At 60.0% G+C, this 115,343-nt stretch carries 102 protein-coding genes, 4 pseudogenes and 2 riboswitches (2 of these 108 only partly in view); of the genes and pseudogenes, 57 read left to right on the top strand and 49 right to left on the bottom strand.

The window, feature by feature from the left end; genetic code table 11:
- The 5 genes from thrS to FNZ07_RS04625 all read left to right on the top strand — a co-directional run.
- Positions 1–801: the 3' portion of a threonine--tRNA ligase gene (thrS, locus tag FNZ07_RS04645; protein WP_091011845.1), read on the top strand. The gene continues 465 nt to the left of window position 1, outside the view; only the last 801 of its 1,266 coding nucleotides appear in the window; the start codon falls outside the window, past its left edge; the stop codon is at positions 799–801.
- Between the two features lie 93 nt (positions 802–894).
- On the top strand, positions 895–1,710 hold the full coding sequence (locus tag FNZ07_RS04640; RefSeq protein WP_091011843.1) for an AraC family transcriptional regulator: 816 nt from the start codon (positions 895–897) through the stop codon (positions 1,708–1,710).
- A 148-nt stretch (positions 1,711–1,858) separates the two neighbouring features.
- Complete coding sequence (locus FNZ07_RS04635) at positions 1,859–2,827, top strand: quinone oxidoreductase family protein (RefSeq protein WP_091011840.1); 969 nt, start codon at positions 1,859–1,861, stop codon at positions 2,825–2,827.
- A 19-nt stretch (positions 2,828–2,846) separates the two neighbouring features.
- Positions 2,847–3,023 carry a DUF1427 family protein gene (locus FNZ07_RS04630; RefSeq protein WP_091011838.1) on the top strand — a complete coding sequence of 59 codons (177 nt, stop codon included), beginning with the start codon at positions 2,847–2,849 and terminating at the stop codon, positions 3,021–3,023.
- 131 nt (positions 3,024–3,154) lie between these two features.
- On the top strand, positions 3,155–4,048 hold the full coding sequence (locus FNZ07_RS04625; RefSeq protein ID WP_091011835.1) for a metal-dependent hydrolase: 894 nt from the start codon (positions 3,155–3,157) through the stop codon (positions 4,046–4,048).
- 1 nt (position 4,049) lies between these two features.
- Here the strand turns inward: FNZ07_RS04625 and FNZ07_RS04620 are convergent, their stop codons facing one another.
- The gene (locus tag FNZ07_RS04620; RefSeq protein ID WP_091012822.1) at positions 4,050–4,967 is read right to left on the bottom strand and encodes a LysR family transcriptional regulator; all 918 of its coding nucleotides are present in this window, start codon (positions 4,965–4,967) and stop codon (positions 4,050–4,052) included.
- 174 nt (positions 4,968–5,141) lie between these two features.
- On the opposite strand from FNZ07_RS04620, the gene FNZ07_RS04615 reads away from it, so the two are divergent.
- Together FNZ07_RS04615 and FNZ07_RS04610 are read left to right on the top strand one after the other, a co-directional pair.
- On the top strand, positions 5,142–5,846 hold the full coding sequence (locus tag FNZ07_RS04615) for an SDR family NAD(P)-dependent oxidoreductase (protein WP_091011833.1): 705 nt from the start codon (positions 5,142–5,144) through the stop codon (positions 5,844–5,846).
- A gap of 69 nt (positions 5,847–5,915) precedes the next feature.
- On the top strand, positions 5,916–6,884 hold the full coding sequence (locus FNZ07_RS04610; protein ID WP_091012818.1) for a bifunctional helix-turn-helix transcriptional regulator/GNAT family N-acetyltransferase: 969 nt from the start codon (positions 5,916–5,918) through the stop codon (positions 6,882–6,884).
- A gap of 8 nt (positions 6,885–6,892) precedes the next feature.
- Here the strand turns inward: FNZ07_RS04610 and FNZ07_RS04605 are convergent, their stop codons facing one another.
- Positions 6,893–7,813: a LysR family transcriptional regulator gene (locus FNZ07_RS04605; RefSeq protein ID WP_091011831.1), complete on the bottom strand. Its 921-nt coding sequence runs from the start codon at positions 7,811–7,813 to the stop codon at positions 6,893–6,895.
- Between the two features lie 100 nt (positions 7,814–7,913).
- Here FNZ07_RS04605 and FNZ07_RS04600 point away from each other — a divergent pair, with 100 nt between their 5' ends.
- From FNZ07_RS04600 to FNZ07_RS04575, 6 genes and pseudogenes are all read left to right on the top strand, one after another.
- Positions 7,914–8,654 (top strand): SDR family oxidoreductase, encoded by a 741-nt coding sequence (locus FNZ07_RS04600; protein WP_091011829.1) that lies wholly within the window; start codon positions 7,914–7,916, stop codon positions 8,652–8,654.
- Positions 8,655–8,785: 131 nt separating this feature from the next.
- The gene (locus tag FNZ07_RS04595; RefSeq protein ID WP_091011826.1) at positions 8,786–9,334 is read left to right on the top strand and encodes a DUF6882 domain-containing protein; all 549 of its coding nucleotides are present in this window, start codon (positions 8,786–8,788) and stop codon (positions 9,332–9,334) included.
- A gap of 125 nt (positions 9,335–9,459) precedes the next feature.
- Positions 9,460–10,402: pseudogene (locus FNZ07_RS04590) on the top strand (alpha/beta fold hydrolase).
- Between the two features lie 8 nt (positions 10,403–10,410).
- Positions 10,411–11,580 (top strand): alpha/beta fold hydrolase, encoded by a 1,170-nt coding sequence (locus FNZ07_RS04585; RefSeq protein WP_091011824.1) that lies wholly within the window; start codon positions 10,411–10,413, stop codon positions 11,578–11,580.
- 21 nt (positions 11,581–11,601) lie between these two features.
- Positions 11,602–12,474, top strand: a complete 873-nt coding sequence (locus FNZ07_RS04580; protein ID WP_143098067.1) for a hypothetical protein — start codon at positions 11,602–11,604, stop codon at positions 12,472–12,474.
- Positions 12,475–12,557: 83 nt separating this feature from the next.
- The gene (locus tag FNZ07_RS04575; RefSeq protein ID WP_091011820.1) at positions 12,558–13,592 is read left to right on the top strand and encodes an SMI1/KNR4 family protein; all 1,035 of its coding nucleotides are present in this window, start codon (positions 12,558–12,560) and stop codon (positions 13,590–13,592) included.
- Positions 13,593–13,649: 57 nt separating this feature from the next.
- Here FNZ07_RS04575 and FNZ07_RS04570 read toward each other — a convergent pair whose 3' ends face one another.
- Complete coding sequence (locus tag FNZ07_RS04570; RefSeq protein WP_177228277.1) at positions 13,650–14,570, bottom strand: AraC family transcriptional regulator; 921 nt, start codon at positions 14,568–14,570, stop codon at positions 13,650–13,652.
- Between the two features lie 100 nt (positions 14,571–14,670).
- On the opposite strand from FNZ07_RS04570, the gene FNZ07_RS04565 reads away from it, so the two are divergent.
- The 4 genes from FNZ07_RS04565 (at position 14,671) to FNZ07_RS04550 (ending at position 18,787) form a co-directional block, all read left to right on the top strand.
- Positions 14,671–15,420 (top strand): SDR family oxidoreductase, encoded by a 750-nt coding sequence (locus FNZ07_RS04565; protein WP_091011816.1) that lies wholly within the window; start codon positions 14,671–14,673, stop codon positions 15,418–15,420.
- 71 nt (positions 15,421–15,491) lie between these two features.
- The gene (locus FNZ07_RS04560) at positions 15,492–16,250 is read left to right on the top strand and encodes an SDR family oxidoreductase (protein WP_091011815.1); all 759 of its coding nucleotides are present in this window, start codon (positions 15,492–15,494) and stop codon (positions 16,248–16,250) included.
- A 312-nt stretch (positions 16,251–16,562) separates the two neighbouring features.
- Positions 16,563–17,585, top strand: a complete 1,023-nt coding sequence (locus FNZ07_RS04555) for a hypothetical protein (protein ID WP_143098066.1) — start codon at positions 16,563–16,565, stop codon at positions 17,583–17,585.
- Positions 17,586–18,253: 668 nt separating this feature from the next.
- Entirely contained in the window at positions 18,254–18,787 is a 534-nt protein-coding gene (locus FNZ07_RS04550) for a cupin domain-containing protein (RefSeq protein WP_170275666.1), read from the top strand.
- A gap of 84 nt (positions 18,788–18,871) precedes the next feature.
- Here the strand turns inward: FNZ07_RS04550 and FNZ07_RS04545 are convergent, their stop codons facing one another.
- The 3 genes from FNZ07_RS04545 to FNZ07_RS04535 all read right to left on the bottom strand — a co-directional run bounded on the left by FNZ07_RS04545 (position 18,872) and on the right by FNZ07_RS04535 (position 29,511).
- Positions 18,872–27,418, bottom strand: a complete 8,547-nt coding sequence (locus FNZ07_RS04545; RefSeq protein WP_091011809.1) for an RHS repeat domain-containing protein — start codon at positions 27,416–27,418, stop codon at positions 18,872–18,874.
- A gap of 57 nt (positions 27,419–27,475) precedes the next feature.
- Positions 27,476–28,327, bottom strand: coding sequence for a hypothetical protein (locus FNZ07_RS04540; RefSeq protein WP_144269458.1), 852 nt, complete (start codon positions 28,325–28,327; stop codon positions 27,476–27,478).
- A gap of 302 nt (positions 28,328–28,629) precedes the next feature.
- Positions 28,630–29,511 carry an aldo/keto reductase family oxidoreductase gene (locus tag FNZ07_RS04535; protein ID WP_091011805.1) on the bottom strand — a complete coding sequence of 294 codons (882 nt, stop codon included), beginning with the start codon at positions 29,509–29,511 and terminating at the stop codon, positions 28,630–28,632.
- Between the two features lie 104 nt (positions 29,512–29,615).
- Here FNZ07_RS04535 and FNZ07_RS04530 point away from each other — a divergent pair, with 104 nt between their 5' ends.
- Positions 29,616–30,530, top strand: coding sequence for a LysR family transcriptional regulator (locus FNZ07_RS04530; protein ID WP_091011803.1), 915 nt, complete (start codon positions 29,616–29,618; stop codon positions 30,528–30,530).
- A 799-nt stretch (positions 30,531–31,329) separates the two neighbouring features.
- Here the strand turns inward: FNZ07_RS04530 and FNZ07_RS04525 are convergent.
- Positions 31,330–32,352 (bottom strand): LysR family transcriptional regulator, encoded by a 1,023-nt coding sequence (locus FNZ07_RS04525; protein ID WP_091011798.1) that lies wholly within the window; start codon positions 32,350–32,352, stop codon positions 31,330–31,332.
- A 245-nt stretch (positions 32,353–32,597) separates the two neighbouring features.
- On the opposite strand from FNZ07_RS04525, the gene FNZ07_RS04520 reads away from it, so the two are divergent.
- The gene (locus FNZ07_RS04520) at positions 32,598–33,662 is read left to right on the top strand and encodes a porin (protein ID WP_091011796.1); all 1,065 of its coding nucleotides are present in this window, start codon (positions 32,598–32,600) and stop codon (positions 33,660–33,662) included.
- Between the two features lie 77 nt (positions 33,663–33,739).
- Here FNZ07_RS04520 and FNZ07_RS04515 read toward each other — a convergent pair whose 3' ends face one another.
- From FNZ07_RS04515 to FNZ07_RS04500, 4 genes are all read right to left on the bottom strand, one after another.
- Positions 33,740–35,176: an MFS transporter gene (locus tag FNZ07_RS04515; RefSeq protein ID WP_091011794.1), complete on the bottom strand. Its 1,437-nt coding sequence runs from the start codon at positions 35,174–35,176 to the stop codon at positions 33,740–33,742.
- Positions 35,177–35,414: 238 nt separating this feature from the next.
- On the bottom strand, positions 35,415–36,338 hold the full coding sequence (locus FNZ07_RS04510; RefSeq protein WP_091011792.1) for a dihydrodipicolinate synthase family protein: 924 nt from the start codon (positions 36,336–36,338) through the stop codon (positions 35,415–35,417).
- Positions 36,339–36,620: 282 nt separating this feature from the next.
- Positions 36,621–37,403: an SDR family NAD(P)-dependent oxidoreductase gene (locus FNZ07_RS04505; RefSeq protein ID WP_091011790.1), complete on the bottom strand. Its 783-nt coding sequence runs from the start codon at positions 37,401–37,403 to the stop codon at positions 36,621–36,623.
- A gap of 22 nt (positions 37,404–37,425) precedes the next feature.
- Complete coding sequence (locus tag FNZ07_RS04500; protein ID WP_091011788.1) at positions 37,426–37,836, bottom strand: GNAT family N-acetyltransferase; 411 nt, start codon at positions 37,834–37,836, stop codon at positions 37,426–37,428.
- Positions 37,837–37,953: 117 nt separating this feature from the next.
- On the opposite strand from FNZ07_RS04500, the gene FNZ07_RS04495 reads away from it, so the two are divergent.
- The 6 genes from FNZ07_RS04495 (at position 37,954) to FNZ07_RS34435 (ending at position 44,182) form a co-directional block, all read left to right on the top strand.
- Positions 37,954–39,861 (top strand): M3 family metallopeptidase, encoded by a 1,908-nt coding sequence (locus FNZ07_RS04495; protein ID WP_091011786.1) that lies wholly within the window; start codon positions 37,954–37,956, stop codon positions 39,859–39,861.
- Between the two features lie 136 nt (positions 39,862–39,997).
- Positions 39,998–41,008 (top strand): Type 1 glutamine amidotransferase-like domain-containing protein, encoded by a 1,011-nt coding sequence (locus tag FNZ07_RS04490; RefSeq protein WP_091011785.1) that lies wholly within the window; start codon positions 39,998–40,000, stop codon positions 41,006–41,008.
- 386 nt (positions 41,009–41,394) lie between these two features.
- Positions 41,395–42,618, top strand: coding sequence for a retropepsin-like aspartic protease (locus FNZ07_RS04485; protein ID WP_170275664.1), 1,224 nt, complete (start codon positions 41,395–41,397; stop codon positions 42,616–42,618).
- Positions 42,619–42,747: 129 nt separating this feature from the next.
- Positions 42,748–43,662 (top strand): PhzF family phenazine biosynthesis protein, encoded by a 915-nt coding sequence (locus tag FNZ07_RS04480; RefSeq protein WP_091011783.1) that lies wholly within the window; start codon positions 42,748–42,750, stop codon positions 43,660–43,662.
- 19 nt (positions 43,663–43,681) lie between these two features.
- Positions 43,682–44,002, top strand: a complete 321-nt coding sequence (locus tag FNZ07_RS04475) for a GNAT family N-acetyltransferase (RefSeq protein ID WP_091011782.1) — start codon at positions 43,682–43,684, stop codon at positions 44,000–44,002.
- Positions 44,003–44,005: 3 nt separating this feature from the next.
- Positions 44,006–44,182 carry a GNAT family N-acetyltransferase gene (locus FNZ07_RS34435; protein ID WP_091011781.1) on the top strand — a complete coding sequence of 59 codons (177 nt, stop codon included), beginning with the start codon at positions 44,006–44,008 and terminating at the stop codon, positions 44,180–44,182.
- A 78-nt stretch (positions 44,183–44,260) separates the two neighbouring features.
- Here FNZ07_RS34435 and FNZ07_RS04465 read toward each other — a convergent pair whose 3' ends face one another.
- Positions 44,261–45,166, bottom strand: a complete 906-nt coding sequence (locus FNZ07_RS04465; protein WP_091011780.1) for a LysR family transcriptional regulator — start codon at positions 45,164–45,166, stop codon at positions 44,261–44,263.
- Between the two features lie 86 nt (positions 45,167–45,252).
- On the opposite strand from FNZ07_RS04465, the gene FNZ07_RS04460 reads away from it, so the two are divergent.
- On the top strand, positions 45,253–46,134 hold the full coding sequence (locus tag FNZ07_RS04460) for an alpha/beta fold hydrolase (protein WP_091011779.1): 882 nt from the start codon (positions 45,253–45,255) through the stop codon (positions 46,132–46,134).
- A 55-nt stretch (positions 46,135–46,189) separates the two neighbouring features.
- On the opposite strand, the gene FNZ07_RS04455 is transcribed toward FNZ07_RS04460, so the two are convergent.
- Positions 46,190–47,308, bottom strand: a complete 1,119-nt coding sequence (locus FNZ07_RS04455; protein WP_091011778.1) for a 3-deoxy-7-phosphoheptulonate synthase — start codon at positions 47,306–47,308, stop codon at positions 46,190–46,192.
- Positions 47,309–47,496: 188 nt separating this feature from the next.
- On the opposite strand from FNZ07_RS04455, the pseudogene FNZ07_RS04450 reads away from it, so the two are divergent.
- Positions 47,497–48,845 (top strand): annotated as a pseudogene (locus tag FNZ07_RS04450) (DUF2325 domain-containing protein).
- Positions 48,846–48,868: 23 nt separating this feature from the next.
- Here FNZ07_RS04450 and FNZ07_RS04445 read toward each other — a convergent pair.
- The 7 genes from FNZ07_RS04445 to FNZ07_RS04415 form a co-directional block, all read right to left on the bottom strand.
- The gene (locus tag FNZ07_RS04445; RefSeq protein ID WP_091012816.1) at positions 48,869–49,192 is read right to left on the bottom strand and encodes a winged helix-turn-helix domain-containing protein; all 324 of its coding nucleotides are present in this window, start codon (positions 49,190–49,192) and stop codon (positions 48,869–48,871) included.
- 126 nt (positions 49,193–49,318) lie between these two features.
- The gene (locus FNZ07_RS04440; protein ID WP_091011776.1) at positions 49,319–49,930 is read right to left on the bottom strand and encodes a nitrogen fixation protein NifQ; all 612 of its coding nucleotides are present in this window, start codon (positions 49,928–49,930) and stop codon (positions 49,319–49,321) included.
- Positions 49,931–49,986: 56 nt separating this feature from the next.
- Complete coding sequence (locus tag FNZ07_RS04435; protein ID WP_091011775.1) at positions 49,987–50,487, bottom strand: molybdopterin-dependent oxidoreductase; 501 nt, start codon at positions 50,485–50,487, stop codon at positions 49,987–49,989.
- A 166-nt stretch (positions 50,488–50,653) separates the two neighbouring features.
- A complete protein-coding gene (locus FNZ07_RS04430; RefSeq protein ID WP_091011774.1) occupies positions 50,654–50,836 on the bottom strand; it encodes a hypothetical protein in 183 nt (60 codons plus the stop codon).
- 13 nt (positions 50,837–50,849) lie between these two features.
- Positions 50,850–52,337 (bottom strand): PepSY-associated TM helix domain-containing protein, encoded by a 1,488-nt coding sequence (locus FNZ07_RS04425; protein WP_091011773.1) that lies wholly within the window; start codon positions 52,335–52,337, stop codon positions 50,850–50,852.
- An 83-nt stretch (positions 52,338–52,420) separates the two neighbouring features.
- A complete protein-coding gene (locus FNZ07_RS04420; RefSeq protein WP_091011772.1) occupies positions 52,421–52,837 on the bottom strand; it encodes a DUF2946 domain-containing protein in 417 nt (138 codons plus the stop codon).
- A 58-nt stretch (positions 52,838–52,895) separates the two neighbouring features.
- Positions 52,896–53,324 carry a TOBE domain-containing protein gene (locus FNZ07_RS04415; protein ID WP_091011771.1) on the bottom strand — a complete coding sequence of 143 codons (429 nt, stop codon included), beginning with the start codon at positions 53,322–53,324 and terminating at the stop codon, positions 52,896–52,898.
- Positions 53,325–53,533: 209 nt separating this feature from the next.
- Between FNZ07_RS04415 and FNZ07_RS04410 the strand changes: the two genes are divergently transcribed.
- Complete coding sequence (locus FNZ07_RS04410) at positions 53,534–54,748, top strand: DUF2252 domain-containing protein (RefSeq protein ID WP_091011770.1); 1,215 nt, start codon at positions 53,534–53,536, stop codon at positions 54,746–54,748.
- 72 nt (positions 54,749–54,820) lie between these two features.
- On the opposite strand, the gene FNZ07_RS04405 is transcribed toward FNZ07_RS04410, so the two are convergent.
- The 3 genes from FNZ07_RS04405 to FNZ07_RS04395 all read right to left on the bottom strand — a co-directional run bounded on the left by FNZ07_RS04405 (position 54,821) and on the right by FNZ07_RS04395 (position 58,002).
- Positions 54,821–55,936, bottom strand: coding sequence for a succinylglutamate desuccinylase/aspartoacylase family protein (locus FNZ07_RS04405; RefSeq protein ID WP_091011769.1), 1,116 nt, complete (start codon positions 55,934–55,936; stop codon positions 54,821–54,823).
- A 35-nt stretch (positions 55,937–55,971) separates the two neighbouring features.
- The gene (locus FNZ07_RS04400) at positions 55,972–56,754 is read right to left on the bottom strand and encodes a transporter substrate-binding domain-containing protein (protein ID WP_091011768.1); all 783 of its coding nucleotides are present in this window, start codon (positions 56,752–56,754) and stop codon (positions 55,972–55,974) included.
- 174 nt (positions 56,755–56,928) lie between these two features.
- Positions 56,929–58,002 carry an asparaginase gene (locus FNZ07_RS04395; protein WP_091011767.1) on the bottom strand — a complete coding sequence of 358 codons (1,074 nt, stop codon included), beginning with the start codon at positions 58,000–58,002 and terminating at the stop codon, positions 56,929–56,931.
- A 202-nt stretch (positions 58,003–58,204) separates the two neighbouring features.
- Between FNZ07_RS04395 and FNZ07_RS04390 the strand changes: the two genes are divergently transcribed.
- Entirely contained in the window at positions 58,205–58,810 is a 606-nt protein-coding gene (locus FNZ07_RS04390; RefSeq protein ID WP_091012815.1) for a cytochrome b, read from the top strand.
- A 57-nt stretch (positions 58,811–58,867) separates the two neighbouring features.
- Positions 58,868–60,319, top strand: coding sequence for a glycosyltransferase family 2 protein (locus FNZ07_RS04385; RefSeq protein WP_091012813.1), 1,452 nt, complete (start codon positions 58,868–58,870; stop codon positions 60,317–60,319).
- Positions 60,320–60,381: 62 nt separating this feature from the next.
- Here FNZ07_RS04385 and FNZ07_RS04380 read toward each other — a convergent pair whose 3' ends face one another.
- Positions 60,382–60,570 carry a glycine zipper 2TM domain-containing protein gene (locus FNZ07_RS04380; protein WP_091011766.1) on the bottom strand — a complete coding sequence of 63 codons (189 nt, stop codon included), beginning with the start codon at positions 60,568–60,570 and terminating at the stop codon, positions 60,382–60,384.
- Positions 60,571–60,744: 174 nt separating this feature from the next.
- Between FNZ07_RS04380 and FNZ07_RS04375 the strand changes: the two genes are divergently transcribed.
- The 5 genes from FNZ07_RS04375 (at position 60,745) to FNZ07_RS04355 (ending at position 63,971) form a co-directional block, all read left to right on the top strand.
- Positions 60,745–61,098, top strand: coding sequence for a YciI family protein (locus FNZ07_RS04375; RefSeq protein WP_091011765.1), 354 nt, complete (start codon positions 60,745–60,747; stop codon positions 61,096–61,098).
- Between the two features lie 135 nt (positions 61,099–61,233).
- On the top strand, positions 61,234–61,662 hold the full coding sequence (locus FNZ07_RS04370; protein WP_091011764.1) for a YciI family protein: 429 nt from the start codon (positions 61,234–61,236) through the stop codon (positions 61,660–61,662).
- 11 nt (positions 61,663–61,673) lie between these two features.
- Positions 61,674–62,210 (top strand): SRPBCC family protein, encoded by a 537-nt coding sequence (locus tag FNZ07_RS04365; protein ID WP_091011763.1) that lies wholly within the window; start codon positions 61,674–61,676, stop codon positions 62,208–62,210.
- Positions 62,211–62,280: 70 nt separating this feature from the next.
- A complete protein-coding gene (locus tag FNZ07_RS04360) occupies positions 62,281–62,688 on the top strand; it encodes a VOC family protein (RefSeq protein WP_091011762.1) in 408 nt (135 codons plus the stop codon).
- 8 nt (positions 62,689–62,696) lie between these two features.
- Positions 62,697–63,971, top strand: a complete 1,275-nt coding sequence (locus FNZ07_RS04355; protein WP_091012811.1) for an RNA polymerase sigma factor — start codon at positions 62,697–62,699, stop codon at positions 63,969–63,971.
- A gap of 31 nt (positions 63,972–64,002) precedes the next feature.
- On the opposite strand, the gene FNZ07_RS04350 is transcribed toward FNZ07_RS04355, so the two are convergent.
- On the bottom strand, positions 64,003–64,593 hold the full coding sequence (locus FNZ07_RS04350; protein WP_091011761.1) for a CGNR zinc finger domain-containing protein: 591 nt from the start codon (positions 64,591–64,593) through the stop codon (positions 64,003–64,005).
- Positions 64,594–64,747: 154 nt separating this feature from the next.
- Here FNZ07_RS04350 and FNZ07_RS04345 point away from each other — a divergent pair, with 154 nt between their 5' ends.
- Entirely contained in the window at positions 64,748–65,647 is a 900-nt protein-coding gene (locus FNZ07_RS04345) for an alpha/beta fold hydrolase (protein WP_091011760.1), read from the top strand.
- A 93-nt stretch (positions 65,648–65,740) separates the two neighbouring features.
- A pseudogene (locus tag FNZ07_RS33965) lies at positions 65,741–66,004 on the top strand (AAA family ATPase); the annotation flags it as partial.
- Between the two features lie 46 nt (positions 66,005–66,050).
- On the opposite strand, the gene FNZ07_RS33960 reads toward FNZ07_RS33965, so the two are convergent.
- Together FNZ07_RS33960 and FNZ07_RS04330 are read right to left on the bottom strand one after the other, a co-directional pair.
- Positions 66,051–66,479: a VOC family protein gene (locus FNZ07_RS33960; RefSeq protein WP_091011759.1), complete on the bottom strand. Its 429-nt coding sequence runs from the start codon at positions 66,477–66,479 to the stop codon at positions 66,051–66,053.
- Between the two features lie 147 nt (positions 66,480–66,626).
- Positions 66,627–67,823 (bottom strand): annotated as a pseudogene (locus FNZ07_RS04330) (thioredoxin family protein); the annotation flags it as partial.
- Positions 67,824–68,030: 207 nt separating this feature from the next.
- Between FNZ07_RS04330 and FNZ07_RS04325 the strand changes: the two are divergent.
- Entirely contained in the window at positions 68,031–69,506 is a 1,476-nt protein-coding gene (locus tag FNZ07_RS04325; RefSeq protein ID WP_091011757.1) for an MmgE/PrpD family protein, read from the top strand.
- A 23-nt stretch (positions 69,507–69,529) separates the two neighbouring features.
- Here FNZ07_RS04325 and FNZ07_RS04320 read toward each other — a convergent pair whose 3' ends face one another.
- Positions 69,530–70,408 (bottom strand): LysR family transcriptional regulator, encoded by an 879-nt coding sequence (locus FNZ07_RS04320; RefSeq protein WP_322789492.1) that lies wholly within the window; start codon positions 70,406–70,408, stop codon positions 69,530–69,532.
- 155 nt (positions 70,409–70,563) lie between these two features.
- On the opposite strand from FNZ07_RS04320, the gene FNZ07_RS04315 reads away from it, so the two are divergent.
- Both FNZ07_RS04315 and FNZ07_RS04310 read left to right on the top strand, forming a co-directional pair.
- Positions 70,564–71,418 carry an oxidoreductase gene (locus tag FNZ07_RS04315; protein WP_091012809.1) on the top strand — a complete coding sequence of 285 codons (855 nt, stop codon included), beginning with the start codon at positions 70,564–70,566 and terminating at the stop codon, positions 71,416–71,418.
- Between the two features lie 128 nt (positions 71,419–71,546).
- The gene (locus tag FNZ07_RS04310; RefSeq protein ID WP_211367883.1) at positions 71,547–72,059 is read left to right on the top strand and encodes a cupin domain-containing protein; all 513 of its coding nucleotides are present in this window, start codon (positions 71,547–71,549) and stop codon (positions 72,057–72,059) included.
- Between the two features lie 52 nt (positions 72,060–72,111).
- On the opposite strand, the gene FNZ07_RS04305 is transcribed toward FNZ07_RS04310, so the two are convergent.
- Both FNZ07_RS04305 and FNZ07_RS04300 read right to left on the bottom strand, forming a co-directional pair.
- Complete coding sequence (locus tag FNZ07_RS04305; RefSeq protein WP_091011755.1) at positions 72,112–73,470, bottom strand: epoxide hydrolase family protein; 1,359 nt, start codon at positions 73,468–73,470, stop codon at positions 72,112–72,114.
- A gap of 233 nt (positions 73,471–73,703) precedes the next feature.
- Positions 73,704–74,342, bottom strand: a complete 639-nt coding sequence (locus tag FNZ07_RS04300; protein WP_091011754.1) for a TetR/AcrR family transcriptional regulator — start codon at positions 74,340–74,342, stop codon at positions 73,704–73,706.
- Between the two features lie 52 nt (positions 74,343–74,394).
- Between FNZ07_RS04300 and FNZ07_RS04295 the strand changes: the two genes are divergently transcribed.
- Positions 74,395–75,936 (top strand): FAD-dependent monooxygenase, encoded by a 1,542-nt coding sequence (locus tag FNZ07_RS04295; protein WP_091011753.1) that lies wholly within the window; start codon positions 74,395–74,397, stop codon positions 75,934–75,936.
- On the opposite strand, the gene mntP is transcribed toward FNZ07_RS04295, so the two are convergent.
- Complete coding sequence (gene mntP / locus FNZ07_RS04290; RefSeq protein ID WP_091011752.1) at positions 75,933–76,502, bottom strand: manganese efflux pump MntP; 570 nt, start codon at positions 76,500–76,502, stop codon at positions 75,933–75,935. The two genes, FNZ07_RS04295 and mntP, sit on opposite strands and share 4 nt — an antisense overlap.
- Positions 76,503–76,508: 6 nt before the next feature.
- Positions 76,509–76,679, bottom strand: a riboswitch (yybP-ykoY riboswitch).
- An 82-nt stretch (positions 76,680–76,761) separates the two neighbouring features.
- A riboswitch (yybP-ykoY riboswitch) is annotated at positions 76,762–76,944 on the top strand.
- 13 nt (positions 76,945–76,957) lie between these two features.
- On the opposite strand from mntP, the gene FNZ07_RS04285 reads away from it, so the two are divergent.
- From FNZ07_RS04285 to FNZ07_RS04275, 3 genes are all read left to right on the top strand, one after another.
- Positions 76,958–77,548 carry a TMEM165/GDT1 family protein gene (locus tag FNZ07_RS04285; RefSeq protein WP_091012803.1) on the top strand — a complete coding sequence of 197 codons (591 nt, stop codon included), beginning with the start codon at positions 76,958–76,960 and terminating at the stop codon, positions 77,546–77,548.
- Positions 77,549–77,625: 77 nt separating this feature from the next.
- On the top strand, positions 77,626–78,165 hold the full coding sequence (locus FNZ07_RS04280) for a hypothetical protein (RefSeq protein ID WP_091011751.1): 540 nt from the start codon (positions 77,626–77,628) through the stop codon (positions 78,163–78,165).
- Positions 78,166–78,184: 19 nt separating this feature from the next.
- On the top strand, positions 78,185–78,733 hold the full coding sequence (locus FNZ07_RS04275) for a GNAT family N-acetyltransferase (RefSeq protein WP_091011750.1): 549 nt from the start codon (positions 78,185–78,187) through the stop codon (positions 78,731–78,733).
- Positions 78,734–78,748: 15 nt separating this feature from the next.
- On the opposite strand, the gene FNZ07_RS04270 is transcribed toward FNZ07_RS04275, so the two are convergent.
- Positions 78,749–79,633 carry a 4-hydroxy-tetrahydrodipicolinate synthase family protein gene (locus FNZ07_RS04270; RefSeq protein WP_091011749.1) on the bottom strand — a complete coding sequence of 295 codons (885 nt, stop codon included), beginning with the start codon at positions 79,631–79,633 and terminating at the stop codon, positions 78,749–78,751.
- A gap of 2 nt (positions 79,634–79,635) precedes the next feature.
- Positions 79,636–79,977, bottom strand: a complete 342-nt coding sequence (locus FNZ07_RS04265) for a hypothetical protein (RefSeq protein WP_091011748.1) — start codon at positions 79,975–79,977, stop codon at positions 79,636–79,638.
- 188 nt (positions 79,978–80,165) lie between these two features.
- On the opposite strand from FNZ07_RS04265, the gene FNZ07_RS04260 reads away from it, so the two are divergent.
- Positions 80,166–81,197 (top strand): phosphotransferase enzyme family protein, encoded by a 1,032-nt coding sequence (locus FNZ07_RS04260; RefSeq protein WP_170275663.1) that lies wholly within the window; start codon positions 80,166–80,168, stop codon positions 81,195–81,197.
- Between the two features lie 167 nt (positions 81,198–81,364).
- On the opposite strand, the gene FNZ07_RS04255 is transcribed toward FNZ07_RS04260, so the two are convergent.
- Positions 81,365–83,380, bottom strand: a complete 2,016-nt coding sequence (locus FNZ07_RS04255) for an arabinofuranosidase catalytic domain-containing protein (protein WP_245811497.1) — start codon at positions 83,378–83,380, stop codon at positions 81,365–81,367.
- 1,263 nt (positions 83,381–84,643) lie between these two features.
- Between FNZ07_RS04255 and FNZ07_RS04250 the strand changes: the two genes are divergently transcribed.
- Positions 84,644–86,437: a c-type cytochrome gene (locus FNZ07_RS04250; protein ID WP_091011745.1), complete on the top strand. Its 1,794-nt coding sequence runs from the start codon at positions 84,644–84,646 to the stop codon at positions 86,435–86,437.
- Positions 86,438–86,505: 68 nt separating this feature from the next.
- Here the strand turns inward: FNZ07_RS04250 and pqqE are convergent, their stop codons facing one another.
- The 6 genes from pqqE to pqqA all read right to left on the bottom strand — a co-directional run bounded on the left by pqqE (position 86,506) and on the right by pqqA (position 90,816).
- A complete protein-coding gene (gene pqqE / locus FNZ07_RS04245) occupies positions 86,506–87,687 on the bottom strand; it encodes a pyrroloquinoline quinone biosynthesis protein PqqE (RefSeq protein ID WP_091011744.1) in 1,182 nt (393 codons plus the stop codon).
- Between the two features lie 2 nt (positions 87,688–87,689).
- Positions 87,690–87,980 carry a pyrroloquinoline quinone biosynthesis peptide chaperone PqqD gene (gene pqqD, locus FNZ07_RS04240; RefSeq protein WP_091011743.1) on the bottom strand — a complete coding sequence of 97 codons (291 nt, stop codon included), beginning with the start codon at positions 87,978–87,980 and terminating at the stop codon, positions 87,690–87,692.
- Positions 87,977–88,684: a pyrroloquinoline-quinone synthase PqqC gene (gene pqqC / locus FNZ07_RS04235; RefSeq protein WP_245811478.1), complete on the bottom strand. Its 708-nt coding sequence runs from the start codon at positions 88,682–88,684 to the stop codon at positions 87,977–87,979. Before pqqC ends, pqqD begins: the two co-directional genes overlap by 4 nt.
- Before the next feature lie 11 nt (positions 88,685–88,695).
- The gene (gene pqqB, locus FNZ07_RS04230) at positions 88,696–89,616 is read right to left on the bottom strand and encodes a pyrroloquinoline quinone biosynthesis protein PqqB (RefSeq protein ID WP_091011741.1); all 921 of its coding nucleotides are present in this window, start codon (positions 89,614–89,616) and stop codon (positions 88,696–88,698) included.
- Entirely contained in the window at positions 89,613–90,617 is a 1,005-nt protein-coding gene (locus FNZ07_RS04225) for an alpha/beta fold hydrolase (protein WP_091011740.1), read from the bottom strand. Before FNZ07_RS04225 ends, pqqB begins: the two co-directional genes overlap by 4 nt.
- Positions 90,618–90,741: 124 nt before the next feature.
- Positions 90,742–90,816 (bottom strand): pyrroloquinoline quinone precursor peptide PqqA, encoded by a 75-nt coding sequence (gene pqqA / locus FNZ07_RS04220; RefSeq protein WP_091012800.1) that lies wholly within the window; start codon positions 90,814–90,816, stop codon positions 90,742–90,744.
- Positions 90,817–91,254: 438 nt separating this feature from the next.
- Between pqqA and FNZ07_RS04215 the strand changes: the two genes are divergently transcribed.
- The 3 genes from FNZ07_RS04215 (at position 91,255) to FNZ07_RS04205 (ending at position 93,449) form a co-directional block, all read left to right on the top strand.
- Positions 91,255–91,647, top strand: coding sequence for a nuclear transport factor 2 family protein (locus FNZ07_RS04215; protein WP_091011739.1), 393 nt, complete (start codon positions 91,255–91,257; stop codon positions 91,645–91,647).
- Between the two features lie 87 nt (positions 91,648–91,734).
- A complete protein-coding gene (locus FNZ07_RS04210) occupies positions 91,735–92,754 on the top strand; it encodes a MerR family transcriptional regulator (protein WP_091011738.1) in 1,020 nt (339 codons plus the stop codon).
- A 98-nt stretch (positions 92,755–92,852) separates the two neighbouring features.
- Entirely contained in the window at positions 92,853–93,449 is a 597-nt protein-coding gene (locus FNZ07_RS04205; RefSeq protein ID WP_091012797.1) for a polysaccharide deacetylase family protein, read from the top strand.
- A 1-nt stretch (position 93,450) separates the two neighbouring features.
- Here FNZ07_RS04205 and FNZ07_RS04200 read toward each other — a convergent pair whose 3' ends face one another.
- Positions 93,451–94,419, bottom strand: a complete 969-nt coding sequence (locus tag FNZ07_RS04200) for a phosphotransferase enzyme family protein (protein WP_091012795.1) — start codon at positions 94,417–94,419, stop codon at positions 93,451–93,453.
- 52 nt (positions 94,420–94,471) lie between these two features.
- On the opposite strand from FNZ07_RS04200, the gene FNZ07_RS04195 reads away from it, so the two are divergent.
- Positions 94,472–95,137: a cephalosporin hydroxylase family protein gene (locus FNZ07_RS04195; protein ID WP_091011737.1), complete on the top strand. Its 666-nt coding sequence runs from the start codon at positions 94,472–94,474 to the stop codon at positions 95,135–95,137.
- On the opposite strand, the gene FNZ07_RS04190 is transcribed toward FNZ07_RS04195, so the two are convergent.
- From FNZ07_RS04190 to FNZ07_RS04170, 5 genes are all read right to left on the bottom strand, one after another.
- Entirely contained in the window at positions 95,094–96,299 is a 1,206-nt protein-coding gene (locus FNZ07_RS04190; RefSeq protein ID WP_091011736.1) for a glycosyltransferase, read from the bottom strand. The genes FNZ07_RS04195 and FNZ07_RS04190 overlap by 44 nt on opposite strands.
- Before the next feature lie 7 nt (positions 96,300–96,306).
- The gene (locus FNZ07_RS04185) at positions 96,307–97,359 is read right to left on the bottom strand and encodes an asparagine synthase-related protein (RefSeq protein WP_091011735.1); all 1,053 of its coding nucleotides are present in this window, start codon (positions 97,357–97,359) and stop codon (positions 96,307–96,309) included.
- A complete protein-coding gene (locus FNZ07_RS04180) occupies positions 97,356–98,162 on the bottom strand; it encodes a GTP 3',8-cyclase MoaA family protein (protein WP_322788643.1) in 807 nt (268 codons plus the stop codon). Before FNZ07_RS04180 ends, FNZ07_RS04185 begins: the two co-directional genes overlap by 4 nt.
- 67 nt (positions 98,163–98,229) lie before the next feature.
- Positions 98,230–99,222: a phosphotransferase enzyme family protein gene (locus FNZ07_RS04175; RefSeq protein WP_091011733.1), complete on the bottom strand. Its 993-nt coding sequence runs from the start codon at positions 99,220–99,222 to the stop codon at positions 98,230–98,232.
- Positions 99,223–99,972 (bottom strand): class I SAM-dependent methyltransferase, encoded by a 750-nt coding sequence (locus tag FNZ07_RS04170; protein WP_091011732.1) that lies wholly within the window; start codon positions 99,970–99,972, stop codon positions 99,223–99,225.
- A 244-nt stretch (positions 99,973–100,216) separates the two neighbouring features.
- On the opposite strand from FNZ07_RS04170, the gene FNZ07_RS04165 reads away from it, so the two are divergent.
- The 3 genes from FNZ07_RS04165 to FNZ07_RS04155 all read left to right on the top strand — a co-directional run bounded on the left by FNZ07_RS04165 (position 100,217) and on the right by FNZ07_RS04155 (position 102,207).
- The gene (locus FNZ07_RS04165) at positions 100,217–100,909 is read left to right on the top strand and encodes a M24 family metallopeptidase (RefSeq protein ID WP_211367881.1); all 693 of its coding nucleotides are present in this window, start codon (positions 100,217–100,219) and stop codon (positions 100,907–100,909) included.
- Between the two features lie 94 nt (positions 100,910–101,003).
- Positions 101,004–101,408, top strand: coding sequence for an ASCH domain-containing protein (locus tag FNZ07_RS04160; RefSeq protein ID WP_245811476.1), 405 nt, complete (start codon positions 101,004–101,006; stop codon positions 101,406–101,408).
- Between the two features lie 184 nt (positions 101,409–101,592).
- Positions 101,593–102,207, top strand: coding sequence for an aminoglycoside phosphotransferase family protein (locus tag FNZ07_RS04155; protein ID WP_211367879.1), 615 nt, complete (start codon positions 101,593–101,595; stop codon positions 102,205–102,207).
- A gap of 22 nt (positions 102,208–102,229) precedes the next feature.
- Here FNZ07_RS04155 and FNZ07_RS04150 read toward each other — a convergent pair whose 3' ends face one another.
- Complete coding sequence (locus FNZ07_RS04150; protein WP_091011730.1) at positions 102,230–102,616, bottom strand: VOC family protein; 387 nt, start codon at positions 102,614–102,616, stop codon at positions 102,230–102,232.
- A gap of 535 nt (positions 102,617–103,151) precedes the next feature.
- Here FNZ07_RS04150 and FNZ07_RS04145 point away from each other — a divergent pair.
- A complete protein-coding gene (locus FNZ07_RS04145; protein ID WP_211367877.1) occupies positions 103,152–109,685 on the top strand; it encodes an autotransporter-associated beta strand repeat-containing protein in 6,534 nt (2,177 codons plus the stop codon).
- A 57-nt stretch (positions 109,686–109,742) separates the two neighbouring features.
- Here the strand turns inward: FNZ07_RS04145 and FNZ07_RS04140 are convergent, their stop codons facing one another.
- Positions 109,743–110,318, bottom strand: a complete 576-nt coding sequence (locus FNZ07_RS04140; RefSeq protein ID WP_091011728.1) for a helix-turn-helix domain-containing protein — start codon at positions 110,316–110,318, stop codon at positions 109,743–109,745.
- Between the two features lie 465 nt (positions 110,319–110,783).
- On the opposite strand from FNZ07_RS04140, the gene FNZ07_RS04135 reads away from it, so the two are divergent.
- Together FNZ07_RS04135 and FNZ07_RS04130 are read left to right on the top strand one after the other, a co-directional pair.
- On the top strand, positions 110,784–112,202 hold the full coding sequence (locus FNZ07_RS04135; protein ID WP_091011727.1) for an aminotransferase-like domain-containing protein: 1,419 nt from the start codon (positions 110,784–110,786) through the stop codon (positions 112,200–112,202).
- A gap of 216 nt (positions 112,203–112,418) precedes the next feature.
- Entirely contained in the window at positions 112,419–113,321 is a 903-nt protein-coding gene (locus FNZ07_RS04130; RefSeq protein ID WP_245811475.1) for a S66 peptidase family protein, read from the top strand.
- Positions 113,322–113,360: 39 nt separating this feature from the next.
- Here FNZ07_RS04130 and FNZ07_RS04125 read toward each other — a convergent pair whose 3' ends face one another.
- Positions 113,361–114,272, bottom strand: a complete 912-nt coding sequence (locus tag FNZ07_RS04125; RefSeq protein ID WP_281250542.1) for a LysR family transcriptional regulator — start codon at positions 114,270–114,272, stop codon at positions 113,361–113,363.
- A 238-nt stretch (positions 114,273–114,510) separates the two neighbouring features.
- Between FNZ07_RS04125 and FNZ07_RS04120 the strand changes: the two genes are divergently transcribed.
- Positions 114,511–115,343: the 5' portion of an MFS transporter gene (locus FNZ07_RS04120; protein ID WP_091011724.1), read on the top strand. Its footprint extends 463 nt past the window's final position; the window shows 833 of its 1,296 coding nt (coding positions 1–833); the start codon lies at positions 114,511–114,513; its stop codon lies off the right edge, out of view.

Below are 115,343 nucleotides of genomic sequence, written 5' to 3'. Positions count from 1 at the left end.
GTCAGCGAACTCGTGCGGTTTTGCGTGCTGCTGCGTCACGTGTATGCGGATTTCGGTTTTGCGGGCTTCGATGTCGCGCTATCGACGCGGCCTGCGCAGCGCGCCGGCGACGATACGATGTGGGACCGCGCCGAAGCGCTGCTCGCGCAGGCGGCTGTGGCGGCGGATCTTGCGGTGCGGATTCAGCCGGGCGAAGGGGCGTTCTATGGTCCGAAGCTTGAGTTTCTATTGACGGACCGCTACGGACGAAGCTGGCAATGCGGAACGGCGCAGCTCGATTACGTGCTGCCCGAGCGGCTCGACGCGAACTACATCGGTCGCGACGGAGCGAAGGCACGGCCTGTGATGATTCATCACGCGGTGCTGGGTAGCCTCGAGCGTTTCATCGGCGTTCTGCTCGAACATCACGACGGCTGGCTGCCGGGCTGGCTCGCGCCCGACCAGATTGTCGTGGCCAATGTCGGCGAGCGGGAATACGCATATGCGGACGAACTGGCGATGCGTTTTGCCGATGCGGGTCTGCGGGTGCTGCCCGACCTCCGGTCGGAGCGGTTGCCACGCAAGATCGTCGATGCGCGCGCGTATCGCGTACCGGTGCTGGCGATTGCCGGCGCACGCGAGGCGGACAGTGGCAGCGTCACGTTGCGCAGGCGCGATGGCGCGCAGAGCACGCTGTCCGTCGACGAAGCGCTCGCGCAGTTGCAGCGTGAATTCGCGTCGCCGTCGGGGGATAGCGCTGCGCTGCGTGAGGCATTGCGCGCACACTCTGCGCCGTCGAATGCAGCGTTCATTGCGTCGTGACAGTGCTCTTGTTGCGCGGCAATAGCGCTGCGGTATGCTACGACGCATCGACTGCCGCGCCACGCCGCGCGTCCCTTCCAACCACGGTTTCACATGCCCAGAGCGCTTCCACCCGATCTGCACACCGGCCCCGAACACGGTCGCTCGCTTGCGCGGCACTACCCGCGCGGCACGCGCATCGATGCACATCAGCACGACTGGGCGCAGGTGCTGTATGCGGTTGCCGGCGTGATGTGGGTGGAGATCGGCAGGGAGGCGCTCATCGTGCCGCCGCAACGCGCAGTCTGGTTGCCGCCCGGCACCGACCACGCCATCTCGATGATGAGCAGCGTCGACATGCGCAACGTCTATTTGCACAAGCGTTACGTGCAGCATCTGAGCCGGCGGCCCGATGTGTTCGAAGTGAACGGCCTGCTGCGCGAACTGATCACGACGCTCGCCGAGCGTGAAGCCGAACGCGACGAAAAATATCTGCAGACGGCCTATCGGCTCGCCGCGATGGAACTTGCACATGCACGCCGTCACGTGCAGCGTATTCCGCTGCCGGGCACTTCCGACCGAAGGCTCGCGATGCTGTGCGATGCAGTCGTCGCGAACCCGTCGCTCGATATCGGATTCGACGAACACGCGGCTTCGGTCGGGGCGAGTTCGCGCACGTTGTCGCGGCTGTTTCAGCGCGAACTCGGGATGGGCTTCGCCGAATGGCGCCGCCAGGTACAGCTTGCCGTAGCGATCTCGTGGCTTGCCGAAGGCCAGGCGGTTAGCAGCGTCGCGCGTGCGCTCGGCTATCTGCCAAGCAGTTTCAGCGACATGTTCCGCCGCGAACTCGGCGCACCGCCAACCGGCTTTCACCCGCATCAGACACTCGATGCATCGAGCGAAGACGTCACTTCAAGCGATGCCGCTTAGGCCAGCCACGGGCCGGAACAACCCGTAAATACGACCCTCGCCGGTTGTCCGAAATTCGAAAGTCTTTGTCCAGACAATCGCGAATCGGCAATCTAGACTTCGTCCTGAAGCTGCTCGATGCAGCACCCGGTCAACCAGGAGTCGTGTGATGAAAGCCATTCAGTTCAAAACCTTCGGTGCCCCTGACGTTCTCGAATACGTCGAACGTGCAACGCCGCAACCAGTCGCCGGCAATGCACTGGTGCGAGTAAAAAGCGCATCGGTTAATCCGAGCGATGTGAAGAATGTCGGCGGTCATTTCTCGCATACGAAACCACCGCGCGTTCCGGGCCGCGACTTCAGCGGTGTCGTCGTGGCGGGTCCGGCCGAATGGCTCGGCGCAGAAGTCTGGGGTACCGGCGGCGACATCGGTTTCACGCGCGACGGCACGCACGCGGAGCTGATCGAAATTCCCGTCGCAGCACTGAGCCGCAAACCGTCTACGCTGAGCCATGAACAGGCCGCAGCGATCGGCGTGAACTTCGTGGTTGCATGGCTCGGTACCGTCGATTACGCGCAACTCGCCGCAGGCGAAACGATTGCGGTGATCGGTGCATCCGGCGGCGTGGGCGGAGCCGTCACGCAGATCGCGAAGGCACGCGGCGCGCGCGTGATCGCCGTCGATCGTCAACCGCCCGTGGCGGATTCGCCGGCCGCGCGCCGGATCGATGCATACGTACCGTTCGACGAGCACGCAGTGGAACGCGTCAAGGCGTTGACGAACGGCGCCGGTGCCGATGTCGTCTACGACGCGGTGGGTGGCGTCGCGTTCGAGATCGCACTCGGGCTCGCGAAGCAGCGCGGTCGGGTCGTCGAAATCAGCGCAACCGGCAAACGTCGCGTCGAATTCGATCTGATCGATTTCTATCACAACGAGACACAACTCTTCGGCACGGACAGTGCGAAGCTCGGCGTGACAGAATCCGCGCGACTGATGACGGCGCTTGCCGAAGGCTTCGAAAGCGGTAGCTTCGAAGCACCGGTGATCGCGCAGCGCTTCACGCTCGCACAAGCTCGCGAAGCGTATGAAGCGGTGGCGGCCGGAACGCGCGGCCGCGTCGTGATCAACATGCAATGACTGGCGCGAGGAACCCGAGATGAAACCCTATCTGATTTCACTTGCCGTCGGCGTTGCGGTTGGCTTGCTGTACAGCGTGGTCAACGTCAAATCACCGGCGCCGCCGACGATTGCACTGGTCGGCCTGCTCGGTATGCTGGGCGGCGAAAACCTGATACCGGTGGCGCGCAGCCTGATCGCGCATTTTGCGGGCTGATTGCGCGGGCGGGCCGTACATGTGTCCACCGGGCGGGGGCCGCGTTTGGAAGTCCGCCACTAGCGCGTGCCTTGCGTCCCAAGTCTGCATCGGCCTATCGTTACATTTATCAATGTAACGATAGGTGGCTCATGCCTGCCCAACCGAACCCAACGTTCGTGATGCCCGTGCGTCGCGACGTGCACTTCAATTTGCCGGTCGAACGCGCGAAAAACTGGCACGGACAAGGCACACAGGTCTCGCACTTTTTCAACGCGCTGTCGCTGCTCTTCCCGGCGGGTGAGCGCTTCTTCATGGATTCTGTGCGCAACTATCGCGACCAGATCGACGACCCGGTGCTCAAGAAGCAGGTGCTCGCCTTCATCGGCCAGGAGGCGATGCATAGCCGCGAACACGTGGAATACAACGAAATGCTGCAGGCTAACCGCCTGCCTGCGCGCAAGATCGACCAGCAGAACTGGGCGGTGACAGGCTGGATGAAACGGGTGATGCCCCACTGGATGCAGCTTGCCCATACCGTCGCAGTCGAACACTACACGGCGATGCTCGCCGGCCTGATGCTCGACGACCCGACTCGCCTGGAAGGATCGGAGGAAGGCTACCGGCAGATGTGGCTCTGGCATGCACTTGAGGAAACCGAACACAAGGCCGTAGCGTTCGACGTCTGGAATGCCGTGATCAAGCCGGGTCCGATACGCTATCTGAAACGCGTCAGCGTTTTTCTGCTTGCGACGGTGACGTTCTGGCCCGTCGTGTTCCTGATTCATACCGCGCTGATCCGCTCCGACCGGTATGCCGATCATCGCGTGCGCGGCATGGGGCGGGTGATCAAGTTTCTCTACGGTCCGCGGCACGGGGTGTTTCCGCGCATTGCAGGGGAATGGTTGAGTTTCTTCCGACCGGGCTTTCATCCGTGGGATCACGACAATCGGCATCATCTGTCGCGCGTCGATGGGATCGTGGCTGCGAATGCCGGACGGCAAGTCTCGCCGAGCGCTGCAATCGCGAGTTTCGACGCGGGTTAAGTCAAAGCGGCACCACCTGACGACAGACTCTGAGAACCAGTTGCCGCAGCCAGCGATGAACCGGGTCATTCTCCAGACGGGGATGCCACATCTGGGAAACCGTAATGCCATCGATCGCCACGGGAAGCTCGAAGGTGTAGACGGTGTCGGATGTGGCGGCGTGTTGCGTGTCGATGAAAGAAGCAGGCAGTAGCGCAATCAGATCGGATGCTCGAGCCACCGCCAGCGCTGCCGGAAAACTCGGCACGATCGCAACGGTCGTTCGTTCCAGACCTAACCGTGCAATCTCAGCATCAAGCGCATCGCCTGTCTGGCGACTGTACGGAGCGACGACATGGCCGAATGCCGCGTATTGCTTCGTCGTCACTTTCTTCGCCAGATCGAGCGGATGCTCCTTTCTGACCACACCCAGGTAGCGGTCCCGAAACAACGCCTGAATGCGTACTTCAGGCCCCATCCCTTCCAGAACGCCAATCTCGAGATCGGCGGAGCCATTTCGCAGCGATTCCGCGTTCTTCTCCGGCTTTGACGTGAAGTGCAAACGCACGTGCGGCGCAAGCGCGGTTGCTTCGGCGATCAACGGCGCGCCAAAGGCTTCCACGAAAGCTTCATTGACACGAATCGTGAGGGTTCTATGCAACGTCGAAAGATCGAGCGTGGCCGGCGAGGGGCGCAGCAACGAACGCGCTTCCTGAACGACATTGCGTGTCTGCTCGCGAATCTGTTCGGCGTATGGAGTCAGCACCATCTCGCGCCCGGCGCGGACCAGTAGTGGGTCGCCGGTTGCAGTGCGAAGGCGGGTCAGCGTGCGGCTCATGGCCGAGGCACTCAAATGCAACGACCGGGCCGCGCGCGTCACGTTTTTCTCGGTGAGCAGCGCATCGAGCGCGAAAAGAAGATTGAGATCCGGTTCAGACATCTTTTGACCTGTAACAGGCGGAGATGAGGTATGGCGTCCGATGCATAGTTTAGTTGTATTCGGTGCGGCTTCCGCCATTCCTTTGCGGCGTCTATATTCGCTGCACGATTGATTGAAGAGGATCGCTTTCGCAACTTTGGCGTTCGAAAGCGGCTTCGTATACAAAGGATTTCGATGCAAAACACACCTTCGCAGAAAACCATTCTCCTGGTTGGCGCCTCGCGCGGCCTCGGATTTGCCATGGTTGAGGAGTATTTGAAGCGCGGTTACCGGGTTATCGCCACGGGACGCGCGACTTCTACAGAAAAGCTTCAACGTCTTGCGGAAGCCTCCGCCGGCGCGCTCGAAGTAGAAGCGGCCGATATCGCGATTCCGGAGCAGGTCGCAGCGCTGCGCGCTCGCCTTGCAGATCGGCGCATCGACGTGCTGTTCGTGAACGCAGGCGTCAAGAACGACGACCGTGAAACGATAGCGGACGTATCGACGGAAGAATTCGTCCGGGTGATGGTGACGAACTCGCTAAGTCCGATGCGCGTCATCAACGCGTTTCAGGACCTCGTCCCGCCGACCGGAACGATCGGTGTCATGTCGTCGGGGCAGGGCAGCATCGCCAATGCCACCAATGCGAACTACCAGGTCTATCGAGGCAGCAAGGCCGCGCTCAACATGTTCATGCGTACCTACGCGGTACAAAGCGCCGAGCATCCGCGCAGCCTTCTGCTGATGGCGCCCGGATGGGTCCAGACCGACATGGGCGGTCCCGAGGCGCGCCTGACTATCGAAGAAAGCATTCCGAACCTGGTTAATACGATCGAGGCCCATGAAGGGCGCGCGGGCTTGCATTACGTCGACTATCTCGGCAGAACCGTTCCCTGGTAATACCCGGCTTGCATAAGTTGTGGGTCGCAACTATATTGGTTGCGATACGCAACTTATATGAGCATGTTCATGGATCTCGTCGATTCACCCGCTAAACCTAGAGAAACGACCATTCTCGAGCTTCGGGACTTCTCCCGCAGGCTGGTGCGCGAACTCGGCTTCATGCGAACGACTCTCGCCGATAGCGATCTCGCGCCGTCGGCGGTGCACGCAATCATCGAAATCGGCGCGGCCCCGGGGATAAGCGCGAAGGATCTCGGCAACATCCTGCGTCTCGACAAATCGAACACGAGCCGGCAGGTCGCGCGGCTCGAAGCGAGCGGTCTGGTCACGCGCACGGTTGCAGACGAAGATGCCCGCACGTCCGAGCTGTATCTGACGGATACAGGCAAGAAGCTGCGGAAAAAGATCGACCGGTTTGCGACAGACCAGGTGTCCAACGCGCTGCGACGGATGGTGCCCGCCGACCAGCAAACTCTGGTCCGTTCGCTCGCGTTGTATGCCGATGCACTCGCGCAAGACAATGCCGTCAAACCGACTCCATCGGATGCCGTTGCAGCGCGAATTGTGGAGGGCTACCAACCCGGTTGCATCGGCGACATCGCAAGCTTGCACGCGCGGTTCTATTCGGAGCACTGGGGCTTCGGTGCGTTCTTCGAGCAGAAAGTGGCGACCGGACTGGCCGAGTTTGTCGACACGTTGCCCGCCGATGGCAAGGCGTTATGGCTCTACGTTGAAAATGGCCGGTCGCTGGCTTCGTTGGCAATCGATGGAAATGATGAAACAGGTGTCGCTCATTTGCGCTGGTTCATCGTGGACGATTCGTTGCGCGGTTCCGGTGTTGGGCGGCAACTGATGGCACGCGCGATGAAATTCGTCGACGGGCGGTTCAGCGAAACCTATCTCTGGACGTTCAAGGGCCTCGACGCTGCGCGGCATCTATACGAATCGTTTGGCTTTCAGCTGACCGAGGAATCAGAAGGCACGCAGTGGGGCACCACGGTTGTCGAGCAACGGTTCAGTCGTCGTTCTGCCTGAGTTCCGCGCTATGACGAACCCGGTTGTGGCGGCCACGCCGGCACTGCCGATCGCACATGATCGACGAGCGCGCGCAGTTTTGCCGGTATCTTTTGACCCGACGGAAAGTACAGATAAAAACCGGGAATAAGCGGGCAAAACGCTTCGAGTAACACCCGCAGTTCACCACGCGCGACATAAGGGTGGAACGTCTCTTCCATGCCGAAGGTGATGCCTGCGCCCGCGAGCGCCAGGTTGATCATCAGGCGCATGTCGTTCGTGGTGGTGCGCGGGTTCACGGCGACATCGAACGACCGGCCGTCGTCCGCAAACTCCCAGCGATACGGTGCGGTTCCCGGTGCCGGCCGCCAGCCGATACAGTCGTATTCGATCAACTCGCCCGGACTCGCAGGCACACCGCACCGCGCGACAAAGCCTGGCGATGCAACCACCACCTGCCTCTGCGGCGCGGAAACTGGCACGGCAATCATGTCGGCTTCGATCACTTCGCCAAGCCGCACGCCCGCATCGAAACCGGCACCGACGATATCGAACTCGTCATCGGTGACCCAGACATCCAGTTCGATTTGAGGAAATGCTTCGAGAAACGTCGCGAACAAGCGGCCTTCCAGGATGCGTTCTGCAATCGAGGACACCGCGATGCGAATCACGCCTGCCGGTGCCCCATGCGCGTCGCCGATCGTTTCCAGCGCGGCTTCGAGGGTTCTGCGGGCCGGCTGCAACACCGTGAGCAGGCGCTCGCCGGCTTCCGTGAGGCGCACGCTGCGGGTCGTGCGCTGGAACAGCGGCACACCGATGCGTAACTCCAGCCTGGCAATGGTTTGACTGACCGCCGAGCGCGTCACACCCAGCCGCTCGCTTGCCTGACGAAAGCTGCTGGTCTCCGCTACGGCGAGGAATGTGGTCATGCCGTCGAATGGATCGGTCATTGGTTAATTGGGCTTAATGGCCCATGTAATTGCAGCTACTCGATCTTTGCACGCCTTCCGCGTACTGTCCAGTCACTCCAACCAACGACCTAAACCAGTCATGAACACTTCCATTTCGACCTTGCAAAAAACCATTCTGATCACCGGCGCTTCGGCGGGTATCGGTGAAGGCGTTGCCCGCGTTGCTGCGGCGGCTGGCGCAAAGCTCGTCCTCGGCGCACGCCGCGGCGATCGGCTGCAAATACTGGCTGAAGAAATTCGCCGCACCGGCGGCACGGTGGAATACATGCCGCTGGATGTCACCAGCCGCGAGGAGATGCAGGGCTTCGCAGCATTCGCACTCGAGCGCTTCGGCAGAATCGATGTGCTCGTGAATAACGCCGGCGTTATGCCGCTATCGCCGATGCGTTCGCTGAAGGTGGACGAATGGGACCGTATGATCGATGTGAACATTCGCGGCGTGCTGTACGGCATCGCCGCGGTGCTGCCGATCATGGAGGCACAGGGAAGCGGCCACATCATCAATGTTTCGTCGGTGGGCGGCTTGAGTGTGTCGCCGACCGCAGCCGTGTATTGCGCGACGAAGTACGCGGTTCGCGCGATCTCCGACGGCTTGCGCCAGGAGAACGACAAGCTGCGTGTCACCTGCGTCTATCCAGGCGTGGTCGAGTCCGAACTGGCGAGCACGATCACCGATCCCGAAGCGATCGAACTGATGCGCACGTACAGGCAGATCGCGATTAAGCCGGAGGCGATCGGACGGGCGATCCTGCACGCGATCACGCAGCCCGAAGATGTGGATACGAATGAAATCGTGGTCAGGCCGACTGCTACGCGGTGATTTTGGGGCTTCGAGGTTCGGCGAGGAACGGTCGCTCGACAATGCGCCATACATCATCGAAAATCCGACCATCGGCGCTCCCTTTGATCAGGGTTCGCGAAAAATTCTCATTCGGAAAATGGAAGGCACCGATGGCGAATTTCCTGAAGAAGCTGTTTGGCGGCAACGATAAGGGCGCGGGTGGGGACGGCGGCGATCGCAATGGCGACGGGCCAACGCTTGCCGAACCGGACCTCACTATCGCGCGTGCGAATAACGAAATGCAGATGCGCACGCAAACCGCGATCAACATGTGGGGACTCGACACGGCCGCATGGAATGCCGATCTCGACGCAGGGACGATCACCTTCACGAACGACGAAAAGGGACTGGTGGTGACCGCACCGGTGCAGGTGGTCGGCACCTACAACACCGAAGACGGCACGTGGCTGTGGGGTTGGGATCATCCTTCCGTGTCCGAACCGCTCGGTGAGCACGCCCGGCGCGTGCGCGATTTCGGCGAGCGGTATGGGCTGAACGCGCTGACCACGCGCAAGATCGAGGCGTCGAAGGCTGATGCATGGGGGTTTACTGCGCTTGCGTGTCACCTTGGCGGTGGGCAGGGTGGTTATAGCGGTCCGGATGGTCCGGCGCTGGTGTTCATGACTTATGGTGCGGTGACGATTAGCAAGAAGGGGTAGAGGTCTGGGAAGAATTGACGCGGTTGATGCCGTGTCGTCGGGTGAGGTACTCGAGCCACCAGCCGTTTTACCAATCCTCGCAACCCATCAACGTTCCCTCCAGACGCTCATACAAGGACACGCTCATGTCGATCGAAGATCGGGGATTATCCAGTCGAACTACCGCGCTTAACGCCAGCGACAATGCGAGCGTGAGCAGCCAATCGCTCGTGCGAGGCAAGACGCCTTTCGTCCTTGTCCACGGCGCATGGCACGGTGCGTGGACCTACGAACGCATCATTCCGCTGCTCGCCGGTCGAGGCCACGCGACTGTAGCCCGCGATTTGCCCGCACATGGACTCAACGCCAGGATTCCACTGTCGTACTTGCGCAGGCCGCTCGACAATGCAGCGTTCGCCACCGAAAGATCTCCGGTAGCCGACACGACACTCGACGACTACGTCGACTCAATCGTTCGAACCATCGAAGAAGTGCGCTCGTTGGGCCACGACAAGGTTGTCCTGGTGGGTCACAGCATGGGAGGCGTGCCGATTACCGCTGTCGCCGAACGCGTTCCGCAATATATCGCCCACCTCGTGTACCTGGCGGCTTTCATGCCGCGATCGGGGGTCCCCGGCATCGCATACATCACAGAGCCCGAGAACGCGGGTCAACTCGTCGGCTCTCAGCTAAAGGCGGACCCGGCGACCATCGGCGCACTGCGTATGGATCATCGCAGCGAGGACGCGAGCTATCGGGCAAACGGCAAGCAGACCTTTTACGGTGATGTCAGCGAAGAGGAATACCTCGCGGTTGCCAATCTCTTGACGCCGGATGTTCCTGTCGCACCGTTTGCTACACCTATCGCCACGACGCGGGAGCGGTGGGGAAAGCCTGCGCCGTCATTACATCATGTGCCTCCAGGACTGGGCCATCCGTCCGGCGCTGCAAAAGCGCTTCATCGAAGAAGCAGATGCTTTCGTGCCTGGTTCTCCAACTGCTGTGTACGAGATGAACGCGAGTCACTCGCCGTTTATGTCGCAACCGGAAGTGCTTGCTGAGTTGCTGGCTGGGATTGCTGCGAGTTGAGCTCGACCATGTTCGTATTTCCTCTCGATCCTCGCGAACTGTTCGACGAACGCAGAATTCAGTTCGCTGCGTGGGGCATTCCGCGCGTGGTGATTGAACGCGTTGAGCGACGCGTGACAGATAACTGGAGTGAAGGGCCAGGCGGTTGGGCCTACGAATGGTCGCAGGAAGCCGTGGCGGCGGAGGCCGATAAACGTTGGCTGTTAGCTTCCACTCTCTATGGGGCCGCACGTTTTCCAGTGGTTTGCACGCCGCTGCGGCACGAGGCACTGCGCAAACAGGTCGACTGTTTCGTGCGTGCTTCGGTCGGTTTTCCGACGCATTTCGAGCGCACCGAAGTCCAGGTTGCTAATAATGCGGCTGTACGTTTTCCAGTGCACATATATCGACCAAAGCGACGCGGTGATTTTCCACTGGTGTGCCTCACCGGTGGAGTCGATACAGGAAAGATGGAGTTACATCGTCTCGCACTCGCGTTTGCGCTATACGGAGGCTTTACTGTGGTGGCGATGGACATGCCCGGAACAGGTGAGACAGACGTGCCGTTGCAGTCCGAAAGCGACTTGGTGTACCGCGCCGTAATGGCTCAACTTGGTGGTGCAGGTAAAAAGGCAATTGTCGGTATCAGCTTTGGCGGGCACTGGGCGGCCAAGCTGGCGCTGCGGGGTGACGTAGATGCCGCCATCAATTGGGGAGGGCCAATTGGTGCGGCTCGTATGGACGCGAATCGGGCATCACGCTTACCAAACGGCATGACTGGCATTGTTGCGAATGCCGCACGCCTGCAGGCCGTGCCAGATATTGCAGATACAGAGCGGCTGCTGCAGATGTTTTCCCTGAAGAACCAGGGTTTGCTCGACCGCGCTGATTGCGCACCGCTGCTGGCGGTGAACGGAGACTGCGACCCGTACATTCCGTCTGACGATGTGCGGGTGTTCGGTCGTTATCCATCGGCAGAAGTGTGGTTGTTTCCAGGATTGGGTCATTGTGCTGCGGAAGCTGCGCGCCGTGTGGTGCCGGGAATGATCGCGTGGCTGCGCGCGTCCATGTACGGCGACGGAGTACGCAATCGCCTTGCGTTAACGCTGGCTCAATGGATGTTGCCACCGCGCGTACGCGGAATGATTACGCCCACGGATTCACCAGTAGTCGGTGCGAACAAAAAGCCATCCAGCTAGACATCACAAGGACACTGTTGAATGAGAGAGAACACTCGATCGGCCATCTTTTGCGTGTTCGGGTTGGTGGCTGCTCCGCTGCTCGACGTTACGACAGCGCACGCCGGTGACAACGAAAACGAAGCCCACGCCATCCCATTTCTACAGGTCGCGGCATCTGCTGCGCCCGACCGCGAATGGCAACAGAAAGTGTGTCAACTGGCGTCTGCGGCGTGTAGTCCCGCGGGCGATCAGAACAACGAGAACCCAGCGCCCGCTCTTTATCGTGCCAAGGGCGACGAGCCTGGAAACTACTACGCAATTCTGCCGGGCCCGCAACTACTGAAAGTGTCGTTCACATCGACCGCGGGCTGGAGCGTGTTGCAGCAATGGAATTTCTCTGACTACACGCCCGCGAATCGCGTCGAGGGAGACGGCGAGGTGCCTCCGCTCGAAATTTATCCAGCGTTATATCCGCTAGGTAGCGGGCGCTCCGCAGTCGCGGTTCTGGCCGGATGGCACGAAATGTATTCGGGTGGCGACGGGAGTTGGGAAAATGCCGACTTTGTCGAACTTGGCCAGAACGGTCAGCATGCGAGCGTTCCCCGCGTCTCGAAGTTGCCATTCAGCTGCAGTAAATCAATCCGGGCGTGCTTCTCCGATAGCGATTACAAGCACTCTGTGCACTGCACTGAAGACTTCGACGGTTCACTGCGATTGAAGTTTGTGCAAGGAGCGAGTGCGGGTAAGCTCGACTGGATCGCCACATGGAAAGAAAGCAGGTGGCCCGGAATGAAACCGCAAACTCAGACCCAGTACACGTCGGTTTCGGTGACTTTGCCTGCAAACCAGAATCCCGTTGCTGCTGGGGAATCCTTGCAAAAGAAAGTGCCGTTTTGCGAGCCGGTGAATTGAGCTGCGATCAGGTCGGCCGTCGCTCCGCATAGCAAACCGCCGGCCTCGTTCAACCGATCCCGCAAGGTAAAAGGACAGACGTGATGAGCGATAAAAGCGCGTTTGAAGGTTTCGATTTCGCGGGGTTCTGGGACGATCACGAGTACTCGCTAAAGAGCTATGTGGAACCGGCACCCAGCGATGAATTAATCACGTCAATCGAGGAGGCGCTAGGCGGATTCCGGTTGCCCGCAGCCTATATCGAACTCGCGCGGATGCATAACGGCGGGGCACTCAAGCGACATTGCTATCCGACGCAAGAGCCAACAGGCTGGGCGGAGGATCACATCGCAATCACCGGCTTGTATGCGATCGGCCGCACGTCGAGGTATTCGCTGTGCGGCGACGCGGGATCAAGATTCTGGGAAGAAGCGTGGGAGTATCCGCCCATCGGCGTTTACTTCGCGGACACGCCGACCGCGGGGCATGAAATGATCGCACTCGATTATCGCGAATGCGGCAAACAAGGTGAGCCCCAAGTCGTGTATGTCGACCAGGAAGACAACTACAGCATCACTCACGTCGCGCCTGATTTCGCCACCTTCGTTCGAGGGTTAGTCGGCGAAGAGGAATTCGACACTTCCGAAGAAGACCGCAAAAAAGCGGTAGAGAAGGTCGAGCACGGCACGCTTTCCCCGATCGTACAGCGCGCGCTGAAGGCGGCCGGCCCGCGTTTGCCGGATGGCGAGCGCGTGCTGCGGATACTCGCACGGCAGATCGTGGATGAGAAAGGCCACTTCTCGTTGCATGCCGACGAGCGTTCTCATCTGATGTACGGCCTGATGTTCTGGCTTTATTCGCAGTTGCGCACAGCGAACTCATTCGAGGAATTCGCGCACTATCCGAAGGGTGAGGCGTCTTACGACAGGCCTTGCTACGAATTGATGATCGTCCTCGACCTTGTCACCGATCCCTACGGTTTTTGTACCGGTGGATATGCACCAGGTTTCGTCCGCGACTGGTGGAATGCACAGGTCAGTTCTGGAGAGATTGTCGCGACACCCGAGGGCTATCGTTTCACACTCGAAGCGGAGGCAGCTCTGCTACGTCGGCTTTCCCATTTCGTTCGCTTTGTCTGACGAGGGCGGTTTCAGCCATGGATTTTCCGTATGCGGTACATGCACGTGCCCGCACTCTTACACCCCATTCGCCGCCGCCTGTTCCTCCCGCGCATACTGCGTCGGCGGCCGGCCCACATGCCGCGTAAAAGCCACACTAAACGTACTCGCAGAGCTATAACCCACACGCTCAGCAATCTCCGCGATACGACCTTCGTTACGGCGCAACAAATCCTTCGCAAGCGCCATACGCCACGTGAGCAGATATTCCATCGGTGCAATGCCGACCGCGCGGTTGAAACGCTCGAAGAAGGTCGAGCGCGAAAGAGCGGCTTCTTTCGCGAGTTCGACAACGGTCCATGCGCGCGTCGGTTGTTCGTGCATCCCGCGGATCGCGGCTGCAAGGCGGCTGTCGGCGAGCCCGCTCACGAGACCCGGTGACGCGTTCGTTCCCGCTGCCGTCGAGCGTAACGCCTCGATAAGCAGCACTTCCAGCAGTCGTGAAAGCACGACCTCGCGCGCGGGTCGCTGCTCGCGCGTTTCGTCGCGCACGAGTTGCACAAGCGTAGCGAGCCGCTGTTCGCCGCGTACATGCACGATTTGCGGCAGCAGCGAAACCAGCAGCGACGCATCCGGCGAACCGAACGTGCAGTGGCCCGCCATCATGCGCGCATCGATCGGATTGTCCGGCGCGCCGATTCTGAATTCGCCGTTGCCCAACTTAACGGGCGCCTCCGTCTCGACACCCGGCGGCGGCGGTTTGAGGCTGGACATTGCGACACCGTATGCCGCGGGAATCAGGACGAAGTCGCCTGCCAGGAGCTCGATGGGTTCATGTCCGTCGATGGCCATGCGGCATCCGCCCTCGAGGACCGCGCAATAGAACGGCTGGCCTGCATCCGAGCGACTGACGCGCCATGGACTCGCGCCATGGATGAGTTTGGAGAACCGCGCACCCGGCTGCAGCAGCGTGACCACTTCGGCCAATGGATCGATCATAGCCGGACTCTCGCAAATGAAATTCGGATTGTTGATTGTAGCAAGTACGGCCTCGGCAATCTATCGTATGGGCACACACCAACCTTTCGCAGGAGTCCCCATGCAAACCATCCTGATCACAGGCTGTTCTTCCGGCTTCGGCCTTGAGACCGCCCGCTACTTCCTCGCGCGCGACTGGCGCGTCGTTGCAACGATGCGCACGCCGCGTACCGACGTGCTCCCGGCTTCAGATCGTCTGCAGGTGCTGGCGCTCGATGTCACGAACCCCGAGAGCATTCGCCAGGCAGTCGAGGCCGCGGGCCCGATCGACGTCCTCGTCAACAACGCCGGTTTCGGTGCAGCTGCGCCTGCAGAAATCGTCCCGCCCGCTACGGTGCGCGAACTGTTCGAGACCAACACCTTCGGCACGATTGCCGTGACGCAAGCGGTATTGCCTCAGTTTCGGGAGCGTAAGGCGGGTGTCGTCATCAACGTCACCTCGAGCGTGACGCTAAAGGCACTCCCGCTGATTGCGGCGTACAGCGCGAGCAAGGCTGCGGTTAACGCATTCACCGAGTCGTTGGCCGCGGAAGTCGAACAGTTCGGTGTGCGTGTGCGCCTCGTGCTGCCGGGTCGTTCGTCTGAAACACGCTTTGGCGATAACGCGCGCGCTCATATGCACGGCTTCGACCACGCGGCCTACGCCGATCTCGTCAAGGAAGTTATGGCGCGACTCGGCGATACGTCGTCTCCGCTTACCCACGCACCAGACGTCGCCGAGGCCGTATGGCGCGCGGCAACCGATCCGTCATCGCCGATGCGTATTCCTGCCGGCGCTGACGCCGAAGCATGGGCAGCCGAGGTTCGCTGACACACCGGCGCTTTTGCGCCGAATCTAAGCGTCACGCTACAGCTACAACGTAATGCCACAAGGAGCTTGTTATGAATGACAAACGCATCGCTCTCGTTACTGGAGCTAATCAAGGGATCGGTCTTCAGATCGCTAAGGATCTCGGCACGCACGGCTTCACGGTGCTGGTCGGGTCGCGCAATCTGGAGCGCGGCGAGGTTGCGGCCAAAGAGGTCGGGCCGGACGCACTCGCACTTCAGCTCGACGTCACGGATCAGGCTTCGATTGCTGCCGCGGCGGAGCGCATCGGCAGAGAGCTGGGTCGTCTCGACCTGCTTATCAACAACGCTGCGATTTCGAATACGAAGAAACGGCCCAACCAGTCCGTCGAGGAGTACTCGAACACGACCCGTCCGAGTAACGTGTCGTTCGACGAAATGCGTGCCGTGTGGGATACCAACGTGTTTGGTGTTCTCGCTGTGTATCAGGCAATGTTGCCGCTTCTACGCAAGGCGCCGGCTGCCCGCATTATCAATGTGTCGAGCGGTGTGGGATCGCTGACGACGAACCTGGATCCGGCCTTCCACTATCGCGGGATTTTCGGGCCCGTTTATCCGGCGTCCAAGACGGCGCTCAACGCTTTGACAGTGGCTATGGCACTCGAGCTGGAGCCGGAGGGGATCAAGGTCCACGCCATTTCTCCTGGCTTTACGAAAACGAACCTCAACGGATATGCAGGCACCGATACTGTCGAGCAGGGCGCACGCGAAGCAGTGCGTGTTGCGTTACTTGGTCCGGATAGCCCGACAGGGACGTTCACGCGCTGGGAGGATCAAACGATTCCGTGGTGATGTAGTCGTGAACGTGCGACAGAAGGAATCGATTCTTCATGGAGTTTTCCTTGCGTCAAAGATCAAGGAAAACTCAATTCCCAATTACTGAACGTGTCGATTCGACGCAGTGAGACCCGCCTAACTATCAACATGAATAGGTCGTGAAAGTGTCATACGTGGACTAAGCTGATTTGGCCACATAGATCGAATCCGGATCGATCGACCTCAAAGTTCATTTAGCACAGCCTCTTAGTAAATCTCGGTGAAGTGCCGCAACGCAGTTGCGGTTTCCCTATGGTCTTCTTAAAACAAGACAGGAGCGTGAGTGTGATGAAAAAATTCATGATGAATGTTATGCGGCGTAATAGCACATGGGCAGTTGCCTCGCTATTAATGTTGACGACTGTTGCCGGGTTGTCTGAAGCAAGAGCACAAAGCGTCGCTTCTGCCGATGTGAAATTGACGTCGGTTGGTATGCTCAAGGAGAACCTTCGTCCGCAAGGGGTACCCAGTAATTTCGTAGTTACCCCCAACGGATATTTTTCACCCGAGTGCGTGCAGACCGTGCACTCCGGAGAAACGCTGAACGTGGACGGCACGATCGCGCAAAGCAAAGGGGCGCTTCGCAAACCTGCGCTATGTACGCAGGCGCATTACGCCATGAATGGCGCGAAGGTCGAAGTTAATGGCAAGACCAGTGCGCAGGTGAAGAGCGCGAATCCGAGCATCAGTGGCTGGGTGGAGTCCACGAACTACGAGAGCGGGACGAATATCGGTCGCATCGTAGCGAGCTGGACTGTGCCGTCGAATCCTAGCAACGTCGGCAATCAGATTGTGTACTTCTTCCCGGGTCTCGAGCAGCTTCCTAACGTCGTATCGATTCTTCAACCGGTGCTTGGGTGGAATGGCTACAACGATCACGCGTGGACCATGGCAAGCTGGAACTGCTGCGTGAGCGGCACGACTTACCACAGCGATCCGATCAATGTTTCCGCCGGTGACGGGATTGTTGGCGATACGCACTCGACTTGCGCAGCAGGCACTCAGAATTGCGGCACCTGGGCGATCGTGTCTAAAGACCTTCATACAGGCCAAAGCACTACGCTCAATACCAATCCGCAAGGTTCGCTGACATGGGTGTTTGGTAGCGTGCTGGAAGCCTATGGCATAGATACCTGTGACCAGTACCCTCAGAACGGATTGATTAATTCCTACGACATTGGGGTCTACGACATCAATCAGACACAGATCGCTTCGCCGCCGTGGAATTCGGCAAATGCGAGTGGATCGCTTACGCCGCAGTGTAGCTATAGCATCTACTCCGCACCGTACGGCGCTACGTTGTACTTCTAGCTGGTGGAGTTGTTAGCTGTTCTGTTGGTGGCAGGCCGTCGATGGGAGACGCCCTGCCACCAACAGTCGTCGTTGAGCAAGGCGCAATAGCAGGAAAGCGTTACTGGTCTCTACCGTTCCTCTGAGTAGTAAAGTGCTGTTCCACAAGTCCCACAGGAATGCTCTCGAGTAAACGTGAATCTCATGAGCCTGCCCGTTTGCATAAATGTGCCGCCGCATTTCATACACTCAGGTCGACTTGAGGTGCGCGGTGGATGCTGCGCAACGTACCATTCGTAGGTTTGCTGTTCGTAGGTACGAAACGATCTATATCGTCTCCACAAAAGCCACGCAATGCCCCCGAAGATAAGCATGCCCACTAGGCTTGAAAAGAAGGGTCCAGAAAATAATTCTGAAAAATCCGTCAAAAAATAAATTGCTGCAATGATGGCAACGAACAGGGTTGCGTACTTGGCTATACTTCTTCTCACGTTGATGTTTCCTTGGTTCACACGATTTTCCTGGTTCCCGATCGTACGAGTACTCGTTCTACCGAGACGAACGAACAAGTCCGAGACTGACTATCGGCAGATGAAGGAAAGTCTTTAGGTATCTGGCGATCACTACACCCATGATCAGCTCGCGATATGAAAAAACCATCCACAAAGAAACCCACACCACCCGTTGTCGTGAACGTCAACGACGTCAAGGAAATCGAGCAGAAGGATGGTAAGCACTGGGGTAGCGCATGGAAGCCGCTTACGCCTGCGCTCGATGCGATACCCGGTCGACTCGGAGCTAACCTGTCACGTGTGCCACCCGGCCGAACTGCCTGTCCGTTTCACACGCACGCACGCGAGGACGAGGTGTTCTTTGTGCTCTCGGGACGCGGCGTGCTTCGCTACGGCGACACACTCCAGGAGATCGGTGCAGGCGATTGCATCTCTTGTGCGGCAGGTACGGGCATCGCTCATCAACTTGCCAATCCGTTTGACGAAGAACTGATTTACTTCGCCGTGGGCTTGAACGATCCGCATGAGGTTTGCACCTATCCGGATAGCGGCAAGGTGATGGTCCGCAGCCTGAAGACAGTTGGCCGACTGGAAAAAACGCTCTACTTGGACGGCGAGTCAGAACTGCCCCGCGTGCTCGATCTGGCACAACGGTTCACGACTACGGGCAAGGAAAAATCGGCGACTCGCCGCAAAAAGCTCAAACGCTGATCGGTGAGAACGGTTCGGGTAAGTCGGCGCTGATGACTTATCCCGACTAACGTTCGCATGATCGAGTCCGCCTGTGCGTTCGCTTCAGCTAACCGACATGGTGCCGTAGGACCGGTTCAACGACGAACCCGTCAGTAACCCGGTCACCTCGTTTGTATCATTGCGCGCAAGCTGCAACTCAGCCTGAACATTCTGCGCTTGTGCGCCAGGTACTGGCGCCGGCGCCGGTTCACCACGCCGTGAGTTGCCAAAGCGATCAGAGATCGCATCCGAAATTTCCGAACTGTCGTTAACCAGGATGTCACCCAGGCCGAACGGTGCCCCGCCCGCGGCACCGACCCACGTCGCCTGCGCAAGCCCCTTGCTCCATGGCTGGTGCTCGATTGCGTTGGTCGCGATCTGGGTCAGATCGTTCGCCGTGATGCCCTCACCCACGTTGATGATCATTTTCAGCGTCCCGCGCAGCAACAGGTTGCTGACTCCCTTCAGTGCCGGACCCGCAGTCAGACTGGCGCCAAAAGACATCACGCCGAATATTGCCCCGCTAACAGCGCCCCCGGCGAGTGCTTCATCGAAACCCTTGCGCGTGAATTCGTGCCCCGGCCTGCAATCGTACTGAAAACCTGCCGTACCGACGCCAAACATCGTGTTGGTGGTGATCTGCGTGGCGAAGTTGGCCACTGTGGTTCCCGCTTTGGCGAGCCCAAGGAACTCTTGCGGCACTCGCAGGGTGACATTGAATATCGACGATGAAGTGGACGTCGCAGCGGGCTCCGCTGCAGTTGTTGCGGCAACGGTCGTGTCGGTTGTTTCGGTGGTTAGTTCGGCGGTCAAATCCGCTGTTACCAGGGTGTCGGCTATCCCTTCTTCAGCCGTTGCCGTGACTACTGCTGCAGCGCCGAACGTGAAGAAACTCAGCACGAGGCCGGCGACGGCGAGCGCCGCCATGCCCACACCAATGCCGATCTGCGCACCGACGGTCATCTTGTTGCCGCTCGGATCGCCAAATACGAGCGGGTTGTTGCCGACAAATAAGTAGGGACTCGCGAATTGCCGCGCGGTATCGGCCGCGAGAAAGCGCCGCAGATCGGGTGAGTAGAGGCGCGCACCGAAGTTATAGAGTCCGGTCTCGTCGTCGTATTCCTTACCCATGAAACGGAACGGCACGGCGTCCTGACTCGAACCTGTCGCCGAAGCGAGCGAGCCGAATGCCCGATAGGCGAATTGCGCGACAAGCTGGTTCTGACTGTTGACCGTCGCGAACACCGTATGCGCGGAATCGTTGAGCGGGAAATAGCACTGGTCGCTGACTGCGGCGATCAGTCCGGTCGGGCCGTAGACGAGCGCCGACCAGGTGCCGTCGCGCTGCACGGTCAGTGGGTTGCGGCTCAGTCCGCTGAACGTGATGTCAGCCTGCGCAGCGCCGCTGACCATCTTGAGTACGCGCTGGCCGAAGCTGTTATAGGCAAAGCGCACGGCCATACTACCGTCGCCCGTCGCGATGCCTTGCACGAGGTTCAGCGCAGGATCGTAGTCGATGCTTTCGCTACCGGTGTTGATCAGATTGCCGCGTGCGTTATAGACAAACGAAGTGGGTGTGCCGCCGTCGACAGTAAGCGTGCTCAATTGATCGGTACCGGCGGTATTCTCGAACGCGTAAGCCGCACTACCGTCCTGCGTTAACGACCAGATATTGCCGTTCGCATCGTACTGGTCGATCTGCTCGCTGCCGATAGACGAGTCGCCGACGAGTGCTGTGACGACACGTCCCTGGGCGTCGTATGTGTAGGTGGTTTGCGTTGTTTGTGGCGTGTCGAACGCCAGCGCTAGAGTGCGGCTTTGTGGATAGCCGTTCGCGAAGTATTCATAGCCGAGCGTAAATGCAGCGTCATTCGCGCCCTGCACGGTGACGCTTTGCGAGGCCGGCCATCCCGGCGATGCGTATTCGAATGCACCTGTTAGTGCGCCGTTATTGCGGACCTCCAGTTCGACATCACCATCTGCTGTGTACGTGTACGACGCGATGTCCGTTGGCGTCGTGATCGACGAACCTATGCTCACGACCCGGGCGGCAGCATCGTAGCCATAGAACGCATTGCGCAGCGGCGACGAGGCCGGATAGGTGATCTGCAGTACCTGGTCGAGATTGTTGTACGCATACGCTATCGTGCCGCTCGCCGACGGTTGTCCGTCCACGGCGAGCGTGACAGCAATCACGCGGCCGTCGAAGTCGTATGTGAACTGTTCGTGGACCGTAACCGGCTGTGCGCCACTGACGTTCGCTGGTGCCTGATTGAACGTCAATGCAACGGTCTTGCGACCGATTTGCGTCGGGTCATTGCCGTCGCCGTCGTAGTGGTAGCTGCGAACGACAGTAAACGGTACGTCGCCATGTGGCCATGACGCGTCATTGGCTTTTTTCTGCAGGGTGGTCACGTCCCACGTTTGCGCGACGGTGCCTTCCTCGACTGTGCGGCCGAGCGCGTCGTACCGGTAGTAGATGAAGCCGACATCGTTTGGGTCGAGTGACGGTTGTACAAAGCGTAGCCGGCACGCGGCATCGCAAATGATCGACGTCAAACCGCTGTTCGGATCGGTGATCTGCGTGGTTCTACCCGCGCCGTCGCGCTGCAGTTGAGACGCAAAAGCGGAGGAGTCCGATTGCGGCGAGGTCGTGAAGCTGTTGGGTTCGCTGATCGACGTGTTGCTCGCCGATGCAGTGAAATCCACACTGGCGAGACTCTGTCCTGAGACAGCACCCGTCTCGTCACTGATGCTCGCAGCGACATTGCGTCCCTTTGTGTCGCGCAGGGACATCAACTGGTTTTTAACGGGGCTGGTCACCGTTTGCGTGGCGTAGTTTTCGGGTAACCCGAATGCATCGCTGGTGTTCGCGCCAAAACCGATCTGCGTCGTCTGACGCGTTGCCGGTGTGGTTTCCTGCAGATCGTGCACCGCATAGTCTTTACCGGGCACACCCTGTTCGAGGCGGCGCTTGCGGGGCGATGCTTCGAAGCGGTAACCGTAGTAGGGATAGCCTTCGTCGTTGGAGCGGCTAACGGGACCGTCGCTTTGCCCGGCGTAGTAATCGGCGATATCGCCCGTCATGACCCAACTGTCCTGCATCGATGCGAGGAAAGCATTCACGTCGACGAAGCCAGTATGGAAGGTCAGGAGCGGCAGCGTCGCGCCGCTGCCGAAGCTCGCCGGCGCAAGCCGCGTAATGGCCACCGTGCGCCCGATTGCGTCGGAGATTACAGCTGAGATGACCGCATCGCTGCCGAGCCATTGGTGCGTCTGGCACTTCTGTCCGGAGGCGTCGCGGAAGCCCACACTCATGCGTGGGCCGGCCAGCATCGCCAGATTCGACAGCGCAAATGCATTGGGGCCGGTCGACAGCGAAACGACACTGGGTTTGCCGCAAGCAAGCGATGCACTGAACAGCAGTTGCCCATCGCCGAAGAACAGCACGTTGCTGTTGCCCATGACGAGCAGCCATTGCGCAGGCACGTTGGGTGGCGTGCCAAGCGGGCTTTGCACGGTGCTGCCATCTGGCGCGGCGAATGAGAACCCACTGGAAGGATCGAAGGCGATCGTGTACCCGGAACCGAACGTGATACCGAGCGGCCCGGCAAGCGTGCCGTTCGTCACCAGATCGAAGTAGAGCGCGGTGCTCGTCGCGTCGCCGACATGACCGCTATTGCCGCCTTGCCAGCTCAGCGTATCGGAAGTCGTGGCGGTGTGTTGCAGCGTGCCGTTCGTACGGTTCCAGTTGCCAGGATAGTTGCTCGCCGACCAGTGCTGTTGCCATTGGTCGCCATTCAGAAACGTTTCGAGTACGCCACCGTCCGCGGGGCTCAGCGACAGATCCGCATTCGGTGCGCTGGCGTCAAAGGTATTGCTGGCATTTCCTTCACGCGACAGAAACGCTACCGACATCGTCTTTACCTGCTCGTCCGCGCCGGTCGTTGCGGTCAGACGCTGGAACCCGTTGTAAAGACGGCGCATCGTGGTGCCCGACGCGTCGACCGTCGCGGTGAGCAGGCGATACGACGGATCGTAGATGCGCGCCGACATCTTGCCGAGTAATGGCGCGACGAAGATGTCGTCGAGCAGTACGGCATCGCTACTGTTGTTGGCCGCCGCGACATCCAGCGCGACGCTTTGCTGCCCGGCCTTGATCGGAATGCCGAGCGTCTGGTAGGTCCATATGCCGCTCGTGTCGGCGAATGCCGCGCCTAGCGGCTCACCCGCGACTCCATCGACGGTGACTGTCACGCTGAAGCCGGTGCCAGTAGTCGATGTGAAGCCGGACGGCGTCTTGTACCAGAAGCCAAGCAGATAGGTCGTATCGATGTTCGGCGGCGTGATTCCAACCGATAGCGATCCTTCCCCTGCGGCGCCAAGACTCAGGCTAGCCGTACCAGTATGCGCATCGTCGCTCACCGGCGTGCAGCCGTTGATGCTCCAGCCGTTAGTCGACTCGTAACTTTCGAAGCCCAGATACGCACATTCGCCATCCGCCAGCGACGCGTTGGTGAACAGCGCAACCGCAAACGTCGAGCCGATGCTGTATTGCGTCGATTGCACGACGCCGGTCGGATCCCGCGTCTGCGCAGGTTGACCGTATGGCGTGTAGGCGAGCACGAAATTCGACGGCAGCCAGCCTTTGGGTATCTCACCGGTCTGGTAGTCCCCGAATGGAAACGGCACGTGACCGGTGCCGTCCCATACGAAATTACCGGACTTGGACGGTACCTGTACATCGCCGCCGTACGCAGAGGCAAAGCTCGCGAACGTGCTCGCCGTGGCTTGCGAGACCACGCGGCTACCGCCTTCGCGTTCCCAGTACGTGACGGCTTGCGCAACGTCGCTCAAACGATGCGTTGCGAGCATGGCCGCCGACACGTTGGTCTCATCGACCTGATAGGCGAAGAGTGTGTCGGCCGTGAACGTTTCGAGCTGACCTGTGCCGCCATATGTCGTGCTACGGCTCGATACGACCTGGCCCGAGAACGGTGCGGAAAATCCATTGTCGACATAGCGCGAGTGCTGCGTGCTTGTCACACCATCCTCGATGCTGGTCTGAGCGGTCTGGCACAGGAAGCCGCCATTCAGGTTCAAAACCGGTGCCTGTGGATCGTCCGCGGAGGACGCGCGGGTCGGATAGACTTGCCATTTGGTGGTCGACTGGGCGAGCAGATTGCCGTTCGCGTCATAGGTTTGTTGCTGATGCAACTGCCCGTCGAGCATGTTGTAGAAGTCGGCACCGTCGAGCACCTTCAAGCCGTTCAGATACCGGTTCACCGTCCAGCCAAACGCCGGTTGAGATGGATCACTGGTACCGGGGTAGACGGTCGCCTCGTAGTACTTGAAGACCTCACCGGTCGGATCGCACGCTGCAGAATGCGCATCCGGTACGAAGCTGTATGCGCTGGTTTGTCCGAGGCCGTTGTCGACGGCGAGACCTGTGACGGCGTAGTGAATCAGATTGCCTTCGACAGCGTCGCCCGCATAGGCGTGCAGGATGATTTGCGAGGCGTTGTCGAAATCTCTGTCTGCGCCTGGATAGGCGACGAACATGTTCATTCCACCGGGACTGGTTCCTGCGCCAGTGTCACCCTCTTCGCTCGTATAGATGCGCTGTCCGGAAAACGGTTGTGCTTTGACCGATACCCGACCGTTGCGCAGCATGGTGGCCGCAACCTGATCGCTGCTATCGGCTGCGGAATCGAAGACGTAATACGCGAGAAAATCAGGCGCTTCGTCGATCACCGCTTCCGAGTTCAGGACATAAACACCGTCGCCATCAAGCACCTGATTAACGAGCGCCTGAACATCGGCGCGCGGATTGCGTTGCATGACGTTGTCCCAACTGCACGCTGTGTTCCGGTAGTACAGGTACTGTCCGAGTGTCAGCCAGTCTGTACCGCCGCTCGAAGGCCAGTTGGCAGTGGCATAAAACGTCGTCGGATTCGTCAAGGTCTGCGTGGGTGTGACCGGTGCACGTGTCCACGTGGTGCAATCGGTGTCCGGATCGAATGACAGTACCTGCGCCGCTGGGTCGCCTCCACCGTTCGGGTACGCAAGAATCTGGGCAACGTAATCCGGTCCATACGTATAGCGCTGCTGCAGGCCAGATGGAGCATATGACACGTTCAGGCTGTCATTCTCGAGCCACGTGGCGCCATTGAAGCGCAGCACATGCCCGGAGACAGCGACGAGCTCATTGCCGACCACGCTGGGAATCCAGCTAATCGGGAAGTTGCTGTCCATCACGTCGGTAAAGTCGAACGACGGTACGGGCAGCAATGGGCGATACAACTCATCCCATTGGACGATGGCCAGCGTATAGGAGATCTCCGTTGCGCCCGCAAAAGTCAGACTGCTGACAAGCACTAGTGAGTCGGAGGGTGTCAGTGCAATATCGCTCGGATCGGATGCGGAAAAGTTCGGTATCTGTAGCGTCGCTGCGGCGTTCCAGTTGAGACAGGCGTCGAGCGCAAAGATCGAGACGTTGCCCTGTAGATCGAGTAGCAGGTAGTACTCGTTGCAGGCGGTTACCGTCAGTTGCTGCGGCTGCGGCGGACAACTTTCACATGTCCAGGCCGCATCGCTCCAGCGCCAGGTCACGCGATCATAGGACGTCGATCCGTTCACGGCGTTCGTGGTGGCGGCGATCAGGAACGTGCTGCCGCCTTCCAGTGCCACGCTGCCGCTGGCTCCGGAGTAGGTAAGGCTCGGTGTATTCAGACCGGTCTGCGTGCCATTGATGGTTGCCGCTACCCACTGCGAAGGACGTGCATTGTCTTTCTGAAAGACATACACGGTGGTGTTGTTCTGGCCGTCGCCCGGCACGAACGAAAGCGCGAAGAAATCTTCGCATGCGATCACATCGAGCGTGTCCAGCGTGAGCCCGGCGCCCGCGTTGCTGTAGATCACGCTGTCGCTGGTGGGTTGCCACAGTTGCCAGTTGCCGAGCCAGCTGTATACCTGCAGTGACAACGCGCCGTTCGCCGGCGAGTACCACGTGACCACGGCATAGCCATCGCCGAAAAACACGCGCGGTGTGGCGCCGGTGAATGTTCCGCCTGAAGGCGGCGAAACTGTGTACGAGCGATTGCAGATATCGAGCGATTGCTTCGTGTAACTGTACGTTGCTATCGCACCCTGGCTGTACGTGATGGATTTGAGCGCACCCGGGCTCGCACCGTCCCCGGTCGCGTCGAAGTAGTAGTCGAACGCGAGCCCGGGAAGACTGTCGCCGCTCGCATTGGTGAGTGTGATGCCGGTGAGAAAACGTTTGCAGGTGTCGCCGAACAATTCGCCTTGCGAAGACGTCACATTGGCAACGGGACTACCCGCGCCGCCCGCCGGACTGGAGGGTTGGTACGCCAGGGTAAAGGTGAACAGCGTTGCGCCGCTCGTGTCCAGGACGGTGACGCCTTGCAGGTACAGCGTTTCGTACTGGTCCTGGTAAGCGTTCGCGTTGGTGTTCGGCACGGCCTTGTGCGGGTCTGCATATTCGCGCGGGCTCTCCGGCGTGGCGTTGCTCCATTCCTTGTCGTCGTAAGTGAGCTGGACGGTTCGCCCGAATACGTCAGTCATGCCGGTCAGGTAACACGCTTTCGTATAGGGCAAGCCGTCGGGGCCGACGCGCTGTTCGACGGTCGGTAGCAAACCATCGGACAATCGCGGCCAGTCGTTGTAGCGATAGCTGACCGAGTCGCCCCATACATTGGTGACCTGGCAAAGGTGCCAGGCGCACGCGTACTGGACCTGTCCTTCGGTTCGCGCGCTGTCACCCTGCCACAGCGCAACAGGTGCACCCGATGAGTCGGTGCCCGACGACCAGCGCACACCCCACTCGACACTGTTGCCTGCCGCGGTTGCGTAGCCCTGTTGCGTATTTGCCGTCACGCCGCCAAACGACTGCCTCAAGCCGCCATTGTTGACGATGACCCAGCGCTCGTAGCAGGGATAGTAAAGAATCTTCCAGAACTGATAGTTGACGAGCTGGTACGACTCTCCACCGTCGAACACATCGAGATCGTCGCCGTTGAGCGCGAGATTGAATAGCTGCTGGTTGTCGCCGTCGGCCAGCAGCCATGCCGATGAACCCGTAAGCGTGACGAGTGTGTTTGCCGACAATGGCAGGCCGAGTGCACCGAATGCTGCGACGATCGCGGCCGGGACCGTGTCACCGTTGCCGAGCAACGCCGCTAGCGAGCCGTCCAGCGAGAGGACAAACGGATTGTCGGGCTCGCGTGCGAGATCGGTGGAGATGCTCTGGCTGACGTAGCTGTAGCTACGCGTGGCAGCGACGAGGGAACCCGTACCGTTGAGCACGATCGTCGGTATCGGCATGCTCCACCCGAGGCCGAGTGTGCTGGTCGGCGCGTCGAGGTTCCAGGTGGTTGCATCCTGAAGGACATTGCTCTGATACAGCAGCGCGATGCTCAGATCGAGGTTGTCGCCGGTGCGGCGTCCGGGCATCGACAGCAAGGTCTGCGTGAAATTGATGTCGCCACGAAACAGATTGACGCTGCTGCGCAGGTCCCCGACGCTACTTGAATCGAACTGAAACGAGCGAATAGCGGGGATCTGCGAATTGTCGGAATCCGCAGCCATGATGGGCTCCTTCGATGTGACAGCTCGAGCAGGGGTGTTTCTTCTTCGGGTTCTGCTTCAGGCCTGAATGCCTATCACGACGATGGAGGCGTAGCTATTGCTGTTGTCCTGATTGTTACCTGAATCGTCATACATCCATGCCCAGACGCCGTTCGTCTGCGCGTAACTCGAACTGCTCGGGTCGACCCAGGTTCTGTTGTTGCCCGCACCGATTGCCTTAACGTGGTGGTCGTCGGAGTCGGGATATTGCACCTGGAAACCGGTCAGGAAGCTGACCGCGGCGCTGATCGGCGTACCCATTTGAATAACCGGCTCGTTCGACGATGACTGCGCTTGATACGGAACAATGACGAAGCCGGGGGCGGACATCGATGTAGCGATCAACGATCCGGTCGCGGTCGGGTTAACAGCCTGGTTGCCTGATGCATCGTTCATGCCCGCAGTGACGGCGATGTAGCCGACATTGCTCGATTGCGACGCACTGACCGAGGCTTCAACCAGGTTGACGTGATGATCCGTGGTGCCGTAGCTCAGGAAGAACCCGTCAAGGACGGACTGCAAGATATTGTTCCCGTTAGGCAGCGTGATTCCGTTACTCTGCTGACCGTTTCCCACCGTAACCGGCGAACTCAGCACGATCTGGTTCGATGAGCCACCCGCCCATGCGATGACTGTGACCGTGACATACGACGAGCTGAGATCGATGTTGTGGCCCGACGCGTCCTGCAACACGACGTTGGCCCCGACGTTCACCTGTGCGCCGCCTGGCCAGTTCGTCGTCAGTTGGATACTCATTTGTTCGACGTGGTGGTCGTCGCTTCCGTATGACAACTGGAACGAGGCGACACCCGCGAGAAATTGAGTAAAAGAATTGTCGAAAGTGAATGCCGTGGAGCCGCCGTTCATCACGACGTTTTGACTTTGTATTTCAAGGGCCATTTCGTTTTCCCCCGTCGCCGACTGTGTCGTAGCGCTGGGTATATTGTCTTATGAAATAACGAAAATCAAGGTCGACTTGCTGCTTCCTTTTGCATTGGGGGTGAGACAAATTCAGTATGGAGGCGGTTACATAACTCGCGTAAAAACGCGCGCCATATCGGCGAATATGACGAAGAATTTCTATGGGGAGATTTACGCTTTGTACCCTGATTGCAATTGCGTACGGGCGCAATTGTTCAGGCAGCGCTGATCTCCCGTTAAGCCTTCTCCGATCAATGCGCAGTGTTGTCTCGACCGATCGCATCCAGCTCGGCGAGAACCTCGTCCGTCAGCGCGCACTGCGCTGCCTGCATGTTTTCACGCAGATGCCCAACCGATGACGTCCCCGGGATCAGCAGAATGTTCGGTGCACGATAAAGAAGCCACGCGAGCGCAACCTGCATCGGCGTCGCACCGATCGTCTGGGCAATCTTCGACAGTGCCGACGACTGTATCGGTGAGAACCCACCAAGTGGGAAGAACGGCACATAAGCGATGCCTTTGGCAGCCAGTTCATCGACCAGCGCGTCATCGTCGCGTTGAACCAGGTTGTACTGGTTCTGAACGCAAACAATCTCGACAATGCGTTGCGCTTCGGCGACCTGAGTCGACGTTGCGTTGCTCAGGCCGATGTGACGAACGAGTCCTTTGCGCTGCAGTTCGGCAAGCGCGGTGACCTGTTTTTCAATCGAGCCTTCCGCAGGCGCGTGGACGTTACCCATGATCCGCAGATTGACGACATCGAGCACGTCGAGGCCGAGATTGCGCAGATTGTCGTGAACGCCTCGCGCGATCTCTTCCGGCTCCTGCGCCGGAATCCACGCGGCGTCTTCGCCGCGGCGCGCGCCGATCTTGGTGACGATCAGCAGATCGTCCCGGTAGGGATGGAGCGCTTCGCGAATGATCTGATTGGTGACGTGCGGCCCGTAGAAGTCGCTTGTATCGATGTGATCGACACCGAGCGCGATCGCTTCGCGCAGCACGGCGACGGCTGCGACGCGGTCCTTCGGCGGGCCGAATACGCCGGGGCCGGCGAGCTGCATGGCACCGTAGCCGACGCGGGACACGGAGCGACCGGCGAACTGGAATGTGTTGTTGGGGATGAACTTCGACATGGCGCTACTCCTTGGTAAGTGTTGAGCCGGAGTATGGGCAGGCTTGCGTTGTTTGATAATCCGATCTAGATTGAACGGGTCGTTCAAAAAAGTGAACAATAGCCATGGAGTTCAACGATCTTGCCGCGTTCGTTTCGGTTGCTCGCGCGGGTGGCTTTCGCGATGCCGCCCGAACTGGCGGTGTCTCCGCGTCGAGCCTCAGTATTGCGGTGCGTCGCCTCGAATCGAAGCTCGGTTTGCGGTTGCTCAACCGGACCACACGAAGTGTGGTTCCGACGGAAGCGGGATTGCGTCTCATCGAAAGACTGACTCCGCTATTCAGCGAGATGGAAGCGGCGCTCGATGTCCTGAACACGTTCCGGGACAAACCGAGTGGGACGCTCAAACTCAACATGCCGTCGAGCGCCGCGCGCATCGTGTTGCCATCCGTCATTGCCGCGTTTCTGAAAACCTATCCCGACATTCGTGTGGAGGTCGTGGTTGAGGATGGATTCGTCGATGTGCTGTCGATTGGTTGCGATGCGGGCATTCGTTACGACGAACGACTCGAGCAGGACATGATCGCGGTTCCGATCGGGCCGCGCGTGCAGCGCTTTGCTACAGCGGCGGCGCCGTCCTATCTAGATGCGAATGGAAGACCAGATCATCCGGGCGAACTGCTTGCGCATGCATGTTTGCGCGGCCAGTTTGCGGGCGGCGCGAAGCCAACTTGGGATTTCGAACAGAACGGCGAAGTGGTACGGCTGGATCCTACGGGTCCGCTGCTCGTCAGACCGGGTGCAGCAGTCGATCTTGCGATCAGTGCGGCTGTTGCCGGCGTCGGTGTGATCCACCTGTTTGAGGACATGTTGCGTCCGCATCTGGATAGCGGCGCGCTTGAGCCGATTCTGGAGCCTTGGTGGCAGCGTTTTTCGGGGCCGTTCCTCTACTATCCCGGACGTCGCCATCTGCCTGCGCCGTTGCGTGCCTTTGTCGATTTTTTGAAGGCTCGCGCTGAGGTGGCGGGCGTGGAGCGTTAAGCCATGAGTGCTCTCATGAGTTATCGCTTGCTAAAAGATCACCGCTTTGTGCATGGCTAGACGTGGAAGAGCGCCTGACGAGTCAGGCGCTCTTCCAACTTGTCCACTCCTTAAAGCGGTTTGCTTCTTACGACTTGCTTAAAGCACACGAAAATAAACGAGCCCGCGTATTGCCCAGCCCCGTAACCAGCTAGCGATGGCTACAGGAGGGGCCGTGGGCCAGCCACTCTTCGGCGGATCGGGCTCGGAAGCCGACGATACATATGCGTCGTTCTCCGCTTCGTCAAGCGCTGTGTGCTGCCAGTATTCGTAAGGTTGAAAGATCCTCGTGAGCGGGAGGTGTACTGCGTTCCTTCCGCTGGCGTGGTGCTGTTCGGCTTCCCAACCTGTCGACCGCGCCGGACCTTTGGTCGGGTAGATCGCCTCATTCGAGTGGTTGGTGTAGTCGTGTGACGACTTGGTGTTTTCCATTTTTCATCTCCGTTGGTGATGCAGTGATGCCGGTAACGGAGACGCCATAAAAGCAAAAGGCCTCGTCCGTATTCCCGGCGAGGCCCGTTGACTCCAATGCTGCAAATCTAACGCAAGCAGGCCTCCAGTGGCACGCCCAGACGGGCGCCCATGCGGTTGTACTTGGCGAAGGAGGAGGCAATTGGTGTCAACATTCGAGCAGTTTCGATGTGATTGCGTGCGTTGTCAACTGATGTGCTGTCGTTTGTTGGAGACATTCGGTTGGGTGGGAGTGTGGTCGATCGGTTCGTTTTAGTGGAAAGCGGTTCGAACGAATGACGAGAGGTCGTTACTTTTTTCGGCTAGTCGGAATTGAGCGATCTGAACGTTTCTGCTTTGTGGTCGCATCTCGCGCCGGAGCGACACGCTCATGCCGGTCAATGCCTTGAGCTGCGAGACCATCGTACCCGCCTGACTCCGACAACTCGGAGGCGACACTCTTCAATGTCGCTATCACAATCCGAAGCGCAGGCGTCATCGTTCCCTGGCGCGAACTGGCAAGCGTCACAAAGCGCGTGATGTTCGGCTTGATGATTCTTGCCGCGCGCAAACGCCCGGCGCGAACGTCCGGAGCAATGGCCCACGGCCCGAGTACGGCGTATCCGCGGCCGCTTGCTGCCACCTCCCGCTGAACGGCGAGCGAGTCTGCTTCCAGCACGGTCCGCAGTTCGATACCAGCCAGACGTGCCTCGTCGTCCAGTAAATTTCGCAGGCGATTTGGACGTCCCGGCAGTATCAAAGGCAAATCGGCGAGCCGCCGAAATTCGACGGCTTCACGTTGCAACACGGGCGAATCCGGCGCGCCCACGAGATAGGTTTCGATGGTAGCGAGCGTCGCAAGCCGCTCGGTCGTCATGGCACGTTCTGCGTGAAAGAGAATGGCGAGGTCGACACGCCCACTGTCCAGCCACGTTTCTACCTCGCCCAACTGACTCTCACGCACGTTCAGACGAATGTCTGGATAGGACGAGTTGATGCGCTCACATAAGGTGGTTATCAGTGGATGTGCCGTCGACGGCAAAATTCCGATGCGCACTTCTCCGAACGGCGCGCCCGACGAAGTCTGTATTTCGTTGAAAAGCTGGTCGGTGTCTGCAATCCACGCGCGTATTCGCGGAATAATCCGTTCGCCGAACCCGGTCAGCTTCACGCCGCGCCCGGTACGTTCAAACAGTCGCCCTCCGCATTCACGCTCGAACTCCGCAATCTGCCTGCTGATATTCGACTGGACGGTTTGCCGAAGTGCAGCAACGCGACTGATGCTTCCCAGCTCTGCCACTTCGACAAACAATTTGAAAATTTCCCGGTCCATCGCTGTCTCCGCCTATCTCTTCTAAAGCATATCTGAATTCCCTTCGATGCTTCTATCGGCATGTATTTTCGTTGCTTACACTCACCCAAAAGACGACGAAATTGCCGGGTGCAACGCAACGCTCGAGCGCCCGGCAATGGAGACGGGCATACGCGAACACCCAGGCAAATCTCCCTACCGAGAGCTTTCTTGCGCTCCCGGCGGGTGTGACTGCGCCAAAGAAAATACTTAAGGAGACGTCGCAGATGAATCCCGACCGAAGTGTGCCCTTTGGCCACAGATTGCCCCCATGTTCCGTTACTGTGGCATCTATTTGTTTATGGGCAGGAGTCGTTCAAGCTCAGTCATCCTCTGCAGACTCATCCGCTCCGATTCAACTATACGGCCTGGTAGGCACATATATCGCGCAGTCAAAACTGGGCAGCACGCCGCAAGGTAGCGTCGCGTTAGGCGGCGGCGGTCTGACGACATCGTTCTGGGGGCTCCGCGGCAAAGAAGACCGGGGGGGCGGATACGCAACTGTTTTCGTGCTAGAAAGTTTCTTTCGTCCAAACACAGGTCAAATGGGAAGAAACACTACAGACGGCTTGTTCTCGCGAAATGCCTACGTAGGCTTCGCGACCCCGTATGGCATCTTCCGGTTCGGCGAACAGACCACACACACCTATCTCAACCAGATTTTGCTGAACCCGTTCGGCTCTTCCGTCGTATTCGCTCCCTTGGTGGTCCAGTCATACACCGCCTCGTACAACAACACTGTCGCTGGCGACACGGTCTGGGCTAACGTCGCGAGCTACGAGACGGCACCGTACAAAGGCATTACCGGCACTGTGCAATATGGTGCCAGTGGCATGGCGGGCGACCAGGGACACGACAACGTTGCGCTGAATCTCAACTACGACAACGGTCCACTGCAGATCGCACTGTCCGCACAACGCGTTCGTGTCGCGCTCAACATGCCGAACGTCCAGCAGTATCTATATCTCGCTGGTGTCACGTACAACGCTAACTTCACCAAGGTCTATGCGGCCGTGCAAACGACCAATACGACGACCACACAAGTCGGCTCACATACCTACGAGCTAGGCCTCTCCATTCCTGCTACGCTCACCTCCGCTGTGCTGGTCGAATGGGCGATGACGAGGCGCTCGGCACCGAAGGACCAGGACTCGATTCGAAACACGGCGTCGCTCGGCTACGACTACTTCCTCTCGAAGCGGACGGACGCCTATGCTGTCTACTCATTCGACAAGCTTAGCGCGAAGCCCTCTGGAAACAGTTACGGCGTGGGTATGAGACATACATTCTGAGTTCCCTCAGACATCCCCTTCGAAACGCCGTCTGGAGAAAGAATCCGCTCAAGCCTCGAAGACGACCTGCGTTCCTTTTAAGGCGAGATTTCTTCGAGCGAGCGATTGGTCGTTTCAATCATGGCGCGAGACGCCAGCAATCCAACAATGGTCGACGCTGCGAACATAAGGAATACCGCAGAAATCCCATGACCCGACAACACGACGCCGACCATGGCCGGCGCGGCGGCGGAGGCGACCCTCAGCCATGACGTCGCGAGTCCAGTCCCGATTGCTCGCATCCGGGTCGGATAGATCTCAGGCGTGTACAAATAGAGCATCACTGTTGTCGTTCCCATCACCGCGTAAGCCGATGATCCCAGTAACATCACCGACCAGGGACTGCCATGCGACATCGTGCCGACTATCAGCAGCAGTAGCCCACTAATCGCAAAAGTAGCCATGGCCCAGCGGCGACGTCCCACGCGGTCAACCAGGAAAGCACAGAGCAACACGGCGCATGCACTGAGAACGTTTGATAACGATGCCATGTGCAGCGACTCTTGCAGAGGAAGGTGGTACACCGTGTGATACAGGCTAGGGAGCCAATTGTTGATGCCATTGGCCACGAAGTAAGAACTTGCCCACAGCAGCCAGACAATCAGCGTACGACCGCGGTAGACGTCCGAGAACAGTTCTCTCCATGATGCCTTCCTGCGCGATTGGCTCGCGTCGCGAATCTTCGAGAGCCGTCGCTCAACCTCCACCCAGTTCCGCTCGACATCCAGCTTGCGACGCGTCGTACTGGCCTCAATCTTCTCGATGACTGATTCTGCTTCGTCGTAACGTCCCTTTGATATAAGCCAGCGCGGTGACTCGGGCAGACGTGCTATGCACAGCATCACAAGAAGGCCTGGGAGTGCACCGACCAGGAACATGCATTCCCAGCCGAAACGCGGGACGACGAATGCGCCGATCTGTGCCGCCCCGAGCAGCCCTAAAGGGAAAATCAGTTCGTAAAGAAGGAAGAATCGGCCGCGACCATGCGCTTGGCTCAACTCGCTGATATAGGTTGCCGCAACGGGTACTTCTCCGCCGACGCCGATGCCCTGCATAAATCGTGCGAGAAAGAGGAGCTGTAAATTCCCCGCAAACGCACATGCAATGCCCATGACTGACATGATTCCAACGGTCGTGGTGGCACTGGGCACACGTCCAAAACGCTCCGCGATCCAGCCGAAGGTCAGTGCCCCGGCAAACTGTCCCAGATAGCCGGCAGCGATGAGCACACCGATTTGCATCGGCGAGAGATGCCAGAGCCCGACCAGCACCGGCAACGCGAAGGCGAGCGAGAGCGCATCGAACGCGTCGAAGAACGTGGCACTCCCCATAATAATGCGGGCTCTGGTGTGCCACCGGCTAAACGGAACGTTCTCGATACGGAAAAGCAAGTGTGCAGCGCGTACGACAGGTTCGGATTGAGTACTCGCCCTATGGTCGGAGCCAACCACAGCGTCTGCCAGTATCTTGCTCATTGTGTCTCCACCCAGTCCAACGACAGCAGGCTCTACTTTGGCCCACTTATATGATTCATAACAGCCCCGTCTGCCCTGCATTCGGGCGACGCTCGCTATGGCGAGCCCGTCATATGGCCAGGCTTGCAACTGGTCATATGAGACTGCGGCACCGCGCCGTGGGCTAAGGCTATTCCGCTCTCAGCCCATACGCCCGGCAGATGACGCGCTATTGCATCGGCTAACACCGTACCGTCTATCAGTCGACAAGACCGGCAGAGCGCAGCGCCTGAGCGATTTCAATATCTGCGCCTTCCTGCAGAGGCAGCAGCGGCGAGCGAACCGTTGCATGTTCCAGGATGCCACGGGCTACCAGGCCGTGCTTGAGCGCCACCGTACCTTCCATATGCGAGCCGCGGTGATACACCGAGCGCGTGACGGGCAGCAGACGGTCGTGGATAGCGCGTGCTGTTTTGTAATCCTTCGCCTTGCCTGCCTTGATGAGGTCGATAAGAGGCTCGGGCGCCAGACTGCCGTAGCCAACCAGCGCGCCGTCGACGTCGAACATCGTGTGCAGCAGGTATTCATCGTGACACGTCAAGATTTGCAGCTCTGGACGCTCGCGGCGGATGACGGGGATTTCCGTGTCCCAGCGACGCATATTACGCACGCCATTCTTCATGGCGAACACGCCCGGCTGAGCAGCAATTTCCAACTGGGTCTTGAGGTTGTAGGTTGCCTTGGTGGCGTCCGGGTACTGAAAGAGAATCAACGGCAGTCCACTTTCTTCGTGGATGGCGCGATAACGGTCCTGAGGTGCGCCATCCTGGTAGCCGAAGCGCAGCCAACCGTGCGATGGATACACCAGACCCGCCGAAGCGCCGGCCTCGACTGCTCGCTTCGCTTCAAGCGATGCGACCTGTGTCCCCTCCAGCGTGATACCGGCGATGACCGGAATCTTGTTGTCGACCGACTTGACGAAGCTCTCGATGACCTTCTGCTGTTCATCCGCCGTCATAAAGGTACCTTCGCCGGCGTGACCGAGTACGGTCAGACCTTTAACGCCTTCGATGCTTCCAAGCCATGAACCAAGGCGCTGGATGGCTGTGTGGTCTACGGCGCCGTCACGGGTGAAGGGGGTAACGGGAGCGGGAACCAGTCCCTTGAGGTCGATGCTTTTCATACTGTCTCCGAGTTGTCGAACAGTTACGTGTCTGGACGCATCCCCGTTTGGGGAACAGGCCACTGTCAACTCGCCGTGGAGCCTGGCCGTTTTGCCTGCGCGTCACTTAGCGGGTATGGAGACTAGTGTAGGCACCGGAGAAATATCGAGGAAGGCATAAGGGTGCATTTCAGATATCTCAAAGAAAAGATGTCTATGAGATGCAAGGTGTAGCACTGGGTGAACCAAACTACAGATACTTCAAACCCTGGGAAGCTCTCTGGGAGCGTGGTTGATCGGTTCTCATCGAATGTGTGGAATGGAAACACCGCCATCAACCATCAAAGTCTGTCCGGTAACGAAACGCGCTTCGTCAGTCGACAGCCAGACGGCGACATCGCCTGCATCGGCTGGATCTCCGATACGGCGTAGTGGCGTGTAAGACTCGATCAAATCCACGTGTTCATCACCACCGAGTCTTTCGAACATCGGCGTTCTGATGGCGCCGGGATTGATGTTGTTGATGCGGATGTTGTGTGGACCGTACTCGATCGCTACGGCGCGAATCAAGGCATCGAGGCCGCCTTTGCTGGCGGAATAAGCGGTTGATCCAGGCGACGCTCCCTTTGCCAGAAAGGACGATGTATTGACGATCGAGCCGCCGTTGCCGAGATTCAACATTGCGGCAATCTCGTACTTGATCGACAGCCACGCGCCTTTAAGGTTGATCGCAATGACCTCGTCGAAATCTTCCTCGGTGAGTTCTGTAATGGGAGCGAAGGACCCTTCGATCCCCGCGTTATTGAACGCGACATCCAGGCGGCCATAGCGCTCGATGGTCATGTCAACCATGTCGCGTACCTGTTGAGCGACGGCTACGTCGGTGGGAACAGCGAAACCTGTTCCCCCATTCGTCGTGATAAGCCGGACCGTTTCGTCGATCTCCTCGCTGCGCCGGCCAGCGACGACGACCTGTGCACCTTCTGCGGCATACGCCAAAGCGGCGGCGCGCCCGATACCTGTTCCACCTCCAGTGACAAGTGCGACACGACCTTCAAGCCGGCGAGATGGGAATGATTGAGGCATGATTTCCTAGGATGGTTATCGTTCAAAGACGCTTGCGAAAGAAATAGCGCTCATACTCCCCCGCCATTTCAGTGAGACGCCCCCACTCGGCGTAACCGAGCTTTCGATAAAGCTCGGGCGCTTGAAAGCTGAGGGTATCGACGATCGCGTGCTTGCAGCCACGCCGCCTTGCCTCTGCCTCAGCAGCGGACATTAACGCCGTTGCATGACCGAATTTTCGATGTCGTTCGTCGACCCACAGGAACGAAACGTCCAGATACTGCCAGTAGGTTTTGGCGGTCAGTCCGCCTATGATCTGGCCATCGTCGTCCCGAGCGAATACACAAAGCGGTTGTACGTCGCGTGGAGTGAAGCGTCTGTTATACGTTCGGGTTTGCTCGATGACGAAAGCTTCGTCGTCGGCATCGGGGTGGTCTGTCAGATCAAGGTGCATGGCATGTTCTTCGTAGAAGGCGAGGTCATTGTCACAGATTTCTTTAGCACATTGAACATGTCATTCGACGTCGCGACATGAATCATCGACAATCGACAGTACGTGTGGAGCGGCAGGATGAGTGCTCCAAAAATCAACAAACAGTGTCCACCCCGAGAGCCCACCGCCGTGAATTCCGCACAGTCGTTCTTCGACAACCTCAATCAAGACTATCTGAGCATTCATCGCCGGGAAGGCGAGCTTTACTGGTTGACGCACACGGGGCAGAGCGATGACCACGCGGCGCTTGCGGCTGCGTCGCTGGAACGAAAGTTATTCACAGGTGATGCATCGCGTCTCGCTCAGTGCAAACACCATCTTGCTACGCTCGGCGCTGCCGCATCGGCCTCGTCCGATGATGCGCTGGTCAACGGATTGAAAGGTTGGGTCCGCGTTTTCGAAAGTAATGCGACGGGGAGTCCACATGCGGAAGCGTTGCTGAAGGAGCTGTCCGAACTCAATGCCGATCTGTATGCCCGGCGGCAGTCCTATGAGCTCAAACATATCGATGACTCTGGCGCGCGCGTATCCGCATCTCCCGCCGCGCTTCGTACCAACCTGGCGACGAATCACGACGAGGACGCGCGCAAAAGCTCACACGAGGCGCTGCATGGCCTCGAACGCTGGGTGCTTGAAAGCGGCTTCCTTGACATTGTGTCGAAGCGCAACGCGCTTGCCCGAGAGCTGGGTTTCGACGACTTCTTTGAATACCGTTTGCACGCGCGTAGCGGCATAACGTCAAAGCAACTATTCGCGGTCTTCGATCAGTTCGAGAAAATGACACGCGAGTCGCATCGCGAATCGCAACGGCGGCTTGTACAACAGCACGGGGCGCACGCGCTGTTGCCACACAATCTTATGTACCGACTTCGTGGAGAGATGACAGGTGGCGACGACCAGTACTTTCCGTTTGCCAAGGCGCTTGAGCGTTGGTCAGAGTCGTTCCGACGGATGGGTGTGTCGTATCGGGGTGCACGCATGGAGATCGATATGCTCGACCGGCCCGGCAAATTTCCAACCGGGTTCTGCGTTGTACTGGTACCCAGTTATGTCGACGACGCGTCAGGCTGGATGCCCGCGGACATACGCTTCACGTCGACTGCGCGACCGGCTCAACCAGGTGCAGGAGTGAAGGGCCTTAAGGTGCTCTTCCATGAAGCTGGACATGCCGCACATCTTGCGAACGTTGCCCGCAACTCGCCGTGTTTCGCCCAGGAGTTCGCTCCGACTACGCCCGCTTTTCTGGAAACGCAGGCCAAGTTCTTCGACGCGCTGCCCGCCGATCCATGCTGGTTGAAGCGCTACGCGACGGACCGCGATGGAAATTCGATGCCTGACTCAATGATTCGAGAGCGGCTGGAGGCGCACCAGATGTCGCTTGCACATATGGAACGTCGTGATCTGATTCCAACCTATCTCGAGGCAGCGTTGTATCGCATGAGCGACGAGGAGCGCACACCTGACCGCGTCATTGCTGCGGCTTGCGCGATCACCAACGATATCCTCGGCGTCGCGGATCATACGGACCATGTTCTTGCGATGCCCCACCTCGTGTTTCACGATATCGCTGTCTACTATCACGGCTATCTGCTAGCCAAGATGGCTGCGGCGCAAATGCGTGCCTATCTGACGCGCAGGTTGGGATATATCGTGGACAACCCGGCTGTCGGTGCGTTGCTAACGGAACACTGCTGGAAGGCGGGCAACAGCATCACGCTGGACGATGCGCTTGTCAGTCTGACTGGAGAACCGCTGTCAGCGGGTTATCTGGCGGAGGAATGCAATCGTGCTCCAGCCGACGCATGGCGTATTGCTGGGCAGGCGATGCGTGAATTCGATTTGCGAAGTCAGGCGCCGTCAGCTGAGGATCTTGATGCGCGTATCTTCGTTGTTCACGGGGAGCAGTGCGTTGCGACAAATGCGGTGTCGGCTCAGTCGATGTTTGACGACTTTGAAGCGTGGATTGGACGGCAGTTGCGTGACTGATTTGTACGTGCTGGTTGTATCGGCGGTTTGCGCAAACGCTTCTTGAGCGCGCCTGATTGTCCAATCATGTTCTCGCGTGTTTGTTTTTCACGCGGAGATCGTTGTTCGAAGACGGCCCGATAGATCGAGGGATGCTATGCGACGAATTCTTGCGATTGGAGGTTTCTCGACCAGCGAATCGGAGTCGCTCGCCGCGGCTCATATTCGTGACCTCACGGGTAAGGCACACCCCAAAGTGTGTCTCCTGTCCACCCCAACAGGCGACTGGCCGCCGCTGGTTAATCGTTTTGACGACATTTACGGAAAGCTCGGCTGCGAGACGTCCAACGTCGCGTTCTTCGGTGGTGGGGCCGGGGTTCTTTGCATTCATCCGGAAGAAGCGGCGGCGCACCTGCAGCAGCAGGACGCGATCTTTGTCAGTGGCGGCAACGCGCGCTGCGCGGTGGCGTTGTGGAGAGAGTGGGGTTTGGATGCGGCGCTCAAGGACGCATGGGAGCGCGGGGTCTTGCTGTCCGGTATGAGCGCTGGTGCGATTTGCTGGTTTGAACATCACGTCCCTCCAGTCGAGCATCGTAATCTCCCGCTCCGGCGCTGCCTCGGATTTTTACCAGGCAGCTGTGAAGTCCATTACCACTTTGGCGGCGGTAGCCGTCGGCAGGAAGCGTGGGAAACGATGCAGGTGCTCGCGTTGCCTTCTGCGATCGCGATTGACGATGATGCGGCTGTATTGTATGGGGGAGAATCTATCGCTGAAGTGTTCTCCTGGCGCGAGGGTGCGACTGCATACCAACTGGAAAGCCAGCCCGATGGAGTGATCGAGCGAGCGCTAGTGCCAAAGGTAATCGGTTCGTTCTCTTCCAAACCGGAGCGGGAGCCGGTCCCGCTGGCACTTGAGTTGAAGCAGGCGTGTGTCGGGCGATATCAGCTTATGAGCCCGATACAGGTGCTGATCACGATCGAGGGCGAGCAACTGTTTGCTCAGTATGGACAACAGCCGAAGCGCGAGATTTTCCCGCAGAGTGAAAACCAGTTCTTCTGGAAGGTGGTTGATGCGCAAGTCACCTTTGAAAGAGACCGCGACGGAAAAGTGACTTCGCTAGTACATCATCAGAACGGAAGCGACGCTCGTGGCGAGAAACTTGAATGAATGGAATTACGCTGTAGCAGCGCTTACGCCCTCGGAGGACTGAACATGGATCCCAAGCGATTCGCTGCCGTTCTACCGTGGATAACGCTAGTGCGTTTCGCGCCAGGTCTCGCCGTCGTTGCTTACGCCGTTAAAGGGCTAATCGATGCGCTGGTTTATGGGCACGCGGAATTCTGCACCGGAACGAAATACCACACCATATGCAACACCGTTACGACGGCGCAATACGCGGAACTGCACTGGCAAATCCAGATGGACTGGATATATCTCGCACTCGGGCTCGCGCTTGTGCTGGTGGGATGGTTTGTGCCTGGGGGAATACCCAGCGGGAAAGGCAGGTGATCGAACGTCTGCTGTGGCACGAAGATAGATCGAGGAGGGATGACGTGCAACGAATTCTTGCGATTGGCGCTTGCTCGACCGACAAATCAAAGTCGCACCGTTCATCAGCAGACGTTTTCTTCGACGCGACCGCGTTGAGAAGAGCCCTGCGGCATTTATTGCTGAGTACGGTCGTCTGGTCTGGCATCTGTGTGAACGCAGGTGCGCAGATGGTGGAGACTCACCCCGATCCCACATGCCAGCTTACTAAGAACGCTGAAATTCAGATGACCGTACGCGGCGGTCACTTTATCGTACCCGTCGACATCGGAGGCCATTCGTATCCGATGGTTTTGGGCACGGATACCGACAGAACGGCACTCACGCCTGATGCTATCCGGACACTAGCTTTGGTCGAGGATAGTCGGCAAGCGAATGTCGTCAACGGGCTTGCCGGTTCTGCATCGGAATATCCATATACCGTTCCGTCACTCAAGTTTGGCCCATCGGAGTGGGTAAATCTATCCGTGCTCGCAATCAACATGCCGAAAGGAGCATCCATCGATGCTGAGCAACCCATAGGGATACTTGGAGCCGATGTGCTGTCGCGTTACGATCTCGATGTCGATTTCCCTAACAGGACGATGACGCTCTACACCGCGCAAGAGTGCATTGCGCAATTCTTGCCGTGGAAGGGGCGATATTTTGAATACGCCGCCCAACCGCAGTCGAGCTCGAAGCATCGTTTCGTTATACCGGCCACGTTAAATGGCCAAAGCATTCACGGCCTTCTTAGTACGGGCTCGGTACGAACATTGGTGAAGCGATCAATTCTCGCAAAGATTGGGGGCATTCGTGTGGCCCAACTGACGTTCGCACCTTCCAGCACAGGGAACTCGCAGTCGGCAAATGTCGTAGATGTTTATCGATTCGATAGTTTGCAGATTGGACCGAGAAATTACAGGAATGTGCGGCTCCGGATAAGCGATTCGATTCCTGACAGCGAGGATATCGTTTTGGGTCTGGATTTCCTGCGTTCCCGGCGGGTCTGGTTCTCACATTCATCGGGGCGCGTGTTTATGCAGCCCTCGGACGATCAAGAAAAAGTTGAGATTCCGGGCGAGATCATTCAACCTGGCGTGTTCGGTTCGATAAAGCCCGACGCTGAGTCACCGGATGATCTGGTCACGATGCTCAAGAATCATCCAGAGCTTTCGACGCATAGCCATATGACTTACTACCCAAGTGTTCGTGTTGTCGAGCGGACAAGGTTACAACCGCCACCCTGAACCAGAACGAACCACGCAGTCAATTGGCCTGGCCCGGTCTATCGCTGCAGAACTGTATCTGTCCCAGCAGCAACTCATAGCGATAATGATCCACATCGTTAGAGAACCGTCGATCAGGCCAGGAACACAATGAACCGCCGCTACATCACCGCCGATGTCTTCACAGACGAAAAATTCAAAGGCAACCCGGTTGCGATCGTCCTTGATGCTGCCGGCTTGTCGACGAGTCAGATGCAGGCAATCGCGAACGAATTTGCTTACTCTGAAACGACGTTCGTATTGCCTCCCCGCGATGCCGCTCATACCGCCTGGGTCAGAATTTTTACGCCGAGCCGCGAGATACCGTTCGCGGGACACCCGAACATCGGCACGGCGTTTGTGCTTGCTGCAAAGGCGGCATCCGACCGAAATCCGTTGTCAGATCGGCTCGTCTTCGAGGAGTTAGCGGGCCCGGTTCCCGTCAATCAGTTGAAAGAGGGAGGGGTGGTGATTGGCGCGGAGCTTACTGCGCCAGAACCGTTAGCTCGCCTGTCGCACGCCTCCGAAAACCGGGTGGCCGCGTGCCTCTCACTCGCTCCCGACGACATTCGAACCGACACGCATTCTCCGCAGGTCGCCTCTGTCGGTCTTCCATTCCTCGTCGTTGAACTTGCTTCACGCGATGCGCTGCGGCGCTGCGTGCCGAATCTCGTCGAATATAAAAGCTTGCTGCCGATCGACGGTGCCGTGTCCATCTATGCCTATACACGCGACACCGACCGCGCCAGGGTCGGAACTGACTGCGATCTTGAGGCACGGATGTTCACTCCGCGTATGACAGAAGACCCGGCCACAGGCAGCGCGACCGCAGCCACTGCTGCGCTCATCGCTCAGGTTCGAGGTTTGAAGGAGCTGTCATTGTGCGTCGCCCAAGGCGTGGACATGGGGCGCCCAAGCATCCTGTTCGCGACGGTCGACACGCAGGATGGTCATGCAAGGGTTCGAGTCGGCGGTAAATGCGTGAGCGTGATGGAAGGATCGTTTCAGCTCGTGGGCGAAGACTAATCGATCGTTGACGTTAGAAATGAACATCCCTTCCAGTAGCAACACAAGGAACCCGCCGAGCGCCGCGCCCGTGAAAATAAGAGAAGCCACTTTCGAAGACGCCGAGGCCATCGCAACGGTTCACGTGGCCTCATGGCAGGCAGCGTACAAAGGAATCATGCCGGAGCACTTCCTGAAGACCCTTTCCGTCGAGGCACGCGCAGCGACATGGCGAAAATTGCTTCAGGCGGGAACGCCACACGTGCTCGTAGCCCAAGTGGATGAGACGATCATCGGTTGGACTGCTTTCGGCGCTTATCGGGACAAAGACAACAACTGGGCGGAAATAGAAGCGCTCTAAGTCCTGCCCGAATTCTGGCGTAAAGGCATAGGCGGACGGTTAAGCGATGCTGCACGTCAACTGCTGCACACCGCTGGGTATTCGTTTGCCACGCTTTGGGTGCTCTCGGAGAACCATCACGCCAGAGCGTTCTATGACCGAAACGGATTCACTCAAGACGACTCCAGCAAACTCATCTAGATCGGCGGCGCTCAACTGACAGAAGTTCGCTACCACTGCACGTTACCGCAGTAGCCAGCGGTCCAGCACATATCGCACTCACGTCTTCTTCTCCACACTCTCCTTAAGCCGCACCCCAAGAAAATCGATAAACGTCCGCAGCTTAGGCGACAATCGATGCCGCTCCAGATACACCGCATAAATGTCGGCATTCGGCAGCGCCCATTCGCCAAGCAGCAGCTCGAGCGTACCGTCGTGTAGCGCATCGCCAATCTCCCACTCTGACCGCACCACAACCCCACGACCTTCGAGCGCCCAGCGCAATACGGCACTCCCGTCATTGCTGCTTAGCGCACCACGCACTTTCACAATCTCCGATTTCTTGCCACGCAGAAAATGCCAGTTGCCGTATGCCGAGTCGTTTTCGCGCAGCACGATGCAGTCGTGGCGCGCGAGATCGCGCGGCGCTTTGGGTGTCCCGCATCGTTTCAGATACGCCGGCGATGCACACACCAGACGCCGGTTTTCTACGAGCAGCCGTGCATTGATTCGCGCGTCGGGCACATCGCCGAAGCGGATGCCGATGTCGAATGCCTGTTCCTGCAAGCTCACGGGCCGGTCGGTCAGGTGCAACTGGATTTCCATCGTCGGATAGCGTTCGACGAAAGCGGAAATAGCCGGCGCGATATGCGCGCGCCCGAAGCCGAACGAGGCGTTGACCCGCAGCAACCCCGACGGCTCCGCGCGGCTACTCGTGACAAGCTGTTCGAGTTCGGCCAGCTCGGAGAGGATGCGCGACCCGTTCGTCAGATAAAGATCGCCTTCGGTGGTCAGGCTGATGTTGCGTGTCGTGCGGTTCAGCAGACGCACGCCGAGCCGGCGTTCAATCTGCGCAAGCCGCTTGCTCACCGACGGTGTGGTGACACCGAGTTCGCGGGCCGCGGCGGTAAGGCTGCCCTGGCGCATCACGAGTTCGAAGAAAGCCAGATCCGACACGCCGTCCATTGTTTCTCCCCGGGTAACAACGGTTTGCTTTCATCGAAACCATAACCTGAAAGGAAGCAATTAGACTAGGGGCAAAGGAGTCAGCAATGTTCAACGATTTTCAACCGGTGGCCGTCGAAGTCGACGGCATCACGATTCGCGCGGTGCGCGGTGGTCAGGGGCCCGCGCTGTTGCTGTTGCACGGTCACCCGCAAACGCACGCGATCTGGCACAAGGTCGCACCGACGCTCGCGCAGCAGTTCACCGTCATCGCCGCCGATCTGCGCGGCTACGGCGACAGCGGCAAACCGCCCGGCTTGCCCGATCACAGTAACTATTCGAAGCGGCGCATGGCGCAGGATCAGGTCGATCTGATGCGCGCACTCGGTTTCGACACCTTCGCGGTGATCGGTCACGATCGCGGCGGGCGCGTTGCGGCGCGGATGGCGCTCGATCACCCGCATACCGTCGAGCGGCTCGTCACGCTCGACGTTGCACCGACGTTAGCGATGTACGAGCAGACTTCGCTGGAATTTGCGCGTGCCTACTGGCACTGGTTTTTCCTCGTGCGTCCCGCGCCGTTTCCCGAATCGCTGATCCGCGCCGACGCCGATCTCTATCTGAAGCAGACCATCGGTGCGCGCAGTGCGGGCCTCAAGCCGTTCACAAGCGAGGCCTACGCCGAGTATCTGCGGTGCCTGCAAGATCCGGCGACCGCGCACGGCATCTGCGAGGACTACCGCGCGTCGATCGGAATCGATCTCGAACACGACCGCGCCGATCTCGCCGCGGGCCGGGAGATCGAGTGTCCGTTCGTCGCGCTATGGGGCGCCGATGGCGTGGTCGGCCAATGCTTCGATCCGCTCGCCGAATGGCGGCGCTGGAGCCGCGACGTCAGCGGCGCTGCGCTGCCGTGCGGCCATTACATCCCCGAGGAAGCGCCCGAAGTGTTGCTCGAGCGCGTGCTGCCGTTTCTGCAAGGTTTGTGATTCGCGCTCGCTCCGGCGGCCCTGAACACTCCGGAGCGAACCTGGCGCGCAACCGTTAGCGCTTGCGCCGCGCCCGCACCGCCGCCGCGAGCGTATTCAGCACCGGTTCCGTTTGCGCCCAGCCAAGGCACGCATCGGTAATCGACACGCCGCGCCGTAGCGGCACATCGGGCTTCAGGTCCTGCCGCCCTTCCTCGAGATGGCTTTCGATCATCACACCGATAATGCGTCGATCGCCATCCGACAATTGCGCCGCAACGTCCTGCGCGACATCGACCTGGCGCAGATGCGACTTGCCCGAATTCGCATGCGAGCAATCGACCATCACCTGCTCGGGCAAGCCGAGCGCACGCAGCGCGGCGCAGCTTTCCTCAACCGACGCGCGATCGTAGTTCGGCCCTTTCTTGCCGCCGCGCAAAATGACGTGTGTGTCTTCGTTGCCGCGGGTTTCGAAGATGGCGGCCATGCCCATTTTCGTCATCCCCATGAACGCATGGCTCGCGCGTGCAGCGACGATTGCATCCGCGGCGATCTGGATGCTGCCGTCGGTGCCGTTCTTGAAGCCGATCGGGCAGCTCAGACCCGAAGCCAGCTGCCGATGGCTCTGGCTTTCGGTCGTGCGCGCGCCGATCGCGCCCCACGCGATCAGGTCCGCGATGAACTGCGGGCTCAGCAGGTCGAGGAATTCGGTGGCGGTCGGCAGGCCGAGCGTGCCGACGTCGAGCAGCAGTTGCCGCGCCGCACGCAGCCCTTCGTTGATACGGAAGCTGCCGTCCAGACGCGGGTCGTTGATGTAACCCTTCCAGCCGACCGTCGTGCGCGGCTTTTCGAAGTACACGCGCATGACGATCAGCAGATCGTCGCGCAACTCGTCGGCGGCGGTTTTCAGCAGTCGTGCGTAGTCGATCGCCTGGTCGTGATCGTGGATCGAACACGGGCCGACGACGGCCACCAGCCGGTCGTCGCGACCTTTCAGCACGTCCGCAATCTCCCGGCGGCTGTGCTCGACGAGCGTCTGCAAGCTTGCTGGGACGGGCAGTTCGTCCAGCAGCAAGGCGGGTGAAATCAGCGGACGGACGGCGCCAATACGGGTGTCGTCGATACGCGTGGTGTCCTGGGTAGCGTCGGCAACGCCGACCTCCTGGTCATGCAACGGATTGTCGATGCGGCTCAAGTCAGTCTCCGGAATCCGCGTGGGGAAGGCCGTAATGGTACTCGCATCGGGTTACCCGGGCTGCGGACCGATATATTCGGTGGTATATTTCGCGGAACTGGGACCGAGGCGGTGCGGCTTATGAAGAACGCGTCTGCGCCGCTGTAACCGGCCTCGTCCTTGCAACCGGAACCGGATTCGGGATCGTCATGCAGGCTCCTCCGTTTCGTCTTGCCCGCACGCCGGGCCTCGGTCAGCTCAACGACAGCGCCGGTAGCTACCCGCGCCACGGCGACGCATGCTGCGCGCCTTCTACCCGCTCCCAGACTCATTCCCCGAAACGCCGTACGCGGCTTTCGGAGCTCGATTCGCACCTGCATTGCTCGGTGATCGGCACGTGTCTGAGCACGCACGAACTACGCAAGCTGGTGCCGCGTTTCAAGGCATTGGACCGGCAGCACGCCACCGACCTCGAAATCCATCACGCGGCCGTCGAACTGGCTATCGAAGGCGGTGAAGGCGGCAAGGCGCTGCACAAGGCGCTCGACGAGCGCTATGCGACGACGATCCGCCGTTTCGACAAGGCGACCGATCCGCAGGCAGTGCTCGCGCTATGGAACGAGGCGCTCGCCAGTGGCGATATTCCGCCTGCATATTGGGCGCTGATCACGCATCCGCAGGCGACGCTCGACATCCGTCAGGCGGCATTCGGCGAACTGCACATGCTGTCGCATCTGGTCGGCGCCGCCAATCGCGCGGACATTCGGCGGCTCGTGGCGCTGGAGGAAGAGAACGCTGAGCTACGCAGCAAGGTCGAGCGCCAGCAGAGTCGTCTGCACGAGATGAGCACGCGGCACGACACACAGACGCGCGAACTGACCGCGCAGATCGCTCAGCTAGAGACACAGGCGCGTCAACCGCGCCCCGCTGATGACACCGCACGCGAAGCCGAAGTCGCCACGCTGCGCGACGCGCTCGCCGCCCGCGATGCGCGTCTCGCGCTGCATACGAGCCGCCGCGAAGCCGCCGAACAGCGCGCTGCCGACGAGCAGGAGCGCGTAACCGTATTGCGCGCGACACTCGACGAAACGCTCGCGTTGCTCAAGACCGTGCAGGCCGAAGCTCACGCCATGGAGCGCACGCTGCAGGCCAGCGCCGCCGAACCAACCGATGCCGCCGCATCCGGCCGTCCGCAGTTCACGGGGCTGGAGGGCAAGCGCATTGTCTATGTGGGCGGCCGGCCGGGATCGAATGCGGTAATCCGGCGCATCGTCGAAACGGCGGGGCGGTGCTGACCGTGCACGATGGCGGCGTCGAGGATCGCAAGGGGTTGCTGGCCGCGGCGTTACCGGGCGCGGATCACGTTGTGTTTCCGGTCGATTGCATCGATCACGATTCGATGAACATGCTCAAGCGGGTGTGCGAGCGTCACCAGGTTGTGTACTTTCCGTTGCGGACCGCGAGCGTGGCGAGCTTCGTCGAATGGCTGACGCGGACGGCTGAGCGCGACACGACGGGCCAGCCGCCTGCGTCGCGATTCTGCCTGCGGCACGGCTGAGCACAGCCCAGTCGTTCTCAATCTCAGCGTTTGATAAACCGCGTCAATGCGGCGATCTGTTCGGAGCAGACCGTATAAGCCTGGTTTTCGATGTCGCGATACAGGCGAATGATCTCTTCGCCGACCGGCGTCAACACACTGCCGCCGCCGCTCTGGCCGCCGTGCTCGGAGACGGTGGCTGGCGACTTCAACGAGCGGTTCAGCTCATCCATCAGCAGCCATGCGCGCCGGTACGACATCTTCAGGCTGCGTGCCGCCGCCGAGATCGAACCGTGTTCGCGCACGGCTTCGAGCAGCGCAACCTTGCCCGGACCGAGTGCGATCGTATCCGCCTGCTGGATACGCATGCGGAAGCGGACCTCGGGTTTTGCGGTGGCCGGAATCTTCGGATCGTTGGTGGGTTTAGCCATGCGAGCAAGCATACACGATGCGATTGGCGGCGCTGTGCGGTGCGAGCAGGTTAACTGGCAGGTTTAGCGACCATCGGGGAAGCAGTGCCGGAAATCCTCGCAGCCGGGGCAACCGGGCGCGGGTCCCGGCACTGCGCCGGTCGATAGCGCCAGTTCGCGTGCCAGAAATTTCTTCCAGCGCAGGTTCTCGACGTTGCGTGCGACCAGCGCCGGAAAGTAACGCGTCAGCATCGCGGTGACGTCGTCGCGACCGCTCAGGCCGAGGTCGCGCCAGAGATGATCGGGTCGCAGGCACGCATGCGCGACGATGGCGGCGATGCATTGGGCGTCGTTGGTATCGATTGATGGCGGGACGTGGGTGAGTAGCAGGTGCGTGAGTGAGTCGACAAACGTCGCGTGAGCGGGGTTACTTGCAAGTGCTCTACACGCCGGCGGAACGAGCGGTGCGGCATGAGGAAAGTGGCGCTGGAACAGTGCGTGCATGTCGGCCGGTGTAAGGCCGAGCAGCATCGATTCGCCGCGGACTTCGCGTGCCGCGACGAGACGCGCGAACAGATACGTGTCGTTAGCGTGGTTTGAATCCGCGTGTGCCGAGAGTTCCGCGGCACGCGCAATACACGCACGCTCGATGTCGTGCGGTAGCGCGTGGCGATCGAGAGGCGCGGAGTCGGTCATGGTGTAGGTGCCCCGGGCGTATGCATGCAACGTCGAACGGACTGAGCCCGCACGATCTACAGCTGAACCGTCCGCACGATGATGCGCGCAAGCCGCTTCACATGGCGCGGCGCCGGCAACGTATCGGCACCAGAGAACAGGATCGGTGCACCGTCCTCGACGGCGAGCGGCTGGTCGCCACACTCGTGCGCGATCAACGCCTGCTCGCCGATCGGCGTATTAAAGAGTTCGTGCCACGAGAATGTGACCGCATAACCATCGTGCGCAACCGCGATGACGATCATCCGTTTGAAATCGCCGGGCTCTTCGCAACGCAGACCGGCCTGGGCGATCAGATCTTTCAGCAGCACGCCCCGATAACGGTCGACGGGACGGATAAAGCGGTTGGTCGTAAAGCAGCGTAGATCGAACGGTTGGGCGAGCACGCTGGGCAGTTGCCGCAACTGCTCGAGCGAGAACGACTGTGCGGAAACGACGTCGCCCGTCAGCGACACGGCGCTGCCGGTCGTGTCGGTTGCTGGGGCGGCCGTGCCGGTCGCCGTGTCTGCTGGACTCATCGTCGTTCCTCACGGGCCGGAGCAGCCGGCCGGTTCGTCGCTGTATGCGTCGATATATTACGCGCGGACGCGGAAGATCGCCGTGCGGCGACATGCGATACCCGTCATAGCGGTTTGCGTATCGCGCACGGCGGGTGTGAAGCGCAGCCCGCACCCGCTTACGTCGTCAGCGCACCTGACGCATGCAGCAGATCGGACCGCTTCCCGAAGCAGGTAAATCGACATCGCCAGGGCGCGTCATCCACGCGATCCATGCAACCCACAAGGCGACCGCGAGGAAAGCGCCGATGTTCAGGTGCGTTTTGTAGCGAAGGATCAGTTCAACAATCGAACGAGGTTCCCGTTTCATATGTGCCTCCAGGTCAGGCAACTTGTCGCGTGAAGCGGCAAAAGATCATCCGGTCGGCGATCCACACGGCCAGCAGCGTTGCGCCCATCAATGGAAAGACGATGCCGAGCAAAACGAGGCCGGTTTTCCAGCCGAACATCGGCGGCGCGGCACGTTCGCGTGAAGGCGCGCCGAGCGTGCGTTGCGGCCGGCGTTTCCACCACATTACGCAGCCGGTAACGGCCATACCCGCGAGCCCTAGCGAGATCGCCGTGCAGAGGATCTGATTGGCAACGCCGAAATAGCGGCCCATATGCAACGACGTGCCGTACGACACGGCCTTCGACACCGCACCGTAGTCGCTGTAGCGGATATCTCTCAACACGGCGCCGCTGTACTGATCGACGTACAACGTGCGCTCATCTTGAGGATTGCCGGGAAAGTACGAAACGGTGTAGACCCCGGTCGCGGAGTCGGGCAGCACGATGTTGTAGCCACTCGACACACCTAGCGAAGCCGCCAGCGCGACAACGCGATCGAGCGGTAGCGGCAGTGTCTGCGCCGGGCGTGCATCGGCGGAGGCCGGCACGGGAGTGTTGCCGACCGCCCATGGCGTCTGCGGCAAGGGCAGATCGTCCATCACCATGCCCGGCATCGAAGCCATTTTCCCGTCCTGGGTGTCGTGTCCTGCGTGCGCTTCAGTCGTGCCGCCGGCGGTGGGCTCGCGCTCTGCAGGAACGCCAGGCATGACGGAGCGCAGCGCCAGGCCGCCCCACGTGCCCGGCGGCGAGCCGAGATTCGCGGCGTTCGCGAGCGCCTTGAACTGCTTGCCCCACGAGCCCGTCCAGGGCAGGCCGCTCAGCACGAACACGACCGCACCGAGCCCGAGCCAGATGCCCATCACGGCGTGAACGTTCTTCCACAGTGCGCGCCCTTTGAGCGTAAAGCGCGGCACCAGTGCCGCGCGCGCCGTCGTTTTCTCGCGTGGCCACCAGAGGGCGATACCGGTGCCGATCATCACCAGCGTCCAGCAGGCGGCCAGTTCCATCAGCAGCTCGCCCGGTTTGCCGAGCAGCAGTTTGCGGTGAAGCATCCGGTCGACCTGCATGAAACGATGCTCGACGCTCAGCGTGCCTAATACTGCGCCGCTATACGGGTTCAGATAGACGCTCTGTTTCTCTCCATCGGCGAGACGGAAGATGAACTCGGTGCTGCGATCCGGTGCACTCGCAATCACGGCGGTGACCGCGCGCGCGTCTGCCGGCATCGCTTTGCGTGCATTCGCAAGCAGCGCGTCTTCGGCTAGGCGGGGTGTGGTTTGCGGTGCGACGATCAGACGCTGCGGATAAAGCAGCGGCTCGATCTGCGGCTGGAAACAGTACAACGTGCCGGTGATCGCAAGCACCACGAGAAAGGGCATCACAAAGAGGCCCGCGTAAAAGTGCCAGCGCCAGAGCGTCCGGTAGCCGGCATTTGCCGCGCCTGTCGCTGAGGTCGCGGGTTGAGCGATGGTGGTGGACATTCAATCCTCCTGAAACATTGAACAGCCGATCGCGCGCTCCCTTTAGCGGGTGCGACGAAATACGCGATCAGAAACAATGACGGTCAGGAAACGGCAGGCGGGTCTCTGGGACGTCCGGACGGGAACGCACCGAGTGGCGTGAAGCGGGTGGAGAGGGCGGGCGGCGCAGTGCCGGCAATCGCGAAGGCGGCCGGCGGCGTGGTGGCCGCCAGCGTCGGCATGGCGACGTGATGTGCGAGCAGATGACAATAGCCACATGCACCGAAGGCATCGTCATGGCTCAAATGAACCGGCGCCGGGTCGTTGTCACCGATATTACCGGTGTGACCGATTGCCGCACTGAGGTTGCGCGGCTGCAGGGCGGAACAGAGTGCGGCGATGGGTTCGTTCGCGCGTTGCGAAACCAGCAACTGACTCACGACCGGCGCGAACACGATGAACCACATGGCGACGAGGCCAAGCCATGCGGTCATGCGGTTGCGGGAGTGTGGAGTCGTCATGATGGGCGGATGAACGCGGCGATTCTAGCACTCCAGAGCGACGTTCTCCGCCGCGTGCTTACTGATCGACGCCGATGATCACGCTCGACGCCTTGAAGATCGCCGCCGCCGGTTTGCCGCTTGCGAGCCCGAGCCGGTCGACGCTGTCGTTCGTGACGATCGCCGCGATCTGGGCGCCACCCGGTGCGGCGATGATGACTTCGGCGTTAACGGCGCCCTTCGTCACCGACGCCACCGTGCCGGCGATGTAGTTGCGTGCCGACACGCTGCTGCTGGTGGCATCGACCATCACGATTACCGACGAAGCCTTGACGAGCGCGAAGGCCGGTTTGCCGGCCGCCAGCCCAAGCGACGTCGCGCTGCCGTGCGTGATGACGGCGACGATTTCGAGGCCGTCCTGGGTGCGCAGCGCGATTTCGTCGTTGACTGCGCCGGTCTTGACCTCGGTCACCTGACCGACAAAATGGTTACGGGCACTGGTTCGCATGGTGGTCTCCACAGATAAGGCCGCTGTCGAAAGCGAGCGGGCCTCGGTTAAAGATAGGCCACGAGTGTACCGGGAACCTGAAAGCTTGCGCACAGGCAGCCGTGATATGGTCCCTCGCGTGGCGCGTATAGCGGTGTATAGGCGCGCATCGAACACGCACAACGGGCGCAACGGGCCGATCGGCCCACGAACACGCAGGCAGAGCAACCATGATCGACATCGCACAGCAAATTGCAGCATTCAACACCGGGCGCGACCCCGAACGGCTCGCCATGAAATACAAGCTCATGCGCACGTCGCCGTTCGTCTTTCTGCGTGGCACGTGCCATCTATTCTATGCACGCCTGCCAGCCGGCAGCGTGCTCGATACCTCGCCCACCGTGTGGATCTGCGGCGACATGCATCTGGAGAATTTCGGCAGCTACAAGGGCGACAACGGGCTGATCTACTTCGACATCAACGATTTCGACGAGGCATGTCTTGCACCGAGCCTGTTCGAACTGATTCGTCTGCTTACTAGCGTGCTGGTCGGCGCCAGCGATCTGAACGTGAGCCGGGCTGAAGCGCTTGCGCTTTGCCATACCGCGGTCGATGCCTATGCGGCGGCGCTTTCCGTCGGCAAGGCGCGCTGGATCGAAGAGGAAACCTCGACGGGTATGGTCCGCGATCTGTTCGATGCGCTGCACGCGCGCACACGCGTCGATTATCTGAACCGGCGTTGCGAGTTGAAGGGCAAGCGCCGCGTGTTGCGTATCGACGGCAAGAAGGCTTTGCCCGTCGACGACAGCACCCGCGAGAAAGTCACGGCCTTCATGGACGATTTCGCGAGCCATCTGGAAACGCCGGGGTTTTACCGCGTGCTCGATGTCGCGCGACGTATCGCGGGTACGGGCAGTCTCGGCGTGGATCGCTACGTGATGCTGGTGGAAGGCAAGGGCTCGCCCGACGGCAACTATCTGCTCGATCTGAAGCAGGCGCTGCCTTCATCGGTGGTGCCGCATGTGAAGACGAAGCAGCCGAAATGGGCAAGCGAAGCGCAGCGCGTGGTCGCGGTTCAGCACCGTGTGCAGGCGGTATCGCAGGCATTCCTGCACTCCGTCGAGCACGAAAAGCGGCCCTATGTGCTGCGCGGTTTGCAGCCGTCGGAAGATCGCGTTGCGCTGAGCAGTTGGGACGGCAAGCTGCCGCGTCTCGAAGCGGTGGTCAACAGCATGGCGGAACTGTGCGCATGGGCACAGCTACGCAGCGGCGGACGCGAAGGATCGGCGATTGCCGACGAACTGATCGCCTTCGGTAGCCGCAAGGACTGGCAACTGCCGCTCATCGAACTGGCCACGCAGTGCGAAACGCAGATTGCCGCCGACTGGAAGACCTATTGCGATGCGTTCGATGGCGGTGCGTTCAAGGTCGAAGTGAAGGCCTGATCAAGCGCTGCGTGCGCCGCTTGCGCTTTTTCAGCGGAGTTTCGACGCTCCACGCAAAGCGTCGCACCGTACCTACGCGCCCAGCAGCACACCGGTACGGATCGGCCGCGTTCCCGTCACGCGTCCGAGCGGCGCACCTGCCGTCGCGAAGCGGATCGCGCGACGCATGTAGAACACGCCATCGGTATGACTATGCAGCGTGGTCGTCGCATCGGTCAGCGGATCGACAATGTCGAATAACGGATCGCCCGCGCGGATCGTGGCGCCGATCGGCGCACGATGCACGACGATGCCGCTCGTCGGCGCGTAGAACTGCTCGCTGCCTGCGAGCGGTGTCGCGGGTGTCAGCAACGGCGGCAGCGGTTTAGCCGTGCCGCGGATAGCACCACGCGCGCGCAGGAATTCAACAATCGCGTCAGCGTCCTGTTGCGCGATCTCGTAGGTCACATCGCGCTGACCACGGCATTCGATCGTCGTCGCGATCGCGCCGGTGGCGAGCGGCGTGCCCTCCGGCAGATGCTGCTGCAAGGTCCACCAGCACAGGCTGTGTGCTTCGTCGAAGGCCTGGCCACCGGAGTCGGTGGCGAGCAGCGATGCTTCTGCGCCCAGATAGCGCGCGAGCGGCTCGAACTCCGGCCACGCCACTTCGCTCGTATAGAGATGCATCGCGGCTTCGAGCGAGCAATGCAGATCGATGACGACATCCGCATCCACCGACAACGCAAGCAGCGTGCGCTGCAGCGATTCGTATTCCGTTAGCGGTTGAAGCGCGGCGAGCGCATCGCGCAGCACGCTGCGGATGAGCGCCTTGTTGCGTTGCGCGTCGTCGCCGAACTGCTCACGCGCATTGCCGGCGAGTTTCGCCAGATCGACGAAGTGTCGATTGAAGTTCTTGCCGCTCGCCAGATCGAAGCGACCGATGAATTGTCCGAGCACGTACTGTGCGAGTCCGACCGGATTCGCGACCGGCACCAGCACGATTTCAGAAGCAAGCGCGCCGTCGGCTTCGAGTTGCTCAAGACGGCGGCGCAGCAGGACGCTGACGAGCATCGCCGGCGTTTCGTCCGCGTGCAGCGACGACTGGATGTAGATCTTCTCGCCGTTGCCAGGCGTGCCGAAATGGAAGCTCGTGATTTCGCGCCGCGTGCCGACGGCAGGCGACAGAAGCGGAGTGGTGTGCTGGCGCATAAGGTGTGAGGAATGGAGTGAAGATGAACGGTGACTTAATCGCCGTACGGATCGAAATCGAAGTAACGCTGCGCGATCTGCTTATAGGTACCGTCTTTGCGTATCGCCGCGATGGCGTCGTCGAGCGAGGCCTTCAACGCGGTGTCGTCCTTGCGCAGACCGATGCCGGTGCCGTGGTCGCCCATCGATAGCTGCGGTCCGACGAACGCAAAACCTTTGCCGGCCGGCGTGCGCAGAAAGCCGATATCGGCTTCGACCCAACCGAGCAGCGCGCCGTCGAGCCGGCCGTTGCGCAGATCTTCGAACACCTGGTCCTGGCTCTTGTACGCGATCACCTGAGCGCCACCCGGCGCCCAGTGCGCGAGCCCGTAGGTTTCGAACTGCGTGCCCGTCTGCACGCCGATGCGCTTGCCCGCGAGCGCGGCCGGATTGGCGGCGAGCGGCGAACCCTGCGCCGCAATCAGACGCGATTTGAACTGGAACAGCTTCGACGAAAACGCGATGGTCTGCATGCGCTTGTCGGTGATCGCCATCGACGACAGGATCGCGTCGATCTTGCGTGCCTGCAGCGCGGGGATCATCCCCGAGAACTCCATCTCGACCCAAGTGCATTTCGCGTGCATCCGGCGGCACAGCTCGTTGCCGAGATCGACGTCGAAACCTTTGAGGCTGCCGTCGGGCGCCTTGAAATCCATCGGCGGGTAAGTCGGATCGATGCCGAGACGGATTTCGCCGGGGTCGCGCGCGAACGCCGCGGGACTGACGCCGGCGCAAAGCGCGGCCACGATGGCCGCGAGCGCGAGCAGATTTTTTCTCATGGGGTCTCCGGAGCAAAACGGGGCACGGGGGGTACGCGGCGAGTGGTTGCGCTGCGCACATGGTAAAACGGCGCGGCGCCGGGTCGAAGACCTCTTCGGACTATCGTGTTCACTTTTTTCGATCGCGGGTCGGCGGCGTCGCTCATGCCTTCCCGATGCGCGGGCGCCTTACTGCTATCGATTTTGCTGTCGGTTGAGCGCGAGTGACAGCGATAACGCCAGCCGCCCGGTCTCGACATCCATCGTGTTGCGCAGCGGCGGCGCGCGAAAGGTCTCGAGCGCTGCACGTTGCCCGGGCGTACCGATGTCCAGTTGCGCAAGCAGTTCGGCGACGAGCGCGTACAGAACTGTCTTGTTGCCGTCTTCGACCTTCACCGCGATTCCGAGCGCACCGCTTGCACCGTGCCGCGCGGTTTGCGCCGACGCGCGCACGCCGACCGCGTAGCTCGCTTCAGCGCCGACCTTGCCGACCAGCGCACCGCCGAACGACTGCATCAGCAGCGTGCAGAAGCGGCCTTCGCCCGCGACCAGTTCCGGGTAAGTCGTCATCGCGCGATAGATGCGCGCGAGTGCGGCGGTGCGCGCGTCGCGCTCCGTCCGATCGGTTGCGTCCGCAAGCTTCGCGTAAAGTCGCGCGAGCCGGTCGAGCGGAAAGGCCGGCGTAGGCAGATTGCAACCATCGATGCTCCACTGCACCGCTGTGTCGGGCAGATCGCAGAGCTCGGCCATCGTGTGCCGCACGCGAACCTGCAGCGGATGCGCGGGAAGGTGATAATCGACCATCGATACGCCGAGCGCCTGCGCCGCCGCGAGCATGCCGACGTGCTTGCCCGAGCAGTTGCTGCATACGGCACCTGGTTCGAAATCGCGCTTGATCCATGCGCGGTAGACGTCGTCGGATAGTGGCGGATGGCCGCCGCAGCGCAGATCGGTTTCGCTTGCGTGTGCTTTGGTTAGCATCTGCTGCGCGCGTTCGATGTGGCGGTCCTCGCTGTTGTGCGACGCGCACATCAGCGCGAGATCGGCGGTGTCGAAGCCGTAGCGCTCCAGCGCGCCGGTCTCGACGACGGCGAGCGCCTGCGCGGGCTTGGCCGCCGAACGCGCCAGCGTGACGCGCGCCGGATCGCCGAAGCTGTAGAGCAGACGGCCGGTGGCATCGGTCACGGCAACATGAGCGACGTGGGTGTTTTCGACTGCGTCGCCGCGGTAGACGGTGGCGGCGACGGGCGCGGCAGTGCGAGCGGTCATCGGCGGTGTTCCGGAAATGTGAATGGCATACGCATTGTACGGACTCGGCGCATTGCGCTCGTGCGTGTGGATCTTGACCAGAACGCAACCGACGCGGAATAAAACCGGCCTGCATTGCGTTCTGCAAGGACTGCGGCACATCGCAGACGCTTTCACGCGACAAGAATTTCCGCCCAACCTTACATTTCGACAGCGAAGCGCCATGATTTCTCAAACCAGTCCCGAACTTTCCGCGCAGCATCTCGATGCCGACGCGCCGTCGCGTTATACGCGCACGGCGATGGCGCTGCACTGGATCATCGCGGTCCTGATTCTCTGCAACGTGGCGCTGGGTCTGAGCGCAGACTGGCTGCCCGACGACTGGGTGCGCCCAGTCATCGATACGCACAAATCGATCGGCATCACGGTGCTCGGCCTCGCGCTGCTGCGCATTCTGTGGCGCATCCGGCACCGGCCGCCCGCGCTGCCGCTGTCGTTCCCGCGCTGGGAGCGTGGCGCTGCGCACGCCGCGCACATCCTGCTGTATGTGCTGATGATCGGTTTGCCGCTATCGGGATGGCTGCACGATTCCGCGTGGAAAGACGCGGCTACCCATCCGATGCATCTCTTCAACCTGGTGCCGTGGCCGCGTATCGGCTACATCATGCATCTCGATCCCGTGCTGAAAGAAACGCTGCATGATCGCTTCGGCGCGCTGCACGTGTGGCTCGGTTATGGGCTTTATGCGCTGCTGGCGTTGCATATCGGCGGCGCGCTGAAGCATCAATGGATCGACCGGCATTCGGTTCTCAAACGCATGGTTCCCTGACGGCAAGACGCACCGCCCGATCGAACATCACCCCCATCGACGTAAAGAGTGAGCAACTTGAAGACTTCTCTGGAACAGGCGCTGGCAGCCGCCTCGCCGCGCATCGTGCCGCGCCCCGTTACGCTGACGGGGCTGCTGATACACGGCAGCGTAGGAGCGTTGTGGTTGATCCTGTTTGCCCGCGCGTTTTTTCTGCATGGCGTCGTGGCCTGGTCTACGGGGCTGGCGTATGTGATCTACGACACGCTGCTGCTGATCTTCGTCACGCTAAAGACGTTGCCGCTTGCGCGCGGCGATGTGAAGCCGCCGGTCGCTGCCTTTAGCGAAGACGAGTTGCCTTCGATGGGCGTGCTCGTCGCCGCACACAACGAAGCGTCCGTGTTGCCGATCACGCTCGCGGCGCTGCTAAGACAGACGCAAGGCCCCGCGCAGATCGTCATCGCTGACGACGGTTCGAGCGATGGCACGCACGAGCTGCTCGTGCGCGAATTCGGCTTGATCGCGCCGCGCGAGGGCGAACTGAGTGCACCGAGTACGCGCTATCCGAATCTCTACTGGTTACGCGTGGCGCACGGCGGCAAGGCACGTGCGCTGAATGCAGCGATCACGCTGGTATCGACTGAAACGGTAATGACCGTCGACGCAGACACGCTGCTAGCCGACGACGCAACCTTGGCGATGCGGCGCGCGTTTGCGCAGTATCCGCGTGTCGTCGCGGCGGCGGGCGTGATCGTGCCGGTGTGCGGCAAGACCGTATCGGGGCGTTTGTTCCAGTGGTTCCAGACCTACGAGTACATGCGCAACTTCATCGCGCGTTTTGCGTGGATGCGTGCCGATAGTCTGCTGCTGGTGTCGGGTGCGTTTGCTGCGTTTCGTCGCGATGCGCTGATGACGGTCGGCGGGTTCGATCCGCAGTGCCTCGTTGAAGACTATGAGTTGATCCATCGGTTGCGTCGCTACTCGGTGGATCACGGGCTCGACTGGGATGTGCATGTCGTCGGCGACGCGCACGCGCGCACCGACGCGCCGGCCACACTCGGCACGTTTTTACGGCAGCGTCGCCGCTGGTTTGCGGGCTTTCTGCAGACGCAATACTGGAATCGCGACATGACCGGCAATCCGCGCTACGGCACGCTTGGCATGTTGATGCTGCCGGTCAAGGCGTTCGATACGATGCAGCCGGTTTACGGGCTGACCGCGGTCGCGTTGCTGTTCGGTTTTGTGTTCGGCGGACACGGTGGGATCGTGCTGTCGATCTTCAGCGTGATCGGTCTCAAGACCGCGCTCGATCTCGCGTTCTATCTATGGTGCGTGCATCTGTATCGTCGCTGGACCGGCGATCGCGCGAACTCGAGTTTGTGGGCGGCGACTGCCGCTGCGATAACCGAGCCGTTCACGTTCCAGTTACTGCGCCACACTGGAGCGGTGCTCGGCTGGTTGCATTTTTTGCGCGGCGGACGCTCGTGGGGCAAGCAGCATCGCTCGGGGTTGGTCGCGGGCGGCGATTGATCTGATCGGCGCGAATTTTTACGCGTCGCCGCAGCGACGGATCGACGCTGCCGGCGTTGCCGCTACTTACCCAGTTCGTGCCCGATAATGCCGCCCGCCACGGCGCCGCCAACGGTGCCGACCGCGCTGTGATTCGTCGCTTCGTTGCCGATCACACCGCCCGCTGCTGCGCCGCCTAGCGTGCAGCCTGCCACGAGCGGCGCCAGAACGGCGGCGGCCGTCACACTGATCCATCTGATTCGATTCCACATAGCGAACTCCGTAGGAAAAGCGGGTACCAAAGGGAGTAGCAAGCGGTGTGCCGTGCCGATCTCCGGCGTCGAACCCCGTTTGCCTGGCTCCGTTCCGCTTGCTAGACTCCGATCGCAATCCACCCAACCGCATTTGCCCGACGCGTCGGATCCTGGACTAATCACGGAGACTTCATGACTTACATGCTGCTCATCGTCGAACCCGCCGACCAGCGCAACGATCGCACCGAAGCGGAAGGGCGCGTGCTGTACGACCGCATGCTTGCCTATGGCGCCGATCTCCAGTCACGCGGGCTTTTGCTTGAAGCGCAGTCGCTGGCGTCGACGAAGCAGGCCGCGCGGCTGCAGGTGCGTAACGGCGAACGCAGGCTCGTGGATGGCCCGTTTGCCGAAGCGAAGGAAATGGTCGGCGGATTCTTCCTGCTCGATTGCGCAACCCGCGCCGAAGCGCTCGAAATCGCCGCCACCTGCCCAGCCGCCGAATGGGCGACCATCGAGGTCCGCGAAGTCGCTCCCTGCTACAAATAAACGTCGTATCGCTTCGCGACCAGGTATTTACCCTGATCTCGTCATTCCGTGTCGATCTCGTTGTTCGCCGTTCGTCGTGTCGGTAAGGAGCCAGCAAACGGTTCCTCCCACTGACAACCCAACGGAGAGATTGCGATGCGTTTCATGATGATGATCAAAGCGAGTGCAACGAGCGAAGCCGGCGGCATGCCGTCCGAAGAGCTGATCGCCGCCATGACGACCTATCACGAAGAGCTTGCGAAGGCCGGTGTGCTGCTCGATGCCACTGGCCTTCAGCCGAGTTCCACGGGCTGGCGCATCCAGTATTCGAATGGACAGCGCCGGGTGATCGACGGGCCGTTCGCCGAAACGAAGGAACTGATTGCCGGTTACACGCTGATCCAGGTGCGCTCGCGCGAGGAAGCGATGGAATGGGCGCGGCGTTTTCCCGCGCCGTTCGGCGAACTGGCCGACGGCGAAATCGAAGTGCGTCAGATTTTCGAACTCGATGACTTCGGACCGAGCGATGCGGTAGACCGTTTTCGCAAGCTCGACACCGTTCATCATCAGGCGGCAACGAACTGAGGAGACGCGTCATGTTCAAGAACCTGCTCATCGCTGTCGTTGCTATCGTCGGTCTGGTGCTGATCTACGCGGCGACCCGGCCCGATACGTTTCACATCGCGCGTACCGTGCGCATCCAGGCGCCGCCCGAGCGCATTTATGCGCTGATCGACAGTCTGCGCAACTTCAATAGATGGAACCCGTTCGAGAAGAAAGATCCGAATCTGAAGGGCACCTACGGTGGGCCCGATGTCGGTCCCGGTGCGAGCTACGCCTGGACAGGCGAGAAGATCGGCGTTGGACAGATGACCATCGTCGATAACACAGCGCCTTCACGCGTGACGATGCAGCTCGATTTCATCAAGCCGTTCGAGGCGCACAACATGGCCGATTTCACGCTCACGCCTGCCGCCGATACCCCCGGTGCCACCGACGTCACCTGGACAATGCACGGACCCTCGCCGTATGTGTCGAAGCTGATGGAGGTGTTCGTCAGCATGGACAAGATGGTCGGCAACGACTTCGAAAGCGGACTGAACAACCTGAAGACGCTGGCCGAAGCGAGCTAAGCCCACACCACACACATCGGCCGGCTACGTCGTGTGTTGCCGGCCTCACGGTACAAAGGACTGTTTGATCATGCACAAGCAAATCTACGTCAATCTGGCCGTCGGCGATCTGGGTCGCTCGAAGGCATTCTTTTCTCACCTCGGCTTCGAATTCGATCCGAAGTTCACCAACGATCAGGCAGCCTGCATGATCGTTGGCGAGAATATCTACACGATGCTGCTGGTCAAGCCGTTCTTCCAGAGCTTCACGCACAAGACGCTGTGCGATCCGGCGCAGAGCACTGAAGCACTCGTATGCCTGTCGTGCGACAGCCGCGAAGAAGTCGATCGCCTCGTGGCGAAAGCGGTGGCGGCGGGCGGGAAGGTACCGCGTGCGCCGCAGGACTACGGCTTTATGTACGAACGCAGTTTCGAGGATGTCGATGGGCACATGTGGGAGTTGATCCACATGGACCCTAACGCCGAATGCGTTTCCTGAGGTCGAACGTGACTACGGCAGCGACGCATCGTGCGATCGAGGCGGTCTGGCGGATCGAAGCGGCGAAGGTCATTGCTTACGTCGCGCGCGTGGTGCGCGACGTCGGCGTGGCTGAGGAACTTGCGCAGGACGCGCTCGTGGCCGCACTCGAGCATTGGCCCGAAGCGGGCGTGCCCGATAACCCGGGGGCCTGGCTAATGGCGACGGCGAAAAATCGCGCGCTCGACCGGTTGCGACTCGATGCATTGCATGCGCGCAAGCATGAGGAACTCGGCCTCGATCTGGATGCGCTCGAAGCGCATGTCGTGCCCGACTTCGTCGACGCACTCGACGCTGCGCGCGCAGACGACATCGGCGACGACCTGCTGCGGCTCGTGTTCACCGCGTGCCACCCGGTGCTATCGACCGATGCGCGCGTCGCGTTGACGCTGCGCCTGCTAGGCGGTCTCACCACCGACGAAATCGCACGCGGCTTTCTCGTGCCGGAACCGACCATTGCGCAGCGCATCGTGCGTGCGAAACGCACGCTGTCGGCGGCGAAAGTGCCGTTCGATGTGCCGCAGGCCGATGCGCGCGCGGTGCGCCTCGCGTCGGTGCTCGAAGTGATCTATCTGATCTTCAACGAAGGCTATTCGGCGACCGCCGGCGACGACTGGATGCGTCCCGCGCTCTGCGAAGAAGCGATGCGGCTCGGGCGCGTGCTCGCCGGGCTCGCGCCCGGCGAGAGCGAAGTGCATGGTCTGGTCGCGCTGATGGAGATCCAGGCGTCGCGCACGCATGCGCGTGTCGATGCGCAAGGGCGTCCGGTGTTGTTGCTCGATCAGGATCGCAGCCGTTGGGACCCGCTGCTGATCCGCCGCGGACTCGTCGCGCTGGAGCGGGCCGAGACGCTCGGCGGCGCGAGTGGGCCGTACGCGCTGCAGGCTGCGCTGGCCGCCTGCCACGCGCGCGCACATCGCGCGGATGACACCGACTGGGAGCAGATCGTCGCGCTTTACGATGCGCTCGTGCAGGTTACACCGTCGCCGGTGGTCGAGCTGAATCGCGCGGTGGCGGTGGGGATGGCGTTCGGTCCTGCTGCTGGGCTCGAACTCGTCGATGCACTCGCGGCCGAACCTGCGCTCGCGAACTACCACTGGCTACCGAGCGTACGTGGCGACCTGCTTGCGAAGCTCGGTCGTATCGACGAGGCGCGCGTCGAATTCGCGCGGGCGGCATCAATGACACGCAATGCCCGCGAGCGCGAATTGCTGCTGGAGAGGGCTCGCATGGCGGGCAACTAAACGCGTTCGTGACGAGTGGTGACGATGCGGCTCAGCCCTGCTGCCGCTTGCGATAATTCGCAACCTTGTGGCGGTTGCCGCAGGTCGCCATGCTGCACCAGCGACGTCGATGCGATTTCGTCCGGTCGTAGAAACATCTTGTGCAATCGGGCTGTTCGCACTTGCGCACGAGATCGAATTCGCCGTTAGCGAGTAGTTCCGCCGCCGCTTCGGCAAGCGGCATCAACAGATGTTCGACGCAGCGCTGCTCAGTGCGCCGCTCGACACGCCAACTCCCTTCATCCGCTACCACCTGCACGGCATAGCGACCGCGCGCGAGAAACGCATTCAGCGCGGCCACGTCCACGTTTTCCCCTGCCTTGCGCTGCGCCACGAGTGTTCGCACGGTCTCGCGCAATGCGCGTGTCGCGTCGAGCAACGCGTGCGGCGTGTGCAACGCGAAGGCCGGTGCGTTTGCGGGCAGCCCCATTCGTTCGAGCCAGCGCAATACATCGGCGTCGCTTTGCAGGAAATCGCGCGGCGCGCCGTCTACTTGCGCGACGGTATTCAGCAGATCGAGCGCGACGTGGTCGGCTATCAGCATCGGTTCGATCAAGACGTCCGGGGGCCGGGGCGAGTTCATGGCAGAAGCGTCTGGCTGCAGAGCACAAGGGATACTGAATCAACTGTAACCGTCAAAATTGTTCTTGACAAGTTACATTGCGTCGTCAATGATGTAACCGTACTGAATGTACTTTAACGGTTTCATCATCCACCTTCTCCAGGAGAACATCATCATGTCGACGTCGTTGCTGTCCGAAGCCGGGTTGCCTGCTATTCCCCATGTGTCGCTCAAGCGCGTCGATGCCGACGGTGTCAACGTGTTCTATCGCGAAGCCGGTCCGGCCGATGCGCCGGTGCTGTTGCTGCTGCACGGTTTCCCCACGTCGTCGCATATGTTTCGCGAGCTGATGCCGCGGCTGGCGGCGCGTTACCGCGTGATCGCGCCTGACTTGCCGGGGTTTGGTTTCACGACGGTGCCGGATGCGCGCGGTTATACCTATTCGTTCGATGGGCTTGCGAAGACTGCGCTGGCTTTTGTCGATGCACTTGGGCTTAGTCGCTATGCGTTGTATGTGTTCGATTACGGCGCGCCGGTTGGGTTTCGGCTGGCGCTTGCGCATCCGGAGCGGGTGACCGCGCTCGTGTCGCAGAACGGCAATGCGTATGAGGAGGGGCTTGGCGATGCGTGGGCCCCGATCCGTGCGTACTGGTCGAGCCCGACGGAGGCGAACCGCAAAACGATCGCCGATGAAGTGTTGACGCTTGCGGGCACGCAGTGGCAGTACGAGCACGGCGTGGCCGATCCGCAGAGTGTTGCGCCAGAAACGTACACGCTCGACACGGCGTTATTCGAGCGGCCCGGTAATCGCGATATCCAGCTCGATCTGTTTCTCGACTATCGGTCGAACCTCGTGCTGTATCCGCAGTTTCAGGCGTATTTCCGCGAGTTCCGGCCGCCGACTCTTGCGATTTGGGGCAAGCATGATCCGTTTTTTATTCCGCCGGGTGCGCATGCTTACCGGCGCGATAACCCGGATGCAATCGTTGAGTTGCTCGATACGGGGCATTTCGCGCTGGAGACGCATGTCGATGAGATTGCGGTTGGGATTGATCGGTTGTTGCGGTCAGTGTAGAAGGTGGATGGGGGTCGACCTGAAAGTTCGCAAGCAACCCGCCCAGAAGGCGGGTTTTTGCTTTCTTGGTCCTCCCTACCAAAGGACTTGGACATGATGAGCGATAGCAAGACCAGGTTGAACAATGCAGCCGTTCTTCACATGCTTTGCGGGAAGATCGCGTCGGGGAAATCGACGCTGACGAAACACCTGGCGCGCACCGAGAATGCCGTGGTGATCAGCGAAGATGTCTGGCTTACGCATCTCTATCCGGGCGAGATCCGCACGCTTGATGATTACGTGCGGTGTTCGGTGCGGATCAGACGGGTGCTCTCGGAGCATGTGCAGGCACTTCTATCGGCCGGGGTGTCCATCGTTCTGGACTTTCCCTTCAACACCCGAAACAGGAAGAGTCGTCCCGCCACTATGCGTGTCGCTTGGGATTCCACGCTTTGTGTACGAACTCGAGCCGGTTGCCATCGAAGTCGGCGACATTGGCAGCGTAGTAGCCATGGGCGAAGTAAGCGCGGTCGGCTGGTTTCCCCTCGTCGGTGCCACCGGCTTTGATTGCAGCAGCGTAGGCCGCGTCAACCAGTTCATTGGTGTCGCAGACGATCCCGAGGTATAGCCCGGTCTCGCCAGGGTTGCGTCGACGTAACCAGATGCTTGAGCCGACCGCATCGCCCTTGCCGTACACGTCGTCACCAATGCCGTAAAGATCAGGGACGCCCTCGGGGCCCGAAGCGGCGTCGTAGTTGCCGAATACGCGCCAGCCGAGTGGCTTCAAGGCTTCGGAATAGAAAGCCAGTGACCTGTCGATGTCGATGACGGAAATGTAGACGTGGTCGATCATTTGAGTGCCTTTAGTTTGGGTGGATATTGCTTGCCTGACTACATCGAACGATATCAAACCTAAGGATGTCCTGCGCTCCGGTAGCGTGAGGAATGACGTGACGGCAGCCCCAGAGCAACGAATGCACATGCACCGCTTCGTCGATCATCAGCCGAACGTGAATACATACGCTTCGACACCCGGGTCCAGAAACTCGATCGAGAACGTGTGGTCCTGAATGTGGCCGGTTTGCCGCACCAGTTGATAGAGTCGCTGCTCAGTCACGGTTCCACTTCCATCAGCGCTGACGTCGACGCCGTGTGCCTCGCCAGGCGCAGCGTCATCGATGCTGACGCGAAACCGCACCGGCTTTCCGTCATTGCCGGGCCCAAGCACCAGATGCAGATCGCGTGCATGAAAACGAAAGATGATGCGCCCGGACGCGGCCGCAAGCACCGCATGCTCGGCGCCGACCTTCCACGTGCCCGCAAGTCCCCAGTCATTCAAGGCTAGCTGCGAGGGGGCGACATACGTACGCGGCTGGTCCTGCGTTTCGCCGCCGCGTGAAACGAAATTGTCTGCGCGCGCGTAGCCGATGTAGGTTTCGGGAGACTGGATATCGGCGATGTCAGCGGCCATCTGCACGCCTTGCGCAGGTATATCGGCCAACCCCGGTGCGATCTTTGCCGCGTCTGCATGTCCCGCGTCGATCAGCAGTTGCTGAATGACCTTTTCCGATTGTACGTAGTCGCCCTCGCCGAAATAGTGATAGCGGATCCGTCCCTGTGCATCGACCACATACAAAGCAGGCCAGTATTCATTGCCGAGCGCACGCCAGATCGCGTCGTTATTGTCGATTGCGACCGGGTAGGTGATGCCGAGGTCATGCGTCGCTTTCTTAACATTGCTGACGTTGTGCTCGAAAGTGAATTCGGGCGCTTGCACACCTATTACAACCAGCCCTTGGGCCTTGTACTTTTGCGCCCACGCTTTCAGATATGGCAGCGAACGTAAGCTGTTGATGCACGAATAGGTCCAGAAGTCGACCAGCACGACCTTGCCGCGCAGGTTCTGAGCGGTCAGCGGCGGGGAGTTCAACCACGCCACTGCGCCGCCAAGCGTCGGCAGTACGCCTTCCACGGGCAGCGCCGCAGCGCTGCGCGGAAGCGGGTCGACTGGTTTCTTCTCGTGTCCGGAGTCGACAATCGTCGGCACACGAGCCAGCGCTACAGTGTTGGCGCCAAGTGCAATAGCCGCCGTGAGGCAAAACATGACGAAGCGCCGTGGCGGCCGGATGTAAATACCGAGGATCGTGAAGATACCGGGCAGACTGGAGAAAATAATGGATAGCATGGTTACTGGACCGTACAGGTTGAGAGGCAGGATGCAGGCGGCGTCTGGCGTTGATGCATTTGAACGCGCCGAAGTATCTGGCTTGTGTCTGAGAGGCGGGTCAATTGCAATGTCGTGTATCACGGCGATTCGCAGATACACTGCGACACAAAAAGCGCCTCGGCCTTCACGGTCGCGCACATCGCACCACCGAAACATTGGCCCACTCGAGGAGTCGTGATGCCCCCAATCGATCGCCGTTCAATGCTGCTTGCCTCTGCAACCATACCGCTGACTCTTGCCGGCTTTCGCGCCACGGATGTCGCCCAGGCGGCAGAGAGTGCGTCATCGGCTAAGCCACCAGTAGCACCAGAACCGCAAGACATCACACGCACACTCGCGCACTACATCGTCGCAGCGAAATACGACGATCTCCCACCCAAGGTCCGCAAGGAAGGCGTCCGCACGCTGTTCAACTGGGTCGGTGTGGCGATAGGCGGTTCCCATCACGAGACCGTCGACATCGCCGTATCGGCGCTTGCACCATTCTCGGGGCCACCGCAGGCGAATCTGCTCGGTCGTCGCGAACGATTCGACGTGATGAACGCCGCATTCCTGAATGGTGTATCGAGTCACATCTTCGACTACGACGATACTCATCTGAAGACGATCATCCATCCGGCCGGACCAGTCGCCTCGGCCATTCTTGCGCTCGCAGAAATGCAACCGGTGAATGGCAAGGATTTCCTGAACGCGCTCGTGCTCGGTGTCGAGACGGAATGCCGGATCGGCAATGCGGTGTATCCAAACCACTATGACGTGGGCTGGCATATCACCGGCACCACCGGCGTATTCGGTGCGGCGGCGGCCGTCGGCAAGCTGATAGGGTTGAATGAGCAGCAGATGATCTGGGCTCTCGGCCTTGCAGCCTCGCAACCGGTCGGTCTGCGCGAATCGTTCGGTTCGATGAACAAGAGCTTCAATCTAGGTCGCGCGGCGAGCAACGGTTTGTTCGCGGCGATTCTCGCGTCGAAGAACTTCACGAGTTCCGACAAGATGATCGAAGCGAAGCGCGGTTGGGCAAACACGCTCAGCACCAAACAGGACTACACGCAGATCACCGACGGGCTCGGCCAGCATTACGAAGCGGCGCTCAACACCTACAAACCGTTTGCCTGCGGCATCGTCATGCATCCGGCAATCGACGCTGCAATCCAGTTGCGCAACGAGAACAGACTGATACCGGACCAGATCGCTCGCGTTGAACTCAAGGTCAATCCGCTGGTACTCGAACTCACAGGAAAGAAGACACCGCGCGATGGGCTCGAAGGTAAGTTCAGCATCTATCACGCGACTGCGGTGGCGCTTGTCGAAGGAGCCGGCGGCGAGAAACAGTTCAGCGATCGAGCGGTACGCGATCCCGTCATCGTCGACCTGCGTGGCAAGGTCGTGCCGATCGTCGATCCCATGATCAAACCCGAGCAGGTCGATATGACCATCGTGCTAAAGGACGGGCGATCGCTGCACAAATATATTGAACACGCCATCGGTAGTCTCGAAGTGCCGATGAGCGATCAGGCACTCGAGAAGAAGTTTGCGGATCTCGCGGACGGGACCATCCCGGCTCAGCAGGCCCGTCACGTTATGGACCTGTGCTGGGGAGTGGAAGACCTGACAAACGCTGGTGATATCGCGAAGAATGCAGCGGCCGCTTGATGGCGCATTCGCGAAGACGGTTCTTAAGTCGCGGGCTTCAGCGACGCATTATGCCGCTCCCTTAAGAGCGTCAACAATGCCGCAAGCGCAGAGGAAACCTGCTTGCGCGATGGGTAATAAAGGAAGAATCCGGGAAAGGGCGGCGTCCACTCTTCCAGCAACCTGACAAGGCGACCCGATTCGATCGAGGCCGCTGCCTCGTGCTCCAGTACGTAAGCGACACCGAGTCCATCCACGGCGGCTTGAAGCATGGGCTCGGGTTCGTTGAACGTCAGCGGCCCGGACAGTTTTAGCTTCAGGTGACGGCCGTCCTTTTCAAACTCCCAGGCATAAAGCGTGTGCGCGCTAACCATCCGGTAGTTGATGCAAAGATGCGCCTGAAGGTCCTCCGGCATCCGCGGCGCGGGATAGCGCGCCAGGTACACCGGCGACGCGACGACTGCCATACGAAGCTCCGGTCCTACGCGAAGCGCAACCATGTCCTGCTCCAGTTTCTCGCCGAGTCGAATGCCGGCGTCGAAGCGATCGGCCACGATGTCGCGAAACCCATAATCGATGATGACTTCGAGCGTGGCTTGCGGATGCGCCGCGCAGAAATCGGCGAGCACGGGCCGGATGACAGCGTCATAAGCCTGGCGCGTCGCCGTGATGCGAAGCGTGCCGGAAACGCGATCGTGCTCGCGCCCCAGCGTGCCCAAGGTGTCATGGATTGCGGCAAGCGCGGGCTCCAGTGCGAGCAACAGCTTTTCTCCCGCCTCCGTCGGCGCGACGCTGCGGCTGGTTCGTCGCAATAACGCGATGCCGAGACGTTGCTCCAGCCGCTTGATCGTGTAACTGAGCATTGAGTTCGACACGCCGAGATCGGCGGCTGCGCGCGTGAAGCTGCGGGTTCTCGCAACCATGGCAAACGCCGACAGATCGTCAAGGCTGCCTCTCGGTATCGTGCGATCTGATGGCATGACTCATTCGAATTATCCAGGATGATTGCAAGGATAAGCGTCTCTACCATAGCGTCAAGGTGCGATTTCGATTCGTTCACAAGATGAAAGGTAAAGACATGATCAAGAAAAATGCTGTCTGGCTGATTACAGGCTGCTCGAAAGGTTTGGGCCGGGCGCTGGCTCTGGAGGCTCTCAAAGCGGGTTATCGCGTCGTCATGAGTGCACGGGATGTGTCCACGCTCGCGGACATCGTGAAGGAATACGGCGAGGCCGCCGCTGCCGTGGAGCTCGACGTTACCCGGGTCGATCAGGTGCGCGCGGCAGTGGCTGCGGCCGAAGCGCGCTTTGGGGCCATCGACGTGCTCGTGAACAATGCGGGCTACGGGTACCTCGCAGCGATCGAGGAAGGTGAAGACGATGACGTCCGGGAAATGTTCGAGACCAACGTCTTCGGCACCTGGAACATGATCAAGGCGGCGCTGCCCGGTATGCGCGAGCGTGGCCGCGGACACGTCGTCAACATCAGTTCGGTCGGCGGGCTGACGACTTTTCCGGCGGTCGGTTTCTACCATATGGCGAAGTTCGCCGTAGAGGGGTTATCCGAAACACTGGCCAAAGAGATTGCGCCTTTTGGTCTCGGTGTGACGGCCGTCGAGCCGGGCGCTTTTCGAACCGACTTCCGCGGCGGGTCCTTGAAGCAGTCGAAGACAAGACTGCCGGCCTATGCGGAGACCGCCGGCAAGGCGCGCGACAACGTATCCGCTGCGCATGGGGCGCAGCAGGGCGATCCGGTGTTGGGCAGCAAGGCGATCATTGCCGCTGTGGAGTCGGATCGACCGCCGATGCATCTGGTGATCGGTGGAGACGCACTCGATCTGATCCGCAAAAAACTCGCGGACCTCAATCACGATCTCGACACGTGGGAAACCGTGACGAGAAGCACCAGTTTCAAAGAACCCGAGAAGACCTGACACGCGTGTAAAGCAGATCCTTCCTTCTGGTCCGTCTCCGCTTGACCTATAGTGGTCTTCGCGCGGTCGCGCATGAAACGCGTTACCGCGCGCGATGAACGTCCACGAAATAGAGAAGGAGAGTCGTGATGGCAGGAGACAGCGTCAGCCGACGCCAGATGCTAGCGATGTTAGGAGGCATAGCCCCGTTGCTGTTGACCGGAGGAGCCGAGGCGAGTCCGATCGATACCAGCGAGACCATGTATACGCTGCCCCCGGATATCAAGTTCATCCCGCAGGTCGACGCGCCGCCGAAGAGTATCGAGAGCGCGTACCTGTATAGCAATCCGGTGAAGGAAGGCATCTATTACACGCTGATACGCTGGTACCCGGGCTATATGAGCGCGCCTCACAGCTACGCCTCGGATCGCTTATGCGTCGTGCTGTCCGGCACCTGGTGGATCAATAGCGGCCAGGACTTCGATCCTGGGCACACGGTGCCGGTGCCGGCCGGCACCTTCGTGCGGCGCATCGCGCGAACCTGGCATTACGACGGTGTTCGTCGCGGCGAACCAGAGCCGGTCGTGATTGCCATCTGCGGAATCGGTCCGGTGGATATCCGGCTGGCGGAGACGGACAAGCCGCTGGTTCGGGCTGTATAAAGCGGCATCGTTTCCTGTGTGGTGTCGGAAACCCCGCGGGGCTTCCGACGCTTCATTGCTGACGCAACGATCTCAACCCCGCACGAACTTCTTCCGCAAACAACTGCGGTTGTTCCCACGCCGCAAAGTGTCCGCCTTTCTCAACCCTGTTGTAATAGATCAGATTGTGATACGCCCGCTCTGTCCAGCTTCGCGGGGCCTGGTAGTTTTCTCGCGGAAAGACGCTGACGGCAGTCGGGATGGACACGTCGGCGGCGGCCAGGAAGTTGAAGTGCGACTCCCAATAGAAGCGCGCCGCGGAAATCCCGGTGTTAGTCAGCCAGTAGAGTGTGATGTCGTCGAGGACGTCGTTACGTGTCAGGCTACCGGCCGATTCGCCATTGACGTCGCGCCCAAACACCGCCGACGTCAATGCCGCGGCCGGCTGAACATAACCATCACCGTGATCGAGAAGCCAGCTTGCCAGTGCAACGGGTGAGTCCGCTAATCCGTACAGCGTTTGCGGGCGTGTTCCCATCTCGAGTGCGTAGGCGCGTCGTTTCTTGAAGGCCGAGTTGAGCTGCTCGTAAGCGTGCTTTTCGTCATCGGAGAGACCGGAGGGTGCTGGGTCGCCAGCCTGAAGCGCCTTTGCAATTTCCGGCGGAACCGTAGCGGGGAAGCTCACGTGTATGCCCAGCAATTCCGGCGGCGCCTGCTTACCCATTACATTGCAGACTACGCCACCAAGGTCGCCGCCTTGCGCTGCAAATTTCTCATACCCAAGGCGCTTCATGAGTACGACCCAGGCACGCGCGGTCTTCTCCGGTCCCCAGCCTGTCGTAGTCGGCTTGCCTGAAAAACCGTAACCCGGTAGAGACGGAATGACCAGATGGAAGGTATCCGACGCGCTCGCGCCATAGGCGGTCGGATTGGTTAGCGGATCGACGATCTTCAACTGCTCGATGATCGAACCGGGCCACCCGTGCGTGACGATGAGCGGCATGGCATTTTCATGTTTCGAACGAACGTGGATGAAATGAATATCCAGCCCATCGATCTCGGTGATGAATTGCGGCAGCGCGTTCAGCTTCGCTTCACATGCGCGCCAGTCGTAGTCTGTCGACCAATGGCGTGCGAATTCCTGCACCATCGCGAGCGGCACGCCTTGCGAGTCGTCGGTGACCGTCTCGCGCTCGGGCCACCTCGTTGCCTTGATGCGTCGTCGCAAATCGATCAGTTGCGATTCGGGAACGTGCACACGAAGCGGACGAATCGCGGTCGTGTCGCCGTTGGCCGGTTGCGTAATTTGCGTGATCGACGAATTCGTTTCTGCGAACGCGAGCTGGCTCAATGAGCCGGCAGCAACAGTCGCCGCGGCTACATTCACGAAACGACGGCGCGACGGCGATTGGGGAGAGGTGTTGTCGGACATAGGGTCTCCGGGTGGCAATGAAGCCGGGTTCCTGAGGCAGTGAAAGGTGCACTGCATCTCGAGCCCAACGCTCGAAGACCGTATTCGAGCGCACGGAGTTATCCCGCATGTGTCGGAGAATGTGGCTTTTGTATAGGCGTGTTTCAACACGTGCTGCGGATACATTACGGTACAAATGCGGACTTCATCGAGCGTAAGCAAAGGTGCGTTGTTCGCTTGCAGGTAGTGCCTGCTCAGGCGTAAGCCGTACCTTCCATTGCAGCTTTAACGCCGACGGTTCCTTGCTCGACCATAGCGAGAAACACCGCTTTCGCTTCCCCGGTATCTTGCCGCTGTCGGAAGGTTTGGTGAGCCTGGATGAGTGCCACGGTCCACACGGCAAAGAACAAACTCGCCGCCAGATGGGCGAGAGGATCGGCAGGTTCTTCTTCTACGCATTCGGATAGTGCCGCTGCCAGTACTTGCGTGAGTTCGTCGCGTATTGCTCTCGCCCGTGCCTTAAGGGTTTCACTACCCTCGATCGTCGCGATGAAGCCCTGGCTTGCCGCAGAGAATTCAACGAACGGACTCTGTTCCTCGGCAAGCCGGTGAGCGAGCAGACGCAACGTCTCGATCGGCGCCACGCGCGCATCGCGCTGTCGCAGTGCCTCACGCAGGATCTCGCGGAATTCCTCGTCACGATCGAAGAACATGTCCTCCTTGCGCGGAAAGTGGTTGAACACCGTCATTCGCCCGACGTCGGCGGCTTCCGCGATTTCGTCCACGGTCACTTCATCGAAGCCCCGTTCGAGGAAGAGGCGCGTGGCGATATTGGAGATGCCCTGGCGCGTGGCGAGGCGTTTGCGGGATCGACGGTCGGATGGCGTTGACATGGCACAGATGATATCTCAAAATATGTACTGAGTACATATTGGAATCAAGTACATGGAATTCATGATGGATGTCGTCATTGTGGGCGCCGGCCCTGTCGGACTTCTGAGCGCAATCGAGCTGACTCTGGGCGGTGCGCGCGTCCTCGTGCTCGAACGCCTCGCGGCCCCGAGCATGGCCAGCAAGGCACTCGGTATCGGACCGCTGGGAAGCGAAGCGTTGCAGCGTCGCGGCATGGCCGCGGCAATCGCCGCCGCAGAAGAGCACACCTTTACGACGATAAAGAAGTTCACTGAGCAGAACGGCCCGAACACGCGTGGAAAAGGGTCGAAGTTCAGCGGTCATTTTGCTGGCCTGTCTCTTATCCGCAAGGATGCGCAGAAGGAGCCGCAACGGCATGCACACCCCGTGGATCAACAGGCTGTCGAAGCGATGCTGGCAGAGCGCGTACGCGCGCTTGGCATCGAGGTGCGTCGCGAGTGCGATGTGACGAACGTTGTTCAGCGGGTGGACGGCGTCGATGTGGAGTGGGTATCTCCGGCGGGCGAAGACCGTATTCGTTGCGCCTACTTCGTGGGTTGCGACGGCGGGCGTAGCCAGATCCGCAAGATGGCTGGCTTCGCGTTCCCCGGCACGGCGCCGTCGATGACGATGTATCAGGCGACTGCCGAGATCGATCATCCCGAGCGCCTGTTGCCTACCGGTTGGCGTCGCACATCGGGCGGCGTGTTTTCTTATGGACCGTTTCCCGGTCGATTCTTCATGCTGGACTTTAGCGGTCCGCCTGAAGATCGCGAGGCTCCGGTCACGCGTGAGGAGATCGAAGCGGTTCTACGCAGGGTTAGCGGAGAGGATGTGCGTGTGAAGGCGCTCGAAAGCGCGAGCCGGTGGACCGACAACACGCGGCTTGTCGATACTTACCGTCAAGGCAGAGTGCTGCTTGCCGGCGATGCCGCACATGTCCATTCGCCGTTCGGCGGTCAGGGCCTGAGTCTCGGGCTAGTGGACGCTGCGAATCTTGGGTGGAAGCTTGCCGCGGTGGTTCGCGGCGAGATGCCCGACAGCCTGCTCGATACCTACACAGCCGAGCGTCGACCTGTCGCCGAAGCAGTCATGGCAAATACGCTCGCGCAGATCGCCATCATGCGACCCGATCCACAAGCGGGTGCGATGCGGGACATCGTCGCAAACCTGATGCAGTTCGATGACGTCAATCGCTTTATTGGCGAGATCATGAGCGGGCTTTCCATTCGTTACGACCTCGGCTCGGACCTTGACGATGTCGGACGGTTGATCGGCGACAAGCCGATCGACCTTAGCGATGCACATGTCTCGCTCTACGATGTCATGCAGGATGGCATGAGTGTTTTTCTCGATGCCTCAACCGACGGGAAAGCTTCAACGCTTGTGGCGAGCTGCACGCGACGAGTACGTTGCGTCGCTGTGGCTACCGGGCCTTCGATGCTGATTCGTCCCGATGCCTGCATTGCCTGGACCGGTGAAGAGAACAGCACAGACGGCCTGGAAGAAGCGCTGCATCGCTGGTGCATTCCGGCACTCGGCTTGCCGGTTGATGAGCAAGCAGCAAACGCCTAGCCGAAAATTTTCAGGTGCTCGGCGAGTATCGTGCTACCGATTCCGATCAGCACTACGCCGCCCGCCATCTCCGCACGCCTGCCCGCGACGCGACCGATCACACGACCGAGCATGACCCCGATCGTGACCATCGCCATGGTGGCGAGTCCGATTGCCGCAGCCGTCGAGTAGATGTTGACGTCGACAAAGGCGAGACCCGCACCGACCGCCATCGCATCGATACTCGTAGCAAAGCCCGTTAAGGCAAGCAACCAGAACGAATGCGTTGCGGGCTTCGTCTCTTCGATTTCTTTAGCGCTGAAGCTGTTGAAAGCCATGCGAGCGCCAAGGACGAGCAGCAACGTAAATGCGATCCAGTGATCCCATGCGGAGACGTATTGCGCTGCTGCTTTGCCAAGAAACCACCCGGCCAAAGGGGTTAGCGCTTCGATAACGCCGAAGATCAGTCCCGTCCTGATAGCCTCGCTCCAGCGAGGGCGATGGAGCGTGGCACCTTTGCCGATTGCGGCTGCAAAGGCATCGGTGGACATGGCGAAGGCGAGGAACAGGGTTGCGACAGGATTCATGAGAGCGAGCACTCAAGGTCGGGCAGAGAACCATGACACATCGCCGCGCCCGACCGGTCGCGTGATGTGTCGATGGTCTTGCCAACCTGACGGCTGCCTGCACCACGATCTGTGCGACCGAGTATGTTGATGCAGGCGCTTCCGGGCGGAAGCCGGCTACTCCCCAAAGACAGGGGCGAGCATAGCACGTCAGAAAGGTTTATGTAATTTTTCACCCTTCAATCGACTTGCTGCTGTAACACCTGACGCGATAGAATCGCGCCAGCTCATTGGGGAGTAGCCGCCCTGGACGCGATGTTCGGGGGCGCACGTCAACATACTTGGGGAGTCGCAAGACCCTCCATGGCGTACGCAGCGATATGCCTGGCAAGACCGATGACACGCATTCCGACCTAACCGGGTCGCCGGAATGCGCGTCATCGCGTTTTATCAGCGCGGCCCGGGTACAACTCCACATGCAATCCTTTCTCGTTTCGACCAGCGTGGTGGGCCTCGCCGAAATCGGCGACAAGACACAGCTGCTGTCTCTCGTGCTGGCTGCGCGTTATCGCAAGCCAATTCCTATCGCTCTAGGCGTGTTTGCCGCGACGTTGATAAACCACGCGGCATCCGGCGCATTAGGCGCATGGCTCGCGAGCGTTCTGAGCCCCGGCATTTTGAATTGGGCAGTCGTTGCATCGTTTGCGGTAATGGCCGTGTGGATTCTCGTTCCGGATAAGCTCGACGACGCCGATGCGGCGGTGACGAAAAATACGCTCGGCGTATTCGGCACGACGGCCGTGACGTTCTTTCTCGCGGAGATGGGCGACAAGACTCAAATCGTGACGATCGCGCTTGCTGCGCGATTTCATGAGTTTTTCGGCGTGGTCGCGGGTACGACGTTGGGCATGATGCTGGCGAACGTACCGGTTATCTATCTTGGACACAAGTTCGCGGACCGTCTGCCGACTAAGGCAGTGCATATTCTCGCGGCCATTATCTTTGTTGTGCTCGGTGGACTTGCCTTGAGAACGGCGCTTTATCCGGCGGCGCATCCGATGTTCTAATGAGGGCGGTCGATAAATGAGAGGGCGCGCGCGAATTGCACGTGAAGCGTGTGGGGGTTAAAGCCGAGGAGCCAAACATGAACAACAAGGAATTGCAGGTCGAGGTAACCGAGATGCTGTCCGCCGGCAAAAAGAAGCAGGACGTTTTTGCTGTGCTATCCGGGAGGGGTGTCAAGGATCGGGTTGTTGCGTACTTTATCGCGGCGCATCTCGATCCACGACGCTACGCCGAGAACAAGATCCATCGTGGAATCATCATCGCTATTATCTGCATCCAGGGGGTGCTCGGTATTCTCGCGGGGATCTCTATTGCTGCCAGTGACTCGCCGACTGTGGGGTTGGTGGTCGGGGCGATTGTGCTGCTTATCACCGGGCTGTTTGTGTGGGGATTCGCGAAAAACAAAGCCAGCGTATACAACGCATTTATCCTTCTCTCGATAGTAGCGATGCCGGGGCAGATATCGAGTTTCGTGGAGGACCCTGTTTCGACCTCACTGGGGATGGCAATCGGCGTTGCGGTTATCGTTTACGTCTGGTATGTCCGTCAACGGCTGTTCCCGGATTTTGCGTTTTTGGGCGTCAGGAAGGTGAACGGCCAGTACGTTTTCTCGGACTGAGTCTTCAACAACTAGCGAGATGAACATCCTGAACACAACATCCTTTGATTCTTCAATTCTGTCGACACCTCGTATCAGACTTGAACCTCTTGCTGCGAGCCACGCCGCAACGATGTTCGACGGATTGAGCGATCCCGCTTGCTATCGCTACATTCCGGAAGAGCCACCGGGGAACGTCGAGGATCTGGCTGCCAGATATCGCATGCTAGAAGGGCGTCGTTCCCCTGATGGTACTGAGGCATGGCTGAACTGGGCGTTGATTGGTCTCGATGGCAGGTCGCACGGCTATGTCCAGGCCACGGTAGACCTGAATGCGAAAGAGGCCTGGGTAGCGTATTTCGTTTTCTCGTCGAGTCAACGTCAGGGCTATGCGAGAGAAGCTTTAAGCGGGTTGCTTCCCGCGCTTCGCGCAGCGTACGGGATCACCAGGTTCAATGCCGCAATCGACACGCGCAATGTCGCATCGATTCGGCTCGTTGAGTCGCTTGGTTTTGTCCTTGACCGGCATGTGAAGAACGCTGACGAGTTTAAAGGATCCGTCAGCGACGAATTTCACTATTCGCTCTAACAGCCAGGACGAAGGCTAACTTGTCGCGAGGGCAAACTCCGAGCGCAGATCCTGCAACGTATCGCGGGCCTGCGACAAACGCTCCACCAGCTGCGCAGAAGCGCGCGTGATGGGCATGCGGGTTTCATCCGTCATCGGGTGATCGAATGCCAGCATCGCCTTGATTGCGGAGGGATTCGGTGCAGCGAACAACAGCCGCAACACCGGCAGCAAGCTCGCAAATAGCGTGCGCGCCTCTACCTCGCGATCGGTCTGGACCAGTTCCTGCACTTCGACCAGCAGATCCGCACAGACATGTGCGCTTGCCAGAATGCCACCCGATCCACCGCCGCTTACGCAGTCGACAAATGCTTCGTCGGTGCCGCACAGCACGCTGATCGGCAGGCTATGCAATGCGTCGAAGTGATCCTTCACGCATTCCTTGATCGCGAGGATGTTGTCGTGTTCCAGCAGGCGTTCGACCGTAGCCGGTGCGATTGCCACGCCGGTGCGATGCGGGACGTCGTAGAGCACGATCGAGTGATCGGTTGCGCGCGCCACCTGTTCGAAGTGCCACTGCACACCGGTTTGATCGGGGCAGATGTAGGAAGGCGGGGAGACCAGGTAGCCGGCACAGTCCCAGTGTTCGTAACGCTGGATCTCGCGCAGGACTTCGCGCGTATCGGAGCCGCCCACGCCTATCAGCACGGGCAGGCGCGTACCAACGACATCCGTTAGCGCTTGCAATACCTCAACGCGCTCACCCTCTGACAGCAGCGCTGCTTCGCCGGTGGTACCCAATGCGACGAAGCCACTAATCTCCGTGCGCAGATAGTAGTCGGCGAGACGTTGCAACGCGTCGATATCTACGGCGCCGTTGCGAAACGGCGTGACAATCGGCAACCAGACTCCTGAGTACATGACTAGCGTACCTCCGCGCTGGCGCCACGGCGTCGTAGTTGCCCGATGATTGCCTCGGGCAAGGTGGCAATCAGCGTGTGCATCGTGCAGTCGAGATCATCGGGTGCAATGTCGAAATGCACGAGAACGTTTCCGCGGACGATTTCCGTGCGGACCACGTAGACGCCTAGCGGGGAGTACAGAAGCGTTCGCAGCAGCTCGCGCGAAGCCGCTTCGGTACGGCCAGGAAGCGTTACGGGGAGCAGCACACGTGGGGCGCGGAACGGGATGACGTTGTTGCGGGAGATCGGTCGTGCGCGTTGGGGCACGGCGTCGAAAATCTGCAGCGGTTGTGTGAGAGCCATGAGATGTGGCCGAGCCACGGTGGTTGTTTCAGACAACTTCGAGGGTAGACTTCCCCGTGTAAACGCGGTGCAAAAATGCGGATGGTGGGCGTCAAGAAATCGTGGTGGCTTCGACGAATCTCCGGAGAAGCTCATTGAAAGGAAACGCATGGAAAATGCGATATCGCGTCAAGTTCTGGAGCGTCTATATGGTCGACCTTGAGAATGCCACCCGCAGGCCACTTCGAGCGGTGTATTCGACGATCGATGGAAACGAACTCCGCGATTTCATCGCCTCGACGTATCCTTTTGAACCGGCGCTTACCTGTGGCTTGTTACGCAGGGGTTTCAACGATGTTTACGACCTTCGCTTTGCCGATGGCCGCCGCAGCGTAGCTCGTCTAAGCTCACGTCGGGCTAGAGGAGAGTCAAATGTTAGTTACGAAACCTCGCTGCTTTTTCATCTTAAGACCTTAGGTGGTCATGTAGCCGCACCAATCCGCACGAATACCGGTGCTCTGAGTATCGAGGTTGACACAGCGGAAGGTCATCGCTCGCTTGTCATATTTGAATTTCTTGCAGGCGATCCGCCAGGCGTCGCGTTGCGTGACGTTAGAACGATGGCTGCGAGCCTCGCAAATCTTCATCGTTTAGCGCAGACCTATAGTGGACCAGCAAGCAAGTATGTTCTGAATGTCGATCATTTGATCAATCGACCGCTACAACGGCTTCTGGATCACTCGTCGATGGATGAGGTTCTTGAGGGACGATTGAGATCCGTTGCCTCGGTTCTGATCGAGAAGATCGAAGCGGCGACGCAATTGACCACGGTGGCTTGTCACGGTGACTGCCATGGTGGAAACACGTTTATGACCGATTCTTCGGACGGGAGTCGCATCGCATCGTTCTTTGATTTCGACGATGGTGGTCCGGGCTACCTCGCTTACGATCTCGCGGTTTATCTGTGGGCTAATTTGTTGAACACCAAGGAGTCGGAGCTGGACGCAGAACAGCTTGAGCGATGGAAGTCGTTTATCGAGGGATATCGCGAATCGTCGCCATTATCTTCGAGCGATTTCACAGCTATAGCGCCGTTTGTGTCTGCGCGGCACTTCTGGTTTCTGGGGGAGTATGCAAGCCGCAGCGACGAGTGGGGTTCCGCTGTGCTCCCGCCTAAATGGCTTCACAAACAGGTCGACAAACTTGAACGGTGGAAGACGCTTGAAACGCCCGAGGTATGACGGCGATATCCGCAGCGCTAATTCGTATCCGGATGGCGCCGAAGCACCATCCGAATCACCTGCTCACAAACTTCCAACCTGCACTTCGCTTACTTCCCCGTCGAACTTCCAGAGACTCCATTCCCCGACAAACCGGAATCTCCAGAAGGTCAACCAAAGCTTCAGCCCTACATCCCCAGGTTAGACACAATCGCAAGACCAGGACAGTAATGCGTAGCACTCAGATAAGCCGCTTGCTGTGAGCGAACTCCGCTAGCGCTAGACGTAGGCGGATCGATAAACACGGACGCATTGTTCGATCCCGCGGGAGCCGTAAGCGTCATCGTTACTTTCCACCAGTTGCCCGATTTCACTGCGCTCAGCGAAGTCGCCTGCCCCGCGCCCCATGTCCCACGCACTACAGCACCCGTATTCGTATTGATCACCCAACCAAATTCGGTGCCGTTTGCATCGTCGGTCTGAATCGATCCACCAGGAAAGACCGTTGCGTTGGTGGTAGCGAGTACGTAGTCGGTGAAGCTATACGACTGCCCGCCCTGAACTCTAATGACCTCATGGATGTTGGAAACCGACGAGCCATTTGTGCTGATAACCTCGGCGGCCCCTTTGTTGACTCTCGAGATATCCGTCGCAGGTTCGGCCGTGCCGCCATTTGACTGGGACCATGCGTCCGGTGCGGCAAGACCCAACGGCGAGTTGATCAGATTGTTTGCATAGCAGGCAGCTGCCGCTTTGTCGGCCGGCGGTCCGTAAAAGCCTGCGATGCTCGCTTGAATTGCGTTATCGGTCGTATTGGATGTTGCCTTGGTGATCACCGCGCCTTCGAAGAACTGGATCGGCGCAGCGCTACCATCGCCGCCTTCGCCCAGCGACAAACCGCCCTGCCATTGCCCGTTAAATGCGTGACCCGCAAGGCCGCCGAATTGATAGGCTTCCGGCGGCGCCTGGTCAAAGACCGCTGTGAGAACACTTTGCGAGGCGGAACCGCCTTTAACTGCGAAGACATTTGACGCGGTCAACGGTGAGTATTTCGCGAGTACCGTGACGAACTTCTCTTTCGCGGGCTGTTGCGGGCCGTACAGATAAACGCCTGCTTCCGCGTCGACGCCCGGCCAGTTCGTATCGAGTGCGTTGCATGCCGGATCTTTTACACCGGGTGCCTGGCTCGACTCACCGTCACAGTAGCCGTAAGGGGCCGAGGCGCCGTTTGCGAACGCCAGTCCAAACATTTCCCCTTCGACTTCCGTGCTTGGGTGCGTCGTGTTCTCCATATTTCCGTAGGTGCCGCAGCACGTCGAGGACTGGCTATAGTGTGCGCCCGCCACCATGTATTCGGCGATGTCGCTGTCGCCAATCGACTGGTTCACCGTGCCGAACCTGTTGCGGTACGCCTGTCCCGCCAATGTCCCCAGAGCCGGAATCTGCGCGCCTTGCAGTGGCACGAAGCCTAGCGTGGCGGGGGTGCCAGCAAGCGCCGGCAAGTCGTTACCGATCGTGAGCTGAAGAGTCGGTGACTGGGCGGTTAGCGCAGCTGGTGGACTGCTCAGTTGGACCGTCAATGCTCTTCCCGGCAACGTGATCGTCGCAAAGCCGTTGAGGACCGGAACAGTCGTTGTCTTTTGCGATCCCGATCCACTGCCCGCAACGGTCAGCGACTCCGTTCCGTCCTGGTTGAGCGTGAGCGTGGCAGGCACATTGCCAAACGCTCCGCCTTTGAGGGGCGCAACGAGGTCCATCTGATCGTAGATGTACGTAACTGAACAGGTTGTGTTGCTGCAAAACGCGTTCGCGTTCTTGACGTTGGCTGAGCCGATCAACGTACGGTCTGCACCGTGTGGCAAGGTACCCGACGTATAGGGGTAGACGTTCTGCATCGCATGGTCAGATGCGCGTTGTATCTGGAACAAAGGGCCCTTGTAATTTCTCGTTAGCAGGCGCGTCACGCTGTGTGCCGCGGAGCACGGCGTATTGGCTGTTGCGGCGGTATCGCAAGGTAGAGACACCGCGTTAGCCTCGTCCGTCGATGTGCTGTCATTTGACGAGGCGGCAGCATTCGATTGCGTCGCCGCGTTTTGTGCCGACGCATTCGTATTCGCATTGGCGTTCGCGTTTGCCACGCCTGCCGCCTGAGAACCGGACGCACCGCTACTCGATCCATCACATGCAGCAAGCCCGACTGTCATCGCCAACAAAACGGAAATTAATCCAATTCCTCTGGACATCATGACTTCCTCCGATGAAACCACGCTTCTGATTGGGCCCGCACAACCTTGTTGTAGAGACTGAGTTGCCGGGGATCGTCACTGGTCAAGCAGGTATTCCATAGAACGGTCACTTACTCCTGCGGGTTAGAGCAGGCGCTACAGGGTGACGCGACATGCTGCTTCGTTCGTGCAGCGCCGGGAAAGGAGATCGGTGATGGGGTAAAGCGTGAAGATGCCGGCAAGCTGGGCTGCACTTGAGCGACACGTGGCGGTGTAGCAGGCTTGTCAGGTAATAATATTAATCAACAAGTTCACCCCTTCGCCCCAGGACAATCCCGTATTTTCGCGCGATAGAGCGGGAATCTATGCCTAGGTACGGGAGTTCGAGACACCAAAGGGCGAGGTGTTGAAAATATTATGCCTAATATTACTAATTGGAAGGCGACAAGATTGTGACCGAACACGCGTGGCGGCTGGGACATGCGAACCGAATATTCGGGGCTACGCTGGGTTGTGCGGCACGCGTCGTCACGGAGGACGGACGGCGAAGTACGAGCGGCTACGAACATTAGCGGTCGCACCGGGTTCGTCGAACAAGCGTCGTTCGTCGCTTGCGGCTACGAAAAACTCGACTACAAGGACGAGGCAATTGCTAAAGAAATTTCAAGGTCGCTTAGCGAGGGCCACTGAATTTTCCAAGCCAATTCGCATGACTTTCATCGTTTGCGAATTCAATTGCCTTTAGTAAATCGATACACCTAAGACTCAACTACCTAAGATAGTCTAAAGACGATCACACTGCATCCAGTTTCCTGGATTTTCCCCCGGATTCCCTGGATTTTTCTACGATTTTTCATTCGATTTTTCATAGTCCTCGATTGCATTGCGCACACGGTGTTCCTTCTCTGACGCGCTCTCGCTTTTCACCTATACTGGACAGACCCGATTCTTTGAGTCGGGTCTTTTTGCTTCAATTCAGCTTTTCAATCTGGAATCGGAAGTCTTTGCGCACTTGCCTGTCGTAGAGAGAGGCGAGGGCACTTCGCGAATTCTAAAGAATGAGGTCATCACAGATGACATCATGGAGACAGGCCCATGCGGACATACCGCATGGGCTGCTGATGGCTGAACCATTACCGGCGACCGGTGCCACCGAGCGTACCGTTTCGTCGCATTCCCCTACCGCCTGTTCCGTTTGTTCCGCTTGTTCAATTCGCTACCCGTCTTAGGGAGGCTACTTCAATGCGTGTTCCGTCTGCGTCAACCGTTGGTTTTCTCACTCGACTAGCCAGTGCAGCAGGCCTGGCAGCCGTCTCGCTGGCCCTTGTGCCGACTGTGCATCTGATCAAACCGGTCGAGGCAGCCGAAAGCGCCGCGACCTGCAATAACGCGGCAACCGGCATCTCGTTGCCCGCGGGTTTCTGCGCGACAGTTTTTGCCGACAATCTTGGCCATGTGCGACAAATGGCGGTAGCCGCGGACGGCACGCTCTACGTCAACATGTGGAGCGGCACCTACTACCAGGAAAACACGCCACCTGACGGCGGCTACCTCGTCGCGCTAAAGGACACTAAAGGCGTGGGGCAGGCGGATGTGATCCAGCATTTCGGCGAGACCGCTGCAGAAGGCGGTCATGGCGGCACTGGCCTCAAGCTTTATAACAACGCGGTCTACGCCGAAAGCAACGACCGCATCATGCGTTATGCGCTCAAGAGCGGCGATGTCGCGCCAAGCGGTAAAGGCGAAGTCATCGTCTCCGGCTTGCCGGTCACCGGCGATCACCCGATGCACCCGATCGCGATCACCCCCAAGGGCGATCTGCTGGTCGATCTCGGCTCGGCGACCAACGCGTGCGAGAAGCAGAACCGCACGCCGCATTCGCCAGGCAATCAGCCATGTACCGAGAAGGAAACGCGCGCCGGCATCTGGCGTTACGACGCGAACAAGACCGGTCAAACGTTCTCGGCCGCCGAGCGTTATATCAGCGGTCTGCGCAACGGAGAAGGGATTGCGCTCGACGGCGCGGGTCGGGCTTTCTCGACACAGCATGGTCGCGATCAGCTTCACGAAGACTGGCCGGAACGCTTCACCGCGAAGGAAGGCCAGGAGCTGCCGGCTGAAGTCATCGTCGAGTTGAAGCAAGGTGCCGACTACGGCTGGCCCGAATGCTATTACGACGGCATGAAGAAGAAGCTGATGCTGGCACCGGAATACGGCGGCGATGGAAAGAAGATCGGACTGTGTGCGAATCGCACATGGCCGGTCGCTGCATTTCCAGGTCACTGGGCGCCGAACGATCTGACGTTCTATGAAGCGCAAAGCGGCTTCCCGAGCGCGTACCGGGGCGGTGCATTTGTTGCCTTTCACGGCTCGTGGAATCGGGCGCCGGCGCGTCAAGGCGGCTACAACGTGGTGTTTCAGCCGTTCCGCGACGGCAAGGGTGTCGGCAACTACGTGATCTTTGCCGATGGCTTCGCTGGGGCCGTGAAGGAGCCGGGGCAAGCGGCGTTTCGTCCGACCGGTCTAGCGGTGGCACCTGATGGCGCACTCTTCATCTCCGACGATGTCCACGGTCGCATCTGGCGCGTGACCTATAGCGGCGATGCGAATGCACCGATTGCTGCCGCACCGACGCCGACAGCCGCGCAGTCGGCGTCGGGCTCGCAGTTACCGCCTGAAGGCATCCATCCGGACGCGGGCAAACCGACCGCCGGTTTGCCTGTGCCGCCGGGCTCATCGAAAGCCGAAGTCGAACTCGGCGAGCGCGTGTTCCTCGGCCAGGTGGGCGGTGCGACCTGTGCCGGTTGCCATGGCTCGAACGGCAAGGGCTCAGGAATCGGCGCCGATCTGACGAAGGGCACATGGCTGTGGAGCGATGGCAGTCTGTCGGGTCTTGGCGAGACTATTGCCAAAGGTGTCGCGCATCCGAAGGAGCACAGCGACCTGATGCCGCCGATGGGTGGCGTGCAACTGTCGCAGAAGGACCTTAAGGCCGTGACCGCTTATGTGTGGGCGATCGGGCATCAAGGGCAGTGATGCCTCCCGGTTCAGGCGCATCGTTCGACGAGGTGCCTGGACCGAAGCAGCAGAGCGTCGCTTGAGTCTTAGGGCTGGCCAGTTGCAGGCGTAGCGGCCAGCCGACGCGAATTGGCATCGTTGCGAAACAGGATCGGTTGTTCGCGCGGTTGCATGGCGGCGTTTGAATCCGCCGTCGTTGCAGCGCGACGCACAACCTGCACCACCGTGTCGTGCGACGGCGACTTGTCGCACACCGGATCGGCATTCGCTGCGTCGCCGGTCAGCATGTACGCCTGGCAGCGGCAACCTCCCAGGTCGCGCTCTTTCTCGTCGCAACTGCGGCACGGCTCTTTCATCCAGTCGAGGCCGCGAAAGCGGTTGAACGCCGCGCTTTCATACCAGATCTCGCGCAGCGGCATCTGCGTCACGTTCGGAAAATCGAGTCCCGGCAGGCTGCGCGCGCTATGGCAAGGTAACGCGGCGCCGTCAGGCGCAATGCCTAAGAACACCGCGCCCCAGCCATTCATACAGCGCTTCGGGCGACGCTCGAAATAATCCGGCACGACAAAGAAGATCTTGCAGCGGTCTCCGTGTGTGCGGCGATAACGCTCCACGACGGCCTCGGCTTCGTCGAGTTGTTCGCGCGTCGGCATCAGTTGCGCCTGGTTCGTGTGCGCCCAGCCGTAATACTGTGTGTTCGCCAGCTCCAGGTATTCGGCGCCCATCGCGAGCGCCATGTCGATAATCTTGTCGACGTGCGGAAGATTGAAGCGATGCAGCACGCAGTTCAGCACCATCGGAAAGCCGTGCTGCTTGATCGATGTGGCGACTCGTTGCTTGAGGTCGAAGGTGCGTGTGCTGCTCAGGAAATCGTTCAGTTCCTGAGTCGAATCCTGGAACGACAGCTGGATGTGATCGAGGCCCGCGGCCTTCAGGTCGCCAAGCCGTTTATCGGTCAGGCCGACGCCGGAGGTGATCAGATTGGTGTAGAAGCCGAGTTCGCGCGCTTCTTTCACGAGCACTTCGAGGTCGTCGCGCACGAGTGGTTCGCCGCCAGAAAACCCGAGCTGCGCGGCGCCGAGTGCGCGAGCCTGGCGCAGTACGTCGATCCATTGCGCGGTGTCGAGTTCGCGGTTGTGCTCCGTATAGTTGACGGGGTTGTAGCAGAACGCGCAATGCAACGGGCAGCGATAGGTAAGCTCGGCCAGCAGCCACAGCGGTGGTGCTATACCGGTGGCCGTAGCAACGGGCGCTGAAGAATCGCTCATCGCTATTCCAGCCAGCCGTGCGCCTGCGCATCGACGAGAAACGCACGCACTTCGGTGCCGAGTCCGGTTGTATTGAACGCGAGCTCCAGATCGGCGATCAGCGTGTCCACGTCGCGTGTACCGTCGCAGCGCTTGAGGATTTCCGCGGCGCTCTGATTGAGCTTCACCATACCCTCGGGATACAGCAGCACATGCGCGTTCTGCGCCGGCTCCCATTGCAGACGAAACAGCGCCTTGATCTTCGGACGATGAAGCGTCGGCTCATCACCGGCGGTGTGTGATAGATCGTTCATTGCGGAAAGGCCTTTTCGATCGAGTCCAGCATGGTCCACAGGATGTCGAGCTTGAACTGCAGGATCTCGAGTGCGCGTTCCTGCTGCTCGCGTCGCTTGAAATAATCGAGCGTGACTTCCAGCCCGTGCTGCACGTCGCGCTGTGCAAGCGAAATGCGCGAACGGAAGTACGCGAGGCCCGCGGGATCGATCCAAGGATAATGCTCCGGCCAGCTCGCAAGCCGGTCGCGATGCACCTGCGGCGCGAACATCTCGGTCAGCGACGAACAGACCGATTCCTGCCACGGAGCGCGGCGCGCGAAGTTCACGTAGGCATCGACGGCAAAACGCACACCTGGCGTCACATGTTCGAGCGACCACAGTTCGTCGCGCGACAAACCGACTGCGTCGGCAAGACGCGCCCAGGTCTCGATGCCGCCCTCTTCGTCGCCGTAGCCGTCGTGGTCGAGAATGCGCAGCACCCAGCGGCGGCGCGTCTCGCGATCCGTGCAGTTCGACAGGACCGCTGCGTCTTTCAGCGGAATGTTGATCTGATAGTAGAAGCGGTTTGCGACCCAGCCGCGGATCTGTTCGCGCGAACACCCGCCGCTATTCATCTTCACGTTGAACGGATGATGGATGTGATAAGCGGTGCCCTTTGCACGCAACTGCGCTTCGAATTCGTCGCGCGTCCAGGCGGGTGGCGTAGTGTCCTCTACGTTCATGCCGTCTCCGTTCATAGTTCGAAGGTCATCCCGTCATAGGCGACTTCGATTCCGTGTTCAGCCAGCACGCGCCGCTCGGGACCATCCTCGACGAGGATCGGGTTCGTGTTGTTGATATGAATCAGCACCTTGCGCGCGCGACCGGTGCCAAGCGAGTCGAGTACCTCGATCATGCCGCCCGGGCCCGACTGCGGCAGATGGCCCATGTCGGCGGCGTTCTTCTTCGACAAGCCGAGACGGATCATTTCGTCGCCGGTCCATAGCGTGCCGTCGACCAGCAGCAAGTCTGCTTCGCGCATTGCCGCAAGCACGTGTGACTCGATCGCGCCGAGGCCCGGCGCGTAGAACACGCGCTTGCCGGATTTCAAGTCGGTGATCATGAGGCCGATGTTGTCGCCACGTTCAGGCGCATTGCGGTGCGGTGAATACGGTGGCGCTTTACTCGACAGTGGCAGTGCGTCGATCTGCACGCCGGGTAGCGGGGCTACCGCCAGCGGCGCATCGTCGAGCGCGATGCGGCGATGCTCGACGCCGCAGTAGTGCGACAGGATCGGGCCGACCGGAAAGCCGCTGGACAGGTCTTGCCATACCGCATCGGTGGCGTATAGCGGCAGCGGTGTGTCGCGTTCGCGCAGCATCAGCAGGCCGGTGACGTGGTCGATCTGTGCATCCATGACGAGCACGGCGGCAATGCCGCTGTCGCGTGCGCGGCGAGCCGGCTGCAATTCCGGATGAGCGGCGATCTGCGCGAGCAGATCGGGCGATGCGTTGACGAGCAGCCAGTCATCGCCATTCGTGCTGATGGCGATCGACGACTGGGTGCGGCGAGTCGCCTTCAGCGTACCGCGCCGCACGCCGTCGCAATTGCGGCAATTGCAGTTCCATTGCGGAAAACCGCCGCCCGCCGATGAGCCGAGTACCTTGATCTTCATGCTGCGCGGCGCACGGCGCGCCCCTCGTGAGCGGATGGGATGAACATCGTTTCGAGCGCGCGGGCAACGCGTTCGTGCAGCACCGGGTCGCTTGCCAGATGACCCGCGCCACGCACGTATTCAATCTGTGCAGTGGGAACCGCGTGTGCAAGGCGCCGTAAGTTGCCTCGCGGACAGACCGGATCGCGCACACCGTGCACCGCCGCAAGCGGTACGCCGGCCCTGGCGGCATTGCGCGCGAGTTCAAGCAGACGGGTTTCGCCGAGCCAGCAGCGATGCGCGAGGTAGTGCGCCTGGATGCGGTATTTGCCGATCAACCGGCGCGTTTCGCGCGGTGAGCTTGCTGTCGCCGCGTTTATCTGACGCGCATCGCAATGACCAAGCACGGCTTCTTCGTAGTTGCGCCACGCAAGCACGACAGCGCGCTGTCGTGCGGGGTTCGCGCCGTCTTGCAGCGCCGTATGGCAGCGGGAGAGCAAAGCGGCGGGTCGATCACAACGTGCCGCAACGCACAGTCGGGACGACGCGCGCGGCGCGCGGCCGCGCGATCTGACGAAGAGACCGCGCACCTCGCGTGCAGAAGTCAGGAATAGTCCGCGCAGCACGACGCCTAGCACCGCTTGTGGATGCTGCCCTGCGTACGCAAGCGCAAGAGCGGCTCCCCACGATCCACCGAGCACGCCCCAGCGTTCGAAGCCGAGCCGCATGCGAATCGCTTCGAGATCGTCGATCAGATGGTCAGTGCGGTTATGACGGATGCTGCCGTGCGGGGTCGAGGCGCCGGTGCCGCGCTGATCGATCAACACGACTCTGAAGCGTGTCAGATCGAAGAGCCGCAATGCGCCAGGCTGACTGCCGCTACCCGGGCCGCCGTGCAGAACGGCGATTGGCACACCATCGGGAGCGCCTGCTATCGCGAACGATACGCGATGACCATCGCGTGTGCGCAGCGTGTCGATCTCAAGTGGGGGCGTTGCTTGCCGCGGGCTGGGCTTCGTCATGGAGACATCCTTGCGAGCGGCTTGTCGTGATCGGTTGATCGATGCACTAGTGTGTTTCCGCCATGCAAGCGCTGCGGTAACACGTTCCGCAGAAGGGCCGCATACTGCCGCGGCCCATACAGGCTTAACGCGTTGCGATATACATCGTGATTTCGAAGCCTAGACGGATATCGGTGTAGCTAGGAGTTGTCCATTGCATCGTTGCGTTCCTCCATGTGACTGATACAGATTTGTCGCCGTCGGCCCGGCGCGATACCGGACTTCATGGGCGCTCGACAGCACGCAAGCTCCATGCCCAACACTGCTTTGCACGGTACTTTCGTTTGATTACACCGCGTGGTGCGGCGAAAACCTGGCAAGGTGTTCGATCGTTGTCGTGCGGTTTGCATCGTCGCGCGACGAACGCGATTCAACGATTGCTCTAGCGTACCCGAAAATGCGCTTGCCGATACGCGGTCAATCGTTCCACCTAGCATGTCTGTTCGGAAACAATCGAATTGCGATCACACGAGAACCTTCTTCATGAATGCGACGAGGGCCAGTCATAGCCGCAGAAGATGTCCACTCGAAAAGTTGATATTGTTGCACGGGGCTGCGTTAGAGACGTCCCTCAAAATCCTCCTCTGCGACCAACACCATGACTACCGCTTCCGACACCGCCGCTCATGTGGTTCAAGAGTTCTGGCGTCTTATGGCTACCAACAATTTCCCCAGCGTCGCAGCGGTTCTGGCCGACGACTTTGTCCTCGAGTACCCACAATCGAAAGAGCGCATTCGCGGTGCGGCCAATTTTGTCCAGTTCAATGCGCAATACCCGGCGCATGGCCCGTGGGTTTTCACAATCAACCGGATCGTGGGAAATGGGCAGGAGGCGGTGTCAGACGTGCTCGTCACCGATGGCGTCCAGCATGCTCGAGCAATCTCGTTCTTTACGGTCGAGCGCGGCAAAATTGTCCGTATGGTGGAATTCTGGCCCGAGCCGTATGAGCCGCCATTCGATCGCTCACAGTTTGTCGAGCGCATCGAGTAAGAAAGCCAGAATAAGAAAACCAATCTGCTTGACCCTCACGTAACGTAAGGTTCTAGCCTTCATCGTGCGCACTGAACGGAGGCTTGCATGCTCTTGAAAGTAGGGGAACTGGCGAAGAAGAGCGGACTGACCGTCCGCACGCTGCATCACTACGACGCCATTGGCCTGCTTGTCCCGTCGGCGCGCGCCGATAACGGCTACCGGCTGTACAACCGCGACGACATTGCCCGGCTCCATCGGATCCAGGCGTTGCGTGGCTTCGGTCTTTCGCTGGCCGACATCGGCGCTTATCTAGCCCAGCCCGACACACCGCTTACCGACCTCGTCGCGCGTCAGATCGCGATGCTCGACGGGCAGATCGACGAGGCGGCGCGCCTGCGCGGCCGTCTCCAGGAACTGCATCGCACGTTGATGGACGGCAAGGAGCCCGAGCTGGCCGACTGGCTCAATACGCTGGAGTTGATGACGATGTTCGACCGCTACTTTTCTCAAGAAGAACTGGACCGCCTGCCGATGTATCACAAGACGCAGACGCAATCCCCCGAATGGACGGAGCTCGTCGCGCAGGTGCGCGCGCTGATGGATGCGGGCGTGCCGCCCGCCGATGAACGTCCACGCTCGCTCGCGGACCGCTGGATGGCGATGCTCGCGCACGACACCAACAACGATCCGCGCATGCTCGCAAAACTGAACTACATGCACGACAACGAGCCTGCAATGCAGGCAAGCATCGGCATTTCGCCCGTGTTGCGCGATTACGTGGTGCGCGCTTTCGGCGAGTCGAAGATGGCGGTCTATGAGCGCTATCTGTCGCCTGAGGAATTTTCCTTTCTGCGCGCGAATTACGGCAAGCGTGCAATGGAATGGCCGCAATTGATGGCCGATGTGCGCGACGCAATCGACGCAGGCGCTACCCCCGATTCGCCACAAGCACGCGAGCTGGCGCTGCGGTGGATGGATCTGTTTCGCAGCTACGCGGGCGACGATCCGGCGACACATGCGAAGTTTCGCGAGGCGCTGCAGAACGAGCCCGAGTTGACGAAAGGATCGTGGACCGATGAGACGTTGCTTGGGTTTATGCGCGAGGCGATGAGGCGGCTCGCATAGCTATCGAGCAGGTGCGACAGGGCGACACGATGGGGATTGAGTTATCGTGTTCGCTCGCTCGATTTTTCGAGTCTGCAACAGTCATCCCGATGATGAACATGTCAACGCAATTGAGCTTCGACGACGGACCAGGACCATCGACGCCGGCACTGCTCGATGTATTGCGCGATGCCTCGTGTCGGGCGACGTTCTTCCTGCTCGGAAAAAATCTGGCCGGATCGCTCGACGTTGCAGCGAGGATGGTGCGGGAAGGGCATGTGCTCGGGAACCATACTTACTCGCATGCCCGGCCCGGTGTGTTGCCGGACGCGGAGTTGATCGATGAGATCGAGCAGACCGATGCATTGATCCTTGAGGCTTATCGACTTGCCGGTGTCCCTAAGCCTGCTTCCATTCCGCTACGTCTTCCCTACGGGGCGGATTCGCAGGATGTTCGTCTTAACGTTCTTGCACGTCTTGCGCGTAGTCATACGGGCTGGACGGCAATACTCGACGATTGGCGTCGGCCTGCACCATCGCCAGATGCATTGCTCGACGCCATGCGTCGTCATATTGGCGAAAGCGTTGCACAAGGGCTCGATGTCCTGCTATGCCTGCACGACAGCTCACGGTATGCCGAAGCGCATCCCGCAACGGTCGATGCAGTGCGAATGCTGCTAGGCGATCCGGACTGGCAACCCGGTCGGTGCCTCTAGACTAAAGCCCCCGCGGGATGTCGCTCTGTAACTGCCACCAGCATCCAAGGAATCCCATGCCGGGGCCGGGCATCCACAGGTGGCGTTGCGCGGCCTCCAGATGGATCAACACCTGGTCCGCGCAGAACAGGTACATGAGCGCATCGCGGTTCTCGTGCATCCGGTCCGATGCAGTTGTATCCGGCTGGGTCTCGGCGTAAGTGCGCAGTCCCATGTCCCAAAGCCCGATGTCGTAGACGAAGCGATCTTCGACGGTTGTGTCGCGTGAAAGCGCGAACAGTGCAAAGGCAGCTTCCAACCCATGTGCGCCTTGCCCGACATCGTCGAAATCGAGAATGCCGCGTACGTTTCCATCGATAAACAACAGGTTGCCCGCGTGATAGTCGCCGTGCAGCCAGCGCACCGGCTCGGTTGTCCAGACACCGCGCGCAGCAGCGGCCCCGAGATGTGCACCGATGTGTTGCAACAGCAAGTCGTACTGTTCGAGCAGGAGCGCAGGCAAAGGTGGCGCCGGCCGCGCGGCAACGCGTGCATAGCGCGTGTTTAGCCAGGCGAGCGGGCTCGATTCGCTTGCGGGTATCGTTGCCATCGCGGCGTGCAGATGCGCAAGCGTACGCATGGCATCGACGACACCTCGCTGCGCGTCGTCAAGTAGACCAGGGCTACCGGGAATGTGCTCGAAGAGATGTAGCCAGCTTCCATCGGCAGTCTGGATGTAGGGCTGTGCAGTTACAGTCGGTTGCAACCGGGGTAACGCGGGAAGGTGAGGCGCCGAAGCGACGTAATCGAGTGCCGACTTCTCGCACCGAACCTGCTCGACGGATTTACCGGGCCACGAAACGCGCAACACCGCAACGCGCGAATCGCAATGGACGAGATACGATTTGTTAGTATGGCCCGACGATAGCAGTTGCAATCGCGCCTGCACGATGCCCCAGTGCCGGTGAAGAAGAGATTCGAGCGTTTCCACGACACTCATACTCGTTGCCTTGATCATGTCTGATGAGCGAATTTCGGCCCGCATGCGGGACATCAATATCGAATGGCTGACGCGTGCAGCCGAATTCGATCACCTGTTTCAGACGCGCTGGCTCGGTGAGCGGTTCTTTCACCTGCCCGGCGACATGCTCGCCATCCAGGAACTGGTCTGGCGCGTACGCCCCGAATGTATCGTACAGACGGGCATTGCGGCAGGCGGTGGCGTGGTTTTCTCCGCCTCGATGCTCGAACTGGTGGGCGGCGACGGCCGCGTCGTCGCCGTCGAGCCGCGTCTGCGCGAAGAGGTCAGGCAACGTCTGCAGGCGCATCGCCTTGCCCATCGCATGGTATTGATTGAAGGTGAATCGTGCTCGGCCGCGACGTTAGCGGCGGTTCGGGAACGGATCGAAGGTTGTTCGTCCGTGATGGTGATCCTCGATCTGACGCATACCCACGAGCATGTTTTGCGCGAACTCGATAGCTACGCCGGACTGGTCACGCCCGGCAGTTACGTCATCGTCATGGACACCATTATGGAATACCTGCCCGAGCGGATGTTCGATGGCAAGCCCTACGGACGTGGCAACAATCCCGCCACTGCCGTGCAGGCATTCCTCGCTCGCGACGAGCGCTTCGAAGTCGATGGCGAGATCGAAGACCGCGTGCTCATGACGTTGTCGCCCGGCGGTTTCCTGAAGCGAGTTCGCTGATCAGGCTGGCGGCTTGTGCCGATCCGTCGCGTTGGTAGCTGGCCGCAATCTTTGCGGCGTGCTCGCGCAGCGGACCAGGACGCAGCAGATCGCCGATTGCATCGGCGATGTCCCGCACGGTTGCGCGTTCCAGATCCAGACAGCGTCCAGCGCCTGCCTGTTCGACGAAATGAGCGGAGTGGAACTGGTCGTTGCAAAACGGCGATAGCAACATGGGGACGCCGCATGCCAGCGCTTCCATCACGGAGTTGGCGCCGCCATGGTTGATGAATGCCTGCGTTCGTTGCAGCAGCGCCAGTTGCGGTGCATAACGTACCGCGATGACGCGATCGTCTACTGTAGGCAATAGATCGCTATCGATCAGTTCGCCAACGGAGAGCACCAGTTGCGCAGATGTTCCGCGCGTCGCTTCGATGACCTTGGCGAACAGCTCCGGCTGATAGTAAAGCTGGCTGCCCAGCGACATGTAGACGAGCGGCCTGGCAGAGTCGAGGCGTTCCCACGGAAACGGCGTCTCGTCGCCGCGCGGGCCTGTCGGCAGCGCCGGACCGACCAGTTCGACACCTTGCGGTGCCGTACCGACGAGGTCCTCGGTGGTGAAGGCAAGCGTCAGATGCGGGGAGAGGATGTCGCAGCCGCGAAAGCGCGCTTCGAGCCCATAGCGCGCGAACAGACGGTCGCGCTCCGGTGCGAGCCATCGCACGGTGCGCAGCAGGTCCGAGTCGAGATCGTCGGGCAGCACGGGGTTTAGAGAATTGGACATCGCGACCCACGGCAGTCCCTCCAGCTCCGCCGCGATCGCCGACGCGTAGAGCAGCGGATCGATCACCACCACATCGGGTTGCCACTCCCGCAGCACTACGCGGATGCCGTCCACCTGTGCGGGTGTGTACTCGATCAGCAGCGTGTGGATCCAGCGTCGCAGCCACGCGGCATCGCGAATGTTCGCGGCGAAGCTCGCGCCGCGCGACAGATCGTGGCGCTCGGGCGTTTCGCGTGGCCCGAGGAATGTGAACGTGCCGGCATGGTCGAGCTGCGCGCTGATATCGGCGGGCGCGTAGAAGGCGACTTCGAAGCCCGCGGCCCGCAGATGCTGTGCGGGGCCGATGCAAGGGTTGACGTGGCCTTTCTCGGGCACCACGCAGAACAGGATCCGTTTCATAGTCGATTTATACCGGGCGACGCGTCGCGCCCAGGTGGTCCAGGATGAGTGTCAAGGTCGTCCACAGCACGCGTTCGGTGTCCGGTTGCAGCGTGGGAGCGGGAAGGTTCAGCGTTGCGGCGAGCGCAGGTATGCGGTCACGTTCGAGCAGCGGGTCGAGGTTCATCGCGGGTGCCAATCGGCCTCGCTTGGGGCCGTGTACGAGGCGATCGGGCAGGTTCAGGCGTGCGCCGAGATCGCGCAGGCATTGCTTGTTCGGGTCGGCGGCAAGGCTGATCAGATGTTCGACCACAGGTGTGTCTACGAACGGTGGATGCAGACCCACAGAGGCGGCGCCGAACAACGCGTTGCACAGCGGCAGGTAGTTAGCCGACTGATCGCGGCGCAGCACCTGGTCGGCGCCGTCTCCGGAGATCGCCAGCTCGATGCCGTCCTCGGCCATCGCTTCGGCCAGCAGCAGCTTGGCCACTGGATGCAGGTTGAACATCGGCTCTTCGACAGCGTACGTGGTTCTGGGCAGCGCGGCCACGAAGTCGGCTTCGCTGGCCTGGACGATTTTTACTTTGGCCTGCATGAGGTTCGCCAGCTCGAGCGCGGCGTCGCGCTCGCAATAGTCGGGCATGCCGGTGGCGAGGATGTACGAGGTCACGCGTTGCTGTGCCCCTAGCTCGCGCAGCAGTGCGAGCAGGAGTGCGGAATCGAGTCCGCCGCTCAATGCGAGCGCTACCCGCTTGCCGCTATCGAGCGCTCGTTGCAGGGATTCGCGCAGCACAGTTTCCAGATCGCCGCGCACTGGCTGAGAGGGTGCGTCTTGCACTTCCAGGCCATGTGCTGACTGGATCAGCGCATGGCCTGGAGGAACGGCCAGCACATCGTGCAACACGGTGCGCCCGACCAGACGCTCGCCATTCAGGTAACCGGCGATGGCTGCGACGTCCGGCTCGCCGGCGCTTTCACCGGATTCCCGGAGCAGTTGCGAAATACCACCTGCCCATTTTCCGCTGCGCGGATGGTAGTGCAGGCGCTCAAAGCCGAAGAGGTCTCGCGTGCCGACGATCATGGGTAACGTGCCTTCAAGGCATCCAGTTCGATGCGCTTCATGATCCGATGTGGCGCTTGTGGCGCACTGCCGCCATGACAATGCAGACAGGCATCGAGCGGCGTTTCGCGCTGCAAATATGCCAGCAGCGCGTCGAGCATGCCGGCGTCGTCGCGCAGCGGTAAACCATCGGAGCTGAAGTCCTGCGTGCTTTTATACAACGTCTGAAAATGCGCCGGACGCGTACAGGTGTAGAACATGCCGTCGCGGATCATGTGGCAACGTTCGCGGATCCAGCAGTCGTGATAGATGCGCTGGACTTCGGCGATATCGGTGGCCGGCTGCGCGCGGTTCATCGTCGTGAACGAGTCTTGCACTTTCCAGTTCAGACGTACGTCGAAGCGCGCAGCCTGCGCTTCGATATGTGCGACCAGGTCGGGTGCGAGGCGTGGTTTGGGATAGCGCGAGATCGTCAGGGCATCGACTGCTTGCCAGAAGCCGTCAGGCATCTCGCCGAGTTGCAGGCCATTGGTGGTGACGGAAATGAGCGGTGCAATGCCCGTGTCGCGTACACATCCGATGATCTCGACAAGTTGCGGATGCAACAACGGCTCTCCGCCGACCAGCTTGAAGACGCCGGGGTTCAGAACCTTGGCCGCTTTGCGTAGATCGTCGGCGACCGAAGCCGGGCTCGCGTACCAGGCGGGCAGTAGCGGCGACAATGAGCAACATTCGGCGCAGGTCAGGTTGCAGTGGTCGACGATATGCGCTTCCAGCGAACGTGTCTGCACGCGTCCGCCGTGCACGCGATAGTTGCGCTCCATTGGCGGCGGAAAGATATGCTTTCGGCCGCCAGACGGTGTGGAGCTCGAGGGATCGTTTGCGTTCACGTTAGCTTCCCGGTTCGAGGCAACTGGAAAAGAAATTGACGAGGCGCTCGCGTGCGCCATCCATCGTCGACACCATCGTCATCGCGCCTTGCAGATGCGAGGCAAAGCGCGGTGGATCGTCCAACCAGCCTTGTAGTACCCAGAGTTTGAGCGCGTGTTGCAGGCAGGCGGCGTCGACGGCCCAGACCATGCGTTCGGGGTCCAGTGTCCGGACGCTCAGGTAGGCGCGCACGAATACCTCGGCCGACGCTGACGCCTCCAGCGGCAGATGATTGAGACAACGGACGACCTCGAATTCGCGTGGTGCACCGATGGTTGCTTCCCAGTCGAGGATAACCGGCGGTAGTTTACCGTCGAACACATAGTTGAACTGGTTGTAGTCGTTGTGGATCGGATGCTGCGGATTGTCGACGGGAAAGGCTTCGATGCTGCCGGGGTAGTGCTGGTCGATCATGCGCAGGCAGGCATCGACGTAGCTGCGCACGCTTAAGGCGGTGCTTTCCGGCGGCACACGGTCAAGCGCTTCGATCAGGCTGCGACGCACGTCGTCTGCGTCGATGGCGGTGAGGCGTGCGCCGATCGTGTCGAGTGCCGGCAGGTTCAGGCTATCCAGACTCAGGTGCAACGCCGCCAGGCTCGCGCCGAGCGCGCCCCATTCGGCAGCGGTAAACGTTTCGTAGGTCCGGAATTGCCCTGCTTCCCAGCGCGTCAGCATCGCGTGTGCGTCGTGGCCCGTCCACACGGGTTCGCCGGCAGCCGTGCGTTGCAATGCCTGGATGCGAAAGCGGGAATCGACGTGTGCTTGCAGATGTGCAAGTACGGTGGCTTCTTTCTGTGCTCTTGCGTGCTGCTCGTTGGTGTAGAGCTTGACGGCCATGCTGCCGGCATCGGTCGGCAGATGCCATACGCGCTCGCTGACCTGGCGCGCATGTCCTTCGCGCTTTAGTGCGTAGGCGGCGCAGATTGCATCGAAGGTAGCAGACCGCTCGTTCATTCAGATTTGCTCGGCAGGACCGTAGCGATACGGATGACCGCTCAAGAATGTGTTCTGGCCGACGTAGCGCAGCTTGTACATCGCGGGTCGGAACAACACTGACGGATCGTTGCTGACGATGCCGAGAAGCGGGTACAGATCGCGTCTCACGAAGAAAGCGTTGTTGCCCATATCGTCGCAACAGACAAGTTCATAGCCTTTGTTCTTGCCGAGGTGATAGAGCGACTCGAGGCTCGCGCCGTAGTAGGTCGAGCCATCCCACCCATGGTCGGGATTGAAACACATGACCCAACGTTCGGGAGGGGTGTAGTACGGGTTGTATTCGATGACTACGATGCGAGGCTGGAAGGCATCGAGACCACGCCAGATCCAGTAATCGTTGCCGTCGATATCGATTGAGAGCAGATCGAAATCTTCAGGGACGCCGGCCGTGGCGAGTAGCTCGTTCACCTTGTCGGGCTGGATGCGTTCGTGGCGTAGCTGGACGCTCTGTATGTCGCCGTAGTTGGCTTTGAGTTTTTCGTAACGGTAGCTGCTGCCTTCGACCAGCAAACCCTGCCACCCGCATTCGCGCAGCAGTAGCGCGGTATTGCTGTTGCGCAGGCCATCGCTCGCGCCGATGTCGACGCAAAAGCGGTTCGTCGGTGCGATCCGCTCCATCAGGCGAGACAGGATGCGCTCTTCGCATCCCTGCGCGTACAGGCTGGGTGCGAGGCCGGACAGGTCGACTGGAAGAGGAGAGCCATGCATGGATGTTTGCGCGGCGCGGCGGTTGCTTGATCGGAAGGTAATGTACCTGAAATCGGGTGAGGCGGGACGGGGTGGGGATTCGGATTGTGACTCGCGAATCTGGGTCTAGCCTCGTCTAATGTATAGGCCGCGGTGATTGACGTACGAACCGACCGGTTTCAGTTATTCGACAAGGACTTGCGGATCATCGACAATCGATGGGCGAACGCGTCGGCATGTGCGCCCTGAAATCACGGAGTGAGCTTTGCCAATTCCATTGAATAAGCCCGTTCAGGTTGCGGCCAAAGAGGTCTTGCAACGGTTGGCTGAACACATAACACCCGAGTCGACGGAGGCCTCGATTGCAACAGCAGCGGCGGCTATGCTTGCCGATCGTGGGTACCCGGACACGTGGTACTACAGTTGCCCTGCGCTTGTTTTGCTGGGCTCTCGCAGTAAGGTTTCATTGTCGGGGCGCATCTACGAGCCCGGTAGCGAACCAGTCGGCTTGTGGAACCTGGTGACCGTTGATCTTAGTCCTCGAAGCGGGGATGTCTGGGGCGACTGTGCGCGATCGTTCTACGTCGAGGAAGGTGTCGCGCGCATAGAGCCGGTCTCCCCGGAGTTTGTGTCCGGATATGAGACGGAACGCCGTTTGCATCAGAAGATGCGTCTGTTCGTTCGTCCCGACACTTCTTTTCACGATCTGTATGAATTCGCCAATGAACAGATTCGTGTGGAAGGATTCGAGAACCTCGACTTCCTCGGCAATGTTGGCCACAGCATCTGCGCACGCAGGGACGACCGTCTATACATCGAAGCAGGGAACCATCGACGTCTGGGCGAGGTGGGATGCTTCACCTTTGAACCTCATATAAGTCAACCGGGTGGCCGTTGGGGTTTCAAGCACGAGAACATCTATTACTTTGATGATTCGGGTGCTGTGGTGGAACTGTGAGAACCGGCGAACGCGAATGAACGACCGCCGCCGTCCGTAACGCCGACTTTGCCAAAGGACCGGTTAAGGAAGCTGCGACCCACAAGGATTCAAGATGACCAGAAGAAAGAGACTGACTTTCTGGGGCGCTGACGAAAACGACGACAGCCTTTCGCGCGCCGTCATGGATGGTCGCAAGACCGTTACCGCCGACACGGTCGCGCAGTACTACAAGCCCTACGGCGAATACGGCGACGGCAGTTATGTCCCGGGTGACATGATCGAAGTCTACGATTTGAAGCAGCGCCTTCGCTGCATAGTCAAGGCAACCAAGGTGTACACGATCAAGTTTGGAAGCATTCCAGAAGAAGTTTGGCGTGGCGAAGCATTCTCCAGCGCAGATGAGTTCCGGGAATGCCACATTCGCTGCTTGCCGCATCTGCACCTGCATGACGACTTCGAGTTTGTGACGTTGCATTTTGAGTTGGTCGAGGTCATCGCACGCGAGATCACGGCCTGACATCGCACCTGCCCGATGGTGCCAGCGAGACGGAGCTGCGCAGAAACACATGCACGATGAAACGAATCCAGTCGAACTCCCGCTAAGCGGAGGCCGATATACCGCAGGTGTCGTCCGCGTCGGAGATACCGTTCGCCGACCAGCCAGCTCGTCTTCGCCCTTTGTTCGAAGCCTCCTCCTGCACATGGAAACCGTCGGATGCCAATGCGTGCCTCGACATTTCGGTCAGGACGAATCTGGCCGCGACGTGCTCAGCTTTTTGCCAGGATGGGTGCCGCAGAAATTCCAGTACTTCGAAGACGAACAGATTGCTGCGGCAGGCGCGATGCTCCGATCGTTTCATGACGCCACCCGCGGGAGCGATCTAGCGGGTGCGCAAGCAGTCGTGTGTCACCACGATCCCGGGCCGAACAACACCGTCTTTCAGAACGGGTTACCGGTGGCCTTCATAGACTTCGACTTCGCCAAGCCGGGAGCGATTCTCGAGGATGTGGGTTATATGGCCTGGACGTGGTGCGTCTCATCCAAACCAGAGCGAGGGCCTGTCGAGCGACAGGCCGCGCAGTTGCGAGTACTTGCCAACGCGTATGGTTTAGCGTCTCAGGATCGTCCCGGGCTCGTGACTGCAATGCTTCAGCGCCAGGCCCAAAACATTGTGTTCTGGAGCGAGCGAATCGATGCCTTCGAAGGAATTCCGACAAGCTCTGCGGAAATCCGCGAGCGTGTCGATTGGTCCCGACGTGAAATGGAATTCACCGGCGCCAATAGAGGGCTGTTCTTGAGCGCGATCGGGGCTTAACCACTCACTCGCGTGCGATCGCTCAGCCGGGCAGATGACAAACCGCCTCAATATTGTGCCCATCCGGATCCAGCACATAAGCACCATAGTAGTCGGGGTGATAGTAAGCACGGATTCCCGGCGCCCCGTTATCACGCGCACCCACGGCGATAGCCGCTTGGTAGAACGCATCGACTGCCGCCCGGCTATCCACCCGAAACGCAATGTGAATGGGCGGGTGGTTCGGCGTGCCCTTACCAATCCAGAATTCCGCCTTCCCCGGCGGCCCGAAACCCGCCACATCGGTGTCGCCGGTCACGCTCGCAGGAATTTCCATGATCTTGACGATACCGATGGCGCCCAGCGCCGCCGTATAGAACGCGAGACTCTTCGAATAGTCGCTGACTGTCACACCGGTGTGATCGATCATCTTTTCTCCGCTGATTGTGTGTTGTCCGGAACGGCAAGAGTACCCAAGAATCCCTGCAAAAATGAACCAGAAATTCAATGAAACGCTGCATACATTTTTATCACGCTCAATTAATCATCTGACGATAACAACGAGCACTTGTTTACGTTTTCCGTCTCAACATATTACAGATTTCATACTCACTAAAACAGGTCGTTTCCGCTAAGAAAAATGCTACTCTCGCGCTGAACGACCGACCGCGACTGACCGCGTTTAAGACGCAGTCCGATCGTTCTAATATTCGAAAAAGAATGCATTAAATCGTCGACCAGAACGATTGCGACAAGAACTATAAAGCCAGCCTACGAGGCGAGAGAGCGTCCCATGCAAAAAGGGGACCTCATGACGATGACAAAGGCGAAGGCGCACCCGCTTGCGGGCCGCTTTGGAGGACAGTCGCATGAACAGGATCAGGGGCGTTGTACATCAACGGCGGGTTCGGCATTTTCGACTGAATCGCCTCGCTAAAAGCGTCTTGCTTACCTTTGCGCCGACCATGGCGTTGTCATGGATCAGTCACGCTGCGTACGCTCAATGCGTCACAGCCGGCACGACGATTACCTGCGCTACCGGTTCCAACACCAATAGCTTTTCCAGTTCCATCAGCGACGTGACCGTGAATGTGCAAAGCGGCGCGGTACTGAGCGTTCCGCCGATCGTCGGCGGTTCGTCGCTGACCTTGAACGGCAATGGCATCACCCTGAACAACCAGGGGTCGATCGATCCCACCACTAATGGCGGCTTAAGCCTTGCGGCTAGTGGCGCGGTGCTCGGCAACAGCGCTGCCAATACGATCAACGTCAACAACCTGAGCGGCGGCGCTATCAAAGGCCTCGTCAACATTGCGTCGCTGATGGGTTTTGGCGGGCAGGCATTGGTGGTGCAAAACGGCAGCGGCGGCGTGACGACAATCCAGAACAGCGGCAGCATCGGAATGTCGATCTTCGGCGTCGGCACTTTCACCACCGCCGATGCTCCCGCCGTCCTGAGTTACGGCGGTGGTCAGGTGAATTTCACCAACTCCGGCACGATCACCGGGCGTATCGGTCTTGCGACACCCACCGCACACGGTGCAAGTAACACCTTCGTCAACGCCGGCACGATCAACGGCAGTCTTTATCTTGGCGACACTGCCACGGGAAATACGTTTACTGCGGTATCGGGATCGAGCGTCAACGATGCTGGCGTTGCCACCGCCGGCACGATCACAGTCGATGCTAACACTGTCCAGTTTGCCGCTGCGGGCAAAGTCGACGGCGGTATCGGCAGCGGCAACACGCTGATTCTGCAAAACTCGGCGACCGGTACAGGCTCCGGCACGAGCGGACCGGTTACGACCATCAACGCCGCCTCCTACCTGGATTTCCCGAATCTCATTGTCAATAGCGGGACGTGGAACCTGCAGGGTGCGATCCTCAGCGCAGGCGCGACGCTCAATGGCGGGTTGGTCAATATCAACGATGGAGGCGTGTTTGGCGCCGGTACGCTGATCGCCAACGGTGGAGCCCTTGGGTCCAGCGTGGCGGGACTGACGTTGGCCAACGCCGTATCGTTGAATGCGGGAGGTCTTGCGCTTGGAGGTTCCAATGCCTTTACGCTGAGTGGCGCGATTGCCGGCAGCGGTGTATTGACCGATGCCGCCACCGGGACGGTGACCTTGTCGGGAAGCAATACTTTTACCGGAGGCGTCGTCCTCAGTGCGGGCGGACTGCTGCTTGGAAATAATGCCGCGCTGGGTACGGGTGCGCTCAACGTTACCGGCAACGCAACGCTGGATGGCACAGGCGCAATAACGCTGGCCAATCAGGTGGTCCTCGGGGCCGGCGCCGCATTGACGTTGCCGAGCAATCAGACGCTGGTACTCAATGGCGTGCTTTCGGGCAGCGGGAGCCTGATCAAGAGCGGTGCGGCTACCGTGACACTCAATGGTGCCAACACGTTTACCGGTGTCGTCGACATCAACGCAGGCACGTTGGCGCTGGGCAGCGGTGGCAGTCTTGGGGGAGACAACGCGGTGACCCTGGGAGGGCCCGGCGCCGGCTTCGATATCTCGGTGACGGGAAATCAGGCCATCGGTTCGCTGGCGGGTACCGTGGGCACTACCGTGATGCTCGGCGCCAACACGCTGACGCTCGATGGCACTAGCGATGCCACGTTTGCCGGCACGATCAACGGAACCGGCGGGCTGATCAAGAACGGCCCCAGTACGCAAACCTTCAATGGCCCGAACGTTTTCAACGGAGATGTCACGCTGAACGCGGGTGGCCTGCAGGTGGGGGACAACGGTGCGCTCGGATTGGGTCGCCTCGATGTGAATGGCGCAGCTACGCTTGCCGCCAGCGCGAACAACGTCAATTTGAACAACAACGTAATACTGGGCGCGGGGGTGGGACTCACCGTGCAGGGAGCGAATGCGTTCACGCTCCTTGGCGTGATTTCCGGTGCCGGCAATCTCATCATCAATGGCACGTCGACGCCTACCGTGACCTTGTCAGGCATCAATACGTTCACTGGGGGCGTCGTCCTCAGTGCGGGCGGTCTGCTGGTCGGCAGCAATTCGGCACTGGGGACGGGCACGCTCAGTGTTACCGGCAACGCAACGCTCGGTGGCGCGAGCGCAACGACGCTGGGCAATCAGGTGGTCCTCGGGGCTGGTGTTGCATTGACGTTGTCCGGTACCCAGAGCCTGGTGCTCGACGGCGTGATTTCGGGCGCCGGAAGCTTGATCAAGAGCGGCACAGCTATCGTGACCCTCGACGGTACCAACACGTTTACCGGCGGCGTCGAGATCGACGCAGGTACGTTGGCGCTGGGCAGCAGTGGCAGTCTTGCGGCAGACAGTGCAGTCAACCTGGACCAGCCCGGTGCCACCTTCGATATTTCAGGCGGCGGAAATCAGACGATCGGTACGCTGGCTGGTGGTCTCGGCAGTAGCGTGACGCTCGGCGCCAACACGCTTACGCTCGATGGCGCCGGCGATTCCACGTTTGTCGGTTCGATCAGCGGAACCGGCGGGCTGATCAAGAGCGGGACCGGGACAGAAACCCTTGACGGCGCCAGCACATTCAGCGGAGGCATTGCGCTGGACGCGGGCGGTCTGCTGGTGGGCAACAACAGCGCATTGGGAACCGGCTCCCTGAACGTGAATGCCGCGGTTACGCTTGGCGCCAGCGCGAACGGCGTGGATCTGGGCAACAACGTAGTGCTGGGTGCGAGCGCCGGGCTCACCGTGCAGGGCGGTAACGCCCTCACGCTAGGCGGCGTGATCTCCGGCGCCGGTAGCCTCACCATGAACGGCACGTCGACGCTTACCGTAACGGCCGAGAACACCTATACCGGCGGCACGAACATCCTGTCGGGCACGTTGGCCATCGGCGCAGGCGGAAGCCTGTCGGCGACGGGCGCGGTGACGCTGGCAGGAAGCGGCACACTGGATATTTCCGGAGGCGGCAATCAGACCATTGGATCGCTCGCGGGCACATCCGGCGCGGTCAATCTCGGCGGCAATAGCCTGACGCTGAACGGTGTGGGCGATAGCAGCTTCGGCGGTGCGATCAGCGGTGCGGGTGGTCTGGTCAAGGATGGTGCTGGTGTGCAAACGCTGTCCGGACCCAATACGTTTAGTGGCGGGGTGACGCTCAATGCCGGAGGATTGATCGTCGGTAACGACAGTGCGCTTGGCACGGGTGCCCTGACGGTGGGCGGCAATTCGACACTCGATTCCAATAGCGCGATTACCCTCGGTAACAACATCGTTCTCAATGCGGGGCTCACGGTGGAGGGCACTAACGCGCTGACACTCAACGGTGCGCTGTCGGGCACAGGGAGCCTCGTCAAGGACGGCTCGGCGACGTTGACGCTCAATGGCAACAACACCTACACAGGCGGCACGTTCGTCAATTCCGGCACGCTGGCTTTGGGCGCCGGAGCGAGCCTGGCGAGTACCGGTACGGTCGATCTGACGTCCGGGACGACGCTCGATCTTTCCGCGGGTAACGGCACGCAGATAGTCGGTACCTTGGTTGGCTCCGGCGAAGTCAACCTCGGTGCCGACCAACTGGTGGTGGGGAGCGCGAATGACGGGGTGTTCGGTGGGTCGATTGCCGGTACCGGCAGTTTGATCAAGCAAGGTACGGGCACCGAAACGTTGACTGGCAACAGCGTCTTCACCGGAGGCACCACCATCGATGCCGGCACACTGACGATCGGCGCGGGCGGCAGCCTCTACGCAAGCGGTACGGTCGATCTTGCTGCCGCGGGCGCCGCTTTTGATATTTCCGCGGGCGGCAATCAGTCGATCGGTGCCTTGAATGGCGTTGCCGGCAGCAGCGTGGCGCTCGGCGCCAACACGCTGACGCTCAACGACACCAGCAACGGGAACTATGGCGGTGCGATCACGGGCACCGGTGGGCTGATCAAGACCGGAGCCGGTGTGCAGACGCTGGGCGGTGCAAGCACGTTCTCAGGCGGCGTGACGCTCGAGGCCGGTGGTCTGATGCTCGGCAACAATACTGCGCTTGGCACGGGCGCGCTCAACGTCACCGGTGGCGCGACCCTGGATGACAGTGCCGCATTGACCGTTAACAACAATGTCACGCTTGCCAGCGGTGTAGCGCTAAACGTGCTCGGCTCGAATGCGACGACGCTTGGTGGTGTGATCGGCGGTGCAGGCAGCCTGATCAAGAGCGGTGCGGCGACGCTGACGCTGACCGGCGCCGATACGTTCACCGGTGGCACGTCCATCACGGCCGGTATGCTGGCGCTCGGCGCGGGCGGCAGCCTGTCTGCTACGGGCGCGGTGGCATTGAGCGGTACAGGTATATTCGATATCTCCGCGGCCGGCAACCAGGCCATTGGTTCGCTGGCGGGCACAACCGGCAGCGTGAATCTCGGCACCAACACGCTGACGCTCGGTGGTGTGGGCAACACGAGTTTTGGCGGTCTGATTGACGGTTCCGGTGGGCTCGTAAAGGTCGGTAGCGGTGTGCAGACCTTGAGCGGCGCAAATACGTTTACCGGCGGTGTGGCGCTCAATGCGGGCGGTCTGGTGCTGGGTAACAGCGCGGCATTGGGCAGCGGTGCGCTGAGTGTCGGCGGCGCGGCCTCGCTGGATGCGAGCGTCGCTACCGCGCTTCCGAACAATGTGAAGCTCGCTTCGGGTAGCGCGCTCGATGTACTGGGCAGCCAGGCGCTGACGCTCAACGGCCAGATATCCGGCGGTGGAGCCCTGACCAAAGACGGCAACGCCACGCTGACCTTGAACGGCGCCAACACCTACACCGGCGCCACGACGATCAATGCCGGTACGCTGGCCTTGACTGGCACCGGCACCATCGGCAGTGCGAGCGGCGTGGTCGATAACGGCGTGTTCGATATTTCCGGCACGACGAGCGGTGCATCCATTGCGAATCTGGCGGGAAACGGCGCGGTTGCGGTGGGCAAACAAACCCTGACGCTGACTAACGCAAGCGGCACCTTCAACGGTACGTTCAACGGTAGCGGCAACATCGTGAAGCAAGGCGCGGGGACGATGGTGTTCGATGGAACAAGCGCGTCGTTTACCGGCACGACCGCGATCGATGCGGGCACGCTCGAAGTCGGCGATATCAACACGCCCGGTGCGGTGCTGGGCGGCAACGTCACCGTCGATGCGAACGGTACGCTGCGCGGCCATGGCACCGTGAGCGGCGATGTGACCAGCAATGGCGGCACGGTTGCGCCCGGCGGCACGATCGGCACGCTTACCGTTAATGGCAACTACAGCCAGGCGAGTAACTCGACGCTCTCTATCGAAGTCAGTCCCACTGCCGCCTCGCTGCTGAAGGTTGGCGGCGCAGCGACGCTCAACGGCGTGCTGGCGCTCACCTACGACCCCGGCACCTATAGCGCGACGCAGTACACCATCGTCTCGGCTGCGAACGGAGTCAGCGGACGCTTTACCAGCACGACGGCTACCGGCGCGAATCTCGGCACGCTGCAACAGTCCGTGACCTACGGCGCCAACAATGTCCAGCTTGTGCTCGCGAATGCGACCGGTCCGGGTAATACGGGTCCGGGCAATACCGGGCCCGGTGGTTCGACGAATCCGGTCGTCGTTGCACCGGTGGATACCAGCATCTACACGGCGGTGGGATCGATCGCCTCGCTCGATGCCCAGGCGCTGAACGCTGCACTGCTGGACCGGATGGGGCGTGCGTCTGCTGCAACGGTGGCTGTGCCGGATGGCTGGATCAATGCCACGGGCACGCATACGAATGTCGGTGGCGCGAACGGCGAGCCCGGCTTCCAGGCCAACCAGTACGGTTTCCTTGCAGGACTCGACCAGCGCCTCGGGGACTACACCGTGGGTGTCGCCGCAGGCTACACCCACACCGATATCGACGAGCAGAACACCGGCGATTCAGGCGCCATCGACACGCTGCGCGCGGCGCTGTATGGCAACCGCTGGCTCGGTCCGGTAGGCGTGTCGGCTACCTTGGGCTACGGGCTCGACTTCCTGTCGCAGAAGCGGCCGTTCGGCACGCCCGGTACCGCGCAGGGCGACCATACCGGTCAGGAACTGACGGCAGGTGGACAGGCTAGCTTGCCGCTGACGCTCGGTAGTTTCGTGATCACACCGCGCATCGGGCTGCGTTACGCGTACTTCCATGGCAATGGGTTTGGCGAGAGCGGGGCAGGCGGGCAGGATCTGAACGTCGGAACCGACAACGTGCACAGCTTGCAGCCCTATGCCGAGGTGACGATCGACAAGGCGTTCGGCGATGCGATGCGGCCGGTGAATGTGCAACTGCGACTCGGATACGCGCATGAAGTACTCGACGCGGGTCGCTCTGTTACGGTGACGTCGCAGGATGGGACGCTGTTTACCGCGCCGGGTACGAGTTTGCCGCGTGGGTATCTGACTACGGGCGTGAGTGTGAGTATGCAGCCGACTAAAGCGCTGACGGTGTCGCTCGGTTATGACGCGCTGATTAATACCACGCATGCGTCGGCGCAGGCGGGGAGTGTGAAGGTGGGGTATCAGTTCTGAGCGGCGCGGGGTTCGGGTTTGAAAGACGTGGGGAAATCTTCGGCTTTCCCCGAACCTCTAAAGCAACCGCGGCGTACCCACCCAAAGCGCAAGTGCCTCAACGCACTGACTATTCATCCATTCACGTGGCAGCGCAGACGAGTAATGTGCGCTGTCTCCCGCTTGCAATTCAAACGTCTCGCGTCCCAATGTCAGCGACACCTCGCCGGAGATAACGTACAGAAACTCTTCGCTCGCCCTGGTGAGCATCTCGCCAGGTTGCCTTTGCCCGGGTGGGAACCTGACGAGAACAGCCTCGAGTTGTTGAGAGCTCGATTCACGTGTGAGCTGCGCGAACAGGTTCGCCGATTCCGCAAACTTAAAAAATTTCAGCTCAGCGCTGGAACGCACCGGCTGCCGTTCGGCGGGCGCATTCACAAAGTACTGCACCGCGACACCGAGCGCGCTCGCAATCCCATTCAGCGACCTGATGGACGGCGTGGCAAGTCCTCGTTCAACCTGAGAAAGAAACGGCTTCGAAATACCGGCTGCGGTTGCTGTGTGGTCGAGTGTGCGTTTTAGCCGCTGCCTCAACGCGCGAATTTTGCCGCCGAGCAGGATTGCCGGCGTCGCTTCTTCAAGTTTCGAGAGCATAAAGTAAAGGTGCGTGCAACCACTAGTGCCAGAGATGCCGGATCAATCGCTGCAATCGAGCGGCCTGATCAAGGCGTTCCTGGACCGATTCTTCCGGTGTTGCGTAATCCTGGTTCGAGCATGGTTGCTGCTGGTTCATGATGTGTTTTCCTGTTTTCGATCCGCTTCGTGGTCTAGACATTCTGCGTAACGGCGATATCGGGCGATAGCGGCAGGCACAACAATCTGGACCGTCGCACTGCATCCTTTTTTCCCTCTGTATCCCTCGATCGATCAGTACAGTTAAGGCGCCTGCCGGAGTGCGGTGATTGGCGTGGGGCGCTGTTAGAATTGACTCGGTTGCCGCTACGCCATAGATCCCGCCGTCGTATTGACCGATCCGGCATCAAGCCGTCTTTGATATTCGTTGATGTAAGCCGACACCGGAAACCGTGTGGCGGTGTTCCGAAAACAGGTGGATTACGGATGTGGGATCGAACGACCCGTTACGGCGAGCTTGCCAGTCAACTGCACGAAGAAATCTGCGCAGGGACGTTTCGCCCCGGTGACAAGTTGCCGTCAATCCGCGCCTTATGTTCGCGCTTCAAAGGAAGCAGTGCCACGGTTACGCACGCACTGTACTTGCTGGAAGACGCGGGCCTGATCGCGGCACGCCCGCGTTCTGGCTTCTATGTTCGGGAACGGCGGACAATCGCAGGCTTGCCGCAACAGTCCCGCCGCGAAGTGGTCGCGCAGCCTTCATTGCCGGCGCAGCGCGCCTTGCTTCGCGAACTCGACCGGCTGGAAGTGAAGGATCAGCCCATGCTGTTTGCCATGATCGATCCGGAGTTGTATCCGGTCGTAGCACTGCAACGCATCATGACCGCTCAGGCGCGCCGCAATCCTTCCTTTTTTACGTTGGGAGACATGTGCGCGCAATCGCCGCTCGCGGAACAGCTGGCACGCCGCGGACGTTTAATGGGTTGCAACTGGCGTGCTGAAGACATCACGATCACGCCCGGTGGGAAATTCACCCATCGGGCGCTGCTGCGACTGCTGACCAAACCGGGCGACACTGTTGCAATCGCATCGCCGGCTTCGATGAGGCTGTTACGAGACCTGGATGCGATGGAGCTGAAAGTGCTTGAAATACCCGCTCATCCGGAGCACGGCCTATCCACCGATACGCTCGATTTCGTACTGAAAAGGGAGCGCGTGACGGCATGCGTATTCTCGGCGAACTTTTCGCATCCGACCGGCGGACTGATGAGCGACGAAGCCAAGCGTTCCACTGTCGAGCTGCTGGCAAAGCATGGTGTGCCGCTTATCGAGGACGATCAGAACGGAGAGCTGTATTTTGGCAAGAGCCGTCCGTTGCCTTTCAAGGCGTTTGATCAAACCGGGCAGGTGCACTACATCACGAATCTAAGCGACTTGGTCAGCCCTGGTATGTCTATGGGTTTTGCAGTAACCAACCTGCACAGGCAGCTCGACTTTATGCCGGAGCCTGCGCCGCTCTTTCAGCACACGTTAGCCGCGTTTATGGCGAGCGGCCTGTTTGAGCCACACTTACGTCGTTTGCGTCAGACGCTCGCAGGCTATGCCAAAGCGTACCGGGCAGCCGTGCAACGTCACTTTCCTGTGGAAGCGCGTAGTTATGCGGTTTTGGGTGGCCATTGGCTATGGGTGGAATTGCCACGCGGCTTCGATTCTGAGGCCTTGTTGCGCAGGACGCTCCCGAACGGAATCGCGTTTGCGCCAGGTCAGCTATTTTGTATCGACGGCAGCTTGAATCATTGTTTTCGGCTCAACATGGGTATGCCGCTGGACGAGCGTATCGAACGCAATATTGCGGCGCTTGGGCAACTGATATCGGAAGAGCTGGCGCAACTGCGCATCGCCTAGCTGCGTTTGCCTTCCTTCTGAAGTTCGAATTTCATGAGCGTACAAACAAAAACTGCAATGAATCGACGACACTTCCTGGCTCGCACGAGTGCGCTGTCCATCTCAAGTGCAGCCGTTAGCGGATGTGCTTCTCTCTCTTCTGGCGCGGGGTCGTCTTCTACTGGGTTTGCTATCGCGCCTGTACCGGCGTTAAAGCCAGGTGGAGGGGTGGCTATCGTGGCGCCTGCTTCAACCGCACCGGACAAGGTCGATGAAGCGGCGCGCTGGCTGACTTCACGAGGGTTCGCGGCGCGCGTGATGCCGGCAACGCGTGCTTCGCTAGACGTACCGTTCGAGTACCTGGGCGGCACCGACGATGCACGGCGGGACGATTTGCATGCGGCATTCACCGCACCCGATATCGGCGCGGTGTGGTGTCTGCGGGGCGGTTTCGGCTCAACACAACTGGTCGACAAGATCAACTACGAGCTGTTGCGCGCGAACCCGAAGCCTTTCATAGGCTACAGCGACATCACTGCGCTGCATGTGGCGATCCAACGGCACTCACGCTTCGTTACCTTCCACGGGCCAATGCTGTCGTCCGACCTGCTGATCGACAAGCGGGCACCTACCGAGTCAAGTGTGTTTGCGATGGTTCAGGGAGGCGTGGTGCCAGGAGAATGGATTGAACCTCCAGCGGATTTCACCCTGACCGTACTCGCACCCGGCGTCGCAACCGGGCGATTGGTCGGCGGCAACCTCGCCTTGCTTTGCAGTATGCTCGCCACGTCTTACGAACTCGATACCAAAGACGCGATTCTCTTTATCGAAGATATCGGCGAAACACCTTCGAGAGTCGACCGCTTACTGACGCAACTGCGGCTAGCCGGCAAGCTGGCTACGCTTAAGGGTGTGCTGGTAGGGAGCTTTACTGAGCTCGGCGAACAGCCGAATGACGCCGTCGATCCTGCTTTACTTCATCCGCTGTTGCGCAGGACATTCGAATCGCTCGGCATTCCCGTCCTGACCGGTTGGCCCAGCGGTCATTGCGATCCGAATCTGACGCTGCCGCTAGGCGCGCAGGTGCGGCTCGATACCACAAGGCGCGCGTTGCGACTCGAACAGCCGGTCGCGATCTGAGACCCGTCCGAGCGCTAACACTTCGTCCGCCCAGCAAGACTATGCAGGTGCGCGACTGGCGTCAGCAAATATTCCAGCGCGCTCCTTGATGAACTCCAGAAAAGCTTGCGCCGCTCGCGGCAATGGGCGGTTCTCCTTGATCAGGATTTTCATTTGCGCCTGTTCGAATAGCGGGTTGGCCAACGGCAACGCAACCAGCTTGCCGGAGTTGGCCTCCTCCGTGATCGCCGTGCGAGGAAGAAACGCGCAACCTGTTCCGGATAAAGCAAAAGCCTTCGTGATAGCAACAGAATTCGTCGTGAGAAAGGGCGCGAGACGAACGCCTTCACTCAACGCGACGGCTTGTATAAGTTGTCCGAGCCCGTAGGGTTCCGGCATGATCGCGAAGCGATGAGGCAGAACGTCGCGCAATGAGATGGGCGAGGTCAACGATGCAAGCGGATGATGCGGTGAAACGCATAGCATGACTGGGCGGGATGCGCTGGCACAAATCTGCAGGTCGGGCAGATCGGGCGGGTTGTACGACAATCCAATATGCGCGCGTTCACCCTGTATTTCGCTAATGACGCTGTTGGCTGTCAGCACGAACAGTTGCAGATCGACACCGGGATGCGCTGCCGAGAATGCCGGAATCACCTTTGCGGCTAGCGGCGTGACATAGCCTTCCGTCATGGCTACGTGGACCGTGCCGTGTAACTCGCCCTGCAGGTCCTCCTGGAAACGTTCGGCGGCGATCTGACAGGTGCGGTAGTAGTCGAGTAACCGATGGGCCGCCTCAGTTGGAATAATGCCGTAGGAACGCCGGTGGAACAGTGCGGCACCAATCTCTTCTTCCAGGCGATCGAGTTGCCGGGTAATCACAGATGCCGCAGTGTTCAGGTGATACGCGGCTTCACGTATCGAGGAGTGTTTCATGACCTCGATAAAGTAGGAACGGCGTCGATCATTCATTCTCATGAGATTCATCTAGCATATAAATTGCAGATTAATTACGGTGCGTTGCCTTTTTCGGTTTGGCACGCAACGAAAATAGCTAGCACGCGGCGCACGCCCCCCGACTATATTGATGACCGACTGTTTCCGGAAGAGGGGTGTCCGTTCATCAGCGAGCGCGGCTGGTTCCACGCAGTGGATCGCACAGCGTGGTGGGGCAGATTCCTTGATTCGGGAGAATTTAGTGTTCAAGACAATGGTGGCAGCATCGGGCGGCGAGCAGGCGCAGTTGTTTAGCCGCATCGACAGGCGAATTCTGCTGTTTCTGGCTTTGTGCTACGCGTTTGCGAGCCTCGATCGAACCAACATCGGGTTTGCAAAATTGCAGATGGCCGGCGCGATCGGCCTCGGTGACGCCGCTTACGGTTTGGGGGCAGGCATTTTTTTCCTGGGCTATGTGCTGTTCGAAATGCCCAGCAATTTTCTGCTGACCCGAATCGGGGCCCGTAAAACGCTGAGCCGAATCATGGTCCTGTGGGGACTGACGTCGGTGGCGATGCTCATCGTGCGAAACGAGCAGTCTTTTTATGCGTTGCGGTTTCTGCTCGGGGTGTTCGAAGCTGGATTTGCGCCGGGGATGATCTTCTATCTGACCTGCTGGTATCCACGAACGCAAATGGCGCGGGCATTGTCCATCGTGCTCAGCGCGACGCCCATCGCCGCCATGCTGGGTGGTCCGCTTTCCGGATGGGCGATGACAACGTTAGACGGCGCTTACGGAATGGCTGGATGGCAATGGATGTTTTTGATTGAAGGTGCCCCGGCTGTCATTCTGGGCGTGGTGGCGTTTTTCTATCTCGACGACTATCCGGTGCATGCTCGCTGGCTATCCGACGACGAGCGGCGGCAACTCGATGTTGCGCGGGGGGAACCCAGCACGCCGCGGGCGGCCTCGCTCGCCGAGGTGTCCAGGGTATTGCGAAATCCGAAAATCTACGCGTTGGCGTTGCCGTACTTCTGCATGATCAGTGGACTTTATACCGTCGCATTCTGGCTGCCCACGTTGCTGAAGATTGCAGGCGAAGATAG

It is taken from the genome of Paraburkholderia megapolitana (assembly GCF_007556815.1).
Taxonomy (GTDB): domain Bacteria; phylum Pseudomonadota; class Gammaproteobacteria; order Burkholderiales; family Burkholderiaceae; genus Paraburkholderia; species Paraburkholderia megapolitana.
This window is presented reverse-complemented; position numbering and strand designations above follow the sequence as displayed.

Coding starts and splice junctions, on each gene's coding strand:
- FNZ07_RS04410 (WP_091011770.1), top strand. CDS start 53,534: ATGATCGACATCGCACAGCAAATTGCAGCATTCAACACCGGGCGCGAC.
- FNZ07_RS04445 (WP_091012816.1), bottom strand. CDS start 49,192: ATGCGTATCCAGCAGGCGGATACGATCGCACTCGGTCCGGGCAAGGTT.
- FNZ07_RS04285 (WP_091012803.1), top strand. CDS start 76,958: ATGCAATCCTTTCTCGTTTCGACCAGCGTGGTGGGCCTCGCCGAAATC.
- FNZ07_RS04360 (WP_091011762.1), top strand. CDS start 62,281: ATGCACAAGCAAATCTACGTCAATCTGGCCGTCGGCGATCTGGGTCGC.
- FNZ07_RS04150 (WP_091011730.1), bottom strand. CDS start 102,616: ATGATCGATCACACCGGTGTGACAGTCAGCGACTATTCGAAGAGTCTC.
- pqqC (WP_245811478.1), bottom strand. CDS start 88,684: ATGAACGTAGAGGACACTACGCCACCCGCCTGGACGCGCGACGAATTC.
- FNZ07_RS04495 (WP_091011786.1), top strand. CDS start 37,954: ATGAGTGCTCCAAAAATCAACAAACAGTGTCCACCCCGAGAGCCCACC.
- FNZ07_RS04415 (WP_091011771.1), bottom strand. CDS start 53,324: ATGCGAACCAGTGCCCGTAACCATTTTGTCGGTCAGGTGACCGAGGTC.
- FNZ07_RS04600 (WP_091011829.1), top strand. CDS start 7,914: ATGAACACTTCCATTTCGACCTTGCAAAAAACCATTCTGATCACCGGC.
- FNZ07_RS04145 (WP_211367877.1), top strand. CDS start 103,152: ATGGCGTTGTCATGGATCAGTCACGCTGCGTACGCTCAATGCGTCACA.
- FNZ07_RS04500 (WP_091011788.1), bottom strand. CDS start 37,836: ATGCACCTTGATCTGACAGACCACCCCGATGCCGACGACGAAGCTTTC.
- FNZ07_RS04430 (WP_091011774.1), bottom strand. CDS start 50,836: ATGAAACGGGAACCTCGTTCGATTGTTGAACTGATCCTTCGCTACAAA.
- FNZ07_RS04170 (WP_091011732.1), bottom strand. CDS start 99,972: ATGCATGGCTCTCCTCTTCCAGTCGACCTGTCCGGCCTCGCACCCAGC.
- FNZ07_RS04585 (WP_091011824.1), top strand. CDS start 10,411: ATGTTCGTATTTCCTCTCGATCCTCGCGAACTGTTCGACGAACGCAGA.
- FNZ07_RS04315 (WP_091012809.1), top strand. CDS start 70,564: ATGATCAAGAAAAATGCTGTCTGGCTGATTACAGGCTGCTCGAAAGGT.
- FNZ07_RS04375 (WP_091011765.1), top strand. CDS start 60,745: ATGACTTACATGCTGCTCATCGTCGAACCCGCCGACCAGCGCAACGAT.
- pqqB (WP_091011741.1), bottom strand. CDS start 89,616: ATGAAGATCAAGGTACTCGGCTCATCGGCGGGCGGCGGTTTTCCGCAA.
- FNZ07_RS04475 (WP_091011782.1), top strand. CDS start 43,682: ATGAACATCCCTTCCAGTAGCAACACAAGGAACCCGCCGAGCGCCGCG.
- FNZ07_RS04615 (WP_091011833.1), top strand. CDS start 5,142: ATGCAAAACACACCTTCGCAGAAAACCATTCTCCTGGTTGGCGCCTCG.
- FNZ07_RS04505 (WP_091011790.1), bottom strand. CDS start 37,403: ATGCCTCAATCATTCCCATCTCGCCGGCTTGAAGGTCGTGTCGCACTT.
- FNZ07_RS04510 (WP_091011792.1), bottom strand. CDS start 36,338: ATGAAAAGCATCGACCTCAAGGGACTGGTTCCCGCTCCCGTTACCCCC.
- FNZ07_RS04265 (WP_091011748.1), bottom strand. CDS start 79,977: ATGGCTCTCACACAACCGCTGCAGATTTTCGACGCCGTGCCCCAACGC.
- FNZ07_RS04435 (WP_091011775.1), bottom strand. CDS start 50,487: ATGAGTCCAGCAGACACGGCGACCGGCACGGCCGCCCCAGCAACCGAC.
- FNZ07_RS04370 (WP_091011764.1), top strand. CDS start 61,234: ATGCGTTTCATGATGATGATCAAAGCGAGTGCAACGAGCGAAGCCGGC.
- FNZ07_RS04180 (WP_322788643.1), bottom strand. CDS start 98,162: ATGGAGCGCAACTATCGCGTGCACGGCGGACGCGTGCAGACACGTTCG.
- FNZ07_RS04325 (WP_091011757.1), top strand. CDS start 68,031: ATGCCCCCAATCGATCGCCGTTCAATGCTGCTTGCCTCTGCAACCATA.
- FNZ07_RS04215 (WP_091011739.1), top strand. CDS start 91,255: ATGACTACCGCTTCCGACACCGCCGCTCATGTGGTTCAAGAGTTCTGG.
- FNZ07_RS04210 (WP_091011738.1), top strand. CDS start 91,735: ATGCTCTTGAAAGTAGGGGAACTGGCGAAGAAGAGCGGACTGACCGTC.
- FNZ07_RS04530 (WP_091011803.1), top strand. CDS start 29,616: ATGGAGTTCAACGATCTTGCCGCGTTCGTTTCGGTTGCTCGCGCGGGT.
- FNZ07_RS04225 (WP_091011740.1), bottom strand. CDS start 90,617: ATGACGAAGCCCAGCCCGCGGCAAGCAACGCCCCCACTTGAGATCGAC.
- FNZ07_RS04565 (WP_091011816.1), top strand. CDS start 14,671: ATGCAAACCATCCTGATCACAGGCTGTTCTTCCGGCTTCGGCCTTGAG.
- pqqE (WP_091011744.1), bottom strand. CDS start 87,687: ATGAGCGATTCTTCAGCGCCCGTTGCTACGGCCACCGGTATAGCACCA.
- FNZ07_RS04635 (WP_091011840.1), top strand. CDS start 1,859: ATGAAAGCCATTCAGTTCAAAACCTTCGGTGCCCCTGACGTTCTCGAA.
- FNZ07_RS04280 (WP_091011751.1), top strand. CDS start 77,626: ATGAACAACAAGGAATTGCAGGTCGAGGTAACCGAGATGCTGTCCGCC.
- FNZ07_RS04160 (WP_245811476.1), top strand. CDS start 101,004: ATGACCAGAAGAAAGAGACTGACTTTCTGGGGCGCTGACGAAAACGAC.
- FNZ07_RS04155 (WP_211367879.1), top strand. CDS start 101,593: ATGGAAACCGTCGGATGCCAATGCGTGCCTCGACATTTCGGTCAGGAC.
- FNZ07_RS04260 (WP_170275663.1), top strand. CDS start 80,166: ATGGTCGACCTTGAGAATGCCACCCGCAGGCCACTTCGAGCGGTGTAT.
- FNZ07_RS04625 (WP_091011835.1), top strand. CDS start 3,155: ATGCCTGCCCAACCGAACCCAACGTTCGTGATGCCCGTGCGTCGCGAC.
- FNZ07_RS04560 (WP_091011815.1), top strand. CDS start 15,492: ATGAATGACAAACGCATCGCTCTCGTTACTGGAGCTAATCAAGGGATC.
- FNZ07_RS04575 (WP_091011820.1), top strand. CDS start 12,558: ATGAGCGATAAAAGCGCGTTTGAAGGTTTCGATTTCGCGGGGTTCTGG.
- FNZ07_RS04320 (WP_322789492.1), bottom strand. CDS start 70,408: ATGGTTGCGAGAACCCGCAGCTTCACGCGCGCAGCCGCCGATCTCGGC.
- FNZ07_RS04195 (WP_091011737.1), top strand. CDS start 94,472: ATGCGGGACATCAATATCGAATGGCTGACGCGTGCAGCCGAATTCGAT.
- FNZ07_RS04490 (WP_091011785.1), top strand. CDS start 39,998: ATGCGACGAATTCTTGCGATTGGAGGTTTCTCGACCAGCGAATCGGAG.
- FNZ07_RS04300 (WP_091011754.1), bottom strand. CDS start 74,342: ATGTCAACGCCATCCGACCGTCGATCCCGCAAACGCCTCGCCACGCGC.
- FNZ07_RS04395 (WP_091011767.1), bottom strand. CDS start 58,002: ATGACCGCTCGCACTGCCGCGCCCGTCGCCGCCACCGTCTACCGCGGC.
- FNZ07_RS04580 (WP_143098067.1), top strand. CDS start 11,602: ATGAGAGAGAACACTCGATCGGCCATCTTTTGCGTGTTCGGGTTGGTG.
- FNZ07_RS33960 (WP_091011759.1), bottom strand. CDS start 66,479: ATGATCGACCACGTCTACATTTCCGTCATCGACATCGACAGGTCACTG.
- FNZ07_RS04405 (WP_091011769.1), bottom strand. CDS start 55,936: ATGCGCCAGCACACCACTCCGCTTCTGTCGCCTGCCGTCGGCACGCGG.
- FNZ07_RS04250 (WP_091011745.1), top strand. CDS start 84,644: ATGCGTGTTCCGTCTGCGTCAACCGTTGGTTTTCTCACTCGACTAGCC.
- FNZ07_RS04275 (WP_091011750.1), top strand. CDS start 78,185: ATGAACATCCTGAACACAACATCCTTTGATTCTTCAATTCTGTCGACA.
- FNZ07_RS04140 (WP_091011728.1), bottom strand. CDS start 110,318: ATGCTCTCGAAACTTGAAGAAGCGACGCCGGCAATCCTGCTCGGCGGC.
- FNZ07_RS04440 (WP_091011776.1), bottom strand. CDS start 49,930: ATGACCGACTCCGCGCCTCTCGATCGCCACGCGCTACCGCACGACATC.
- FNZ07_RS04545 (WP_091011809.1), bottom strand. CDS start 27,418: ATGGCTGCGGATTCCGACAATTCGCAGATCCCCGCTATTCGCTCGTTT.
- FNZ07_RS04175 (WP_091011733.1), bottom strand. CDS start 99,222: ATGAACGAGCGGTCTGCTACCTTCGATGCAATCTGCGCCGCCTACGCA.
- FNZ07_RS04465 (WP_091011780.1), bottom strand. CDS start 45,166: ATGGACGGCGTGTCGGATCTGGCTTTCTTCGAACTCGTGATGCGCCAG.
- FNZ07_RS04480 (WP_091011783.1), top strand. CDS start 42,748: ATGAACCGCCGCTACATCACCGCCGATGTCTTCACAGACGAAAAATTC.
- FNZ07_RS04535 (WP_091011805.1), bottom strand. CDS start 29,511: ATGTCGAAGTTCATCCCCAACAACACATTCCAGTTCGCCGGTCGCTCC.
- FNZ07_RS04570 (WP_177228277.1), bottom strand. CDS start 14,570: ATGATCGATCCATTGGCCGAAGTGGTCACGCTGCTGCAGCCGGGTGCG.
- FNZ07_RS04610 (WP_091012818.1), top strand. CDS start 5,916: ATGGATCTCGTCGATTCACCCGCTAAACCTAGAGAAACGACCATTCTC.
- FNZ07_RS04185 (WP_091011735.1), bottom strand. CDS start 97,359: ATGATCGTCGGCACGCGAGACCTCTTCGGCTTTGAGCGCCTGCACTAC.
- FNZ07_RS04310 (WP_211367883.1), top strand. CDS start 71,547: ATGGCAGGAGACAGCGTCAGCCGACGCCAGATGCTAGCGATGTTAGGA.
- FNZ07_RS04205 (WP_091012797.1), top strand. CDS start 92,853: ATGTCAACGCAATTGAGCTTCGACGACGGACCAGGACCATCGACGCCG.
- FNZ07_RS04255 (WP_245811497.1), bottom strand. CDS start 83,380: ATGACAGTCGGGCTTGCTGCATGTGATGGATCGAGTAGCGGTGCGTCC.
- FNZ07_RS04350 (WP_091011761.1), bottom strand. CDS start 64,593: ATGAACTCGCCCCGGCCCCCGGACGTCTTGATCGAACCGATGCTGATA.
- FNZ07_RS04380 (WP_091011766.1), bottom strand. CDS start 60,570: ATGTGGAATCGAATCAGATGGATCAGTGTGACGGCCGCCGCCGTTCTG.
- FNZ07_RS04390 (WP_091012815.1), top strand. CDS start 58,205: ATGATTTCTCAAACCAGTCCCGAACTTTCCGCGCAGCATCTCGATGCC.
- FNZ07_RS04640 (WP_091011843.1), top strand. CDS start 895: ATGCCCAGAGCGCTTCCACCCGATCTGCACACCGGCCCCGAACACGGT.
- FNZ07_RS04190 (WP_091011736.1), bottom strand. CDS start 96,299: ATGAAACGGATCCTGTTCTGCGTGGTGCCCGAGAAAGGCCACGTCAAC.
- pqqD (WP_091011743.1), bottom strand. CDS start 87,980: ATGAACGATCTATCACACACCGCCGGTGATGAGCCGACGCTTCATCGT.
- FNZ07_RS04425 (WP_091011773.1), bottom strand. CDS start 52,337: ATGTCCACCACCATCGCTCAACCCGCGACCTCAGCGACAGGCGCGGCA.
- FNZ07_RS04525 (WP_091011798.1), bottom strand. CDS start 32,352: ATGGACCGGGAAATTTTCAAATTGTTTGTCGAAGTGGCAGAGCTGGGA.
- FNZ07_RS04345 (WP_091011760.1), top strand. CDS start 64,748: ATGTCGACGTCGTTGCTGTCCGAAGCCGGGTTGCCTGCTATTCCCCAT.
- FNZ07_RS04515 (WP_091011794.1), bottom strand. CDS start 35,176: ATGAGCAAGATACTGGCAGACGCTGTGGTTGGCTCCGACCATAGGGCG.
- FNZ07_RS04270 (WP_091011749.1), bottom strand. CDS start 79,633: ATGTACTCAGGAGTCTGGTTGCCGATTGTCACGCCGTTTCGCAACGGC.
- FNZ07_RS04420 (WP_091011772.1), bottom strand. CDS start 52,837: ATGACGACTCCACACTCCCGCAACCGCATGACCGCATGGCTTGGCCTC.
- FNZ07_RS04555 (WP_143098066.1), top strand. CDS start 16,563: ATGAAAAAATTCATGATGAATGTTATGCGGCGTAATAGCACATGGGCA.
- FNZ07_RS04125 (WP_281250542.1), bottom strand. CDS start 114,272: ATGAATGATCGACGCCGTTCCTACTTTATCGAGGTCATGAAACACTCC.
- FNZ07_RS04295 (WP_091011753.1), top strand. CDS start 74,395: ATGGAATTCATGATGGATGTCGTCATTGTGGGCGCCGGCCCTGTCGGA.
- FNZ07_RS04605 (WP_091011831.1), bottom strand. CDS start 7,813: ATGACCGATCCATTCGACGGCATGACCACATTCCTCGCCGTAGCGGAG.
- FNZ07_RS04460 (WP_091011779.1), top strand. CDS start 45,253: ATGTTCAACGATTTTCAACCGGTGGCCGTCGAAGTCGACGGCATCACG.
- mntP (WP_091011752.1), bottom strand. CDS start 76,502: ATGAATCCTGTCGCAACCCTGTTCCTCGCCTTCGCCATGTCCACCGAT.
- FNZ07_RS04595 (WP_091011826.1), top strand. CDS start 8,786: ATGGCGAATTTCCTGAAGAAGCTGTTTGGCGGCAACGATAAGGGCGCG.
- FNZ07_RS04400 (WP_091011768.1), bottom strand. CDS start 56,754: ATGAGAAAAAATCTGCTCGCGCTCGCGGCCATCGTGGCCGCGCTTTGC.
- FNZ07_RS04630 (WP_091011838.1), top strand. CDS start 2,847: ATGAAACCCTATCTGATTTCACTTGCCGTCGGCGTTGCGGTTGGCTTG.
- FNZ07_RS04365 (WP_091011763.1), top strand. CDS start 61,674: ATGTTCAAGAACCTGCTCATCGCTGTCGTTGCTATCGTCGGTCTGGTG.
- FNZ07_RS04520 (WP_091011796.1), top strand. CDS start 32,598: ATGAATCCCGACCGAAGTGTGCCCTTTGGCCACAGATTGCCCCCATGT.
- FNZ07_RS04305 (WP_091011755.1), bottom strand. CDS start 73,470: ATGTCCGACAACACCTCTCCCCAATCGCCGTCGCGCCGTCGTTTCGTG.
- FNZ07_RS04135 (WP_091011727.1), top strand. CDS start 110,784: ATGTGGGATCGAACGACCCGTTACGGCGAGCTTGCCAGTCAACTGCAC.
- FNZ07_RS04620 (WP_091012822.1), bottom strand. CDS start 4,967: ATGTCTGAACCGGATCTCAATCTTCTTTTCGCGCTCGATGCGCTGCTC.